We start from the raw sequence: 112327 nt of genomic DNA, 5'->3' as shown, positions 1-112327 counted from the left end.
GAAGCGATCATCGGTTCGGCTGTGCGCCGCTTCCGGCCGATCATGTTGACGGCGCTGACGGCTGTTCTGGCGCTGATCCCGATCTCGCGAGGCGTGTTCTGGGGACCGCTCGCTTACGCCATGATGGGCGGCATTCTGGTGGCGACCGTGCTCACGATCTTCGTGCTGCCGGCCGGCTATGCGCTGTTCTTCGGTCGCGAGCCGAAGAAGCATGCCGCAGATCCGGTAGCCGACGTGGCGCCTGACGCAGCCGAGGGCGCACCCATCCGGGCAATCGCCGCGGAATAATTGGCCACGGTTCACCCAAGGAAAGCCCGGGCCACGCTGCCGGGCTTTTCATCGTGAATTCTGCCCCAAAACGGGCACGTTTGGTCTGTGCGAATGCATCCTGAGATTGTTAGATCGGGCACTGTGCATCGCAGGAGAGACGAAAATTCCATTATAGTTAATTCTAATATGGATTGTTGCGGAAGCAACGATTTCTCTCATAGGTAATCGATTTCACAATTGTGACCAACATTCGCACTATCTAGAACACATATTCGGCGGATATAAATAAATCCGGCTTTTATCCGGCAGTATCAGGTGGATTTATTTCCCTGCCGCCGGTTGTCCTATTGTCATTATTGTGAATGATATTGGCATGAGGGGGAGTTCAATTATGCCGCCAGGGAGAGGTATCCGAAATCATTGATCGGACAATTTATGACGACTAGTATCTGTAGCCCGCGTAACGGCGTTGCCGTGGTTCTGATGTTCCTCTCGAGCTGTACTTACCTACCGCGTTCGGGCCCTGATTCGCAGGCCATCGACCGCGCCGCCGCCGTCAAGGTCACAACGAAGAACCGCAGAGCCGGAATTGACTACGTTCTGATTGATCTTAGCAAGAACACGCTCTCCTATTTCGACGAGAAGTCGTCGCGCTCGTTGCGGTCCAGCTTCGGTGGGGGCAAGGGCGGTCCGCCGGACATTCCGCTTGGGTTTGGCGATGTCGTCGAGGTGTCGATCTTCGAAGCGCAGTCGGGCGGGCTTTTCATCCCCTCCGATGCGGGTAGCCGTCCGGGGAACTTTATCACGCTGCCAAACCAGACTATCGACCGCAGCGGCAATGTGACCGTGCCCTATGCCGGGCGCGTGAAGGCGGCTGGGCGAACGAAGGAAGAGGTCGAGCGCGATATCGAAGCCAAGCTTTCCAACCGCGCCATCGAACCGCAGGTGGTCGTCACGACCGTGACGCGCAATTCGAGCCAGGTGGCCGTGCTCGGAGACGTCAACGCGCCCAAGAAGGTGGAACTCACCTCGTCCGGCGATCGGATTCTCGATGTCCTTTCGGAAGCAGGCGGATTGTCGACACCGGCGCTCGAGACCAACGTCACCCTTCAGCGTCGCGGCCGGACCGCAACGATTGCCTACGAGGCGCTTTTGAAGAATCCGGCGGAAAACATTTATGTCGCCCCCGACGATACGGTTTTCGCCGATCACCAGCGACGCACCTTCGTCGCCTTCGGTGCCAACGACCAGAATGGCCGCTTCGATTTCGAAAACACCGACCTGTCTCTGGCGGACGGCTTGGCAAAGGCCGGCGGAATGCGTGACCAGCAGGCTAATCCGGCCGAGGTCGTCGTCTACCGCCAGGTGGATCGGAGCGCACTGGAACACATGAAGCTCAATGTTTCCGCGTTCCGCGGCGACAAGGTCCCCGTCGTCTTCCGGGCCAACCTGCGGGACCCCTCTGGCTTCTTTGCCGCGCAGAAGTTCGCGCTTGCCGACAAGGACATCCTCTATACGTCGAATTCCGGCTCGGTCGAGCTGCTGAAATTCCTCGACATCGCCAACGCCGTCACCTCGACGGCATCCGGCACGTCGAACGTCGTCATCGATACGCGGGATGCGGCAAATTAAAGCTATTCCAGAAAAACCGCGCCACGCTTTTCCTGGGATTGCTCTATCGTTCAGCGCCTGTCGCCGAGATAGTGGAAGAGGGTCTGCTTCCACCGTTCGTCGTGAATTGCCTCGAGCAGGGCAACGTCGATCGCCTTGCGGTATTTGCTGCCGGTCGGCATGGCGATCCCGTAACTCTGGGGATCGAAGACGGTATCGAGAACGTCGAGCGATCCTGAATATTGCTGTTCGACATTCCAGATCAGCAGCGGCTTGTCATAGACGAACGCGTCGATCGCGCCGGCATTGAGTGCACCGAGACCTTCCTGAATGCTGGCGAAACCGCGATAGCGGATGTGCTCGCTCTCGAGGAAGCCGATCGTTGCCGATCCCGCTAGCGCCCCGACACGCACGCGCGGCAAATCCTCGACGCCATTGACCAGGCCGCGGATCTGGCGCGTCGTCAGCGCCGAGGTGACACTCGCGGTGAATATGGCGATGGTGATGATGGATACCACCATCCAGATAATCGCAAGACCACGGCCGGCAAGCGTTTTTGGTCCGCGGTGACCGGTGCTTGCTTGCGTCATCGCCTCGGCCGACCACCAGATGCTTGCGCCGAGGCCCCTGGCGGCGCCGCCGCCGAAATCGTCGTTGTGGCGACGTTCGAAGACCCATATCAACGCGCCGACCAGGAGCGCGATGCCGATCAGCGCGCCTGCCGCCTGCAGAAAGCCGAAGGATGTCATGGTATTGATGATCTCGCGCCAGATCGACGCATTGCGCGTGGAGACCGCGATGCCGAGGCCGGTGTCGTAGAAAGGCTGCGAGAAGTCGATGCTGCGCTCACGATCGGCGGTGATCGTGATGGCGGCAATCGAGAGATCATAGTCGCGCCGCGCCGTTCCATCGACGAGGTCCTGCACGGAGGCCTCTTCAGCAAGGCGAAACTGCACACCAAGCTTGCCGGCGATTTGCTGCCAGAGCTCGATGGAGATACCCGTCCACACGCCGTTCAGATCCTTCATGGCAAAAGGGGGCGCCACCTTCGTGCCAACGACGAGCTCACGCTCCGGGAAATCGGAGGACTGGCTTTTGACGGTCTGCGCTGTCTGCGGCTCCTCGGACCCAGGGCTGGCCTCCTGCGCCACGGCCGTCATGACGGTGGTGATCACCGCCAAGATCACGATCACAAGCAGACGCGCGCTCGAGAACGCGCAGCCTTTACATGCCAAGGCATCCCCCCTCATGCTCTATCTCCTCCCATCCCGGGCAATGTGTACCAGATGCTGGCGAAAGAAAGCCCAGGCCCTGGTCGGAACAGCTTATTCAGATGGCGAGGAATACGATTGCGACAATAGGCAACACAACGACTTGAAAACAGGCTGATCGAAAGATTTGCTGGGAAGGCCGCTTGGCGCAGCGAAATGTCACAAACGCGATCACAGCGGGATTGCCGCCTCATTGGCCGCGATAGGAGGGATTGGATGTCAAAGCGCATCGACAAGTCGTGGATCGTTTTCGAAAGCATCGAGAACTCGGAAGCAAATCGATGCGTCGATCTCTTTCTTCGCCCCGACGGCACCTACGGCTTTGAGGAATTTCGCAGGGACCCCGAGGATGCGGGAGAGTGGACGGCGGTGCTTTACTACTCAGGCAAGCCCTATGTCTCCAAGGACGACGCTCTGACGGCGGCCAGGAGCGCGGTCATCTGGCTCGCGCAGAAACTCGGCAGCGGGGGGTAAAGTTTGATGGTGCCCAGAGCCGGAATCGAACCAGCGACACGCGGATTTTCAATCCGCTGCTCTACCAACTGAGCTATCTGGGCATCCTTGCTTCGTCCGTGTGGAAGGCTCGAAGAGCCTTGGCGGTTGGTTCGCCCCGGAAGCGAGCGGGGTTATAACATCTTGCTCGCCCATGTCCAGCGCCAAATGGATCTTTTTTGACGCGAATGAAAATTTTGCTGATTTTCCAACAAAATTAAGTGCTTGCCGGCGCAGGGCGTCTCATTCCTCGTCCGGATAGTCCGCCTTGGTTTCATCGTCGGCAACGGGAATGGCATAAGAGCCGGTCAGCCAGCGCGAAAGGTCGAGCGAGCGGCAACGGTCGGAGCAGAAGGGGTAGTGATCACGCGCCGAGGGGCGGCCGCATTCGACACAAGCGCGCGTCTTGCGCAACGGCTCCACCTTGGCCCCGAGCCCAATCCTGTCGTACTTCATCGCGATTATTCCTGCCAGTGTGCGTGGACGTCGTAGCCCTCGCCTGCAAGCAACAGCATCGTTTCATAAAGCGGCAATCCGACGACATTGCTGTAGGAGCCGACGAGCTTTTGCACGAACGCGCCTGCCAATCCCTGGATCGCGTAGGCGCCCGCCTTGCCGCGCCATTGGCCGGAGGCGATGTAGGTTTCGATGTCGAGCCCCGACAGCCGCTTGAAGCGTACCTTGGTCTCGACGACCTTCTGGCGCTGTTTGCGGTCCGGCGTGATCAGGCAGATGCCGGTATAGACCCAGTGTCCGCGGCCGGAGAGGAGATGCAGCGCCGAGGTCGCCTCGTCGACGAATTCCGCCTTGGGCAGAATGCGCCGACCCACGGCGACAACGGTGTCGGCCGCAAGGATGTAGCTTCCCTGCGCGGCGACATCGCTCTTGAGCGCCGCAAACGCCGCCTCGGCCTTCTCCGCCGACAGCCGCCGCGCCAGCGAACGCGGGTGCTCCGATTTCTTCGGAGTCTCGTCGATGTCCATCGGCATCAGCCACGCCGGCTCGACGCCCGCCTGCTTCAGCAGGTCAACGCGTCGCGGAGAGCCCGAGGCCAGTATCAGCTTGTGTTTCAGCGCCATGAAACCTCGACCGTCGCGGACGGGGATGGAGAGTGATCTCCCCCGCGAGCCATTCCCTTACTTGAAACGGTATGTGATGCGGCCTTTGGTCAGGTCGTAGGGCGTCATCTCGACCAGGACCTTGTCGCCGGCGAGAACGCGGATGCGGTTCTTGCGCATGCGGCCAGCCGTGTGAGCAATGATCTCGTGTTCGTTTTCAAGCTTCACGCGGAACGTCGCGTTGGGAAGCAGTTCGGTGACGACACCCGGAAATTCGAGGACTTCTTCTTTGGGCATTAAGGCTTTTCTTCCTGTGGGGTTGGGGCCGGGGCAGATGCCGCCGGAAATTTGCGCGGAAACTACACAATCAAGGTGCTTTTGTGAACCACGCACGCCAAGCTTTCTTCATTGTTTCACGCCGATTGCGCGGCAATACTGCTTCGGCGCGCAATCCTGGTCTCGATCAGCCGCTGCAGATGGTCGCGAACCTCGCGGTAGGCGTCCAGAATCTGGCTTCTAGTTCCCGTCGCGACACTGGGGTCGAGCGTCGGCCAGTACATCACGTCGACCGCGTTCGAACGCGTCAGTTCCAGTGCGGCATGGTGCGCCTCGGGTGCAAGCGTGATGATGAGGTCGAAGAAATCGTCCTCCAGCTCTTCGAGCGTCTGTGGTTGCCGGCGACCGAGGCTGAGCCCGACTTCATCGAGCACGATGTCGACGAAGGGGTCACGCTCGCCCCGGCGCACGCCCGCCGACATCACGTAGACACCCTTCGGCAAAATTCGGCGTGCCAGCGCCTCGGCCATTGGTGAGCGGATGGCGTTCATGCCGCACATGAAGAGGATCGAACTCGGCATCTTTTCGCCGCCCCCGATGACCTCTTGCGGTTCCATCGCCATCACCCGCGCCAGTAGAGCACGCAGACGAGCGTGAAGAGCCGCCGCGCGGTATCGAAGTCAAGGCCGATCTTGCCGTTCAGTCGATCCATCAAGGTCTGCGAGCCCTCGTTGTGGATCCCGCGCCGGCCCATGTCGATGGCTTCGATACGGCTCGGCGTCGCCGAACGGATGGCATCGTAGTAGCTTTCGCAGATGGTGAAATAGTCCTTCACGATCCGCCGGAACGGCGTCAGCGACAGAATATGCGTCGCCACGAGCCCGCCATCCTCGGTCCTGATGTCGAAGACGAGTTTGGAATCGACGAGCGAAAGGCCGAGGCGATAAGGCCCGCCGCCGTGGCCGGCCGGCTCGAAGCTGTTTTCCTCGATGAGGTCAAAGATGGCGACGGCGCGCTCGTGCTCGACGTCGGGCGTCGAGCGGCCGATCGTGTCGTCGAGCACCACATCGCTAAGCCGATAGTCGCCCCGCACCACGCGTCATCCTTCGAGATTGAGACGGATCGCCACCGACCGGGCATGGGCGTCGAGCCCTTCGGATTTGGCAAGCGCGATCGCCGCCGGCCCGAGCGCGCGCAGTTGATCGGGACCCAGCCGCAGGATGGAGCTGCGCTTGACGAAATCCAGCACCGAAAGGCCGGACGAAAAGCGCGCCGAACGCGCGGTCGGGAGTACATGGTTGCAGCCGCCGACATAGTCGCCGATGACTTCCGGCGTGTGACGGCCGATGAAGATCGACCCGGCGTTGCGGATGCCGGAAAGCAGCGCATCCGGGTCGTTGACGGCAAGTTCCAGATGTTCCGCCGCGATGCGATTGGCGAGCGGCAGGGCATCCTTCAGATCCGGGACGAGAATGAGGGCGCCGAAATCGCGCCAGCTCGCTGCAGCCGTTTCCGCGCGCGACAACAGCTTCAGCTGTCGTTCGACGGCCGCCTCGACCGCTTCGGCGAACGCCTTGTCGTCGGTGATCAGGATCGACTGCGCGCTGCGGTCATGCTCGGCCTGAGCGAGCAGGTCGGCAGCGATCCAGTCCGGATCGTTGTCCTTGTCGGCAATGACAAGGACTTCCGACGGGCCGGCGATCATGTCGATGCCGACGGTGCCGAAGACATGGCGTTTTGCGGCGGCGACATAGGCGTTGCCCGGGCCGGTGATCTTGGCGACCGGGGCGATCGTCTCCGTGCCATAGGCGAGTGCGGCCACGGCCTGAGCGCCGCCGATGCGATAGATCTCGGAGACGCCGGCAAGGCGCGCAGCCGCAAGCACCGCCGGATTAATCGCGCCGTTCATCGCCGGCACCACGATGACGATCCGCTCGACACCCGCGACCTTGGCGGGGACGGCGTTCATCAGGACCGAACTCGGGTAGCTTGCCGTTCCGCCCGGCACGTAAAGGCCGACCGCTTCGATCGCTGTCCAGCGCGAGCCGAGCCCGACGCCGAGTTCATCCTCGTAGATATCGTCCTTCGGCAGCTGGCGGCGATGGTGCGATTCGATCCTGACGGCCGCGACCTTCAGCGCGCCCAGCACCTCGTCCGGTACGGCCGTGACGGCTGCGTCGATCTCGGCTTCGGTCACGCGCATGGGGACGGTTGCGAAATCGATCTTGTCGAAGCGCAAGGAGTAGTCCGCAAGGGCGGCGTCGCCGCGCGCTCTCACATCGTCGATGATGGTGCGCACGACGGCGTTCACATCCTCCGAGACCTCGCGTTTCGTCGTCAGAAACGCTGCGAAGCGATGCTCGAAATCCGCCGATGCCTGATCAAGCCAGATAGCCAAAACCGAAATTCCCCGTAAGTGACGGCCGCAAGGAGGCGGCCGGTGTCAGTTCGCCCCCGGATGGCGGGGCAGACTAGCCGTTTCCCACGCTCCGCCGACATCCGCAAGTTGGACTTCGATGCATTCGACGTCGAGGGCGATGCTGGCGGTGCCGGCAAGCGACAGCTCGATCGTGCCTTCCGGCCCCTCTCCATTAGGCGTGAAACGGATCGCAAGCACCGACAGCACGTCGTCCAGGCGCCGACGATCGATGCCGCTGGTGCGCACCGCCTGCACGCGCTTGAAGACCAGCGCTGCGCGATGACGCTCGTAGGGCTTGCCCTTGCGTTCGGAAAGCTCCCAGTCGAAACGATTGGCCGCGACCGAGAACTGGCCGCCACGCGGCGTATAGGACATGTCCCTGACCTTGAAGACGGCGTCCTGCATATGCGCGGACACCACCTCCAGATCGTCGCCGTCGAGTGCCAAGAGCTTGAGATCAGCCATACTTACCCCGTTCCGGTTGCCGGTCGCAACGAAGACCGGCTCTTCTGGAAATAGGATGCGGTGCGGCAAGACGCAACCGGAGAATTGCGCCTTTCCCTCAAGGTGGTCGTTATTCGCTGATGCGCTCGACGATGGCGCCGCAGCGCGTCAGTTTTTCCTCGAGCCGTTCGAAGCCGCGGTCGAGATGATAGACCCGCGAAACGACGGTTTCGCCCTCGGCGGCAAGCCCGGCGATCACGAGCGAAACGGAGGCGCGCAGGTCGGTCGCCATGACCGGCGCGCCGCGCAAACGCTCGACACCCTCGATCTTGGCGGTCTGGCCGGAGAGCGAGATCCTCGCGCCAAGCCGGGCAAGTTCCTGCACATGCATGAACCGGTTCTCGAAAATCGTCTCGGTGATGTGCGAGGCGCCGGCCGAGCGCGTCATCAGCGCCATGAACTGCGCCTGCAGGTCGGTCGGGAAGCCGGGGAAGGGATCGGTGACGATATCGACCGGCTTGATGCCGCCGCCGTTTCGCCGAACGCGTATGCCGTTGTCGACGGAGGTGACGTTGGTGCCGGTCCGCCGCAGGGTTTCAATCGCCGTTTCGAGAAGGGAAGCGTCGGTGTTGTGCAGCGTGACGTCGCCGCCGGCCATGGCAACCGCCATCGCGTAGGTGCCGGTCTCGATGCGGTCGGGGAGCACCCGATGGCGCGCGCCCGACAGCGAGGTGACGCCTTCGATGGTGACGGTGCTCGTGCCGGCGCCGGAAATCTTCGCGCCCATGGCGTTCAGGCAATTGGCAAGATCCACCACTTCCGGCTCGCGAGCGGCGTTGCCGATCACGGTCGTGCCGCGGGCAAGCGTCGCCGCCATCATCAGCACATGCGTCGCGCCGACCGAGACCTTGGGGAAGGTATAGCGGGCGCCGATCAAGCCGCCCTTCGGAGCCGTCGCGTTGATGTAGCCGCCGTCGATTTCCATGGTGGCGCCGAGCGCCGCCAGGCTTTCGATGAAGAGATCAACCGGACGCGTGCCGATGGCGCAGCCGCCCGGCAGCGAAACACGCGCCTGGCCTTCGCGGGCAAGCAGCGGGCCGATGACCCAGAAGCTGGCGCGCATCTTGGCAACCAGTTCGTAAGGGGCTGTCGTGTCGGCGATCGTGCGGCAGGTGAAATGGATGGTGCGGGAATAGCCGTCTTCCTGGCGCTCGCGGCGGCCGTTGACGGCGACATCGACGCCATGATTGCCGAGGATGCGCATCAAAAGCTCGACATCGGCGAGATGCGGAACGTTTTCGAGCGTCAGCGTATCGCTGGTGAGCAGCGAGGCGATCATCAGCGGCAGAGCGGCGTTCTTGGCGCCGGAGATCGGGATGATGCCGTTGAGCGCGTTGCCGCCGACAATTCGAATGCGATCCATGTGCGATTACGGGCCGGGCCCGCCTTTCCTGGTAGTTCCGTGCTTAATATGAGGAACGAGTGATGTAGACGAATTTCCGCGGGGCTTCAATTCGGTTGGCGTCGAGCGCGACCTATCATTACGATTCGTCCATTTTTGCGGCGGGCAGCCCATCGGTCTCGTCCGCCTGGCCCGCGCGCCGGGCACGTACCTGCTGCTTTCGGCGCAAGAGATTGTCGCGCAGCTTCTCAGCGGCGCGAAGGCGCCGCTCTTCGGCGCGCCGGGCAACCTCTTCGGCCCTTAGCCGCTTGCCGTCTTGATCGTGCTCTCCTTGCATGCCGCCCGAAATAGCGCAAAATCAAGAGAACCGAAAGCCACCAACGCTTTTCCCAAGCGGAAAGCACGAAACTGCGATTTACGTCTTGCGCTGGCCCAAAAGCTGTGGCAATAGCCCCCTCGCTCAACACGGCGCACCAAATGCGTCGCGGAATGCTGCTATAGCTCAGGGGTAGAGCACTCCCTTGGTAAGGGAGAGGCCGAGAGTTCAAATCTCTCTAGCAGCACCATTCTTTCCCGACGGAACCCCAGATAGTCAGCTGAAATCAAGGCTTGAGAAGCGCCTCGCTGGTGCGCAGGTGGCACTGCAGATACCCCGTCCCATCAAGCATCCCCAAACCGGCCGGCCTGGTTAGCGCAGCGGGAAATTCTGAAATCAAGATCCCGCTCTCGACAACGGATGCGCCCCCCTCGCTGTGCCCGCCTCCGCAGGGCAATTTATTGCTCGAAGCGAGATTGTGCGCTAACGTCACGGGGCGTTTTCTTCCGCTTTATCCGCATGGACAGAGGGGTGCAGTCATGTTTGCTCCGCCGGTTGCAAAAGCACAGACGAAGGCAGCCGCAGGCCCGACTAGCAAGCCGCCGCTCGCACGCGCGCCCGTTCTATCGCACGACCGCCGAACGGTCGCACCGCAAGGGGCGAGCATTGCGGCGCTGGGTCCATCGGCGGACTTTTCCAAGATTCCGCTGTTCCCACAGGAGCGGGCAAGCCGATCCCCAGGGCGGGGCGTGCCTGGTGCACGCGACATGGAAGATGCGCCAAAAGGTGATGGAACCTCCTTGACCGATCAGGATGCCGGGGTGGATGTTGCTCCGCCCGCTGTCGTGCCCCAGCAAGTGGCACCGCCTGTGGCGCCACCGCCATTGGCGCTTGGCCCAACCGCCACGGTTCCGGCTCACATACGAGCGGCTTCATCGCCGGCAGGCATGCCCGACAGGATTCCCCCGAGGGTCGATACGCCAGTGGACGTCACCATCGCTGGTCTTGCCGTGCCCATGCGCGACGTGACCCTATCCATTGCAGGTGCTGGAGGTGGCAACGGCACCGCGACCATCAATGGCGCCGCCACGGCCGATTTAGGCGCGAGTGCGACCGTCAATTTGAGAGGAGTCGTCCAGACCACTCCGGGCAAGGCGGGAAATCTCGTGTTGGTAGCCAGCCTTGGCGGGACCAGACTTGCCACGAGCGCTGGTTTTTCAGTGTCTTCGATACCGCAAAACTGGTCTGTGACCTTAAAAGCCGCCGTCACTGGCACAGAACGTGGAATAGATGTGAACAATGACTGGAAATCGGATTCGGGCAATGTGGCCGATCTCGATCAGGCAATGCGTTCGGAACAAGTGCAGTACGGGGCTGGCACCGGCTGCTTCGCGGGTGTCACGGGAAACAACTCCGGCTACCGGGCGGCCAACAGTCCGCCGCTGGTTGATCACCATGCGGCCCCGATCGGCCTTTTGACCGGTGTCGGGACGATCGATGCCGAACAAACATTCATATTCAAAGACGATCGAACTGGGGCTGTTGACATACCGGCACGGAACTCCGGCTACAGATTGAGCCGCGTCGTCACCGCTCCAACCGCCGGCACGCTTTCCATCACCACGACAAAGACTGGAACCACGACGACGGCCAATGGATTTGCATCGGACGCTGGAGCGGGCGGCGCCACCAGCGGCCCACAAGCTGTCTAACTTTGTTCATAACACTGTCCAGGCCAACCAACATGCAGTCGTCTGAAGATGAAGGGAAGGCAGGTCGGGCAACGGAGCGCTCGCCTGAGTCCGGGATACATTGGCCCGGGTTATATATGAGACGAGGCGACGAGATTATCGATGCGTTGCCCGACGACATCGAGGTTGCCAAGAGTTACCCCGCCGCGGAAGACAAGGGAAAAGCGGTTGGCGGCACAAGGCTGACCATCCTTGCGAAGAAGAACCGTTATCGGGTCAACGAGGAAGTCCGCATCATTCACGTTCTGGAAGTCGTGGAACCCGGCCACAGGCTTTTCGTCATGGGGCCGAAGCCGATTTATGGCGAGTACATCGACGGGAACCCGGTGACGCCGGAAGAAGCCCCTGAAACGGTCTATGATGGACTTGTGCTCGACAGCCCAAACGTGGATTACAACTACGACATCACCTCATACAGTTTCCCCGAAACCGGTCGCCACCGAATTCACTGGCAGATCGGCGGGCTGCGTTCCAACACGCTGGAATTGGAGATCGTGGCTGCATGACCGCCTAGGTGCATGGATCGGTCGCCGGGGGCATTGTCACATTCAACAGACGCATCGTGCGGACTCGGTGGTAACAGCACGCGGGTCTGCAAATGCCATCTCGTTTTCAGGGCCTGTTTGCCCCGGATTTTGTAAGTGACCCGAAGTAAAACCCCTTCGTTCCGAACCTAATCAATTGTAGTTATTGACCAAATTAAGGTCGATCCATTAAACTAATTAATTCAACCCAAGTAATACTTTATCGCATCCTTGCGTTGCGATTCTAAGCTACAGAGCGATGTTCAACTAACGTGCGGTCCGTGGATGGCAAGCTTAGATCTGCAATCGGGAGCGGGGGAAGGCGCCGTGGAACTTTTCCGGACGTACTTTTTAAATATACCGCAATTCGCCATTACTTGGGGAATATTCTTTGGGGCGGGAATATTGTTATTCCTGGTTCAGTTGTGGCGCAATAGTGCAGAATTTTCGTTCAAGGAAATGTTCCGCCATTGCGTACCTTTCGATGTTGTTAAATCCAAAAGCTTCCATATGGATGTTATTATATATTTATGGAGAAAGTTGACGGATTTCATCTTCGTCGCTCCCGGTCTCGTCGTCATGGCGGTTGCGAGCAGCATGACAAGCGCATTTTTAAACTCTGTTTTTGCCGGATTTTCTCCCATGAGCGTCACTTATATTGTGACGTTTTCGTGCACGATCTTGATGTTCATCGCCACCGAGTTCGCCGACTATGTTGGGCATTATCTGGAGCACAAGGTACCCGCGCTTTGGGAGCTGCATAAAGTTCACCACTCGGCGGATTTCCTGAATCCGTTGACATCCAAGCGCGGGCATTCGCTGCCTGTCGTCTACAATGGAGTGATCACCGGCATCGTAACGGGACCGGTTGCCGGAACATTCATGTTTTTGTTCGCCATCAGCCTGATAGAAGCGCTGGCGCTGAAGACGATCGCAAGCAAGATCTTTACGGTCTGCACGCTCGATCCGCTGAAGCATTCGCATATCCCCGTCAGCTTGGGATGGTGCGACAGGTTTCTCATCAGCCCCCATATGCACCAAATTCATCACAGCAAGGTCGAGCGCCACTGGGATAAGAACTTCGGAACCAATCTTTCCATTTTCGATTGGTTGTTTGGAACGGCTTACAGGCCGGACAAGGGAGAGAAGGCGATATTCGGCCTCTCCGGCTACAGCGACGCTTCCTTGCAAAGGTTCAATACATTTAAGGGTGCCTACCTCAGTCCCCTCATAAGGAGCGGCAAGGCGATCGCTAAAGAGCTTCGGCCCGGTGCCCATGTTTCGGAAAGAGGCCAGCCGCCGGTGCCTCTGGTCGAAAAAGAGATCACAGACTAAGGGCGGACGACGTCAGCCCCAGCCTTTATGAAACAGATCGCCGAGAAAATAGGGACCGAAGCTCCAGACGGCGGACCAGAGAGCGGCACCGATGATGTTGGCGAGCACGAAGCGCGTCCAGGGCATGGCGACGGAGCCTGCGACCAGTCCGTTGAACTGCCTGAGGAGAACGACGAAGCGGGCGACGATGACGATCGTCGGTCCGTGCCGGTGGAACAGGTCCTCGACATTTACGAGCCGCTCCGGCGTCAACCCGACGCGCGGGCCGAAGCGCAAAAGCAGCGGCCGCCCGCCGAAATGTCCGATGGTATAGCCCGTGCTGTCGCCCAGGACCGAGGCGATCCAGACGACCAGAAACAGGTTGCCGATGGAGAAATCGCCGCGCGCCGCCAGCAGCGACGCGCCGACCAGCGCGCTTTCGCCCGGCAGCGGCACGCCGAACGATTCGAGATAAATTGTCGCGGCGAGCGCGATCAATCCATACTCCCGGATGTAGGATTCGACGATCACGGCGCTCTCGGCAAGGAAGCTCACGGGTCTCGCTTTCAAAGGTTGCAAGTTCAGCGCGGAAAAGGGGGCGGTGCCCCTTAAGGACGATGGCAGAAAAATCACGGAAATCAGCCGCTTGCGGATCGGCGGCAACCACCAATGGATCGCAATCAAAATCCAGCAATCCTGACGATATGGATTATTAAATCGACCGAAAGAGGCATCAAGATGTTGCTGCCCAGCCCTTTCGGGCGTACGAATAATAACTAGATCAGGTATTGATTCGTGTGAAAGCTCGACGCAAAATAGACAATTGCGGAAGAGTCTTCTCTCGCAGATTTCGGCGTTATTGCAATAGCAAGCTATCGAGGCGCCATGCACAACAATGATGTTCTGTTTAACACGTTCGCCCGTTCGTTCGAAGCACGGCGCGAAGTCGAGATGTCGTTCTCCGAGTACCTGGAGGCGTGCCGCGACGATCCTCTGATGTATGCAAATGCAGCGGAGCGTCTTCTCGCGGCCATGGGCGAACCCCAGTTCGTCGACACCGCCAGGGATTCCCGGCTTGGACGTATTTTCCTCAATCGCACCATTCGAACGTACCCCGCTTTCACCGGCTTTTTCGGCATGGAAGAAACGATCGAGCGCATCGTCGCTTTCTTCCGTCATGCGGCCCAGGGCCTTGAGGAGCGCAAGCAGATCCTCTATCTGCTCGGCCCCGTCGGCGGCGGTAAGTCGTCCCTTGCCGAGCGGCTGAAGTCGCTGATGGAGGTTCATCCCATCTATGTGCTCAAGGCCGGCGACGAGCTCAGTCCGGTCTTCGAGAATCCCTTGAACCTTTTCGATCCCGTGACGATGGGCTCGATGGTCGAGGAGCGCTACGGCATCCCCCGCCGGCGGCTGAGCGGGCTGATGAGCCCGTGGTGCCTGAAGCGGCTGGAGGAGTTCGAAGGCGACATCTCGCGGTTCAAGGTGGTGAGGTTGCAGCCATCGCGCCTTCGCCAGATCGCGATCGCCAAGACGGAACCCGGCGACGAGAACAACCAGGACATTTCCTCGCTGGTCGGCAAGGTCGACATCCGCAAGCTAGAGAGCCTGGCGCAGAACGACCCGGATGCCTACAGCTATTCCGGTGGGCTCAACCGCGCCAACCAGGGCATCCTCGAGTTCGTGGAAATGTTCAAGGCGCCCATCAAGATGCTGCATCCGCTGCTGACGGCGACGCAGGAGGGCAACTACATCGGCACCGAGAATATCGGCGCCATCCCGTTCTCCGGCATCGTGCTCGCCCACTCCAACGAGGCGGAGTGGCAGGGGTTCAAGGCCAACAAGAACAACGAGGCCTTCATCGACCGCATCTGCGTGGTCAAGGTGCCCTATTGCCTGCGGGTTACGGAAGAGCAGAAGATCTACGAGAAGCTGATCGAAGAGTCCGAGCTCAGCGAGGCGCCCTGCGCGCCTTCGACGCTCGAAACCCTTGCCCGCTTCACCGTGCTGTCGCGGCTGACGCGGCATGAGAATTCGACGCCCTTCTCCAAGCTGCGGGTCTATGACGGCGAAAGCCTGAAGGAGACCGATCCGCGCGCCCGCAGCGTCCAGGAATATCGCGATGCCGCCGGCGTCGACGAGGGCATGGACGGGGTTTCTACCCGCTTCGCCTTCAAGGTGCTCGCGGCCACCTTCAACCACGACACGACGGAAATCGCCGCCGATCCCGTGCATCTCATGTATGTGCTGGAGCAATCGATCCGCCGCGAGCAGCTGCCGACCGACACCGAAAAGCTCTACCTCGAATTCATCAAGGGCGAGCTGGTGCCGCGTTACGCCGAATTCATCGGACACGAGATCCAGAAGGCCTATCTGGAGTCCTACGGCGATTATGGGCAGAACCTCTTCGACCGCTACGTCGACTATGCCGACGCCTGGATCGAGGATGTCGATTTCAAGGATCCCGATACCGGCCAGATGCTCGACCGCGATCTGCTCAATCAGGAGCTGACCAAGATCGAGAAGCCTGCCGGCATCGCCAACCCGAAGGACTTCCGCAACGAAGTCGTGAAATTCTGCCTTCGTGCCAGAGCCGGGAATGCCGGCAAGAATCCGTCCTGGACGAGCTATGAAAAAATCCGCGAGGTCATCGAGAAGCGCATGTTCTCGCAGGTCGAGGACTTGTTGCCGGTGATTTCGTTCGGGTCCAAGAAGGACGGAGAAACCGAAAAGAAACATGGTCAATTCGTCGAACGCATGACGGCTCGGGGCTACACCGAACGTCAGGTCCGACGGCTGGTGGAGTGGTACATGCGTGTGAAGCAGGCGGGGTAGCGCCTAGCAAGGAAGAAGGAATGCAGATTGTCGACCGGCGCCTGAACCCAGGCGGCAAGAGTCTGGAAAATCGTCAGCGGTTTTTGCGTAGAGCGAAGGCGCTGGTGCAGAAAGCGGTCTATGAATCTACGCAAAGCCGGGACATTCAAGACGTCCTGAAGGGCGGCGAAGTCAGCATACCCATCGGCGGAACCGAGGAGCCGCATTTCCGTCGCGGCCCCGACGGCACCCACGAGCATATCCTGCCCGGCAACAAAACCTTTATCGAAGGCGATATTCTGCCGCGAAGCGGCGGCGGCGGAAAATCCCGCGAAGGCGGGCAGGGCGGCGATGACGAGGACGAGGACGCCTTCCGTTTCATCCTCACGCGCGAGGAATTCCTCGATCTCTTCCTCGACGACCTCGAACTGCCCGATCTCGCCAAGAAGCGGCTGACCACGGCCGATCAGATCAACCTTACCCGCGCCGGCTATTCGGTGACGGGCTCACCTTCCAATCTCGCGATAAACCGCACCATGCGGCTTGCCATGATGCGTCGTATGGCGCTCGGCCGGCCGAAGCCGGAAGCGGTCGCCGAGCTTGCCGCCGAACTCGAGGAATGTGCCGACGAGGATGAGCGCAAGGAGCTGGAGGCCAAGGTCAAGGCGTTGGAATCGAAGGTCCGGCGCATCCCCTATATCGATCCCATCGATATCCGCTATCGCCGTTTCGAGAACCGGCCGAAGCCGGTGGCGCAGGCTGTCATGTTCTGCCTCATGGACGTCTCTGGCTCCATGTCCGAACACATGAAGGATCTCGCCAAGCGCTTCTACATGCTGCTCTACATCTTCCTGACCCGGCAGTACAAGCGGGTGGAAATCGTCTTCATCCGGCATACGGATACGGCCGAGGAAGTCGATGAGGAGACCTTTTTCCGCAGTCCGGCGACCGGCGGCACGCAGGTGTCGAGCGCGCTGGAAGCGATGCGGAAAATTGTGACCGACCGCTATCCCTCCGCCGACTGGAACATCTACGCCGCGCAGGCCTCGGACGGCGACAACGCCTATTCCGACAACTCGGCGACCGCCGTCCTTCTCAGCGAAGCCATCCTGCCGGTCTGCCAGTATTTCGCCTACCTCGAAGTCGGGGAGGCGCGAAGCCTGACGGTTGCCTCGAATTCGGCGCTCTGGGCGCTCTACGAGCGCATCCAGGCTGGCTGGCCGACCCTTTCGATGCGCAAGGTCAGCGACCGCAGCCAGATCTATCCGGTGTTCCATGATCTCTTTCAGCGCCGCCCGGCGGAGGGAAAGGTTGGTTGATGAAGAAGGCGATGAAGCGGCTTTATGAGGGTGCCGATTGGGACTTCGAAGCGCTGCAACGCATCCATGACGCCTGCGAGAAGATCGCCGTGTCCGAACTGGGGCTCAACGTCTACCCCAACCAGATCGAGATCATCACCGCCGAGCAGATGCTCGACGTCTATTCCTCGATCGGCATGCCGCTCTTCTACAAGCACTGGTCTTTCGGCAAGCATTTCGCGCACCACGAGGCTTTCTATCGCAGGGGATTGCGCGGCCTCGCCTACGAGATCGTCATCAACAGCTCGCCTTGCATCTCCTATCTCATGGAAGAGAACACGGCGACCATGCAGGCGCTGGTGATCGCGCACGCCGCCTTCGGTCACAACCACTTCTTCAAGAACAACTATCTTTTCAAGCTTTGGACCGACGCCGAGGGCATCCTCGACTATCTGAACTTCGCGAAAAGCTACATTACTCGCTGCGAGGAGCGCTACGGGCCAGCGGCGGTGGAACGCACGCTCGATGCGGCCCACGCGCTAATGTCGCATGGCGTGCATCGCTACGCCGGCAAGAAGAAGCTCGACCTTCGCCAGGAGGAGGTACGAGAGCAACAGCGGCGGGAAAACGAGGAGCGCATTTTCAACGACCTGTGGCGGCGCACGGTGCCGAAGGGACCGTCCAAGAGCAAGCTGGACCTTAGTTCGGAGCGTCGCCGCGCGCTGATCGGTCTGCCGCAGGAAAATATCCTCTACTTCCTCGAGAAGACTGCGCCGCGGCTGAAGCCATGGCAGCGCGAGATCCTCAGGATCGTCCGGCACGTGGCGCAATACTTCTATCCGCAGGGCCAGACCAAGGTGATGAACGAGGGTACGGCCACCTACGTCCACTACCGCATCATGACCACGCTGCACGAACGCGGCGGCATCAGCGACGGCGATTTCCTGGAGTTCCTGAAGTCGCACACCAATGTCGTCTTCCAGCCGACTTTCGACGATCCTCGCTATTCCGGGCTCAATCCCTATGCGATCGGTTTTGCGATGATGCAGGATATCGAGCGCATCGTCACCCGGCCGCAGAAGGAAGACCGCGAGTGGTTCCCCGAGATCGCGGGCACCGGGGATGCGATGGCGGTGCTGCGCGATCTTTGGGCCAATTATCGCGACGAAAGCTTCATTACCCAGTTCCTCAGCCCCAATCTCATGCGTCGCATGCGGCTCTTCCATCTGACCGATGATCCAGAGGAAGAGGAAGGCATGCGGGTTGCCGCCATTCATGACGAACGCGGCTATCGCCGCATCCGCCGCGAACTCGGCCGGCAGTATGACATCGGCTGGATCGATCCGCATATCGAAGTCGTCGACGTCGATCTCGAAGGCGACCGGCGCCTCTTCCTCAGGCATCTGGTCTTGAGTGGCTCGGTGCTGGAGGAAAGCGAGGCAAAGCGCGTTCTGCAGCATCTCGCCGATCTATGGACCTATGACGTCGTTCTTGAGGAATGTGACCGTACCGGCATGCTCTTGAAGCAGCACGTGGTCTCGCCCCGCGAAGTGGCGATCGCGGCCGCCTGAGACACTTGCAGGAACAAGGATCGCCTCAGTTGCTCGCTTGCGGCGGTATCGGCAACCATTTTTCCGTCTCGAAATAGGCGCCGGTGCGGCGCTGCGCAGGTGTCGCGCCCTCCAGCCCCAAGACGAAGTTGAAGCGCTGTGGATCGCTATACTCGTGGAAGAAGGTGAGCTTTGCCCCGAACGCCGTCTGCGTTGCGTTCCTGAATGCGCCGGCATCGGCGAATGGAGCGGAAAAGTCGTCCCAGCGGGTTTCCTTGGCCAGCAGCGCAAGCACTGCGGCGAACTGAGCCTTGATGTTCTTGGCGGCTTGGCCGTCCGGCACGATCAGCTTGATGCGCAGGTTCGACACCTCGCCGGAAGGCGTTCCGCGCACGATGATGAAGAACGAGGCGGCTTGGGGGCCGACTTGCGCGGCCGGCGGGCTTTCATAGCTGCACTCGAAGGTTCCGGCGTCAAAGCCGCTCTGCACCCATGGTCCCACTGCAATTCCGGCTTCCGCAAGGCGCGCGCAGAGGTCGGCGCCCGATATTTCCCACTGGCGGGCGAAACCCGCAGAAACCTCGGGCGTCACCGGATCGAAGGCGTGGCTTGGCGGCGTAACGTGCGGCGGGGGAGGAAGTCGAGCGGGAGCTGGCGATGCGGGAAGAGGTGCTGCCGCAGGGAGCGCCGGCTCTTCGTGCGGGCGGAGAACATCCCTCAGCCAGCGCAGGTCGTACCTGTCGACCAGCGCCTTCAGATTGCGCTTGTCATTGGCTAGAAGAAACGTCGAAACGATCGCGAGGCCAATCAGGCTCGTCGCAATCAAGAACACCAAAACACCCTTCGTTCGACGCGGCGGGGCCTTCATGGATATATCTTTGGTGAAAACATAATCGATTAAGTAATTCTAAATAAGACGATTCAAAGGAAGAATTATATTGCAATTCAACACAGTACAGCCGCCCCCAGGCGCTATCTGACGCGCAGATGCGCCGCGTCACGAATAGTGCTCAAAGTTGTAGCTGGCTGCAAGATACGCATTTTGCGGGATAACGCAAAGTGCCAGGTCAACTTGGCGGTCAGTGCGGAAGCGCTGCCTTTAACGCGCGCACCGTTGCGGCAGAAGTGCGGCGGGCATTCGCCGGCGCAAAGCCAAGCGTTACGGCCCTTATGTCGGCCGGTTCGGCCGCGACCGAGCAAGAGGCGTGGATTTCGCTCACTGCGAGCCGGGGCACCAGCGCCTCGATTGTCTGAAGATTGATGCCGGATCCCGGCATGATGGAGATGCGGCCGCTTGCGAGCGCTATGGCGCGTTCCAGCGCCTCGATGCCCTCCGCCGCGCTTCTCTCGCCTCCGGATGTCAGGATGCGCTCGAAACCCAGCCGAACCGCGATTTCGATCGCTTCGATTGGATCGGGCACGAGGTCGAAGGCGCGATGCAGCGTCTTTCCGAGGCCTTCCGCATGCGTAGCGAGAACTTCCAGCATTTCGACGTCGAGGCTGCCGTCGACTAGCGAAGCGCCGAGAACCACGCCCGCAAGGCCGGCGCGACGAACGGCGTCGATGTCACCTTTCATGATCTCCAGCTCATCGCTTGAAAAGCGGAAGTCGCCGGCGCGCGGGCGGATCATGGCGTATGCCGGAACCGGATGGCGCGCGGCCGCTGCCATGAGGCCTGGCCCCGGCGTCAGGCCGCCTAGAGACAAGGCGATGCAGAGCTCGATGCGATCGGCACCGCCTTCGACGGCGGCGTGAAGGCCCGCGATATCGTCGACGCAAACCTCAAGCCGCATCGCTGATGTCCTCGGCATACCGCAATCCGAGAAGTGCTGCCCCGATCAGGCCGGGCTCCACGCGGCATTCGCTCGGTACCACCAACGGGCGGTCGAACTTGCGCAGGATGCGTGCGCGGACCGCGACGTCGAGCTTCGCCAGCAGTTTGGGGACGTTCGAGAGCCCGCCCCCGACCGGCACGATGGTTGCCCCGGTGATGTTGATCGCGAGCGCCAGCGGCGGCGCGACGAGATCGGTATAGACGTCGAGCGTGCGCGCCGCCGCCTCGTCGCCCTTGAGCCACAGATCGATGATCTCTTCGCTGCCAAGCGTGACGCCGTTGACCGTCTGGTGCAGGCGCTCCAGGCCGCGGGCGCCGCCGACGGTATCGACGCATCCCTTCTGGCCGCAGCCACAGGCATAGGCGGGAATTGCGACCGCAGGCGTGCCGGCAAAGGGCGCGATGATCGGGCCGTGGCCCCATTCGCCCGCAAACCCGCCGGCTGCGTTGACAAGACGTCCGTCGGCGACAAGCCCGCCGCCGACGCCGGTGCCGAGGATTGCGCCGAAGACGATGCGATGGCCGCGTCCGGCGCCGGTCATTGCCTCAGCCATGGCAAAGCAATCGGCATCGTTGGCGATCAGCACGGGGAGCTTGAGTTTCTGCTCAAGGTCGGCGGCAAGCCGGCGTCCATGGATGCAGGGAATGTTTGCGCAGGTAAGGGCCTGGCTGTCCGGATCGACGACGCCGGCAATCGAAAGCGAAATGCAGTCCGGTGTTTCCCCCGCTTCGGCAATGACGTCGCCAAGCACGGCGACGAACGCGGCGAAATCGTCTTTCGGCGTGGGGCGGCGGGCGAGGGGGGCGATGTCCGTTTCAGATCGGGCGATGCCGCCCTTGATGGCAGTGCCGCCAATGTCAAAAGAAACGATCATCGATGCTGTTCCTGCCGAATGTCCGAATGTCTGGGGCCGAATGCATGGGGCCGAGTACTGGGATGGTGTGCTTGCATCCTTTCTCCCACATTGCAAGGCCGCTCGCTATCGCGGCAGGACGATCCTCGCCTCGAAGCCCCCGGAACGCCCGATCGCCGGCGACACGAGTTCCAGACGCCCTCCGATCTGAGCGATGATGCGATCGGCGATGGCAAGCCCGAGGCCCGAGCCCCGCTCGTCCGTGCGGCCGCGTCTGAAACGCCGCTTCAGCCCCGCCAGCTCGTCCGCCGCGACTGGCGTGCCGCCATTGATGACGCGGATCACTTCGCCGTCCTCGATGCGGATTGCGACGGGCTCGTTGGCAGCGCCATGAAGCAGGGCGTTCTCTATGAGGTTGCGCATGACGATGGCGAAGGCGTCCATATCGATGTTGCGTTCGAACGTGCCGTTCGTCTCGTATTCGGGAAGGATACGGTCGGCCGCCTTGCTGTTGTTGTCGTATTCGGCAATCACGGCGTCGATGACGGCCGCCAGATCCGCCGGCTTGTCGGAGGTGCCGATACCCGCTTCGGCGCGCGCCAGCTGCAGAAGCTTTTCCGCAAGGCGGGCCAGATTGGAGAGCGATGTTTCGATCCGGGAGGCGCGCTCGTGCAAGGGGCCGACGGGCAGCTCGGCGATCAGTCTTTGCGTCTGGGCAAGGGCTCCTGCGATCGGCGTTCTGAGTTCATGCGCGCTGTTCGCGGTGAATTCACGCTCCGCTTCCAGCGCCGCGCGCAGGCGGCCGAGCAGCAGATTGACCGAGCGGCCGATCGGCAGCAATTCGCGTGGCAGCGGATCGGCATCGATCGCCGCCATATTGCCGCTGTCCTTGGTGGCGATTTCGTCGCGCAGGTGGTCGAGCGGGCGCAACGCCCGGCGCACGATCAGCTGAACCAAGACGGCGCTGGCTGGAATGAGCGCAAGCAGGGGCCACAGCAGGGCGACCGCCCCCTCCCGGGAGGCCTCACGTCGGTTTCGAAACGCGTCCGCCATATGCAGGAAGAGTTTGCCGTCCATGGAGGACACCGTATAGATCCGATACTTCGGCGTGTTGTGGAAACCCACCTTCAAAGGAACGTCGTAGGGCGTGGCTGGCGCCTGCTGCGAGTGCAGGATGATCTTTCCGTTCGCGTCGAGTACCTGATAGGTCAGGTATTCCTTGTTGGTTCCCTGGACTATTTCCTGCAGGGTTTGGGAATCGCCGGAATCGCGCTGCGCCAAGTCGTCGAGTATGAGCGGCATCAGGCGCTCGGCGGTCTCCTGCAGCGTGCCGTCGAAAATCTCGGCGAACTCCTGGTTCATCACGAAAGCACCCAGCCCCACGGCGATCAGCCAGAAGAGGATGACCAGCCCCGTCAGCGCCGCTACGAGCCGGCGCGTGATGCTGATGCGGATTGGGCCATGGGCGAAGAGCGCCTTCATCGGCTGCCCAGACAATAGCCGACGCCGCGGGAGGTCTGGATGCGATCCTTGCCGATCTTCTTGCGCAGGCGGCTGACGTAGACCTCGACGGTGTTGCTTTCGATTTCCGATCCGAAGGCGTAGAGAGCTTCCTCGATCTGATGCTTGGAGACGATGGCGCCCGGCCGGGCGACGAGGAGGTCGAGCACCGCCCATTCGCGACCGGTCAAGAGGATGTTTCGGCCTTCGACGGTCAACCGCCGCTGCGGCTGGTCGATTTCGATTTCGCCGATCTTTATCGTCGGTTGCGGGCTGCCGCCATACCGGCGGGCGACGGCCATAAGCCGGGCGGAAAGCTCGTCGAGATTGAAGGGCTTGACGAGATAGTCGTCGGCGCCGCTGTTCAGCCCTTCGATGCGATCGGAAATCTGGTCGCGCGCCGTCAGGATGATCACCGGTGTGTCGTCCGGCTTACGTCGCAGCTTCTTTAAGAATTCCACACCGCTGCCGTCCGGCAGCTGCAGATCGAGCAGGATCAAGCCATAGTGCGTGGAACCCACGGCCTCGTCGGCATCGACCAGACGCTTTACCCAGTCGACGGCGTGGCTCATCGCTGCGACATGGTCGCGTACGGCGCCGCCGATCATGTCGTCGTCTTCCACGAGCAAAATTCTCAAGAGCCGCCTCGCAAGTCTCAACCACTCCATCAGTAATGCGGTGTTGCGTGGGCGGTCAAGAAAGCCTCTGGCGATCATCTCGCCCGACCGGCTATCTGGACAGATGCGAGCGTGGCGATTACTCCTTTGCTCATCGAAGCTGGGAGGATTGTCGATGCTCAAGGGAATATCGCCGCTGCTGAATGCCGACGTCCTCTACGCTCTCAAAGCAATGGGTCATGGTGACCGGCTGGTGATCGTCGACACGAATTTCCCTGCCGACTCGATTGCCCGCCAGACGCGGCTCGGCCGGCTTCTCAGGATCGACAATGTGACCTCCGCCACGGCTGCGGCTGCCATTCTCTCGCTGATGCCGCTCGACAGTTTCATCGACGATGCGGCGATGTGCATGGAGGTGGTTGGCGCACCGCAAGAGATCCCGGCGCCGCGTGCCGAGGTGCAGGCGGAAATCGACAGGGCTGAAGGAAAATCCTGGCCGCTTGTGCCGATCGAGCGCCTTGCCTTCTACGAGAAGGCAAAGAGCGCCTATTGCGTTGTCCAGACCGGCGAACGGCGCTTCTATGGATGTTTCATCTTGACCAAGGGCGTGATCCCGCCGGAACATCCGTGAGCCGCCGGCTCTTCACTTCGGCCAGTGGTTCCTGGAAGGGTTATGATGGTCAGGAAGTCTGAAACGCAGACGCGGCTCGATGACGCGGCCCGCGCCGGTTGGCTCTACTATGTCGCCGGGCGCACGCAAGACGAAATTGCCGCGGCCATGGGGATCTCGCGGCAGTCAGCGCAACGGCTCGTGTCGCTGGCTGTGGCCGAACGCCTCATCAAGGTCAGGCTCGACCATCCGATCGCGGCCTGCCTGGAACACGGTGAGGCGTTGAGGGAGAAGTTCGCGCTCACGCATATCGAGGTGGTGCCGAGCGATCCGGGGTCGACCTCGACGACGGTCGGTATCGCGGAAGCGGGTGCGGCCGAGATCGAACGCTGGCTGCGCCGCCGCGATCCGATCGTGCTGGCTATCGGAACCGGGCGAACGCTCAAGGCGGCGGTGGATCAGCTTCCGGCGATCGAGTGCCCGCAGCACCGGATCGTGTCGTTGACCGGCAATATCGGGCCGGACGGCTCGGCCGCCTACTACAACGTCATCTTCAGCATGGCCGACGCGATCAAGGCGCGGCACTATCCGATGCCATTGCCGGTACTGGTGTCGGCGGCCGCCGAGCGCGAAACGCTGCATGCGCAGGCGCTGGTGCGCTCCACCCTCGACATCAGCGCCCAGGCCGACGTCACCTTCGTCGGTGTCGGCGAGATGGGCGAAGAGGCGCCGCTCTGTCTCGACGGCTTTCTCGAGAGAGACGAGATGCTCTCCTTGATGCGGCATGGCGCAGCCGGCGAGATCTGCGGATGGATTTTCGACGGCGACGGCAAACTCCTGACGGATGCCATCAACGATCGCGTCGCCAGCGCCCCGATCCCGCCGCGCGAGACCTCCACCGTCATTGGAATAGCCAAGGGCGAGCGCAAGTTCGCCGCCATCAAGGCGGCGCTTGTCGGGCGACAGATCAATGGATTGATCACCGACGAAGCAACTGCTGAATATTTGCTCAAGAGCTGAGCAAAAATATATCATAATTATTACAACAATTTAGGTTGCGCGTTCGGCGTTGCAGCATCGAATTCGCATTGACATCTTTTCCGTTTTAACGGGTAATTGCTCACGAGCGAGGCGAATGCTCATTTTTTCGCTTTCTGGGAGGAAGACATGAAATTGAAGACCATTTTGCTGAGCGCGTGCTCGGCGATGATGCTTGCCGGGATGGCGTCCGCCGAGACGCTGACGATTGCCACCGTCAACAACGGCGACATGATCCGGATGCAGAAGCTCACCGACGATTTCAAAGCGAAGAACCCCGGAATCGATCTGCAATGGGTCACGCTTGAGGAAAACGTCCTGCGCCAGAAGGTCACGACCGATATCGCGACCAAGGGCGGCCAGTTCGACGTGCTGACGATCGGAACCTACGAAGTGCCGATCTGGGCCAAGCAGGGCTGGCTGATGCCGCTCGACAATCTCGGCAGCAACTACGACGTGGACGACCTCCTGCCGGCGATCCGCAGCGGCCTGACGGCCGACGGCAAGCTCTACGCCGCGCCGTTCTACGGCGAAAGCTCGATGGTGATGTACCGCAAGGATCTGTTCGAGAAGGCCGGCCTGAAAATGCCGGATGCGCCGACCTGGGACTTCATCGCCGAAGCTGCCCGCAAGCTCACCGACAAGAAGGGTGAAGTCTACGGCATCTGCCTGCGCGGCAAGGCCGGCTGGGGCGAAAACATGGCCTTCCTGACGGCGATGTCGAACTCCTTCGGCGCCCGCTGGTTCGATGAGAAGTGGACACCGCAGTTCGACCAGCCGGAGTGGAAGGATACGCTCACCTTCTACACGAAGCTAATGAAGGACGCCGGCCCTCCGGGCGCCTCCTCGAACGGCTTCAATGAAAACCTCGCGCTGTTCCAGACCGGAAAATGCGGCATGTGGATCGACGCGACGGTGGCTGCCTCCTTCGTGTCCGATCCGAAGCAGTCGAAGGTGGCCGACAAGGTCGGCTTTGCCCTTGCCCCTGACAAGGGTCTCGGCAAGCGCGGCAACTGGCTCTGGGCTTGGAACCTGGCCGTTCCAGCGGGTTCCAAGAAGACGGAAGCCGCCGAAAAGTTCATCGCCTGGGCGACCAGCAAGGACTACACCAACCTCGTTGCCGAGAAGGAAGGCTGGCTAAACGCTCCTCCGGGAACCCGCGCGTCGCTCTACGCGAATGCGGACTACCAGAAGGCGGCGCCTTTCGCGAAGATGACGCTCGACAGCATCAATTCGGCTGATCCGACCCATCCGACCGTCAAGCCCGTTCCCTATGTCGGCGTGCAGTTCGTCGCAATCCCTGAATTCCAGGGCTTGGGCACGGCCGTCGGCCAGCAATTCTCCGCGGCTCTCGCGGGGCAGATGTCGGTCGATCAGGCGCTGAAGAGCGCGCAGCAGCTGACGAAGCGCGAAATGACCAAGGCCGGATATATCAAATAAGGTCCTCCCGACCTCGGGTGGAGCGCGCTCGCGCTCCACCCGCCACCGGCTACCCCGCGGCCGAACTTTATCGGCGGCCGTTTTCCTTCGCGGCCTTGATACCATTCCCTTTGCTTTGCCCGATCGGCGCATTTGAGCGCCGCATACAAGAGACTCAGCTACAATTTGAGCCTAGCACCATCCTTTTTTGATCGATCTCGACCTGAGGCCGACGCGAGGATGTGCATTTGACAAGATTGGTACTTGCCATGGCGACGTTACACACCCGCTCCGCAGCCCGCCTCATGATGGCGCCGTCAGTTATTTTTCTCTTTATTTGGATGATCGTGCCCCTGGTCACGACCATCTACTTTTCATTGCTGAACTATAATCTGCTGATGCCCGGCGAGCACGAGTTCGTGGGCTTCCTGAACTACAAGTTCTTCCTGACCGACCCAGCCTTCTTTGATGCGCTGATCAATACTCTTTTGATCGTCGGCGGCGTTCTGCTGATCACCGTGGTCGGCGGCATCGCCTTTGCGCTGCTGCTCGATCAGGACATCTTCGGGCAGGGGATCGTTCGCATCCTGGTGATCGCGCCGTTCTTCGTGATGCCGACAGTGGCGGCGCTCGTGTGGAAGAACATGTTCATGAACCCCGTGAACGGTCTCTTCGCTTTCCTGTTCAAGGCGGTGGGTCTCGAGCCGCTCGACTGGCTTGCCACCGTGCCGTTGCTCTCCGTCATTATCATCGTCGCCTGGCAGTGGCTGCCGTTTGCCACGCTCATCATGCTGACGTCGCTGCAGTCGCTCGACGCAGAGCAGCAGGAAGCGGCGGAGATCGACGGCGCCGGCGCCATATCCAAGTTCATCTATCTTATCCTGCCGCACATGGCCCGCGCCATCACCGTGGTCATCCTGATCGAGACCATCTTCCTGCTTTCGGTCTTCGCGGAAATCCTCGTCACCACCAATGGCGGACCCGGCACGCAGAGCACCAACCTGACCTTCCTGGTCTACTCACAGGCGCTCCTGCAGTTCGATATCGGCGGCGCCTCGGCCGGCGGCATCGTCGCGGTCATCCTCGCCAATATCGTAGCGATCTTCCTCGTGCGCCTCGTCGGCAAGAATCTGGAGGCCTGAGATGGCAAGACGCGTTTCCACCCAGCGCAAGGTAGTCATGACGGCGATCGCATGGACCCTTGCCATCCTGATCTTCTTCCCGATCCTTTGGACGTTCCTCACCAGTTTCAAGTCGGAGGCCGACGCCATTGCCTCCCCGCCGCAGTTCCTCTTCTTCAATTGGACGACGGAGAACTACGCCGAGGTCCAGTCGCGCTCGGACTATTTCCATCACTTTTTCAACTCGGTGCTGATCTCGTTCGGGTCGACCTTTCTTGGCCTCCTCATCGCGATCCCGTCCGCCTGGGCGATGGCTTTTTCGCCGACCAAGCGCACCAAGGACGTGTTGATGTGGATGCTGTCGACGAAGATGATGCCCCCGGTCGGCGCGCTGATCCCGATCTACCTGATCTTCCGCAATGCCGGCCTTCTCGACAGCCGCCTCGGCCTGGTGGTCGTACTGACGCTCATCAACCTGCCGATCATCGTCTGGATGCTCTACACCTACTTCAAGGAAATCCCCGGCGAGATCCTCGAGGCGGCGCGCATGGACGGTGCTTCGCTCGCCAAGGAGATCGTCTACGTCCTGACGCCGATGGCCATTCCGGGGATAGCCTCGACGCTGCTCCTGAATATCATCCTCGCCTGGAACGAGGCGTTCTGGACGCTCAACCTTACGGCCTCGCAGGCCGCGCCGTTGACGGCCTTCATCGCATCCTACTCGAGCCCCGAAGGGCTCTTCTACGCCAAGCTTTCGGCAGCCTCCACCATGGCGATCGCGCCGATCCTCATCCTCGGCTGGTTCAGCCAGAAGCAACTCGTTCGCGGCCTCACCTTTGGCGCGGTTAAGTAAGGAACGCAATCATGGGCAGTATTTCGCTTCAAAAGGTGTCGAAGGTCTTCGGCGAAGCCAAGGTCATTCCCTCGATCGATCTCGAGATCCAGGACGGCGAGTTCGTCGTCTTCGTCGGGCCGTCCGGCTGCGGAAAGTCGACGTTGCTGCGGCTGATCGCCGGGCTTGAGGATGTGTCCGGCGGCAGGATCGTCATCGACGGCACTGATGGCACCAACCTTGCGCCGTCCGAGCGCGGTCTTGCCATGGTTTTCCAGTCCTACGCGCTCTATCCGCATATGAGCGTCAGGAGCAACATCGCCTTCCCGTTGAAGATGGCGGGAATGGACAAGGCGGAAATCGACCGCAAGGTTTCCGATGCGGCTCGCGTCCTGAACCTCACGGATTATCTGGAGCGCAAGCCGCGCCAGCTCTCGGGCGGCCAGCGACAGCGCGTGGCGATCGGCCGCGCGATCGTGCGCCAGCCATCGGCGTTCCTGTTCGACGAACCGCTATCGAACCTCGACGCGGCGCTGCGTGTCAACATGCGCCTCGAAATCAGCGAGCTGCATCAGCAGCTGAAGACCACGATGGTTTACGTCACCCACGATCAGGTGGAGGCGATGACCATGGCCGACAAGATCGTGGTCTTGAACCGCGGCAATATCGAGCAGGTCGGATCGCCGCTCGAACTCTACCGCACCCCGCGCAATCTCTTCGTCGCCGGTTTCATCGGTTCGCCGAAGATGAACCTGATCGAAGGCGGTTATGCGCAAGGCATGGGGGGTCACACGGTCGGCGTGCGGCCGGAGCATATCAGCCTCTCCAAGGATAGCGGCGACTGGAAGGGCAAGGTCGTGGTTGCCGAACATCTCGGCGCCGATACCTTCCTGCACGTCGACGTCGAGGGCCTTGGGCCGCTCACGGCGCGCGGCATCGGCGAATTCGGCGCGCATGCCGGCGACACCGTCTACCTGACGCCCGACAAATCGCGAATTCATCGCTTCAACGACCGCGGCCTGGCCATCTAGGGCCAGCTGCCGCGCCTTCGGACGCTTGAGAAGGACTTGAGATATGACGAAACTTTCGCTGGCGACATTGGCTCAAGTCGCGGCAACAGCTTCGGTTCCGGCCTATGAGCGGTCGTCGCTGTCGGCCGGCATCGTCCATCTCGGCGTCGGCAATTTCCACCGTGCGCATCAGGCGATCTATCTCGACGATCTCTTCAACGCCGGGCGCGACCATGACTGGGCGATCATCGGCGCTGGCATTCTGCCGTCGGACGCGGTCATGCGCGAGAAACTGGCGGCACAAGACTTTCTGACCACGGTGGTCGAGCAGGACAATAATAAGACGGCTGCCCGCGTCACCGCGCCGATGATTGATATTTTGCCGACCGGCGATGCTTCCGCGATCATTGCCAAGCTCGTCGACCCCGCGATCCGCATCGTCTCGCTGACGATCACCGAGGGCGGCTACTTCATCGATGCGTCCGGCAAGTTCAATCCGGCCCATCCGGCGATCGTCGCCGACGGCAATGCTCCGGATGCGCCGAAGACCGTCTTCGGCCTGATCGTTGCAGGGTTGAAGGCCCGGCGGGAGAAGGGCGTTGCTCCCTTCACCGTGATGTCTTGCGACAACATCCCGCACAACGGCGGTGTGACTTCGGCGGCGGTCGTCGGCACGGCACGGCTCTCCGATCCCGCCTTCGCCGACTGGATCAAGGCAAACGTCGCCTTCCCGAACGGCATGGTCGACCGCATTACGCCGGCGACCGGCCAACGCGAGATCGACCTGTTGCGGGACGCATTCAAGATCGAGGATAACTGGCCCGTCTATTGCGAGGAATTCAAGCAGTGGGTACTGGAAGACAATTTTCCGCTCGGGCGTCCGGCGCTTGAAACCGTCGGCGTGACCTTCGTTGCCGATGTCGCGCCCTATGAGCACATGAAGATCCGCATCCTCAACGGCGGGCATGCGGCGATCGCCTATCCGGCGGCGCTGATGGATATCCATTTCGTGCACGACGCCATGGAAGACCCGCTGATCAGGGCCTTCCTCGCCAAGCTCGAGACCGAGGAAATCATTCCGATCGTGCCGCCGGTGCCGAATACATCGCTTCAGGATTATTATAAGCTCATCGAGCGTCGGCTGCTCAATCCGAAGATCGCCGACACCATTCCCCGGCTCGCTCAGGATGGCTCGAACCGCCAACCGAAGTTCATTCTGCCGTCCACCGCCGACCGGCTGGCGCGCAACCAGGATGTCGTCGGCCTGGCGCTGGTTTCGGCCCTGTGGTGCCGTTATTTCGCCGGCACAACTGATAGCGGCAAGGCAATCGCCTTCAACGATGCAAGCGCCGACCGGTTGCACGAAGCCGCCTTGAAGGCCAAGGACGATCCGATGGCATTCCTCGCCTTCGAGGACATTTTCGGCAAGGTCGCCTTGTCCGATGTCTTCCGCAAGCGGTTCGCGCATGCGCTTAAGACACTGTGGGACAAGGGCACGCGCGCGACGCTGCAGCTCTATCTGGACGGCAAGCTGGCGAATTAGCTTTCCGGCATATAAGTCATCGTCGACTTATTGCCCATATCGCCTGTGACTGTTATGCGCCGTCATGAAACGTACTTCATGATTGGATCGGCCATGGCTGACGCGGAAAAACGGCTAGTCGTCTTCGACTGCGACGGCGTGCTCGTGGATAGCGAGCCGCTCTCGATCGCCGTGCTGGTCGAGGCGATGCGCGAGGAAGGCGTCGAAATCAGCGAGGAGGAAGCTTATGAACGCTTCCTCGGCCGAAGCCTTGCTACGCTGGTCGAGACGCTGCACCGCGAATTCCACGTCTTTGCCGGTGAGGCATTCCTGGAACGGATCCGCAAAGACCTCTACGCTCGCTTTCGCGCCGAGTTGAAACCCATCAAGGGCATTGCCGAAACGCTCGATGCGCTCGACATGCCGCGTTGCGTCGCCTCGTCGAGCCAGATGGAGCGGATTCGTCTTTCGCTCGGGGTTACCGGCCTCCTCGACCGGCTGGAGCCCGATATCTTCAGCGCCACGATGGTGAAACGCGGCAAACCCGCGCCGGATCTGTTTCTCCATGCCGCCGAACGGATGGGGGTGGCGCCCGAGGCGTGCATCGTCGTCGAGGACAGCCCGGCGGGGATCATGGCGGCGAAGGCGGCAGGTATGACCGTCTTTGCCTTTACCGGCGGCTCGCACGCAAACCTGCCAAGCTACCTTGCGGAATTGCGCCGGCTTTCGCCGGACGTGACGTTTGACCTCATGCCTGATTTGATACACCTTGTCCGAAAACACCGCGCATAGGCTTTGACGGCACTAGTGCGCTGAGATGGGAGGTTGCTGGTTCTTCGGCGCGATCCACGTGCCGATCCGGCAAGGCGGGCGGGGTTCCTGATTGATGCGTAGTCATGTGGTCGCGGTCGACATCGGCACCGGCAGCGCTCGCGCCGGTGTCTTCGATGCCGACGGCGTCCTTCTCGGCAAGGCCGAGCATCCCATCCTCATGAACAAGCCCCGTGAAAACCACGCCGAACACAGCTCCGAGGACATCTGGGGCGCCGTCTGCGTGGCGGTTCGCGCCGCCCGATCGGCGTCGGGTATCGCGCCGGAGGCGATCGGCGCGATCGGTTTCGATGCGACGTGTTCGCTCGTCGTCCGCGATACCGATGGTTTGCCGGCGACAGTTTCCATCGGTGGAGAGGACCGCTTCGACACCATCGTCTGGCTCGATCACCGCGCGCTCCAGGAGGCGGATTTCTGTACGGCCACCGAGCACGCCGTGCTCGAACACTCCGGTCACTTCATGTCGCCGGAAATGGAAATGCCGAAGCTGATGTGGCTGAAGGAGCATTTGCCTGAAACCTGGTCGAAGGCCGGATATTTCTTCGATCTGGCGGACTTCCTGACATGGAAAGCCACCGGCTCGCTTGTCCGCTCGCGCTGCACGCTGACGTCCAAGTGGAATTATCTCGCCCATAAGAAGCCGGGCTGGCAGACGGATTTTCTAAACCTTATCGGGCTCGGCGATTTATGCGAACGGGGCAATCTGCCCGAGGAGACCGCACCGGTCGGGGCGAGCGTCGGTACGCTGACCAGCGAGGCCGCCGGTGCGCTGGGGCTCGATACGGGCTGTCATGTCGCGGCCGGCATGATCGATGCCTACGCAGGCGCGCTCGGAGTGCTCGGCGGAGATGCCGGCGACATGGATGCGCTTGAGCGACACCTCGCCCTTATCGCGGGAACGTCGAGCTGCATCATTTCCTTTTCTCGCGAGCGCAAGCGCAGCACTGGCATGTGGGGGCCTTACTTCGAGGCGGTGTTTCCCCAATCCTGGCTTGTCGAAGCAGGCCAATCGGCAACGGGCGCCCTGCTCGATCATATCGTGCTCATGCACGCCGCCGGCGGCGAGCCGACGGCAGCGCTGCATCAGCGTATCGTCAAGCGGATCTCGGAGCTCCGAACGCTCGAAGGCGAAGCGTTCGCAGCCCGCCTGCACGTGCTGCCGGATTTTCACGGCAACCGGTCGCCGCTCGCGGATCCGCATGCGGTGGGCGTCGTGAGCGGGCTCACCCTCGACACGTCCTTCGACGGTCTTTGCCGTCTCTACTGGCGTACCGGCGTCGGTATCGCGCTGGGCTTGCGGCACATTCTGGAGCGCATGCGCGAATATGGCTACATGCCCGACACGCTCAACGTTGCCGGCGGTCATGTGAAAAACCCGATGCTGATGGAGCTTTATTCCGACGTTACCGGCTGCAAGGTCGTGGTGCCGAAGATGAACGACGCCGTACTTCTCGGCACGGCGATCGCCGCATCGGTGGCTTGCGGTCTTCATGAAGACCTCGCAGCAGCGGGCGCGGCCATGTATCCCGGCGGCGACGTCCGTCTTCCGGATCCGGGCAAGACTGCGTGCTACGAGCGTGATTACCAGCGGTTTCTCGCCATGCATCGCCACCGCGCCGAATTGGATGCGATGGGATAGCGATCCGGACTTGCCGGTCAGCGCATCGGCGTATCGGCAAACATGCCTTCGAGTTCGTTGATCCTGCGGGCTCGAATTTCGCCCTCGCTGCCCGCGGCATGAATAACGGCGGCCGCGAAAAATTCCAGGAGCGCCGTCATGGCCGTGAAATTCTCGCGCGTCCCTGCTCGGGAGGGCGGCAGCGACAGGGTAAGATTGGCAAATTCGTGCGCCCACTCGGTATACTGAGCGGTGATCAGCAGGACCTTGTATCCCGAACGTCGTGCGGACCGCGCCAAAAGCCGGGATTTCGAAAAACGCGGCGTATCGACGATGACGAGCAACGCGTCCGTCGACTGATGCGCGAGAAGCTCGGCGTAATTGCCATTGGTGCCAGGGCAGAACTCAACATGATCACGGGCGTGGGCGAGGTGATGACAGAAATGCGCCCCCAACCCATCGAGGCTCTGGTGTGCCGCAATGAAGACTTCGCTGGCGGACAGCACCATGCCGACGGCGTCGAGCCAGACCGGCTGCGTCGCCAGGCTGTAGCAGTGATGAAGCATGTCGATCTGTTCGGCCATCACGTTTGCGAGCGGTCGGCCCTCGCTTGCATCCTTCTGCAATTGCTCCATGGCGGCCGGCAGCTGCCACGTTGCAGGCCCCGTATTCTCCCGCAGGTGAACCTTGATCCCGTCGAGCCCCTGATAGCCAAGCGCCCGCAGGAAGCGCCCGACAGTCATCGGGCTCAGTTCGAGCCGGTCGGCGACCGAAGAGGCGGTTTCAAAGGGCAGTTCGTTCAGATGATCTGAGAAATAGCGGGCAATACGACGCTCGGCTGGCGTTCCGGATTTCATATACTGTCTGAGCTTTTGGCTAAGATCTTCCAAGGATGCCTCGTTCTTGTTTTCAGCCGGTGCGCGATTCTATCCGGCTGATAGCAATCGCGAGGTGCTTCGAAATCAGAAAATCCCCATACCAGCACTAAGCCGTTGTTTTTTCGATCAGGAGCTTAATATATATTAGCTTTCACTCCAATACAACGAAGCCTTTTGGCGCAATACGATGCCGCGCGGCACGAAACCTTGCCGGCGCGAGTAAGGATCCCTACATGCGCAGTCGCACGCAAAGGATGCTGACTAAATGATCTTGGACGCCGCGCGCCTCGCCGCCGTTAACCTGTTTTCGCCGGAGACACGCAACGTCTTCTGGAAAGTACTCGGAATGACGCTAATCGTGCTGGCTGGTCTGTGGCTTGCGCTGAGAAGCGCCTTCATCGCGCTCGCGTTGCCCTCACTGCAGACTTTCCTCCCCGACCTGCCCGATTGGGCCGGCTGGCTGGGCTTCGTGTTTGCGGCCGTCGCGGGGCTTGGGCTTGCTCTTGCACTCGCGCTCTTGCTTTCGCCGGTCACCGCCTTGATTGCGGGCCTTTTCCTCGATGACGTCGCCGAGGTGGTGGAGAAGCGAGACTATGCGGGCGATGCGCCGGGCAAGGCCATGCCGCTCGGGGCGGCGCTCGCAAGTTCGCTGAAGTTTCTGGGCGTCGTCATCGTCGGCAATTTGATTGCGCTTGCGCTGCTCTTCGTGCCGGGCGTCAACCTGATCGCCTTCTTTGTGGTCAACGGCTATCTACTCGGTCGGGAATTCTTCGAGTTCGCGGCCATGCGATTTCGATCGCCGGCGGAAGCTCGACTGTTTCGCGTCAAGCATGCGCCGACGATTTTTCTCGGCGGATTGGTCATCGCAGCCTTCCTCGCCGTGCCGGTGCTGAACCTTTTGACGCCGCTCTTCGCCGCCGGGATGATGGTGCATCTGCACAAGCAGCTAAGCCGGAAAGATCCGCTATTCTCCGATCGCCTGCTGCGGTAGTTCCAGAAGCGGTGCCGGAATATCGCAGCTCTTCTCGGGCGACCGACAGAGGTCGGCGATGACGCAGCGCTCGCATTCCGGCTTGCGCGCCTTGCAGCAGTAGCGCCCGTGCAGGATCAGCCAGTGATGGGCGTGAAAGAGGTAGTGGTCGGGAATGACCTTCATCAGCCGCTGCTCGACCTCATCCGGGGTCTTGGCCGGTGCCAGGCGGATGCGGTTGGCAATACGGAAAATGTGCGTATCGACGGCGATCGTCGCATGGCCGAAGGCCATCGACAGCACCACGTTGGCGGTCTTGCGCCCGACGCCCGGCAGCGTCATCAACGCCTCGCGCGTCTGCGGCACCTCGCCGCCGAAGACGTCGATGAGCTTCTGCGACAGCGCGATCACGTTCTTCGCCTTGTTGCGGTAAAGACCGATCGTCTTGATGTAGTCGCGCAACCTTTCCTCGCCAAGCTCGATCATTTTTTGCGGCGTGTCGGCAACCGCAAAGAGGGCGCGTGTCGCCTTGTTGACGCCGACGTCGGTCGCCTGGGCGGACAGGGCGACCGCGACCACCAGCGTGAAGGGGTTGACGTGCTCGAGCTCCCCTTTCGGCACCGGCCGCTGAACGGAAAAGCGGCGAAAGATCTCCTCGATCTCGGCCCTCGAATAGGCGGAGCGGACAGCCGGCTTGCGACCTGCCGACGCACTTGACGTTTCCCGCGGCCGGGTGCTGGATTTGATCTTCAGATTTGCCATGAACGACCTATACTCAAGTCCCATGACGGAACGCAACGCCGATAGGCCGGACGAACGGCCGGTCTTTGCAGCCGAGCTCTTTCCCTACCGTTCGCTCGGACGCAAGGGGTTCAGGGTTCTGCTGGCGTTGATGGGCGCGTTCTGCCTGTTCTATGGCACCCTGTTCGTGATCCGGGGTGCCTGGCCGATCGGCCTTTTCATGGGTGCCGATTTCCTGCTGCTTTATGTTGCCTTCCGGTTCAACTACCGCTCGGGCCGTGCGCGTGAAGAGGTGACTGTTTCGCGAACCGACGTTTCGGTGCGCAAATTCTCTCCCTCGGGCCGGATGGTCGAGCACCGCTTCAATCCGTTCTGGGCGCGCTTTTTCGTGCGCCGCCATGAGGAGATCGGCATCACGTCGATGCGGATCAGCGGCGAGGGCAGGGCAACCGAGATCGGCTCTTTCCTCAATCCCGAGGACCGCGAGAGCTTCGCCAAGGCCTTCAAAAGCGCCCTTGCGACGGTTACGCGGCGGATTTAGCCGGAAACCGCAAGAATCGGGTGGAAGGAGAAGCGGTTAAGTGGTCATCTCCTCGACCAAGGAGAAAGCTCATGAACGCACTCGCCAAGCTCAATACGGACGTTACCCCAGATGGCCCGGACTACGACACGGTCCGCCGCGTGATCGAGCTCATCACGCTCGACTATCGCGACCAGCCATCGCTGGAGACGCTTGCGAGCGAACTCGGCCAATCGCCGACGCAGCTGCAAAAAACCTTTACCCGCTGGGCCGGACTGTCTCCCAAGGCCTTTCTGCAGGCGGTTACCCTCGACCACGCCAAGCGGCTGCTGCGCCAAGAGGACCTGCCGCTGCTTGAAACTTCGATCGAGGTCGGTCTTTCCGGGCCAAGCCGCCTGCATGACCTTTTCGTCACGCACGAGGCCATGTCGCCGGGAGAATGGAAGGCGCGCGGCGAGGGGCTCCTGATACGCTACGGCTTTCACGCCTCGCTGTTCGGCACCGCTCTTGTCATGGCGACCGAGCGCGGACTTGCCGGTCTCGCCTTCAGCGACGGCGACGAGCAGGCCTGCCTCAACGATATGACCAGCCGCTGGCCCAATGCGACGTTCGTCGAGGACCGCGAGGCGACCGCACCCTATGCGGAACGTGTGTTCCGGGAAGACAAATGGCGCTGCGACCAGCCGCTGCGCGTCGTGCTGATCGGCACGGATTTCCAGGTGCGTGTGTGGGAAAGCCTGTTGAAGATCCCGATGGGCAAGGCCGTCACCTATTCCGACATCGCCAACGATATCGGCCAGCCGACCGCCAGCCGCGCCGTCGGCGCCGCCGTGGGCCGCAACCCGATCTCTTTCGTCGTGCCCTGTCACCGCGCGCTCGGCAAGAACGGCGCACTCACCGGCTATCACTGGGGCCTGACGCGCAAGCGCGCCATGCTCGGCTGGGAGGCCGGAAAGGCCTGAGCAAGTCCTGCCCTCGTGATCACGCCGCCTTGGCCTCGGCGAGATCAAGCAGCGCCATAGCCGCTCCCTCGTCGGTAATCAGCGTGTTGCAGCCGATCCGCTTGATCGTCGCGCGGATCGCGACGGCGCGGTGGGCGCCGCCGGAGGAGAGCACGATGTGCTTGGCTTTCTTCAGCGTGTCGAGGTCGACGGACATGACGCGGCTGTTGATCGAGTGGTCGATAGAGCGGCCTTCCTGGTCGAGGAAGTTGAACATGGTATCGCAGACGCAGCCGGCGGCGACGAGCTCTTCCAGTTCCTGTTTGGATATGAAGCCCTCCGACAGCGAAGTGGAATGCGGGCCGATATCGCCGCAGCTGACGATCGCCAGGTCAAGGTTCTCCGCCAGCCGATAGATCGTCTCAAGTCCGCATTTTTCGATCAGGTTGCGTTTCGTCTCGACGGAATCGACAAGCAAGGGCGCGAGGAACATGTAGCATTCCGCGCCGAGCTGGCTCGCCAGCCGCCAGGTATAATCGATCGGATTGGTCTGGTGGACGGCGACGATGCCGCCGAGCAACGAAACCACCTTGCAATTGTCCCGCCGGGGAGGCCGGAAGCTCGCCAGCGACGCCGTCATCGTGCGTCCCCAGCCAACTCCGATCGTAAAGTTGTCGGGGATGGCTTCCGTCAGAAACTGGCCGAGCGCCAGGCCGACGCTTTTGGCTTGCGCGTTGGCATCGCCGCCGACCGGTGCCGGCACGACGATCGCCTCGTCGAGGCCATAGGCGCGCTCCAGCTTGATCGCCAGCTCGACACAGTCGTCAATGCCCTCGTTGATGAAGATCTGCACCTCGGCGCGCCGCATCGCTTCGTCGAGCAGCCGAATGACCGTCGTGCGGCTGATGCCCAGCTGTTCGGCGACGTCTTTTTGCGTAAGTCCTTGATTGTAGTAGAGCCAGGCGGCGCGCAGCCGCAAGGATGCGGCTTCGGCCAAGGCCGTGTGTGTTCCACGTCTGAGCTTGGCCATCGGTCCTCCGGCAAGTGCCGCCGCACCTTAGGGGCGGCCGTCGACCTGTTAGCCTCGATACTCGCCGTAATTTGAAACTTATGTCAATTCAATTACGCAAATGTCCTTGACTTTTCTATCCGTGAACGATGATATTCCAGGGAAACCGGAGGCACTCGGAACCTAGGGTCTTTTCCGATGCCCGCCCTATATGAAGTTTTGCTTTCCCTTCATCTGCGGTTGGAGGAGGGTGTAAAACCGCACCAGGCTCTGCACGCCGGTCAACGTTCGTATTCAACGAGGAATATCCATCATGAGCTCCAAGCTTGACCAACTCCGCTCCATGACGACGGTGGTCGCCGACACCGGCGACATCGAAGCGGTCGCCCGCCTGAAGCCGGTCGATTGCACCACCAATCCGACGATCGTGCTAAAGGCGCTCGGCACGCCGACGTTTGCCGACACGATCAAGGAAGCCGTTCTATGGGGCAAGAAGCAGGGCGGCAATCCCGAAGCCGTCGCCTCCGAAGTCGCAAGCCGCCTGGCGATCTCCGTGGGTGCCGCGCTGGTGAAACTCGTTCCCGGCCGCGTCTCCACCGAAGTGGACGCCGACCTGTCCTTCGACATCGACGGATCGCTTGCCAAGGCGCGCAGCATCATCGCGGCCTATAAGGAGCGCGGCATCGAGCGCGACCGCATCCTCATCAAGCTCGCGTCAACCTGGGAAGGCATTCGCGCCGCCGAAGTGCTGCAGAAGGAAGGCATCGACTGCAATCTGACCCTGCTCTTCAGCAAGGCTCAGGCGGTCGCCTGCGCCGACGCCAAGGTCTTCCTGATCTCGCCCTTCGTCGGCCGGATCCTTGACTGGTACAAGAAGTCCACGGGCAAGGAATACACGTCTGCCGACGATCCGGGCGTCCTGTCGGTCCGTGATATCTACCACTACTACAAGTCCCATGACATCAAGACGGTCGTCATGGGCGCCTCGTTCCGCAGCGCCGCCGAAATCGAGGCACTGGCCGGCTGCGACCGCCTGACGATCAGCCCGGCTCTGCTCGACGAACTGTCCAACGACCAGGGCAAGCTCGAGCGGCAGCTGTCGCCTGATAACACGAAGGCCGAGCCGAAGATCGAGATCGACGAGAAGACCTTCCGCTGGATGATGAACGAAGATCAGATGGCGACCGAGAAGCTCTCGGAAGGCATTCGCGCCTTCGGCAAGGACCTCGTTGCGCTGCGCACGATGGTCAGCAAGGAACTGCAGTTGGCAGCGGCTTAAGGTCTTTTGGGAAAGTTCGAAGGGCGGAAATTGTTGCCGCCCTTCGCTTATCGCTGAGGGCCGCCTCGCTGTGGCTCCGCGCCTGCCTGTCGGGCATGTTCTCCCCGCCGGGGAGTAGGTGGTCCGAGGGCTCGGATGAGGGCCCCCTACGGCACGACCCCGATACCTCCTAATTCCCTATGAATTCCGCCCTGATCTCGTCCGTCCGGCTGCCGATCGTCGGCGCGGCGCGGTCGTCTTTGTGGCGGCGGCCATTGACGCGGATCGGGCTGGCGGTGGTGCGCACGCAAACGCCGTCGGCGCGAGTGACCGTCTGCAGCATGTCTATCTGACGGAAGGCGGCGGTTTCCAGCAGCTTCGGCCAGTCGAGCACTTCGGCGGCCCAGATGTCGGCCGGTTCCAGGATTGCGAGCCACTCCGAAACCGTCCTGTCGCGCAGTCGCGTCGCGATCAGAGCCTTGGCGGCATCACGGCGGGTGAAGGCTTCGTCCGGCGTAAAGGAGGCAAGCGCCGGAAGGTCGAGGAGCGGCGCGAGCTTGGCGAGCGGCATCATCGCCACCGCCAGCCAGCCGTCCCTGCACGCATAGACGCCGTAGGGCGCGGCGAGATAGGCATGGGCGTTGCGCACCGCCGATTTTTGCGGCAGCCGCCCACCGTCGTTGAGATGCGTGGTCAGCACCTCGAATTGGAAATCGACCATCGCCTCCATCAGGCTGGTTTCGACATGGACGCCTTCACCGCTGATGCTTCGGCGCACCAGGCCGGCGAGGATGGCCTGCACGAGCAGGTTGCCCGCCAGCATGTCGGCAACGGCAAGGCCGAAGGGCACGGGCCCGTCGCCGGCCTCGCCGTTCAGCCACATCGCCCCGGAACGCGCCTGCGCCAACAGATCCTGGCCCGGGAAATGCGCCCAATCGTCCGCCGGCCCATAGCCGGTGATGCTGCCGTAGACGATGCGAGGATTGATCTTGCGGACCGTCTCGTAGTCGAGCCCTAGGCGCTCGATGACGCCGGGGCGGAAATTCTGGATGACGACGTCGGCCTTGGCGATCAGGGCGCGGATGGCCTTAAGATCGCCCGGATCCTTCATGTTGCCGGCAAAGCTCTCCTTGCCCCGGTTGATGGCGTGAAACAGCGTGGAATCGCCGCCGATCTCGGTGTCGGTCAAATAGAGCCGCCGGCAGAGGTCGCCGCCGTCGGGGCGCTCGATCTTGATAACGCGGGCGCCGAGATCGCCGAGACGAAGCGCGGCCATCGGGCCGGCAAGGAACTGGCTCATATCCAGCACGGTGATGCCGGCGAGCAGGTCTTCTTCCTTATGGGCAGTCATATGCGGTGGTCCTTCAGCCCTTGATCTCGGGCGCGTCGGCGGGCCGGCCGTCTCTGTAGCGCACGGTCTGAATATGCTCGCAATAGAGCACGAGTTCGCCTTCGCCCTTGAACACCTCGTAGGACGAGCGGATGAGGCCGAGATCCCTGTACTTCGGCTGTTTGTCGAGGTTGGTGCGGATCGTATAGATCGTGTCGCCGATGAAGGTCGGCTTGATGAAGCGCAGCTTGTCGTAGCCGTATGAAAAGGCGTTGACGCAATTGGTGGCGACGAGGCCAAGGCCGGCGGAAAAGACAAAGGCGCCCGCCACCAGCCGCTTGCCGAAAAGCCCCTCGGTCTCGGCAAAGATCTGGTCGCCGACATAGGGGTGCATGTCGAGCACGAGCGCGTTGAACTGCATCGACTCGCCCTCGGAGATCGTCCGGCGCAGCGAGCGTATCTTATGGCCGATCTCGAAGTCTTCGTAGAACCAGTTTTCCGCGTTCCACACCGGAAGCGAGGCGTGGTCTTGAGGCATGGACTTCGGATGGGTGCTGGATGTGCCGACGGTAGCGGTCATGGCTGTCTCGATGTGGGTCTATCTGTTTGTTTTTACGCAATTCCGGACGGAAAACCGCGTCACACTTTTCCCGTAATTGCCTAGAGCGCCCAGAGGCGCTTGGCATTGCGGAAAAACAGGCTCTCGCGTTCGTCCGGGCTACAGCCGGATAGGAGCGCGTGGGTGGCGGCGACCCAATGCGTCAACCCGCCGCCGAGCGTGCAGACCGGCCAGTCGCTGCCCCAGACGACGCGGTCCCAGCCGAAACTCGCTATGGAATGTTCGACAAAGGGACGAAGCGTTTCCACCGTCCAGCTGTCGGGATCGGCATAGGCGACGATGCCGGAGATTTTGACGGTCACGTTCGACCGGCGCGCGATATCGGCGATAGCTGTTTTCCAGACGTCGCTCATTCCGTCCTTGACGGCAGGAACGCCGCAATGATCGAGGATGAAGCGGATGTCGGGATTGAGATCGACGAGGGCTGTGGCCTTTTCGATCTGGTGCGGCAGGACGCAGAGGTCGAAGGTCAGGCGCGTGCCGGCAAGACGCTTGAGATTCTCTCGAAAAAGGGCGCCTTCGGAAAGATCGTCCGGCACGACATGCAGCACCCGCCGGAAGCCCTTGACGAAAGGGTCGGCAAGCACGCGCTCGAGATAGGCGGCAAAGCCGTCTTCCTCCGGGCGGCACGCGGCAATCGCGCCGCGGATGAGGCTTCCGGGCCGTTCGGCGAGCCGGTGCACGTAGGCCGTCTCCGCCTCCATATCGGCGACAGCCACATCTACCTCCATGTGGAGCGTATCGGTGATGCCGGAGCGCTGCGCCTCGCGTGCGTAATCCTCGTAGAGGCTGTCGCGGTTCAGCGCTGCTGCTTGCTCAAGCCACGGATAACGCAGGGCTTTCCTGTCGATGACGTGCAGATGTGTATCGAAAAGCATGGCAAACCTCCCCTGCGATGCCTACGAGCTATATACTCACATAAGAATAATCTATTCAAATAAAAATTATTGCTCGGAGTCGTCAGGTTTGCCCGCCACCGTTTCGGATATCTGGCGAGCGGCCTCGCAAACATACTCGGTTACCTGATCGTAGGTCGGTGCATCGGCGTTGACCGGTTCGATAAAGGGACAGGTGAGCGCGGCCAAGGCATTGCCGTCGAGCGCCAGGACCGGGGCGGAAATGTTGCGCACGCCGGTGGTCTGCAGGCTGTCCATCGTCTCGAAGCCGCGTTCGCGGATAAACTGCAGCCGTTCCTCGAGATCGGGCGGCATGCGCGACACTTCCTGCTGGCGCTGCTGCTCCGTCACCATCATGCGCCGCTGCTGATCGTCGCGGAAGGCGAGCAGGATATGCCCGGAGCCGGTGTTGAAGAGGTTGATCTGCGCGCCGACGCGGATCGAAATGCCCCAGTAGGTGGGCGAATCCTGCTGCGCGATGACGACGACCGAGCCACGGTCGAAGACCGCGAGATGACAGGACTGTTCGGCGCGGTTGGAGAAATCGCGCATCAGCGGCGTCGCGAAGGATACGAGGCGCCGCACCGGGGCGTGGAAATGCGCCAGCCCGAACAGCTTCAGCGTCATGAAAAAGCGGTCGCCTTCCTGCCGCTGCACGTAGCCGCGCCGCACCAGGCGGTCGAGCATGCGGTAGAATTCGTTCGGGCTCTTGCCGAGTTGCTTTGCGATCTCCGCCTGCGTGAGCCCGCCGTCGATCCGCGCCAACAGTTCGAGAATGTCGAGACCCTTGTCCAGGGCAGGCGCGCGGTAGCGCTCGCTTTCGTCTTCCAATGCCATATATTCCCTCGCATGCATAAATGGTTTTGATATTCATATATGAATGGAAACGATTTGCAAGCGGCCGGATGATCGGTGCTTGACGCTCAGTAAAGATGATGTTTACATATGAATTATTGATCCATATTTGGATCGGGGAGATTTCGGACGGAATAGTCCGGAAAAATGGGAGGAGTTTCCGATGACGAAATTGAAAGCCGGCGTCGTCGCCGGGCTATTGGCGGTTCTCGCCAGCACCACGGCCTGGTCCGCCGACCTGCCGGGTAAATTCGCGGGCGTCACCATCGACGCCAAGCTGATCGGTGGCCAGCAATACGAGCCGCTCTATGCACGCATCGCCGAGTGGGAAAAGGCGACGGGCGCCAAGGTCAACATCCTGTCGAAGAAGAACCACTTCGAACTCGACAAGGAAATCAAGTCTGACATGGCGTCGGGCAAGATCACCTGGTGCGTCGGCTCGAACCATTCGTCCTTCGCTCCGCAGTATCCCGAACTCTATGCCGATCTCGCCAAGCTGCTGCCGAAGGAAGAAATCGCCGAGTTCGTCGATTCGACGATCAGCGCTTCCACCATCGACGACAAGCTGGTGATGTTGCCGCGCGCGCAGTTCGACGTCTCGGCCCTCTACTACCAGAAGAGCCTCTATCAGGACGAAGCCAAGAAGACGGCGTTCAAGACCAAGTACGGCTACGATCTGGCGCCGCCGAAGACCTGGAAGGAAGTGACCGATCAGTCGATCTTCTTCTCCAACCCGCCGAACTTCTTCGGTACCGAATTTGCCGGCAAGGAAGAGGCGATCAACGGCCGCTTCTATGAAATGCTGGTTGCCGAAGGCGGCGACTACCTGAAGGACGGCAAGCCGGCGTTCAACTCGGAAGCCGGTGTTCGCGCGCTCGACTGGTTCGTCAATCTCTATAAGGCGAAGGCCGTCCCGGCCGGCACCACCAACTATCTGTGGGATGAACTCGGCGCAGGCTTCGCCTCGGGCACCATCGCCATGGACCTCGATTGGCCGGGCTGGGCAACCTACTTCAACGACCCGAAGTCGTCGAAGGTCGCGGGCAATGTCGGCGTCGTCGTCCAGCCGACCGGTTCTTCCGGCAAGCACACCGGCTGGTCCGGCCACCACGGCTTCTCGGTTACTGAATCCTGCGCCAACAAGGATGCTGCCGCCTCGCTCGTCTGGTTCCTGACCAACGACGACTCGCAGAAGCTCGAAGCCGCGAACGGCACGCTGCCGACCCGCAAGGCCGTCTGGGAGTGGGATATCGCGCAGGCCGCTTCCGATCCTTACAAGAAGGAAGTGCTGAGCACGTTCCAGGAAGCCGCGAAATACGCCTTCCCGGTTCCGCGCACGCCGCAATGGATCGAGATTTCCAACGTCGTCTATCCTGAACTCCAGGCCGCCATCCTCGGCGACAAGACGTCGAAGGAAGCGCTCGATGCCGCCGCCGACAAGGCGACGCAGGTTCTGAAGGACGCCGGCGAACTCTAAGCGCCGCACCATACACCCCGCGCCCGGCAAACGGGTGCGGGGCATTTTTCAAAGCTTTCTTGACCCGCCTGTACGGGGCCGGTCTGCCCGGTCAGATAAAACAGGTCCTGACCCGCCGCTGGGCCCATGACATTGCATTCCTGATCGTGACGGGATGCGAACAGGTACACGCTATGCTCAAAAAACTATCGCCACCGGTCCTGCTTCTACTTCCGGCAATCATCGTGCTTGTGGCGGTGGTGCTCTTTCCGCTGCTTTTGTCGCTTTATTCGAGCTTCACGCCCTTCCGGCTGACAAAGCCGGCGACGCTTGGGGTCTGGATCGGTCTGCGCAACTACCAGCGCATCCTCAGCGATCCGGTCTTCCTCGTTGCCTTCGTGCGCACCGTCGTGCTTCTGACCATCGCGCTCAATCTGGAAATGCTGCTCGGGCTGGGGCTTGCGCTTCTGGTCAACAAGGCGACCTATGGCAAGCGCATCCTGCGTACGCTGATGATGTTCCCGATGATGTTTTCGCCCGTTCTCGTCGGCTTCCAGTTCAAGTTCATGTTCAACGACAATGTCGGCATCATCAACAATGCCCTGCAGTCGCTGGGCGTGACGACGCAAGCCATCCCGTGGCTGATCGACGGCAATCTCGCCTTCATGTCGATCGTCATCGCCGAAGTCTGGTCGTCCACCTCGGTCTTCGCCATCCTCATCCTCGCCGGCCTGCTTGCCATGCCGCAGGAGCCGGTGGAGGCGGCGCGCGTCGACGGCTGCACGCCGTGGCAGACCTTCCGCTATGTAACCTGGCCGTTCCTGATGCCGTTCGCCTTCATCGCCATGACGATCCGTTCGCTCGACGTCGCCCGTGCCTATGACATCGTCAAGATCATGACCGACGGCGGGCCCGCCCGGCGCACCGAGCTGGTGTGGACGCTGGTCGGCCGAACGGCCTATGCCGACGCGCAGATGGGGCTTGCAAACGCCATGGCCTATGTCTCGATCATTCTTTCGATCATCTTCACCGTCTATTTCTTCCGCAAGCTTGCGCTTGCCCGCACCCAGATCGGAGCGGAGTGGTAATCATGAATCGCAACACGCAACAACGCATTCGCCGGCGGATCGGAACCGTCGCCTATCTGATCGGGCTTTTCCTGGCGCTGCTCGTCATCTGCCTTCCCGGCTTCTGGATCATCCTCAGCTCGCTGCGTCCGACGGTCGAGATCATGGCGAAGCCCCCGGTATGGATCCCGAACGAGATTTCGCTCGATGCCTATCGCGCCATGTTCGGCGGGCTGGGGCAGGGCGGCATCCCCGTCTGGGACTATTTCCGCAACTCGCTGATCATCTCCATTACCTCGACGGTGATCGCGCTTATCATCGGCATGTCGGGCGGCTATGCCTTCGCCCGCTACCGCTTCCGCGGCAAGTCGGCGGTGTTCCTGGGCCTTATGCTGACACGCTCCGTCCCGGGCATCGCTTTGTCTCTGCCGCTGTTCATGGTCTATGCGCGCATCGGCATCATCGACACGCATTTCGGCCTGATCCTGACCTATGTGGCGCTGAACGTGCCGTTTACGATCTGGCTGATCGACGGCTTCTTCCGCCAGGTGCCGAAGGATCTCGCCGAAGCTGCCCAGATCGACGGCTGTACGCGCTGGCAGGCTTTCTGGCAGGTGGAGTTTCCGCTGGCTGGTCCTGGCATCGCATCCGCGGGCATCTTCGCCTTCCTGACCTCCTGGAACGAGTATGCGCTGGCATCGCAGCTGACGCGGTCGGTCGATTCCAAGACGCTGCCGGTCGGCCTTCTCGACTACACCGCCGAATTCACCATCGATTGGCGCGGCATGTGCGCGCTGGCCGTCGTGATGATCATCCCGGCGCTCGCCCTTACATTCATCATTCAGAAGCACCTGGTGTCCGGTCTGACATTCGGTGCGGTCAAAGGTTGACAGCATGGCCCAGGTCTCGCTCAAGAAACTCGTCAAGCGCTATGGTGCGCTGGAAATCGTCCACGGTATCGACCTCGACATTCGCGACAAGGAGTTCGTCGCGCTCGTAGGTCCCTCGGGCTGCGGCAAGTCGACGACGCTGCGCATGATCGCGGGCCTCGAGGACATTTCCAGCGGCGTCATCGAGATCGGCGGCGCGCCGGTCAACGATCTGCCGCCGCGCGATCGCAACATCTCCATGGTGTTCCAGTCCTACGCGCTCTATCCGCACATGACGGTGCGCGAAAACATGGGCTTTTCGCTGAAGATCGCCAAGTTGCCGCAGGCCGAAATCGACCAGCGCGTCAACGAGGCCGCGGCCATCCTGAGTCTCGATGCGCTGATGGAACGCCGCCCGGCGCAGCTTTCCGGCGGCCAGCGCCAGCGCGTCGCCATGGGGCGCGCTATCGTGCGCCAGCCGGAAGTGTTCCTCTTCGACGAGCCTCTGTCGAACCTCGACGCCAAGCTGCGCACGCAGATGCGCACGGAGATCAAGAAGCTGCACGCCAAGGTGCAGTCGACGGTCATCTACGTGACCCACGACCAGGTCGAGGCGATGACGCTCGCCGACCGCATCGTCATCATGCGGGATGGCTATATCGAACAGGTCGGCACGCCGGACGAAGTGTTCAAACGCCCCGCGACCCGCTTCGTCGCGGGCTTCATCGGCTCGCCGCCGATGAACATCGAAGAGGCGACGATCTCGGGCGGTCACGTGGTGTTCGGCAACGGTGACAAGCTGCCGCTGCCCGGGCAATTCTCCGGTCGGGTCAAGGAGGGCGAAAAGGTTGCCTTCGGCCTCAGGCCAGACGACATTTTCCCGACGGGCCACGGCCTGCATTCTGGCGCCGACACAGCCGTCCACGAGGTGACCCTGCCGGTCGCGATTACCGAGCCGCTCGGCAACGAGACGCTTGTTTTCGTGGAGTTCGCCGGCCGCGAATGGGTATCGCGGATGCTCAATCCGCATCAGCTGAAAACCGGCGAGCAGCTGAAGATGAGCTTCGACCTCAGTCAGGCGCATCTCTTCTCCGCTGAAACCGGCAAGAGCCTGGCGCTCTGAAGGGAGGACGAAACATGGCTCGCATCGAAAAGATCGAACTGCGCATGGTCGACCTGCCGCCGAAGGTGAAGCGGACGGACGCCATCCAGAGCTTCGTCAGCCAGGAAACGCCGATCGTCACGATCACCGACAGCGACGGCGCCACCGGCACCGGCTACAGCTATACGATCGGCACCGGCGGCTCGTCTGTCATGCGGCTGCTCTCAGATCATCTCGTGCCGATCCTGATCGGCGAGGACGCCGATTGCATCGAGGCGATCTGGCATAAAATGGAGTTCGCGACGCACGCGACGACGATCGGTGCGATTACCGCGCTGGCGCTGGCCGCCGTCGACACGGCGCTCTGGGACCTGCGCGCCAAGAAGCAGAACACGCCGCTCTGGAAGCTCGCGGGCGGCGCCAAGGACAGCTGCCCTCTCTACACCACCGAAGGCGGCTGGTTGCATATCGAGAAGGAGGCGCTGGTCGAGGACGCACTGGCCGCCAAGGCCAAGGGCTTTTCCGGCTCGAAGGTGAAGATCGGCAAGCCGCACGGTTCCGAGGACTACGCGCGGCTGTCGGCGATGCGCGCAGCACTCGGCGACGGTTTCGAGATCATGACCGACTGCAATCAGGGCTTTACGGTCGACGAGGCGATCCGCCGCGCCGCGCGATTGCAGGAGCTCGATCTCGCCTGGATCGAGGAGCCGCTTCCGGCCGACGATCTCGACGGTCACATCCGCCTGACGCGCTCGACCCCAACGCCGATCGCGGTCGGCGAATCCATCTATTCGATCCGTCATTTCCGCGAATACATGCAGAAGGGCGCGTGCTCGATCGTCCAGGTGGACGTCGCCCGCATCGGCGGCATTACGCCCTGGCTGAAGGTGGCGCACGCGGCGGAAGCCTTCGACATCCCGGTCTGCCCGCACTTCCTGATGGAGCTGCATGTCAGCCTTGTCTGCGCCGTGCCGAACGGCAAATATGTCGAATACATCCCGCAACTCGACGATCTCTCGACCAAGGGCATGGAGATCAAAAACGGCCGGGCGATCGCGCCCTCGGAGCCCGGTATCGGGATCGCCTGGGACTGGGAGGCGGTCAAGGCGCGCTCGATTGGCGAGTTCACCAGGGAAATCCACGGCTAAGGAGGAAACCATGCAGCGGATGGGAATGGTGATCGGGCTCGAACCCTCGAAGGTCGCCGAATACAAGACGCTGCACGCAGCGGTCTGGCCGGAAATCCTCGCCCTGATCTCGGAGTGCAACATCACCAACTACTCGATCTTCCTGAAGGAGCCGGAAAACCTGCTGTTCGGCTACTGGGAATATGTCGGCACGGATTTCGAGGCGGACATGGCGAAAATGGCCGCAAGCCCGAAGAACCAGCAATGGTGGTCCGTCTGCATGCCCTGCCAGAAACCGCTCGATACCCGCAAGCAAGGCGAGTGGTGGGCGATGATGGAAGAGGTGTTTCATCATGGCTGACTATCGGAAATTGCCCCTTCTTATTGCATATAGGAGGAATGGCGGATTGTTGGCGAAAGTCGACAGACCTTCCGTCACCCCGGCCTTGAGCCGGGGTCCAGCTGCGCCGCGTCTGCGGCGCGAGAGAGTCTTCTGCGCTCAAGGACTTGAGCGCGCTGGATGCGGGATCAAGTCCGGCATGACGGCGAAGATGGCGGCGCCTTGGTTGAAGATTGGCCAGCCTGCTTTGTCTGGGCTGGAACGCGAATGACCTTTGATCCCAAATCCCTGCGCCAATGGTGGCCGAAACCCGCGAGCCCGCGCCCGATCGTGATCTTCGGCGCCGGCAGCATCGTCGGCGACGCGCATCTGCCCGCATATAAGAACGCCGGCTTCCCCGTCGCGGGCGTCTTCGATCCGAACCGGGAGAAAGCGCAGACGCTCGCCGATCAATGGGGCATCCGTGTGTTTGGCGACGAGGCCGAGGCGCTTGGCGTCGAAGGCGCGATCTTCGATCTCGCCACACCCCCGGCAGCCCACGCCGCTATCCTGTCGAAACTGCCGCGCGGTGCATTCGCGCTGATCCAGAAGCCGATGGGGGGCGATCTTGCCGAGGCGACGGAGATCCTGAAAGTCTGCCGCGAGCGCGACCTCAAGGCGGCGGTCAATTTTCAGCTGCGGTTCGCGCCGATGATGCTGGCGCTCTACGATGCGGTCGAGAAGGGTTATCTCGGCGAGGTCGTCGATTTCGACGCCTGGCTGGCGCTCGCCACCCCCTGGGGGCTTTGGCCGTTCCTGAAAGGCTTGCCGCGCATCGAGATCGCCATGCACTCGATCCACTACCTCGATTTCATTCGTGGCCTGCTCGGCAATCCCAGGGGAGTGCACGCCAAGACCATCGGCCACCCGAACCACGATGTCGCGCAGACGCGCACCGCGGCGATCCTCGACTACGGCGACAGGGTGCGCTGCGTGCTCTCGGTCAACCACGACCACGATTTCGGCCGCAAGTTCCAGGCCTGCGAGTTCCGCATCTGCGGAACGAAAGGCGCAGCTTACATAAAGCTCGGCGTCAACCTCGACTATCCGCGCGGCGAGCCGGACGAGCTCTGGATCCGGCCGGGTGCCGGCGACTGGGTCGAGGTGAAACTCGAAGGCGCCTGGTTCCCGGATGCCTTCGCCAATCGCATGGCAAACCTTCAGCGCTTCGCGTCCGGCGAGGACGCGACACTTGTCGGCTCGGTCGAGGATGCCTGGCAGACGATGGCGCTGGTCGAGGCTGCCTATCAATCGAGTGCCGCGCCGGCGACGCCGCTGGCGCCACTTCCGGAGACTTGAATTCATGACGGAACAGACGATCCATTTCGAGGACTACCAACTGGGCTCCGTGCGGTTGACGACCGGCCGCACGATCACCGAGACCGACTTCGTCGTCCATGCCGGCCACACCGGCGATTTCTTTCCGCACCATATGGACGCCGAATTTGCCAAGACGCTCCCCGGCGGCCAGCGCATCGCGCATGGGACGATGATCTTTGCGATCGGTGTCGGACTGACCGCCTCCCTGATCAATCCGGTCGCCTTTTCCTACGGCTATGACCGGTTGCGCTTCGTCAGGCCGGTGCATATCGGCGATACGATCCGCACGCGGGTGACGATCTCGGCCAAGGAGGACGATCCGAAGCGTCCCGCCGCCGGCCGCGTCGTGGAACGCTGCGAGGTCATCAACCAGCGCGATGAGGTGGTGCTTGCGGCCGATCACATCCTGATCGTCGAGCGCAGGTCCGTGGCGGTGTGAGAGATATGGCAAAGCTCAAGGGAATGACCTGGTCGCATCCGCGCGGCTATGATCCGATGGTGGCCTGCGCGAAGGCCTGGCTGGAAAAAACCGGCGTCGAGATCGAATGGGAAAAACGCTCGTTGCAGGATTTCGAATCCTTTCCGGTCGACGAGCTTGCGGCCGCCTACGACCTGATCGTCATCGACCACCCGCATGTCGGCCAGATCACGCGGGAGAATTGCCTGCTGCCGCTGGACGAGCCGGAGCATGCGGACGAGATTGCGCCGATAGCGGCGGGCACCATCGGCCGATCCTATCCGAGCTACAATTGGCAAGGGCGGCAATGGGCTTTCCCGATCGATGCGGCGACCCAGGTGCAGGCCTATCGTCCCGATCGGCGCGCCGGGCCGGTTGGGGATCTCGACGATATCCTGCCGCTGGTCAGCGCGGGCAGGGCGATCCTGCCGATGCGGCCGCCGCATTCGCTAATGACCTTCTTCACGCTCGCCGCGCATCTCGGCTTTCCCTTGAGGGTCGAGGGGCCGGAGCTGATCGCGGCTAGCGATGGCGAGGCCGTTCTCGACTGGATCGCGAGGCTGGTGGCGGAGATGGATCCGGCCTGCTTCGAGATGGACCCGATCGCCGTCCTCGATCGAATGGGCCAGGAAGATTGCGCCTACGACGTCGCGCCGTTCATCTACGGCTATGTCAGCTATTCCTTTGCCGGATTCCGACCCGCGCGCATCGCCTTTGCCGACATGCCGGCGATCGGCGGACGGTTGCCGCGCGGTTCGGCGTTGGGTGGCACCGGGATTGCCGTTTCGGCCAAGACTGCGTTTCCCGAGGAGGCCAAGGCGTTTGCGCGCTGGATCGCCAGCGGCCCGGTTCAGGCCGGGATCTACGCAGGCGCGGATGGCCAGCCCGGTCATTCCGACGCCTGGGTCAGCGACCAGGTAAACAAACGTGCGATCGATTTCTACAGCGGCACGCGGGCGACGCTTGAAGGTGCCTTCGTGCGTCCGCGTCACGACGGCTATATGGAATTCCAGCAACAGGCGTCGGATCTTATCACCAATGGCTTGCGGGGGCGCGAGCGCTATGGCCTTCTCGTCGGAAGGCTCAACCAGCTCTTCGCGCAATCGTTTCGGAACTAGGCGCCCCTCGGCGTGGAAAGGACAAACCATGAGACACGGATTGGAAGGCAAGGCCGTATTGATCACGGCGGCAGCGCAAGGGATCGGCCGCGCGAGCGTGGAGCGCTTCATCTCGATGGGAGCGCGTGTGATTGCGACCGACATCAATGAAAAGGCGCTTTCGGAGATCGAGGGCGCTGAGAAGCATGTGCTCGACGTTCTCGACAGCGCCGCCGTCAAGGCATTCGCCGCCAAGATCGGTGCGGTCGACGTGCTCTTTAACTGCGCCGGCTTCGTGCATGCGGGCACCATCCTCGACTGCGAGGAGAAGGACTGGGATTTCTCCTTCAACCTCAACGCCAAGGCCATGTACACGACCTGCCGCACCTTCCTGCCGGGCATGCTGGAAAAGGGCAAGGGCTCGATCGTCAACATGGCGTCGGTCGCCTCGAGCGTAAAGGGCGTGCAGAACCGTTTCGCCTATGGCGCCTCCAAGGCAGCCGTCATCGGCCTTACCAAGGCAATTGCTGCTGATTTCGTGGCGAAGGGCATCCGCGCCAACGCCATCTGCCCAGGTACGGTCGACAGCCCGTCGCTGCACGATCGCCTGCGCGCGACCGGCGACTACGACAAGGCCATGAAGGATTTCATTGCTCGCCAGCCGATGGGACGCATCGCCACCGCCGAAGAAGTGGCGGCGCTGGTGACCTACCTGGCTGGTGACGAGGCGGGCTTCACCACCGGCCAGATCCATGTCGTCGACGGCGGTTGGACCGGCTGATCGCTCCGAAACTGGAAGGGGCCGGCATTGTCGCCGGCTCCATCCGCCAAGCTTGTGCCGCCCCTGCCTTGTCTGTCGTCCCACCGGGCGTATATCAAGATGCGAAGCCTAGAGCGAAGGAGCGTGTCGGCATGCAGCCGGATGGCAAGCCACAGGTACGGTCTCCGGCAATGGTGATGTTTCTCAAGCATGAGAGCATCTTTCTCGCCATCATCGCCAGTCTGGCGGTTTTTCTGTTTCTGACGTCGCGCGATTTCAACGCGCGCAACTTCCTGATCAGTTGGAACTGCGGAGCCGGCATCTATATCGTCATGACGTGGTACCGGATGCTGACGTCGAATGTGCATCGCATCCGCAAGCGGGCTTCGGATCTCGATTTCTCCGATGTGCTGTTGCTGTGCCTGTCGATCGCGGCGGCCGTCGCCAGTATCGGCGGCATCGCGCTGGAGCTTAGCGGCATCAAGGCCGCTTCGGGCGACGTGGCGCTAGCCCACGCCGCCATAGCGATCGGCACCATCCTGATCTCCTGGGTGTTTCTGCACACGCTGTTTACCACCCACTATGCGCATCGCTTCTATGCCGATCGCAGCGGGCAACCGCCGATCCGCTTCCCGGAGGGCGTGAAGGAGCCGATCTACTGGGATTTCCTGTATTTCTCCTTCACCATCGGCGTCGCGTCGCAAACGGCTGACGTGGCGATCGCCACCATGCAGATGCGGCGGCTTGCGCTCATTCACAGCGTGCTGTCCTTCCTGTTCAACACGACCATTCTGGCGCTCGCCATCAATGTCGGCGCAAGCCTGCTCTGAACGGTACGGCCGAGGCCGGATCAGGTCACGGCGCTTCCGGCCATCAGCGCCAGCACGAGGAAGATCAGGAAGATCACGAGTGCGACGACGAACAGCACCTTCGAGATGGTGGCCGTTGCGGCCGAGACGCCGGAAAAGCCAAGAAAGCCGGTGATCAGCGAAATGACCAGAAAGATGATAGCCCAACGCAGCATCGAATTTTCCTCCATGTTGACGGAGGAATGACGCGCAAAACGGGAAATTGTTCCGTCGCCGTAACGTAAGCCGGCAAAATTTCGGGAATGCCGGCCGCCGCATCGCCGGCCGGCATCCATTCGCGCAGTCGGTCGGACCTACATGAGCCCCAGCTGTTTGTAGAAGCCGAGTGCGTCGTAATAGTCGGATTGCTGCTTGATGGCCCCCTTTTCGATGACGAATACCGAGGCGCCATCGAAGGTAAAGGCTTTGTTCGTGGCCTTGGTGCCGTCGGCCCAGGGGCCGCTGTTGGTGCCGCTGAAGGTCCATTCGAAGGAGACCTTGTCGCCGCTGACGATCGGCTCGCCGCGCATCACCCATTTGAGGTCAGGGGCAGCGGTCATGAAGTTGTCGATGACCGCGGTTTTGGCTTCGGCCTTGCCGACTGTGGGTTTGCCGACAGACGCGTCGTAGTAGCTTACCTTCTCGTCGAAAAAGGAAGCCGCCTTTCCGGCATCGTGGGCATTCCACGCGGCGACATAGTTTTCAACGATGGCGGCAGGCGTGTCGTCCGCGGCAAGGGCCGGAAGCGCTCCGAGCCCCGAGGCCAGGCACAGGCCGCCGAAGGCGGCAAGTAGTGTGCGGCGTTTCATATCTCTCTCCCTTTGTTGGTTCCGTGTTTTTAGAACGTTTCCGTTTTTCTTCGAAACACGGAAACGTTCTATCTATTTGTTTTTACGCAATTCCGGACGGAAAACGGTGTCACACTTTTCCTGGAATTGCTTTAGGCGTGCGGCCGGTTTATCCGGCCGTCATTGTTATTATCCGTGGTTGATCATGATATGGCGCACGGCGGTGTAGTCCTCGAGCGCATAGATCGACATGTCCTTGCCGTAGCCGGACTGCTTCACGCCGCCATGCGGCATTTCGTTGGCCAGCATGAAATGGGTGTTGATCCAGGTGCAGCCGTATTGGAGGCGGGCGGCGGCCTGCATGCCGCGACCGATGTCCTTGGTCCAGACCGAGGAGGCAAGGCCGTAGTCGCTGTCGTTCGCCCAGTTGACGGCGTCCTCGACGTCGGTGAAGCGCGTGACCGATACGACCGGGCCGAAGACTTCGCGGCGGACGATTTCGTCCTCCTGGGTCGCCCCGGCGATCACCGTCGGCGCAAAGAAAAAGCCGCGATCGCCGGAGACCTTGCCGCCTGTCGTGATCTCCATGTGCTTGTGTTCGGCCGCGCGGGTAACGAAGCTTTCGACGCGGTCGCGCTGGCGCTTGGAAATCAGCGGGCCGATCTCGTTTTCGGTATCGTCGGCCAAGTTGAAGCGCAGCGTCGAGACCGCCGACGTCAGGTCCGCGACAAAACGGTCGTAGATCTTCGCGTCGGCATAGATGCGGCATGCGGCGGTGCAGTCCTGACCGGCGTTGTAGTAGCCGAAGGTGCGGATGCCGGCGACTACAGCGTCGATATCAGCGTCGTCGAAGATGATGACGGGCGCCTTACCACCGAGTTCCAGGTGCGTGCGCTTGACGCTCTTGGCGGCGGCGGCGAGCACCTTCTTGCCGGTCGCGATGTCGCCGGTGATCGACACCATGTTGATCTTCGGGTGGTTGATCAATGCGTTGCCGCAGCTCTCGCCGCGGCCGAGCACGAGGTTGACGACGCCCTCGGGAAGAATCTCGGCCATCAGCTTGGCCATCTTCAGCGCCGTCAGCGGCGTCTGTTCGGAGGGCTTGAAGACCACCGTGTTGCCGCCGCCGATCGCCGGCGCCAGCTTCCAGGCCATCATCATCAGCGGGTAGTTCCACGGCGCGATCGAGCCGATTATGCCGATCGGATCGCGGCGGACCATCGAGGTGTGGCCGGGGAGATATTCGCCGGCGACCGGGGCGTGCAGATTGCGCACGGCGCCCGCGAAGAAGCGGTAGCAGTCGACGATAGCCGGGATTTCGTCGTTGAGGACGGCGTTGATCGGCTTGCCGCAGTTGAGCGCCTCCAGCGCCGCGAAGGCCTCCGCGTCCCGTTCGATCGCGTCGGCGATTTTCAACAGGTAGGCGGAGCGTTGGCCGGGCGTCGTCTGCGACCAGCTCTTGAACGCCGCCTCTGCTGCATCCACGGCGGCATCGATCTGGGCGATCGAGGCTTCGGGCAGCTTGACAACCGTCTCGCCGGTCTTGGGATTGAGGACCAGCTCCTCGGTTTCCGTACCGGCCTCGAAGCGCGAGCCGATCAGCATTTGAGTGTCCATAGTGTTCTCCCTTAGTAGCGCATCCCGAAACGTGCGAAGCGGCGGATGCGCGTTAAATCAAACGGTTACTTTCCGCCGCCGGCGATCTGGTCGCCGTCGCGGGTGAGGTAGTAGGCAGCCAGGATCGGCAGGAAGGTGACGAGCACCACGACCATGGCGACGACATTGGTGACCGGCCGCTGGCGCGGGCGGATCAACTCTTCGAGCATCCAGATCGGCAGCGTCATCTGCTGGCCGCCGGTAAAGGTGGTGACGATCACCTCATCGAAAGACAGCGCGAAAGCGAGCATGCCGCCGGCAAGCAGCGCGGTGCCTATATTCGGCAGGATGACGTGCCGGAACGTCTGGAAACCGTCGGCGCCAAGGTCCATCGAGGCTTCGATGAGCGAACCGGAGGTGCGCCTGAAGCGGGCGACGGCGTTGTTGTAGACGACCACGACGCAGAAGGTGGCGTGGCCGAGAATGATCGTCCAGACCGAGAACGGGATATCGAAGAGGCTGAAGGCGGAGCGCAGCGCTATACCGGTGATGATGCCGGGAAGCGCGATCGGCAGGATGACCAGCAGCGAGATCCCTTCGCGGCCGAAGAACTTCGTCTGGCTGACGGCGGCCGCGCAAAGCGTGCCGAGCAACAGCGCGATCGAGGTCGCGATCACTGCGACCTGCACCGAAAGTCCGAGCGCCGACCAGACGTCCGGCCGGTTCCAGGCGATCGGGAACCACTGCAGCGTCAAGCCCGGCGGCGGCCACTGGTAGCTCTTCTCCTCCGTGGTGAACGCGTAGACGAAGATCAGGAGGATCGGCAGGTGCAGGAAGAGAAGGCCGCCGGCGGCGCCGACCTTCAGGGAGAGAGGGGCCCTGTGGCCACGGTCAGAGCGCATCGAAGGCCCCCTGTTTCTTGGCGATCCAGAGATAGATGGCCATGATGACGATCGGAACGACGGAGAAGGCGGCGGCGAGCGGTACGTTGCCGGCCGTGCCCTGCTGGGCGTAGACGGCCTGCCCGATGAAGAGCCGCGAGGAGCCGATGATCTGCGGGATGATGTAGTCGCCGAGCGTCAGCGAGAAGGTGAAGATCGAGCCGGCGATGATGCCCGGCATGGCAAGCGGCAGCAGCACCGTGCGGAAGGTCTGGCGCGGCGTGGCGCCGAGGTCCGCCGAGGCCTCGATGAGATTGCCGGGCACGCGCTCGAGCGCTGCCTGCGTCGGCAGGATCATGTAGGGGAGCCAGATATAGACGAAGACGATGAAGGTGCCGAGATAGCTGACCGAGAGCGAGTTGCCGCCGACGACCGGCAACGAAAGCACGCCGTCGAGCAGCCAGGAGAGGCCGACCCGCTCGAAGAACCAGGTGAGGATCCCTTCCTTCGCCAGGATTAGCTTCCAGGCGTAGACCTTGACCAGGTAGCTCGACCAGAGCGGCAGCATGACGCCGAGATAGAAGAGCGCCTTCCATTTCCCGTGCGCGTAGCGTGCCGCATAGTAGGCGATCGGGAAGGCGAGGAAGGCGGAGGCGATCGTCACCATCGCCGCCATGAGGACCGTGCGCAGGATGATGTCGAGGTTCGTGGAGTTCAGCAGCTGCGCATAGGTCGCAAGCGTAAGCTCGTAGTTCACCAGGCCGGAAAAGTCGTCGATCGAAAAGAAACTCTGCAGAAGCAACGCGATCAGCGAGCCGATATAGATGACGCCGAGCCAGAGCAGCGGCGGCGTCAGCATCAGGAACAGAAGCAGCTTCGGCCGGCGCCAGAAGAGGTCCGAGAGGCGCCCGAAGAAGCCGCCGCGACCCGGCAGGATCGATGTGGCCGGCGGCGAGGCCGGAACTGTTGCGGCAACGGCGGTCATGCGGCGTCGTCCATGTAGTGGACGTCCGCCGGTTCCCAGGCAAGCTTGACGGCCTCACCGCTCGACGGGATGGCGTGGCCGGCAGGCACGGTGACGTGCAGACGGGTGCCATGGGTCTCGACGGTCAGGCGCGTTGCCGCGCCGAGGAAGCTCGTCGCCGCGACGGTCGCGCCGACGCCATCGGCGCCGGCAAGACGGATCGCCTCCGGCCGCAGGCTCGCCCAGCGGCGCTCGCCGCCGAGTGCGGCCATGGCTTCGGGCGCGATCACGTTCGAGGAGCCGACGAAATCGGCGACGAAACGGGTCTTCGGCTGCTGATAGATTTCCTGCGGCGTGCCCTCCTGGACGATGCCGCCATCGTTGAAGACAGCGACGCGGTCCGCCATCGACAGCGCCTCGCCCTGGTCGTGCGTGACGAAGACGAAGGTGATGCCGAGCGCGCGCTGCAGGATCTTCAATTCTTCCTGCATCTGTTCGCGCAGCTTCAGGTCGAGCGCGCCGAGCGGCTCGTCGAGCAGCAGCACCTTGGGCTTGTTGACGAGGGCGCGGGCGAGCGCCACGCGCTGCCTCTGGCCGCCCGAGAGCTGGCCCGGCTTGCGCGCGCCATAGCTCGGCAGCTTAACCAGTTCGAGCGCCTGTTCGGCGGCACGTTGGCGCTCGGCCTTGTCGACGCCCTTGACCATCAGCCCATAGGCGACGTTGTCGAGGATGTTCAGGTGCGGAAACAGCGCGTAGTCCTGAAAGACGGTGTTGACGTTGCGCCGATAGGGCGGCACGCCCTCCGCGGTCTCGCCGAAAATCTCGATATGGCCGCCGGTGGGCTGCTCGAAGCCGGCGATCAGGCGCAGGCAGGTCGTCTTGCCCGAGCCCGAGGGGCCAAGCATGGCGAAGAATTCGCCCGGCGCGATCTCGAGGTTCACGCCATCGACGGCTCGAACCTGGCCGAAGTGGCGCGACACGTTTTGGAAACGGACAGCGGCGGTCATGGCGGGAACTCCAAAGTCTGTGGTTTGTCGCTGCCGCTCATCCGCGCTGCCGGGCACCTTCTCCCCGCAGGCGGGGCGAAGGAGCGCCGCGGCAACGCTTTCCTGCCGGGCATTCAGGGCAGGGTGCAGCAAATCTTCAGGGCGAGCACCCTCTCCCCGCGTGCGGGGAGAGGGGCAACCCCTCTATCAAGACGCCAATCAGCGTCCGCCGATCACGCCGATATAGTCCGAGACCCAGCGATGGTACGGCACGCACTCGCCCTGCGAGGCGCACTTGGCGGTCGGGGTCCGCCAGAACTTGATCTTGTCGAAGTGATCGAAGCCGTTGGTGGCGCAACCGGTGTCGGTCATCAGCTCGTTGCCCTTGCAGGCCGCGGGCACGGACGGGACCGCGCCGAACCAGGCGGCGGCATCACCCTGAACCTTTGGCTGCAGCGAATGCTCGATCCACAGGTAGGCGCAGTTCGGGTGTTCGCTGTCGACATGCAGCATGGTCGTATCGGCCCAGCCCGTGACGCCTTCTTCGGGGAAGGTCGAGGCGATCTTCTGCTTGTCTGCCTGCATCAGGTTGACCTGGAACGGCCAGGAGCCGGAGGCGACCACGCCTTCGTTCTTGAAGTCGTCGATCTGGATCATCGCGTCGTGCCAGTAGCGCGAGATGATCTTGCGCTGGCCGCGCAGAAGGTCGAGGGCGGCCTTGTACTGGTCCTCGTTGAGCTCGTAGGGGTCCTTGATGCCGAGATCGGGCTTGTGGGCCATCAGGTAGAGTGCGGCATCGGCAATGTAGATCGGGCCGTCATAGGCCTGCACACGTCCCTTGTTGGACTTGCCGTCCGGCAACGTCTGTTCTTCGAACACGACGTTCCAGCTCTTCGGCGCGGCATCCTTGAAGGCATCCGTGTTGTACATCAGGACGTTCGGTCCCCAGAGATAGGGAACGCCGTAATGCACGCCGTTCACCGTATACCAGGGAGCGTTCTGCAGCCGTTCGTCGACGTTCTTGAAGCTCGGGATAAGGTCGGTGTTGATCGGCTGCACGCGCTTGCCGGCAACCAGCCGCAGCGAGGCGTCTCCGGAGGCGGTGACGAGGTCGAAGCCACCCTCGTTCATCAGCGCCACCATTTCATCCGACGTGGCGGCGGTTTTCACCGAGACCTTGCAGCCGGTTTCCTGCTCGAACTGGGTGACCCAGTCATAGTTCTTGTCGCTTTCGCCGCGCTCGATGTAGCCGGCCCAGGCGACGATGCTGACAGCACCTTCACCCTTGCCGAGGGTCTTCAGCGGCTCTGCGGCTATCCCTTGGGTTGCGAAACTCAGCGCGGCAAGCACTGCCGTCGTCGATTTGGCGATGCGCGTCATCGGACTCTCCCGTTTGGCCACTTTGTGGCGTTTTGTTCCCATTTAGCAGGGTGACGCTATTTCGCCGCATTCGCAAATTCATTAATCAGAAAGTCGATATCGGAAATTCCGATTTCACCCTACCGCTGTCGTCCGGACCGCGTGGCCTCGGCGATGCCGACGAAATCGCGTGCCGACTGCGGCAGGCTGGAGCCCTTGCGCCAGACGATTCCGACCTGCACGACCGGCAGCGAGCCGGAGACGTCGCGGCTCTCGATGCGATCGCCTTCGAGCGACCAGGGGCGGTAGACGAGGTCGGGCAGAAGCGCGATGCCCGCGCCCGTCGCCACAAGGCTGCGCACCGCCTCCACGGACCTCGTGCGGAAGGCGACGTGCGGGCGGGCGCCGAGCGCCGTCAAAAGCTTGCCGGTATTTTCCTCGATTTCGTCGATCGTCAGCATGATCAGCGGCTCGCGGCTGATGTCGGCGACGCCGATGATATCGGCCGACATCAGCGGGTGGCCCATCGGCAGCCAAAGCCGGTAGGGTGAGGTTTCGAGGATCTCGGCCTGCAATGCCATGCGGTCGCGCAGGTTGGAGATGACCATGACGGCGACGTCGAGTTCCCCACCGATCAGCAGATGTTCCAGATAGCCGCCATTGTCCTCGATGGCGCTGACTTCGACACCGGGGCACGATCGGCGATAGCGCGCCAGAAGATCGGAGAGAACATAGCCGGCGACCAGCGACGTGACGCCGATATTGAGCGTGCCGGAAAAGGTGCTGCGCTGGCCGGAAAAGCTGGTGCGGGCATCGGAGACGGACGACAGGATCTTCGTCGCGTGGCGAAGGAACTGGTGGCCGTTATGAGTGATCGACAGGCCGCGGGAATGGCGGTCGAACAGTTCGACCCCGAGATCACCTTCAAGCTCTTTCAGCGCTTCCGTGACTGAAGATTGTGAGATCGACAGATTTTGTGCCGCCCGCGTGACCGAGCCCTGTTCGGCCACGGCGACGAAATATTGCAGCTGTCGGAGGGTAAATGCCATGAGCGTTTAGAGCATGCGGAAGTGGCGCTGATCAAGTCGCACAATCATGGGCAGGCCGCAGAGTGGCGGATGTACGTCCGTCATTCTATTGGCATCCCCTAGCTCTCGGGGGATGTAGAAACCCTGGGCAAATTGAGCCGGCTTTTTTTGGGGCGATCCGGCGAAGAACGTTGATTTATCTCGCTCTTAAGCATTCCGAAACGTCATTTCTCTAGCGTCGAAGTGCATATTTGTCTCGTTTGGAGTGCCCTATGGCGGAGCAGTTGGCTTGAAAGCCCTACTGCGCAAAATCCGGCTGCCCCGGAAGCTTGTATCGATTGTCGGCGGAGGGGCTCTTCTCGTGGGCTGCTCCGGCGCGGCCGCGCTCTATTTCGGCAAGCAGACGTTTCTCGGCATATCGGCCGCCATGACCAACGGGCTTTCCTGCACCGACGTCAATCTGGTGACCATCCGCAAGCAGGACCACGTCTGGATCCGCAAGTACATCAGGACCGAACCGACCGACGGGCTGACGCGCGCGAAGACGGCGCTGAGGGTGGCCAAGGCCGTCTATGAGGAACAGAAGCCCGACCTCGTGCAGGTGGTCGTGCTCGACCAGAACGGTCCGATCCTGCGTTCCGATCTCCGCGGCAGGGCGTTCGGGGCCGACGTCGTCTATACGCCGCATCCCGAAGCGGTCGGCGAGCCAGCCGGCTCGCGGCAGCTCACCGCGCGCTACTATGACGGCACGGCGAGCGACGCCGGGCTCTTCTACGGCGAACGGATCGAGATGCCGCCGAAGGACATCGACACCATCATGGCCGGTCTGAAAGACGTGAGCGACTGCGCCAACCCGGTGGCCGCGGCCGAGCCGCCGAAGGGCGAGGCCAAGAAGAAGTCCGAGCATGTGAGCCTGACCGCGCCGGCGGTTACGAACGAATACACCGCCTCGATCCCGCAGGCGTCACCGCTCGACACCCTGTTCGCTTCTCCGACGGCGGAGGATCAAGTGCAGCGGATGCCGTCGGCCTTGGAACACGCACGCTAGGGCGAATCTGCTTTTTTCCGAATCGCAGATCCGCGCTATCTATTTGTTTTTACGCAATTCCTGACGGAAAACTTTCCCTGGAGTTGCTCTACTGATCCGAACATGAAAAAGCCGACCGCCCGCATCGGCTGGTGGGCTCAGGCTGCTGACAAAGCGTGTTTTTGCAGTTTTGGCCGCCTTTTTCCGTCATGCCGGCCTTGAGCCGGCATCCAGCAGCGCCGCGTCGGCGGCGCGAAAGTGTCTTTTGCGCGCAATGGCTTGCGGCGCTGGACCCCGGCTCGAAGGCCGGGGTGACGGAGGTTGGAGCGCTGTCCCGATAAATCTTTGCCATCAACTGAGCCGACCGGCCGTGACGGTAGTCGGCGCCAATCTCAAGAATAGGCGCTTACTCGGCCTTGTTGCGGCGGGCCGGGAAGAGGATGACGTCGCGGATCGAGGGAGCGTTGGTCAAGAGCATGATCAGGCGATCGACCCCGATCCCGAGGCCGCCTGCCGGCGGCATGCCCTGGTCGATCGCGTCCAGGAACTCGTCGTCGAGCTGCTTTGCCTTTTCGCCGCGGGCATGCGCCTGTTCGAGCTGCTCGACCATGCGGGCGCGCTGCTCTTCCGGATCGTTGAGTTCGGAGAAGGCGTTGCCCAGCTCCCAGGTGTTGCAATAGGTCTCAAAGCGCTCGACGAGGCGCGGCTCGCCCGGCACTTCCTTGGCGAAGGGCGAGATGTCCTTCGGGAAATGCGTGACGTGCGACGGCTGGATCAGCGTCGATTCGACTTTTTCTTCAAAGATGAACGCCAGGCATTCGCCCCAGGTCCAGTCTTTCTCGACCGCAAAGCCGGCTGCCTTGGCGGCGGCGCGTGCCTCCTCGTCGGTCTTCATCGCCAGGAAGTCGATGCCGGTTGCTTCCTTGACGGCGTCCGGCATGGGCACGCGCTTGAACGGGCCCTTGAACGACAGTTCCTTGTCGCCATAGGCAAATTCGGTCGAGCCATGAACCTTGACCGCGAGCTCGGCGAAGAGCCTTTCCACGAGGTCCATGATGTCCTCGTAGTCGGCATAGGCCCAGTAGCACTCCATCATCGTGAATTCCGGATTGTGCCGGGTGGAGACGCCTTCGTTGCGGAAGTTGCGGTTGATCTCGAAGACCTTGTCGGTGAGGCCCGAGACCAGCGTGCGCTTCAGGAAGAGCTCCGGTGCGATACGCAGGTACATATCGAGCTTCAGCGTGTTGTGATGCGTCTTGAAGGGTTCTGCCGTGGCGCCGCCATAGACGGAGTGCAGCATCGGCGTCTCGACTTCCATGAAGCCGTCATTTTCCATGAAACGGCGGATGCCGGAGACGATCTTGGAACGGCTCTGGAAGCGGAGCTTGGATTCCTCGTTGGTCATGATGTCGAGGTGACGCTTGCGGTAGCGCAGCTCGATGTCGGAGAGGCCATGCCACTTTTCCGGCATCGGCAGCAGCGACTTCGTCAGCATGGTGATCTGATGCGCATTGATCGTCAGTTCGCCGCGCTTGGTGCGGCGCACCGCGCCGGTGACGCCGATGATGTCGCCGATGTCGATCATCGGCAGCAGCGCGCGGGCGTCTTCCGGGGTGGTGTCCTTGTGGCTGAAGATCTGGATTTTTGCGGAGGCGTCATGGATGTCCATGAACATGCCCGAGTTGCGCGAGGAATAGACGCGGCCCGCGACCGTTACGATGTCGGTCGTTTCGGTATCCGGCTCGAGGCCGGCATATTTTTCCGAAAGCTCGGCATTGGTCATCGTCCGGTGGAAATGCGCCGGATAAACGTCGCCGATCTGCTCGCGCAGCAACTTCAGCTTTTGCGCGCGCACTTCAGTGACGTCGGAGGAGAGGGCGGTTTCGGTCTTTTCGTTCATATCGGTTGCCTCATCGATGCGGCATGAAATTCTAAAATCACAAAGCGGAGGGGAGGGGTTTTTCCTGGTAGAAGACCCCTTTCCGACCCTCCCACAAGGGGGAGGCCTGCGCTGTTATTTCGGTCCGACGAGTGACGCGACGGCCTGTGCGGCGAGTTTGAGCCGCTGGCGCACGACCGAGCGGCCGAGGATCGCCATCGAATCGAACAGCGGCAGCGAGCGCGAGGAGCCGGACATTGCAACGAAGAGCGGCGCGACGACCACCTTCAGCTTCTTGCCCATGCGGTCGGCGACGGCACGAAGCTCGGCCTCGATCGCCTCCACGTTCCATTCGAGGATCTTTTCGAGATCCGGCTGGACGGTGTTCAGAATTTCCAAAAGCTCTTCCGGCGTCGACTTGATCTTGGCGAAGGCTGTGGGATCGAGGTTGAGTTCGGACTTCAGGAGGAAGCCCATCAGGTCCGGCAGTTCGCCGAGCTTGGAAATACGCGACTGCGACAGCTTCAGGCCGTCCCGCAGACGATCGTTCTCCATCGCCCAGGCAAGCACGCGATGCCGGAACTCTTCTTCCGACAGCTTCTCGCGAATCCAGCGTCCGTTCAGCCAGTCGAGTTTCTGGATGTCGAAGATCGCGCCGGCCTTGGAGAGGTTTTCCGGATCGAATTTTTCGGCGAGCTCTTCCATCGTCAGAAGCTCTTCGCCCTCGGCGATCTGGACGAAGAACAGGCCGAGGAAGTTCATCAGCGCCTCGGGGATATAGCCCAGCGCCGTGTAATAGGAGATCGAGGTCGGGTTCTTGCGCTTCGACAGTTTCGACTTGTCGGCGTTGCGCATCAGCGACAGATGCATGAACACCGGCGGCTCGAGGCCGAGATACTGATAGATCAGGATGTGCTTCGGCACCGAAGCCAGCCACTCCTCGCCGCGGGCGACGTGGGTGATCTTCATCATATGGTCGTCGACGACGTTTGCCATGTGGTAGGTCGGCATGCCGTCGGCCTTGAGCAGCACCTGCATGTCGACGGCGTCCCAGGGTATTTCGACGTCGCCATAGACGCCGTCGGTAAACTTGCAGGAGCCTTCGGTCGGGATCTTCATGCGCACGACGGAGGGTTCGCCGGCCGCCATGCGCGAGGTGACTTCCTCGGCCGAAAGGTTCAGGCAGTGGCCGTCATACTTTGGCGCCTTGCCGGCGGCGCGCTGGGCTTCGCGCATCTTTTCCAGACGCTCCGGCGAGCAGAAACAGCGGAAGCCATGGCCGGCGGCAACGATCTTTTCGACGTAGGGGAGATAAATGTCCTTGCGGTCGGACTGGCGATAGGGCCCGTATGGGCCGCCGATATCCGGGCCTTCCGACCACTTCAGGCCGCACCATTTCAGCGCGTCCAGTACCTTCTTTTCGAATTCGGGCGTCGAGCGCGTCGCATCGGTGTCCTCGATGCGCAGAATGAACTCGCCGCCGTTTTTCTTGGCGAAAAGGTAGTTGAAGAGAGCGATGTAAGCGGTGCCGACATGCGGCTCGCCGGTCGGCGAGGGAGCAATGCGGACGCGGACGCCTGAAGCTGTCATTTTGAGTGCCCGTCAAATGAATGCCGGACGGCTTCCTTGGAGAAAAGCGACGTTCGGCGATAAGGGATACAGATATCTGGATCAGGAAACCGGCCGGAAAAGGGCATTGCGCCCGCGTCATCCGCCGATCGCCCAGTTGGCTGGCCTTAGGCCATATTCAACCGTCAACGTCAAGGAAAATGGCATCGCGAACCGGCTGGACAATTCCACGCGAGAGCCTAATTTGCGCCCGCTGCGGCAATTGCCGCTCAAAGGAGTCTTATTTTCATGAACGATGTGCTGAATGTTCCGGTCAAGATGGCGGATGGCCGGGAAACCACGCTCGGTGAATATCGCGGCAAGGTGCTGCTGGTCGTCAACGTCGCCTCCAAATGCGGATTGACGACGCAATATGATGGCCTGGAGAAGCTTTATGAGGACAAGCGCGGCCACGGCCTCGTGATCGCGGCATTTCCGGCCAACGATTTCAAGAACCAGGAGCCGGGTTCGGACGAGGAGATCGTCGCCTTCTGTACCAGCACCTATGACGTCAAGTTTCCGATCTTCTCGAAGATCTCGGTGAAGGGTGAGGCCAAGCATCCGCTCTACCGGCAGCTTACCGCTTCCGGCGTCGCCACGACCGGAGAGGGCCCGATGCGCGAGCGGCTGAAAGGCTACGGTATCGACACCGGCAGCGACGGCGAGGTGCTCTGGAACTTCGAAAAATTCCTCATCGGCCGCAACGGCAAAGTGGTGGCACGTTTCGCACCTGACGTCACCGCCGAGGATCCAAGGCTGACCGCGGCGGTTGAGCGCGAGCTCGCCAGGGCTGGTTGAGCCCTGGCCAGGTCTCGGGCGGTCAGTGCAACTTGCGGCGCGCTTCTATCCTGGCGCGCCGGTTTCGAACCACCATGTTCAGCGCTTCGACCAAAGCCGAGAAGGCCATGGCGAAGTAGATGTAGCCCTTGGGAACATGCACGCCCATGCCGTCGGCGATCAGGGTCATGCCGATCATCAGCAGGAAGGCGAGCGCCAACATGACGATCGTCGGGTTCTTCTCGATGAAGTTGGCAAGCGGGGTGGCGGCCACCAGCATCACCGTGACGGCGGCGATGACGGCGACGAACATGATCGGCACGTGCGGCGTCATGCCGACGGCGGTGATGATGCTGTCCACGGAGAAAACAAGGTCGAGCATGAGGATCTGAGCGATCGCGGCCGCAAAGCCGGTCGTCGCGGATGAGGCGATAAAATCCTCCCCATGTTCGGCGGGGTCGACATTATGATGGATTTCCTTGGTCGCCTTCCAGACGAGGAAGATACCTCCGGCGATCAGAATGATGTCCTTCCACGAAAAGCCTTGGCCGAAGACTTCGAAGACCGGCGTCGTCAGCTTGACGATGAAGGCGATCGTACCAAGGAGCACCAGCCGCATGATCAGCGCCAGGCTGATGCCGACGCGGCGGGCCCTTTCGCGGTGCTCGGGAGGCAGCTTGTTCGTCAGGATTGAGATGAAGATCAGGTTGTCGATGCCGAGCACCACCTCCATCACAACGAGCGTGATGAGCGCGACCCACGCGCCTGGATCCTGCGTGAGCGCCAGGATATCCTGCATTATTGTCCCCCGAGTTTCGGCTTTCCGCCGTTCGTAACTCGCGGATATGTAAGTAGTAAAATGCGGGCCGCAAGCAGAGCCCGCATTTTTGCTTCAACGCTCGCCCTTCAAGGGGATCCATATTTCGGTGACGCCCATGCCCGTGTGGGGGTCGAAACGGTCGTCGTAGCGCTCGATGAGATCGGGAAGATCGCCGTGCTCTTCGCCCGAGGCCGGGAGCCAGTCGCCGAAGATACGATGGCAGGTCGCCGCGATCCCGGAGATATGACCCCGGTGGACGAAGACGGCGTAGCGCTGCGATGGCAGTCGCAGGGTTTGAAAGCCCGGGGGCAGGCCATCGTCGTCCGCCACCTCGGCCGCGGCCATATAGCGGAAGCGCTCGATCTCGCCCGGAAGAGCGGTGCAGACGCCATAGGCGACGTTGCCGACCTGACCGGCGATGTATCCGAAATGCGTGTTGAATTTCTGCCACAGCGAGGGGATGCCTTGCGTCGCGCCATAGGCATAGTCCTCCACCAACCCGGCAAGCAGCATCGTGGCGGTGCGTTCGAAGCGGGGAGGTTCGAGTTTTGGAAGGCGGTGGTCGTCCATTCTGAGTGGCTCCATCAAATCGAGATCAAGGAGGTGCCCCTGTCGGCGCGCAGCTTCTGGCGTGATGCCGAAATACTCGCGAAAGGCACGGGTGAAAGCCTCGTGCGAGCCGTAACCCGCATCGAGGGCAACCTCGAGAATGCTCGACGATCCGCCGGCAAGAGCCTTGGCCGCGACGCTCAAGCGTCGGGCGCGAATATAGGCGCTGATCGAATGGCCGGTCGCAAGCCCGAAGGCCCGCGAGAGGTGGTAGCGGGAAAGGCCGGCCGCGTCGGAGATTTCATCCAGCGAAATGTCGTCGGAGAAGTGACTTTCGATGAACCATAAAGCCCTTCCGATCGCAGTCATGATCACTCCCTTGGTTGCAACCCCTTCCTAGGAGTTTACCAGCTTTGGGATTTGATCGCGGTTGCGCAATTGGAAGGGGCGCTTAGACGGTTCTTCCCTGATGCCGACCGTAGGTGGCGAGGAACATGCGGATCGCGCCGCGCGCGACGCGGTCGATCTCGGACGGCGGTGGCGTCCGAGACATCGTGCCGAACAGGCGGAGCTTGAAAGAATTGCCGCTGGACGGCATGTTCCGCTGGACGATGCCCTGGAGCCTCTTGGAAGTGCGCTAGGGGATGAGGGGCTCTGGAAATGAATTACCCCGGCCGCGTGCCTAGGGCAGAGACGGTACCGGGGTTTACAGAAGCAGATATATGCAGGGGTGGGGGAGAAATCAACCCCATAAGTACTATGGCAATAGACGACGCTGGACCCTTCCCAGGCATAGAGGACACCCTCTCGGCCGACAGGTTCGGCACCTATCTGGGATGGGCAGGGGGAGACCGCAACAAGGCTGTCGTCCTTTATACCCTCAATGCGCTCCTCAGCGAGAGCCTGTACACCCCCCTACACATGTTCGAGGTGGCACTGCGAAACCGCATCCACCATGTGATGAGCGTGGTCCACGGCGACACTTGGTTCGACAGGCCCGAGCATCAGGCCAATTTGATACAGGCTGACATGATCGCCAAGGCCCGAAAGGAACTTGCCGAACAGGGCAAGGCCGACACGCCTGCGCGGATCGTGGCGGCCCTCACCTTCGGCTTCTGGACTGCGATGCTCGGCAAGGAATACGAAAACCTGTGGCAGATGACCCTGAAAGACATTGCCAAACGCGAAGACGGCAAGGGCTTGCGGCGTAAGGATTTTACGAAATCCCTTGGAGCGATCCGCACCCTTCGCAACCGTCTGGCCCACCACGAAACGGTGTTGCATTGGGATTTGCGAAAACATCACGCAAACATCATGCAGCTAACCGGCTGGCTCTCGCCGGTAGCCGCCGACTGGTGCAAAGTATACGGACGCTTCGAAAACCTCTATCCCAAGGAGGGGGTGGAGCTGGTGTTCAATGCCGTACTTCCCGGATGCCGACCGTAGGTGGCGAGGAACATGCGGATCGCGCCGCGCGCGACGCGGTCGATCTCGGACGGCGGCGGCGGCCGATCCATGCTGCCGAACAGGCGGAGCTTGAAAAAACTGCCGCTGGCAAGATCCAGAAACTGCCCCGCGGCCAGATCGAGGTCATCTATTTCAAGCTTGCCCGCGGCGACATGCTGTTGCAGAAAATCGCATAGAATTGTCCGCAGGTTCTCCGGCCCCTTGAAGAAACGCTGACAGAGCTGGGGCATGCGGTCGCGAACGCCGAGCACGGTGCGCATGGCGTCGATGACCTTCTCGTCGGTCACGTGCGTGATGAAGCTGACGGCGAAGTCGTAGAGACCCGTCTCGACGTCGTCATGCTCGGCAAGCGCGGTGCGGACGGAGGCGACGAAGGCCGCGCGTTCGCTTTCGATCATCGCCGAGAAAAGCTCTTCCTTGTTCGCGAAATAGACGTAGAGGGTGCCCTTCGATACGCCGGCTTCGCGCGTCACATCGTTCATGCTCGCCGCATCGAAGCCCATCTTCATGAAGACGCGCTTGGCGCCTTCAAGAATCTGCTGCCGCTTTGCCGGATCCTCGCCCGCAGGCCAGCGTCCGCTTGCCGCAGTCTGAGTTTCCTCCGCGATCTTGAGCTTCTCCGTCATGGCTATTTGACTGCTCTTCACTTTTTCAAAGATTCTTTAACGAAATCGAACCGATTGGTTCGGTATGACTTGATATGAAACTTAAAACGCTCTATGTCAACTGAACTGAACCGTTCGGTTCGATAATTTTTAGCAAATCAGCCCGGTGTAAAGCCTATGTCGCCTACTCAAAAGAATAATGTAGCACGTATTGTCAGCGATTCCGCCGAGCCGGAAACGGCAAAGCAGGAGCCGGTCGCGCCCGCGCAAGCTCCGGCTGCCGAAGCACCTGCACCCCAGGCTCCCCAGGGGCAGGCGGCGGCCCCGACGGGCAAGAAGAAGCGCGGTTTCGCGCTGCCTGTCATCGCCGCCCTCGCGCTGGCGGGTGCCGGCTGGTATGGCTATGACTACTGGACGACCGGGCGCTTCATGGTCTCCACCGATGATGCCTATATTCAGGGCGACATTGCGACCATCTCGCCGAAGGTGACCGGCTACGTGGCGAAGGTCGACGTCGTCTCCAACCAGCAGGTGAAAGCCGGCGACGTATTGGCGACCTTGGACGACGGCGACTACAAGCTCGCGCTCTCCCAGGCGCAGGCGCAGGTCGACACCGAAGCGCTTTCCCTGCAGCGTATCGACGCCCAGATCGCCGGCGCTCAAGCGAGCCTGGAACAGGCGCAGGCGCAGAAGGTCGCCCTTCAAGCCGCCCTCCACGGCGCTGAAATCAATCAGGTGCGCGCAAGCGAACTGCAGCAGAAGTCCGTCGGCACTGCCGCCGCCCTCGACACCGCCAATATCTCGCTCGACCAGGCCAAGGCGAACCTTGCCGGCGGCGAGGCGGCCATTGCCTCGGCACAAGCCAATATCACCCTCCTCCAGGCGCAGCGCCGGGAAGCCGAAGGGACGATCAAGCAGCTTGGTCTTGCCCGCGACAAGGCAGCCCGCGACCTCTCCTTCACGATACTGAAGGCGCCCTATGACGGCATCGTCGGCAACCGCTCTCTGCAGGAAGGCGACCTCGTGTCCCCCGGCCAGCGGCTGATGGCGCTGGTGCCGGTTCGTCAGCTGTTCATCGATGCGAACTTCAAGGAAACGCAGATCCAGCATCTGGTGCCGGGCTCGAAGGTGAACGTTCATGTCGACGCATTCGGCGACAAGCCGATCATCGGCACCGTCGAATCGATTGCGCCGGCATCGGGTTCGGTCTTCTCGCTGCTGCCGCCGGAAAACGCGACGGGCAACTTCACCAAGATTATCCAGCGCGTTCCGGTTCGCATTGCGCTTCCGCAGGACGCCCTCGACAGTGGCCGCCTCCGCGCCGGCTTGAGCGTCGTCGTCGATGTCGACACGCGCACGGCCCCCGGCGGCTCGGCAGCAAAGTAAGGCAATTTCAGAAAAGCGCGGATCGTTTTTCCGTCCGCGCAAACAAATTCGTTAAGCGGTTTCCGTGTCTCCGCGACAACCCGGAAATCGCTCCAGTATCCGGAGGGCCCCGATGGCCTCTGCATCCGCCACAGCCGGTTCGGCCGCACCCGCGGCTGATCACATGGACCCGCGCCGTCTCATCGCCTTCTTCGCGATGGTGCTCGGCATGTTCATGTCTATCCTCGACATCCAGATCGTGTCGGCGTCGCTCGCCGAGATCCAGGCCGGCCTCAGCGCCGGCTCGGACGAGATCGGCTGGGTGCAGACCGCCTATCTGATCGCCGAGGTGATCATGATCCCGCTGTCCGGCACGCTGGCGCGGATCATATCCACCCGCTATCTCTTCGCCATATCGGCGGCCGGTTTCACGGTCGCGAGCGCTCTTGCGGCGACGGCGACGAACATCGACCAGATGATCGTCTATCGCGCGATCCAGGGCTTCATCGGCGGCGGCATGATTCCGTCGGTATTCGCGGCCGCCTTCACGATCTTTCCGCCGTCCAAGCGCAGCATCGTCTCGCCGATCATCGGTCTGATCGCGACGCTCGCGCCGACCATCGGCCCGACAGTCGGCGGCTATCTCAGCCACGCCTTCTCCTGGCACTGGCTCTTCCTGGTCAATATTCCGCCGGGCATCGCCGTCACCATCATCACCTGGAATTTCATCGACTTCGACAAGCCTGAATGGTCGCTGATGAAGAAGTTCGACTGGTGGGGGCTGCTGTCGATGGGCGTCTTTCTCGGCGCACTCGAATATGTGCTCGAGGAAGGCAACAGCAACGACTGGTTCAACGACACCAACATCGTGATTGCCGCCGTCGCCTCGGTTGTCGCGGCCGTCGTGTTCTTCTACAGGGCCTTCGCGGTCGAGTTCCCGGTCGTGGACCTCAGATCGTTCTCGAACAAGAATTTTGCCCTGGGCTCGCTGTTCTCATTCGTCATGGGCATAGGTCTCTATGGTCTGACCTATATCTACCCGGTCTATCTCGGTCGCATCCGCGGATATGATTCGCTGATGATCGGCGAAACCATGTTCGTATCGGGCCTGGCGATGTTCTTCACCGCGCCGCTGGCGGGCTTCCTGTCGGCCCGCATGGATCTAAGGGCGATGATGGCGATCGGGTTTGCGAGCTTCGCCTCGGGCACCTACATCATGGCGCATCTGACCGCCGATTGGGACTTCTGGGAGTTGTTCATCCCGCAGATCCTGCGCGGCGTCGGACTGATGCTTTGCATGGTGCCGATCAACAACATCGCGCTCGGCACGCTGCCGCCCGCCCGCATACGTAACGCGTCCGGCCTCTTCAACCTGACGCGAAATCTCGGCGGGGCGGTGGGGCTTGCGGTCATCAACACCGTTTTGACCAACCGCCAGGACGTCCACTACACACGCCTGCGCGAAAGCGTGCAATGGGGCAACGAGATGGCGATGGAGCGCATGCACAACATGGCCGCCAACTTCGATGCCTATGGGCTCGATGGCGCCACGGCCGCCATCAAGCAACTCGTCAACATGGCCGAACGGCAGGCGATCATTCTATCCTTCGGCGACATCTTCATGATGCTGACGGTGCTGTTCATGGCCATGATCCTCGGGGTCCTGCTCATCAACAAGCCGCAGCCGCCGCCCGCAGGCGCCGGTGGCGGCGGCCACTAAGTATCTCTCACGCAATTCCGGATTTCCCGGAGTTGCTCTCGTTCCACGCTCGATCCTCCCAAGATCGCGTCCAAGGACCAGCGGCGGCTTCAAGCCTCCGCTGGTCTTTTTGATTTTCGCGGCTTCCGCGCGCAAGGTTTTCCCAGTCTGCCTGCGTTCGGAGGTCGCGGCATGAATTTCTGATTTACGTACATCAAAATCTGTTCTATGGATCTTTCGAGGGGGAACAGATGAGACCGACCGTGCATGATATCGCAGCCGTAGCAGGGGTCAGCCTGGCAACCGTCGATCGGGTGCTCAACCAGCGTCCGGGCGTGCGCGAGATCACGCGCTTGCGTGTCGAGGACGCGATCCGCACGATCGGATACGTGCGCGACGTGGCTGCCGCCAATCTTGCCAAGGGGCGTATTTATCCGCTCGTCTTCATTCTTCCGACCAATGACAATTCCTTCATGCGCAGCCTGCATGACGAAGTTCTTCAGGCTGGTGCTCGCGCCAATACGGAACGCACGGATATCCGCATCGTCGAGGTTCCGGCCTTCGATCCCGGCGCCCTCGTTCATGCCCTCGATCAGTTGATCGACGAGCATCCGGCGGGCGTGGCGCTCGTGGCGACCGATGCGCCGGAAGTGCGCGAGGCGGTCGACCGGCTGGTTGACGCCGGCATTCCTGTCGTGACGCTTGTCTCCGATCTGACCGGGTCCCGCCGCGACCACTATGCGGGTGTCGACAACGTCGCGGCCGGACGTACCGCAGCCAGGCTGCTTGGCCGTTTTCTCGGAGCGCAGGCGGGACATATTCTCGTTTTGGCCGGCTCGATGCTCGTGCGCGACCATCGCGAGCGGCTTGAAGGTTTTGCCGCACTGATGGCCGACGAGTTCCCACGCATGGCGGTTCTGCCGGTGCTCGAAGGCCGGGACGATCCGGAGCTCGCCAACGCTCTGGTTTCCGACGCGCTTTCCAAGGACAGCAATATTATCGGCATCTACAGTCTGGGCGCCGGCAATCGCGGTCTGATCCGCGCGTTGAAGGCGGGGGGAAACGGCAAGGACCTCACGGTCATCGCCCACGAGCTTACGGAATACAGCGTCACGGCGCTCAAGGATGGCACGATTGATGCTATCCTCAATCAGGATGCCGGACACGAGGTGCGCAGCGCCATCCGTGTCCTGAAGGCAAAGGCCGACGGCCTCGGAGTCATCGCCGCGCAGGAGCGGATCAGGCTCGACATATTCCTAAAAGACAATCTGCCCTAAGGGCAACGGGAGAAAACATCATGTATCTGGGTATCGACCTCGGAACGTCGGGTGTCAAAGCCATGCTGATCGACGGCGATCAGCGGATCATCGGTTCCGCAAACGGTTCGCTCGATGTCTCGCGTCCGCATCCGGGCTGGTCCGAACAGGCTCCGGCCGACTGGGTCCGCGCAACCGAGCAGGCGGTCGCCGGCCTCAGGGCCAAGCACCCTAGGGAACTCGCCGCTGTCAGCGGCATCGGGCTTTCCGGCCAGATGCATGGCGCAACGCTGCTCGACGCCGAGGACCGCGTGCTTCGCCCCTGCATTCTGTGGAACGATACCCGCAGCCACGCGGAAGCTGCCGCCCTCGACGCCGATCCGCGTTTCCGGGCCCTGACGGGCAACATCGTGTTTCCGGGTTTCACCGCGCCGAAACTTGCCTGGGTCGCCAAGCATGAGCCCGAGATCTTTGCCAGGGTTCGCTGGGTGCTGCTGCCGAAGGACTATCTGAGGCTCTGGCTGACCGGCGAGCACTTGTCGGAAATGTCGGACTCGGCCGGCACCTCCTGGCTCGACACCGGCAAGCGCAAGTGGTCGCCGGAACTGCTCGCGGCCACCGGCCTGGACGAAACGAAAATGCCCGGCCTGGTCGAGGGTACGGCCGAGGCCGGCAAACTGCGCGGCTCGCTTGCGGCTGAGTGGGGCATTTCAGGCGAGGTGATCGTTGCCGGCGGCGCCGGCGACAATGCGGCCTCCGCCTGTGGTATGGGCACGGTCAGCGACGGTGCGGCGTTCGTCTCGCTTGGCACCTCCGGCGTGCTGTTTGCCGCAAACGGCTCCTACCTGCCGAAACCGGAGAGCGCCGTTCACGCCTTCTGCCATGCGCTTCCGAACACCTGGCACCAGATGGGCGTCATCCTGTCGGCGACGGATGCCCTCAACTGGCACTCCGGCGTGACCGGCAAATCGGCTGCCGACCTCACCGGCGAACTCGGCGAGACGTTGAAGGCGCCGTCGAGCGTCACTTTCCTTCCCTATCTTTCGGGCGAGCGCACGCCGCATAACGACGCCGCCATCCGCGGCGCCTTCATCGGCCTTGGCCACGAAAGCAGCCGCGCCGTGCTGACGCAGGCCGTGCTCGAGGGCGTGACTTTCGCCATCCGCGACAACCTCGAGGCGCTGCGCTCGGCCGGCACCGATATTTCTCGCGTGACGGCGATCGGCGGCGGCTCGCGTTCGCGCTACTGGCTGGCCTCGATCGCGACGGCGCTCGGCGTGCCCGTGGACCTGCCGGCCGACGGCGACTTCGGCGCTGCCTTCGGTGCCGCCCGCCTCGGCCTCATCGCCGCCACCGGTGCCGATCCCGTCGCGGTCTGCTCGGCGCCCAAGACCGCAGGCACGATCGAGCCGGTCGCCAGTCTGGCGGGGGCTTACGAGGAGGCTTACCGGCGCTACCGCGCCCTTTATCCGGCGATCAAATCGCTGGCGCATTGAGACAGCTCTGCCCCTCACCCGAGCCCACTCCCCGCCTGCGGGGAGAAGGTGGCGGCAGCCGGATGAGGGGCTGCACGAACAAAAAACAGACTAAGACAACCCAAGGAGACATGACATGAGCACCGGATTTTTCGGCGATATCCAGAAGGTAAAATACGAAGGCGCGGACAGCACCAATCCGCTTGCCTTCCGCCACTACAACAAGGACGAAGTCCTGCTCGGCAAGCGCATGGAAGACCATCTGCGCTTTGCCGTCGCCTACTGGCACACCTTCACCTGGCCGGGCGGCGACCCCTTCGGCGGCCAGACGTTCCTGCGTCCCTGGTTCGAGGACACCATGAAGGCCGCCAAGCTCAAGGCCGACGTCGCCTTCGAATTCTTCCAGCTTCTCGGCGCCCCCTATTACTGCTTCCACGACGCCGACGTGCGCCCGGAAGGCAAGAATTTTGCCGAGAACACCAAGAACCTCAACGAGATCGTCGACTATTTTGCCGAAAAGCAGGCCGCGACCGGCGTCAAGCTGCTCTGGGGCACGGCCAACCTCTTCTCCAACCGCCGCTACATGTCGGGTGCGGCGACCAATCCGGATCCGGAAGTATTCGGCTTTGCGGCAGCGACCGTGAAGACCTGCCTGGACGCCACCCAGAAGCTCGGCGGCGAGAACTATGTGCTGTGGGGCGGCCGCGAAGGCTATGAGACCCTGCTCAACACGGATCTCAAGCGTGAACTCGACCAGCTCGGCCGCTTCCTCAACCTCGTCGTCGAGTACAAGCACAAGATCGGCTTCAAGGGCGCGATCCTGATCGAGCCGAAGCCGCAGGAGCCGACCAAGCACCAGTACGACTACGACGTCGCGACCGTCTACGGCTTCCTGAAGGCCCATGGCCTCGAAAACGAGGTCAAGGTCAATATCGAGCAGGGCCACGCGATCCTCGCCGGCCATTCCTTCGAGCACGAGCTGGCGCTTGCCAACGCGCTTGGCATCTTCGGTTCGATCGACATGAACCGCAACGACTACCAGTCGGGTTGGGACACCGACCAGTTCCCGAACAACGTTCCGGAAATGGCGCTCGCCTACTACCAGGTTCTGGCGGGCGGCGGCTTCAAGAGCGGCGGCACCAACTTCGACGCCAAGGTTCGCCGTCAGTCGCTGGACCCCGAGGACCTCTTGGCCGCGCATGTCGGCGGCATGGATTGCTGCGCCCGCGGCCTGAAGGCGGCTGCCAAGATGATCGAGGACAAGGCCCTGTCGAAGCCGCTCGCCGATCGCTACGCCGGCTGGGATTCCGCCGAAGCGCAGAAGGTCTTCCGCGGCGAATACTCGCTGGGTGAGATCGCCCACTGGGTTGAAAGCAACGACATCAATCCGCAGCCGAAGTCCGGCCGCCAGGAAATCCTGGAAAACGTCGTCAACCGCTACGTCTGACGGCCATCGACTGCCGCGCTCTCCAAGTTTGGGGGGCGCGGCAGCATTCGGCCCTGTCATTCGGCAGGCAGGCCGGCCTCCTCAAGGTCGCCGATGAATCGATCGACAAAGGACTGCGGCATCACGCAGGTCTCGCCGAAATAAAACTCCCTCCGTCCGGTCGCCGCGGTCATTCCGGGCCTGAAGCGCAAGAGTTCGGCTTTCGCCTCCATTGTCTCTGCCGCTTTCCCCCGCCCTCCAAGCACCGCCAGCAGGATCATGGCGGGCCAGAAGGTGCTGTTTGCCTGGCGCAGCGCCGACCGCGCGGCGTCGGTGGCCTCCTCCATGCGGCCGGCCTGATAGTGGGCGATCGCGAGGATGGTGTAGAAGGTCCACAGATGCGGGTCGCGTGGGCTCAAGCGAAACGCCTCGCGGATCTCGGCGATCCCTTCCTCGGGCCGTTCGACATAGCAGAGCGCCTGTCCGAGCGCGAAATGCGCCTGCGCGAAGCTCGGATCCATTGCGAGCGCGTTGCGAAGATGCGCGATCCCCACCTCCGCCGCGCCGCTCAGAACCCGCGCGCGGCCAAGTGCCAGATGCGCGGCCGGCTCGCGTTCGTCGAGAGCGATCGCCCTTTCAGAGAGCTCCAAGGCGTCGCGGATGCGCTGAGCGCGATCATCCATCGCCCCATACCAGCCAAGCTGAATGTGGACATAGGCAAGGCGCGCATGCGCCTGGGCAAAGCCAGGGTCGATGACGATCGCCCGCTCCAGAAGCTCCCGTGCAACGGTGAGGTCGGGGAGCGTGAACTTGTAGAGATGCCAGAGGCCTTTGAGATAGGTCTCCCAAGCGTTCATGTCGGGAACGGTCCGCCCGCGCAGCGCCGCGAATTCGATCGCATCGAGCTCCGGCTCGAGCGTCCCGGTGATCTCGGCGGCAATCTCGTCCTGCAGGGTGAAGACGTCGTCCAACATGCGATCGTAGCGTTCCGCCCATAGCAGCGTTCCGTCTTCGCCGGAGAGCAATTGCGCGGTGATGCGGATGCGCGACCCCGCTCGCCGCACGCTTCCCTCGAGCACGTATCTGACGCCGAGATCCTGCGCCACCTTGCGCACGTCGACCGACCGTCCCTTGTAGGTGAAGGAGGAGTTGCGCGCGGCAACGAAGAGCCAGCGGCAGCGGGCGAGCGTGGCGATGAGTTCTTCGGTGAAGCCGTCGGAGAAATGTTCCTGCTCGGCCACGTCCGACATGTTGGCGAAAGGCAGAACGGCGAGGGAAGGGCGGTTGCGATGCGGCAAAAGCGAGGCTTCCCCGGCCGGGCGAGCGTCCCCATGGTCGGCCACGCCGTCCGGCGTCCAGCGCCAGACGTGGACGGGACTGGCGATATTCTTGAGGCGCTGCAAGCCCATGTCCGTCGCTTCGAACCTCATCTTCGCCGCGATCTGGTCATGGACTTGCTGAGAGACGCAAAGTCCGCCCGGCGGAGCAATCTCCTGCAGGCGGGCGGCGACGTTGACACCGTCGCCGTAAATGTCGTTGCTTTCGACCAGGACGTCGCCGAGATGCACCCCGATGCGCAGTTCCATGCGCCGCGTCGGCTCGATCCCTTCGTTGCGCTGGATCATCGCCCTCTGGATCTGCAGGGCGCAGGTGAGCGCATCCACCACGCTTGCAAACTCGGCAAGCGTGCCGTCGCCGATAAGCTTGACGATGCGTCCTTGGTGTTCGGCGATCAGCGGGGCGATCAATTCCCTGCGATGCGCTTTCAGCGCCTCGAATGTTCCGGCTTCGTCGATGCTCATCAGCCGGCTGTAGCCCACCACGTCCGCATCCAAGATCGCTGCCAGTCGCCGCATCTTGAGCCAACCTCCGAGGGTCCCAAGATTAGCATGACGTGGCAATAAGTCTATGCGAGGGCGCGCCGCTACCGCTTCTGCCAGTTGCGCGGAGGTGCGGAAACGGAGTTTCGGACAATCAGGTCGGGACGCAGCAGGATTTCCGTTTCGGCCGGCTCGCCGTTTGAAAGGAGTTCCAGCAGCAGCGCCATCGCCTGCTTGCCGATCCCCGTGCGTGGCTGGCGGATGGTGGTGAGCGAGGGGTTCATGAAGCCGGCTTGCGGCACGTCGTCGAAACCGGTCACCGAGAAATCGCGGGGAATGTCGTAACCGCGTGCCCCGAGCCCGATCATCACGCCGATCGCGGTCTGGTCGTTGACGCACATGAACGCGGTCGGCAGCGTGTCGCGCATGAAAAGCTGTTCGACCGCATGGCGGCCGCTCTCGATCGTGCCGTCGCCTTCGAGCACGATGCGGATATCCTGAGGAACACCCGCGGCGTCGAGCCCTTCATCATAGCCTTGCCGACGGCGCGTATAGGCAAGCCGGGTGCGAGACTCGCCGATGAAGGCGATCTTGCGGTGGCCTTCCGCGAGCAGCAGGTCGACGGCCTTGCGCGCGCCTTCCGTATCGTCGACACCGACGTAGGGAATGCCACCGTTGAAGACCGGCTCGAAGACGCCGACACTCGGCGGCAATCTGGCCGTCATCGTCTGATGGCCGAAGGGAAGGATGCCGGTGAAGAGGATCAGCCCCGCCGCCTGGTTGGAATTGAGGAATTTCAGGTATTCGAGGCCGCGCTGGGCGTCATTCTGCGTGTGGCCGATAAGCACGCCGTAACCGTGCGACCGCGCCTCGTTTTCCAGCCCGACAAGGATGTTGGAGAAGTTAGGGTCGCCGATATCAGGCGCCACCACGAGGATCATATTGGAACGGCCAAGCCTCAGGCTGCGCGCCATGGCATTGGTCGTATAGCCGGTGATCGCGATTGCCTGGTTGACCTTCAACCGCGTCGAATTGGCCACCTTTTCGGGATTGTGGATGGCGCGCGAAACCGTGGCAATGGAAACCTCGGCGATCCGGGCGACGTCCTCGATTGTTGCAGGCGTGGAATTCGACACTGGGCTCTGCCTTGGGGCTGTCTTCGCCGAACACTACACAGACTTGCCGACAGGTCAAAGGCACGCCCCAACACATCTGTGAATACCACCAATGTAAACCTTTACATGGTCGATGTAAAGGTTTACATATGGCTCAAGCGGATGGGAGACCGCAGGGAGGAAGTCAATGGACCTGGATAGTGCGGAGGCCGCACCGGTGGTGCTGGCGGGCCGGCGCATATGCAAATCCTTCAATGGAGTGCAGGTTCTCTTCAGCGTCAATTTCGAGCTGCGCGCCGGCGAAATCCATGCCCTGATGGGCGAGAATGGTGCCGGAAAATCCACGCTCGTCAAGGTGCTTTCCGGCTTCGAGCAGCCCACCTCGGGAGAGATCCTGCTGGACGGCCAGCCGGTGGTGCTGCCGCCGAACGGGGCGGCCGAAGCGCTCGGCATCGTTATCATCCATCAGGAATTCAATCTCGCCGATCACCTGACCGTCACCGAGAGCTTGTTTCTCGGCCGCGAGGTCACGCGTTTCGGCGTGCTCGACCGCAAGTACATGCGCGCCGAGACGCGCAAGGCGCTCGACGTGCTCGGCTCGCATGTCGATGAAAATGCGATGATCAGCACGCTTTCCATCGCCGACAAGCAGATGGTCGAGATCGCCAAGGCGATCAGCCGGGACGCCCGCGTCGTATTCATGGACGAGCCGACCGCCGTGCTTTCGCGCGAGGAGACGAGAATGCTCTTCAAGCAGGTCCGCAAGCTGCGAGACCAGGGAACGAGCTTCGTCTTCGTGTCGCACAAGCTTGACGAGGTCATGGAGCTGACCGACCGCATTACGGTGCTGCGTGACGGGCAGTGGGTGAAGATGGCGCCGACCTCCATGCTTGACGGCGAATCGATCGCCCAGCTCATGGTCGGCCGGGAATTGTCGAGCCTTTATCCCGCCAAGGTCGAGCCGAACGTGGACGAGGAAGTGGTGCTGAGCGTCCGCGGCGTCTCGACCGGCTATGTTCACGATGCGAGTTTCGATCTGCGCAAGGGCGAGGTGATCGGCTTTTCCGGCCTGATCGGCTCGGGTCGTACCGAGCTTATGGAGGCGATCGCCGGCCTGCGCTCGCGCCTTTCCGGCGAGGTGATCATCAAGGGCGAAAGCGTTCCCTCGGGCGACGTGCACGCCGCCAATCGCCGTGGCCTTGCCTATATGACCAAGGATCGCAAGGCGAAGGGTCTGTTGCTGCGCTCGAACATCATGACCAATCTGACGCTGCAATCGCTGGAACAGCATTCGGTGCACGGCTATCTCAATCCCGCAAGCGAGGCTGCGTCCCTTGCCAAGGCCAAGCGCCGTTTCGACATTCGCGTGCGCGACAGCAATATCGTCGCCGGCCGCATGTCGGGCGGCAACCAGCAGAAGCTGCTGCTCGCCAAGGTCATGGAGACCGAGCCGCAGATCATCATCATCGACGAGCCGACGCGCGGCATCGATGTCGGCACCAAGCAGCAGATCTATCATTTCATCTCGGCGCTGGCCCGCGACGGCAGGTCGATCATCGTCGTCTCCTCGGAGATGCCGGAGGTCATCGGGCTATGCACGCGCGTTGCCGTCATGCGCGAGGGGCACATCGTCGGCGTTCTCGAGGGCGACGAGATCAACGAACAGGAAATCATGCGCTACGCTGCCGGCCTGAAACGGCAGGCGGCGGCCTGAGGCGTCGCGCGCGGGCCAGGGCGGGCCGCGGACGCGAAGATAAAGAATGCCCAGGACAGACGGGAGGTTGATTTTGGCTATGAGTGTGAACGAGGAGACCCGGGAGATCCGGCGCAGATCCTGGCGTGATGTCGATCTGCGCGCAGTCGCCCCCTTTGCCGCTCTGATCCTGCTCCTCATCGTAGGGGCAATGGTCAATCCCAATTTCATCGGCATCACCAATCTCGCCAACGTTGCGACGCGCTGCGCCTTCATCGCCATCATCGCGGTCGGCGCCACCTTCGTCATCTCGGCGGGCGACCTCGATCTGTCGGTCGGCTCGATGGTGGCTTTCGTCGCCAGCCTGATGATCCTCTTGATGAATTCCGGCATGATCGCCGATCCGGTGCTGATGCTGACGGTCGCGATGGTCTTCACGGTGATCGCCGGCGCGCTCTGCGGGCTTGCAAACGGCCTTATCACCACCGTCGGCAAGATCGAGCCCTTCATCGCCACGCTCGGCACCATGGGCATCTATCGCGGCCTGACGACGTGGCTGAGCCAGGGCGGGGCGATCACGCTGCGCTCGGCCGATATCCAAGCGCTCTATAGGCCAGCCTATTTCGGCAGCATTTTCGGCGTGCCGGTGCCGATCGCCGTCATCCTCGCGGTCACCGCCTTTGCCGCCTTCATCCTCTATCGGACGCGCTATGGCCGGCATGTGGTGGCGGTAGGCTCCAACAGTGATGTGGCGCGCTATTCCGGCATTGCCGTCAATCGTGTGCGCACCATCGCCTTCGTCATCCAGGGGCTGTGCGTCGCGATCGCTGTGCTGCTCTATGTGCCGCGCCTCGGTTCGACCTCGGCAACGACAGGCATTCTCTGGGAGCTGCAGGCGATCACCGCCGTCGTCGTCGGCGGCACGGCGCTGAAGGGCGGGGCCGGGCGCGTCTGGGGCACGATCTGCGGCGCCTTCATCCTCGAACTCGTCGGCAACATCATGCTGTTGTCGAACTTCATCAGCGAATATCTGATCGGCGCCATCCAGGGGGCGATCATCATCATCGCGATGCTCGTGCAGCGGTCGCTGGTGCGCAAATCCTGAGGGTCGGTTGATTTAGAATTGGCCGGGCTCACAGGGCGCCTGGTTATAAGTGGAGAAGTCCCTGAAGTTGTTGGGAGGAAATATCAATGCGCAAACTTATGTTGGCCCTCGCGGTCACGGCGGTGACCCTTGCGGGCACGGCCTACGCCGAGGACAAGAAATTCACGATCGGCGTGTCCATCCCGGCCGCCGACCACGGCTGGACCTCGGGCGTGGTGTTCCATGCCGAGCGCGTCGCCAAGCAGCTGATGGCCGAACATCCCGGTCTTAACGTCATCGTCAAGACCTCGCCGGATGCCGCCAGCCAGGCCAACGCCGTCCAGGACCTTGACACGCAGGGCATCGACGCCCTCGTCATCCTGCCGTCTGACCCGGATCCGCTGGTCAACGCCATCAAGGAAGTCAAGAGCAAGGGCAAGTTCGTAGCGCTCGTCGACCGCGCGCCGTCGACCAACGACAACTCGGTTCGCGACCTCTACGTCGCCGGCAACAACCCGGCGCTTGGTGAAGTCGCCGGCAAGTACATCGCCGAAAAGACGCCGGACGCCGAAGTCGTCATCATCCGCGGTCTGCCGATCCCGATCGACCAGCAGCGCCAGGACGGCTTCGACAAGGGCATTGCCGGCTCGAAGGTCAAGGTTCTCGATCGCCAGTTCGGCAACTGGAACCGCGACGATGCCTTCAAGGTCATGCAGGACTATCTGACGAAGTATCCGAAGATCGACGTGGTCTGGTGCCAGGACGACGACATGGCAGTCGGCGTGCTGCAGGCGATCGACCAGGCCAAGCGGACCGACATCAAGTATGTCGTCGCGGGCGCTGGCTCGAAGGACATGGTCAAGAAGGTCATGGACGGCGACAAGATGATCCCGGTCGACGTTCTCTACCCGCCGGCAATGGTCGGTACGGCGATGACGCTCACCGCGTCCGCCCTCTACGATCAGGTTCCCGTCAGTGGCAACTACGTGCTCGACGCGACGCTGGTCACCAAGGAAAATGCGAAGAACTTCTACTTCCCGGATTCTCCGTTCTGATCTGACAAAGGTTGGATAAGCTTGGCGCCGGCCGCAAGGCCGGCGTCTCTTTTTCATGACCCGCAGGGCGGGCGACAAATTTGCTGCACGTACCTCTTGTCGCCGATGACGGGGCATGATTAGCTCGCCGCGCAATTCGATTTTGGCCGAACCGGCCAGCCCGCGCTATATCCCGAGGGGCGCCCACGCCTTTCGGTCCGGCGCGCCAGAAGACCGGCAACGGTCGATGTTCAGGAGGAAACCGACATGAAGACGATCAAGGGTCCCGCATTGTTTCTCGGGCAGTTCGCAGGCGATGCGGCACCGTTCAATTCCTGGGACGCGATCACCAAATGGGCCGCCGATACCGGCTATATCGGCGTGCAGGTTCCCACCTGGGCAAGCCAGCTTATCGATCTGAAAAAGGCCGCGACGTCCAAGGACTATTGCGACGAATTCGCCGGCAAGGCGCGCGAGAACGGCGTCGAAGTGACCGAGCTTTCGACCCACCTGCAGGGCCAGCTAGTCGCCGTGCACCCAGCCTATGACGAAGCATTCGACGGTTTTGCGGCACCCGAGGTGCGCGGCAATCCTAAGGCTCGGCAGGAATGGGCCGTCGAACAGGTGAAGATGGCGCTGTCGGCTTCGAAGAACCTCGGCATCAAGGCGCACGCCACCTTTTCCGGCGCGCTTGCCTGGCCCTTCATCTATCCCTGGCCGCAGCGTCCGGCAGGTCTCGTCGAGACCGCCTTCGACGAGCTTGCGCGCCGTTGGCGCCCGATCCTCGATCATGCCGATGCCTGCGGCGTCGACGTCTGCTACGAGATCCATCCGGGCGAGGACCTGCACGACGGCGTCACCTACGAGATGTTCCTGGAGCGTGTCGGCAACCATCCCCGCGCCAACATGCTCTATGATCCTTCGCACTACGTGCTGCAGTGCCTCGACTATCTCGACAACATCGACATCTACAAGGACCGCATCAAGATGTTCCACGTCAAGGACGCGGAATTCAATCCGACCGGCCGGCAGGGCGTCTATGGCGGCTATCAGGGCTGGGTAGAGCGCGCCGGCCGCTTCCGTTCGCTCGGCGACGGCCAGGTCGATTTCGGCGCGGTCTTCTCGAAGATGACCGCCAACAATTTCGACGGCTGGGCCGTGGTCGAGTGGGAATGCGCGCTGAAACACCCGGAGGACGGCGCGCGCGAGGGCGCGGAATTCGTCAAGGCGCATATCATCCGTGTCACGGAAAAGGCCTTCGACGATTTTGCCGGCAGCGGCACGGACCAGGCGGCCAACCGGCGGATGCTGGGGCTGGCGTAATTCTGCATGTGCCGGCTGGCTGGCCCTCACCCTAACCTCTCCCCATAGACGGGGATTGGGGACCGGGACGGCGCGGCATATCCCTTCTCCCGGCATGCGGGAGAAGGTGGCGGCAGCCGGATGAGGGGCTGCATCCGCGAAGATCACGAATATCAGGAGGAACCAATGGCAATCGAAGGATCATCGGCAGACGCGCGCGAGCCGCGTATTCGCCTCGGCATGGTCGGCGGCGGCGCCGGCGCATTCATCGGCGCGGTGCATCGCATCGCGGCGCGCATCGACGACCAGTATGAGCTGATCGCCGGCGCGTTGTCGTCGACGCCGGAAAAGGCGATGGCTTCCGGCCGCGACCTCGGCCTCGACCCGTCGCGCACCTATTCCAGCTACCGCGAGATGGCGATCCGCGAGGCGAAGCTGAAGAACGGCATCGAAGCAGTCTCGATCGTGACCCCGAACCACGTTCACTACGATGCCGCCAAGGAGTTCCTGAAGCGCGGCATCCATGTCATCTGCGACAAGCCGCTGACCTCGAACCTTGCCGATGCCAAGAAGCTGAAGAAGGTGGCCGACGAGAGCGGCGCGCTCTTCATCCTCACGCACAACTACACCGGCTATCCGATGGTGCGCCAGGCCCGCGAGATGATCGCCAACGGCGATCTCGGCGATATCCGCCTCGTGCAGGCGGAATACCCGCAGGACTGGCTGACCGAGGCTGTGGAGCAGACCGGCGCCAAGCAGGCAGTTTGGCGCACCGATCCGGCCCAGTCTGGCGCCGGCGGCTCGACCGGGGACATCGGCACCCACGCCTATAACCTCGCCTCCTTCGTCAGCGGCCTCGAACTCGACAGCCTGGCCGCCGATCTCGACAGTTTCGTCGAAGGCCGCCGCCTCGATGACAACGCCCACGTGATGCTGCGCTTCAAGGCGAAGGGCTCGGAGAAGCCGGCTAAGGGCATGCTCTGGTGCAGCCAGGTGGCGCCCGGCCACGAGAACGGCCTGAAGGTCCGCGTCTACGGCACAAAGGGCGGCCTGGAATGGGTGCAGGCGGATCCGAACTACCTCTGGTTCACGCCTTTCGGCGATCAGAAACGGCTGATCACCCGTGGCGGTGCCGGCTCGGGCGCTGCCGCCGGCCGCGTCTCGCGCATCCCTTCGGGCCATCCGGAAGGCTATCTCGAAGCCTTCGCGACGATCTATACGGAGGCGGCGCGCGCCATCAACGCGGCAAAGAAGGGCAAGCCGGTCGATCCGGCCGTCGTCTATCCGACCGTCGACGACGGCGTAAAGGGCGTGGCCTTCGTCGACGCCTGCGTTGCGTCTTCGAAGCGGAACGGCGCCTGGGTGAAGGTCTGATATTTCCGCCGCGCGGGGGCTTCTGTCCCCGCGCGCGGGCTTCCGCTGCGTTGCAGTCGTTGCGACACGCGCTTGCGAACCGAGCAGGACCGCTCGAAGCTCCCGATGGCAGGTTTGCCACGCCGTCCTTGATTTGATCTCCCCGCATGCCTAGATTGCCGATGTCGCCAATACCAACAGGATGTGTGCCGCAATGGATTTGACCGTGATTGCAATGCCAGTTCGCCTTGCTATTCGGGAGCCACATATCCATGCCTGCATCCATCACCCTGTCCGATCTTTCCTGGTCCACGCCTGACGGGCGTAGCCTTTTTTCCCATCTCGATCTGAGTTTCGGCGCCGAGCGGACCGGCCTCGTCGGCCGCAACGGCGTCGGCAAGACGACGCTTCTGAAGCTTGTCGCCGGGGAGTTGCAACCGCAATCCGGCAGCATCGCTTTTGGCGGCCGGCTCGGCGTCCTGCGCCAGGCGGTTGAGGTCGAGGAGGGCGCGACGGTCGCCGATCTCTTCGGGGCGAGCGATGCGCTTGCCGTCATCCGCCGCGCGGAAGCCGGCGAGGCGACTGTCGAGGAGCTCGCCACGGCGGACTGGACCGTCGAGGCGCGGATTACCGCCGCTTTGGAGCGCGTCGGGCTCGACGCTCAGCCTGAAACATTGCTCGCCTCGCTTTCCGGCGGGCAGCGGACCCGTGCCGGGCTTGCCGCGCTCCTGTTCGAAGAGCCCGATTTCCTGATCCTCGACGAGCCGACCAACAATCTTGACCGTGAGGGGCGCGAGGCGGTCATCGCGCTCCTTGCAAGCTGGCGCGGCGGCGCCATCGTCGTCAGCCACGACCGCGAACTGCTGGAGACCGTGGATGCGATCGTCGAGATCACCACGCTCGGCGCCCGGCGATATGGCGGCAATTGGAGCGTGTTCCAGGAGCGCAAGGCGCTCGAACTTGCCGCTGCGGAACACGATCTGGCAGACGCGGAAAGGCGCGTCTCCGATGTCGTGCGCAGCACTCAACTGGCAGCGGAGCGGCAGGCGCGGAGCGACCGGGCGGGACGCAGAAAGGGCGCGAAGGGCGATATGCCGCGCATCATCGCCGGTGGCCTCAAGCGTCAGGCCGAAAACACCGGCGGTGCCAAGGTGCGCCTTGGCGAGAAGCGCCGCGAGCTGGCAGGGGAGGAAGCATCGGCCGCGCGCGAGCGCATCGAGGTCCTGCAGCCGTTCTCCGCGCGGCTCTCGCCGACAGGTCTGCCGGCGGGGAAGGACGTGCTGCGGCTGGATGCCGTGACAGTCGGCTATCGGCCGGGCGAGCCTGTTATCGAAAACCTCTCTTTTCGCATCACCGGTCCCGACCGCGTCGCGATCGCCGGGCCGAACGGCTCGGGCAAGACGACGCTGCTGGCGCTGATCACGGGCGCCTTGCAACCATGGTCGGGTATCATATCCGTCACGACCGGCTTCTCGCTATTCGATCAGAGCGTCAGCCTGCTCGATCGGTCCCTGTCCATCCGCGAGAACTTCCGCAATCTCAACCCTTCGGCAAACGAGAATGCATGCCGGGCGGCCCTGGCGCGCTTCATGTTCAGGGCGGACGCGGCCTTGCAGCAGGTTTCGACGCTGAGCGGCGGGCAGCTGTTGCGCGCCGGCCTTGCCTGCGTGCTCGGCGGCGTCAAGCCGCCACAGCTCCTCATCCTCGATGAGCCGACGAACCATCTCGATGTCGATTCCATCGCCGCGGTGGAGACGGGGCTTAAGGCCTACGATGGCGCGCTTCTCGTCGTCAGCCATGACGCGGTCTTCCTGGAAAACATCGGCATCAGGAGAAGGCTGCAATTGCCCTCCGGCGACGAGCTCATCCAGTAGCGGCAAGTGACAAGACGCGATCGTCGATTTCTATCTGCAACGTTACAGTTTTGACATTCGCGGTCTGTACAAGGGCCCCTCCGTCGACTAAACCGCCGGCCAATATGATTGGCCCCTAATTGAGGACCGGATTTCAGATGGCTGATGCGAAGAGACTTGATCCGAAAAAATTTGCCGCCCGTTTTCCAGGCGATTTCACCTTTGGCGTGGCGACCGCTGCCTTCCAGATCGAAGGCGCCAGCAAGGCCGACGGGCGCAAGCCCTCGATCTGGGATGCGTTCTGCAACATGCCGGGCCGCGTCTTCAATCGCCACAACGGCGACGTCGCCTGCGATCACTACAACCGCCTCGAGCAGGACCTGGACCTGATCAAGGACATGGGCGTCGAGGCCTACCGCTTCTCGATCGCCTGGCCGCGCATCATTCCGGACGGAACCGGCCCGATCAACGAGCGGGGCCTCGATTTCTACGACCGTCTCGTCGACGGCTGCAAGGCGCGCGGCATCAAGACCTTCGCCACGCTCTATCACTGGGACCTGCCGCTGTTGCTTGCCGGCGACGGCGGCTGGACCGCGCGCTCGACGGCCTATGCGTTCCAGCGCTACGCCAAGACTGTCATGGCGCGCCTCGGCGACCGTCTCGATTCCGTTGCGACCTTCAACGAACCTTGGTGCATCGTCTGGCTGAGCCACCTCTATGGCATCCATGCGCCGGGTGAGCGCAACATGCAGGCGGCACTCCATGCCATGCACTACATGAACCTCGCGCACGGTCTCGGCGTCGAGGCGATCCGCGCCGAGGCGCCGAAGGTGCCGGTTGGGCTCGTCCTCAACGCGTCCTCAATCCTTCCGGGCTCCGACAGCGCGGCGGACCAGGCCGCCGGCGAGCGGGCGCACCAGTTCCACAACGGCGCCTTCTTCGATCCGGTCTTCAAGGGCGAATATCCGAAGGAGTTCCTGGAAGCGCTCGGCGACCGCATGCCGAAGATCGAGGACGGCGACCTCAAGATCATCAACCAGAAGCTCGATTGGTGGGGTCTCAACTATTACAAGCCGGACCGGGTCTTCGACGATGCGGAAAAGTCGGGCGATTTCCCGTGGACGAAGGAAGCCCCGCCTGCCAGCGACGTCAAGACCGATATCGGCTGGGAAGTCTATGCGCCTGGCCTCAAGCATCTGGTCGAAGACCTTTACCGCCGCTACGAGCTGCCGGAATGCTACATCACCGAGAACGGCGCCTGCTACAACATGGACGTCGTGAACGGCGAAGTGGATGACCAGCCCCGCCTCGACTACTACGTCGAGCATCTCGGCATCGTCGCCGATCTCATCAAGGCCGGCTACCCCATGCGCGGCTATTTCGCCTGGAGCCTGATGGACAACTTCGAATGGGCGGAGGGCTATCGCATGCGCTTCGGCCTCGTTCATGTCGACTATAAAACGCAGGTCCGCACGGTGAAGAAGAGCGGCAAGTGGTACAGCCAGCTTGCCGCCGAGTTCCCGAAGGGCAACCACAAGGTCGGTTGATCCGCCGCCCGCGATATGGTGGCGCCGTGGCGAAAGGCTGCGGCGCGCCCCGAATGCCTCGTATGGCGATTTTGCGCGCGCCGGTGCCTGTCGCACGAATCGGGCGGGTGCGATAAACCGGGGTCATGAAACCCCCAGCTCTTCATCTTTACGCGTTATGCGGCAGCCGACGGCGTCTTTCCGCAAGCCGTGCTCTTCTCGATGCTCTCCGCCGAGCCGCTCCCGATGGTGTTGCGATCGAGATCTGCGACCTGATCGGGGATCTGCCGGTCTTCAATCCCGACGACGAAGGCGAGCGAACGCCTGACATCGTGGAGCGCTTCGCGGCAATGGTCGCCGCCGCCGACGGGCTCATCGTCGCCTGTCCGGAATATGTGCACGGCATGCCCGGCGGCTTCAAGAACGCGCTCGACTGGCTCGTCTCCCGGGATGAGGTGCCGTTCAAGCCGGTGATGATCGCGCATGCTTCTCATCGCGGGGATCAGATGCTGGAGCAGCTTGCCGATGTGCTGACGACGATGTCGCTGCGCATCGTTCCAGAGGCTTTTGTCAGGTTGCCGCTTGCCGGCAAAAGCGACGAAGCGCGGGCCGCGATGCTGGAGGACGCTCGGCGAAGCGGGCTCTTGGCATCGAGCTTGACGCAGCTTGCCGCATCCATCGGTCGCTGAGCGGCGGCCGTCAACCGCCGATATGCTGCTGCCCGCGCTTGCGGGCAAGCGCGATCTGCCGCTGCCGTTCGCGGTAGCGTTCACGGTCCGCCTCGGTGCGGCTGTCGTAGCAGTGGCTGCAGGATACGCCGGCCTCATAGTGGGGCGACGTGATCTCTTCGGCGGTGATCGGGCTGCGGCAGGCGTGGCAGAGCTTGTGGTTTCCTTCCTTCAGGCCGTGCTCGACCGAGACGCGCTCGTCGAAGACGAAGCAGGCGCCTTCCCAGAGGCTTTCCTCGGGCGAAACGTCCTCCAGATACTTCAGGATGCCGCCCTTGAGGTGATAGACCTCGTCGAAACCCTGTTCCTTCATGAAGGCCGTGGCCTTTTCGCAGCGAATGCCGCCGGTGCAGTACATCGCGATCTTCGGCTTGTTGTGCAGGCCGGTATTCTGGCGCACCCACTCGGGAAACTCGCGGAAGGTCTTGGTCTTGGGATCGACCGCGCCCTTGAAGACGCCGATTGCCGTCTCGTAGTCGTTGCGCGTGTCGATGACGATCGTCTCGGGGTCGGAAATCAGGGCGTTCCAATCCTTTGGCGCGACATAGGTGCCGACGATCTTTTTGGGGTCGATATTCTCGACGCCCATGGTGACGATCTCTTTTTTCAGCCGCACCTTCATGCGCAGGAACGGCATCTTCGAGGCGCGGCTTTCCTTGTGCTCCAGCGTCGCAAATTCCGGCTGGGCGCGCAGGTAGGAGAGGACCGCCTGGATGCCGGCGTCGGAACCGGCGATCGTGCCGTTGATGCCTTCGCGCGCCAAAAGCAGCGTGCCCTTCACGCCGCTTTCGTCGCAAAGCGCCTGCAACGCGTCGCGCAGGCCTTCAACCCGCGGCACGGACACGAAATGATAAAGTGCCGCCACGCAAAAAGGGCTCGTCGGGGACGTCGATTGGGTCAGCTTGTCTGTCATAGCCCCGGAAATACAGCCTGACGGCGCTTTTCGCAATCGCGATTTAGCTGACGGCATCGCGATTGCCTTGCCCGCCCGCTCGCGTGGGATCATGCGCTTTCGGCCGATCAGCCCGGCGACGGTCGCAGCCTTGCACTGCTCTCATGCCTATTTGCGGCATTGTGGGATGCCGTTTGTTTGCTCGCTAATGCGATGGCGCGCTTCCCTTTTGGCTCGACAAAGACAAATGGTAAGTTTATCGAAGATGCAAAATTTCAATCGTTTGAAGGAGCCGGCACCATGGGCGAGAAAACCGAGAAACTTCTTTCAATTCTCAAGCTGCAGCCTGTCGTTCCGGTGCTCATCGTCGACGATGCGAAGACGGCGGTGCCGCTGGCGCGCGCGCTGGTCGCAGGTGGCCTGAAGGCAATCGAGATCACGATGCGCACCCCTGCGGCGCTCGATGCCATCCGCGCCGTGGCCGATGAAGTCGAGGGTGCCGAGGTCGGCGCGGGGACCATCCTCAACGTCGCCCATTGGGAGGCGGCGGTCGCCGCCGGTTCCCGCTTCATCGTCAGCCCCGGCACGACGCAGGAACTGCTCGACGCGGCGCGTGGCTCGCATGTGCCGCTGCTGCCGGGTGCGGCAACGGCAAGCGAAGTCATGGCGCTTCGCGAAGAGGGCTACACCGTCTTGAAGTTCTTCCCGGCCGAACAGGCAGGCGGCGCCGCTTATCTAAAGTCGCTTTCCTCGCCGCTCGCCGGCACGGTATTCTGCCCGACCGGCGGCATTTCGCTGAAGAATGCCATGGATTACCTGTCGCTGCCGAACGTCGTCTGCGTCGGCGGCTCCTGGGTCGCTCCCAAGGAACTGGTGGCGGCCGGCGACTGGCAGGGCATCACCAAGCTTGCCGCCGAGGCCGCCGCGCTGAGGGCCTGACGCTCGGCGGATTTCCTGGCCGTTGCCGGGCGGACGCTGGCCCGGCGATAGCTGATGGGTTGATCACCACTTTGAATTTGAAATGCGGCTGGGACTGCCCTAGAGCAATTCAGGAAAAGTGGACGCGGTTTTCCGTCCGGAATTGCGTAAAAACAAACAGATAGAACGTTTGCGTGTTTCGAAGAAAAACGGAAACGGTCTAAGCCGGAGAAAAATTGCGTAATTCGGAGGAAGTCGATGCGCGATCTGACCAATTGGAAGGGATGCCCGGCGCCGGCGCCCGTGGTGCTTGAAGGCCACTTCGTGCGCGTCGAGCCGCTGGATCGAGCAACCGACCTGCAGGCGCTCTGGGATGGTCTCGGCCGCATGGAAATCAATCCGCTGCTGCGCTACTTCTCCCAGCCGGATTTCGGCGGCATCGAGGATTTCGAGGCCTGGTTGATCTCGATCGGTAAGGCCGGCTGGCTGACGCTTGTCTTCCGCGAAAAGGCGAGCGGCAAGATCGTCGGCATGGCGAACTACATGCGCGCCGATCCGGCAAACGGTGTCGTCGAGGTCGGCGGCGTTGCGCATGGCGCGGAGATGAAGCGCTCGCCGCTTTCGACCGAGGCGCATTATCTGATGGCGAAACACGTGTTCGAGGACCTCGGATACCGCCGCTACGAATGGAAGTGCGACAACCGCAACGAGGCGAGCAAGATCAGCGCGACACGCTACGGCTTCACCTTCGAGGGCGTCTTCCGCCAGCACATGATTTCCAAGGGCGGCAACCGCGACACCGCCTGGTTCTCGATGATCGATACCGAGTGGCCGCTTCTTAACGCTGCATTCGAAGCCTGGCTTGCGCCTGGTAATTTCGATGCTGAAGGCAAGCAAAAGCGGCGGCTCGAGGATATCCGCTCCGAGCTTGCCAAGGACTTGGTATCTTGACGAACGAACCGGACGGAAAGCCAAAGGAGCGGTCGCCGGCAATCGCCGCGGCCATCATCCTTCTCGTCGCCGGCACAGCGCTCTACCTTCTGCCGACCGTCGTTCTGACGCTTGCGAGGATTTCTCCCTGGCTGGCAACGGTCGCCGGCGTCGCCATCATCCTCGCCTTCTTCGTGGTCTTCTGGCTGCGGGCGCGCTATCAGCGCCGGAAGGGCGACTGAGAACGGTTTTCCGTCCGGCGAAAGCCGCAGCGGCTCAGCCCTGCAACGAGGCGCCGAGCAGGAGGACGCCTGTTGCAATGACCAGCAGCGCGCCGAGAATTTCGATGGTGTGACCGGTCCATGCCGCGGCTTTCGACCCGTGGCCGGCGATGCGCAGCGCCGCTCCCTTGGCGGTGACGGCAAGTGTCGCGAGGATGGATACGGTGACCGCGGTTCCGACCGACATGGCGACGACCGAAAGAACGCCGCCGAGGAAGAGGCCGTTCAGCAGCGAAAATGTGAGCACGAGAAGGGCGCCGGAGCAGGGCCTGAGCCCCACCGTGACGATGGCCGACCAGGCTTCCCTGAGGCTGAACCTTTCCGCGCTCAGGAGCGACGGGTCGGGAAGATGGGAGCGGCCGCATTGCTCGCAGGCAAAGCCGCCGGACGCATCCGCGGCATCGTCGCAGCTAAAGCTGCGTGCGCTCGAAGAGGCGCGGTTTATCGTGCGGGGAGCATCCTCGAAGAGCGCGAGACTGACCGGACCCGCGGGCGTTGCAAATGCCGCCATGTGGCCGCGCGGGAATTCGCGAAAAAGCGCCCGCATCTTGCGAAACAACAGCCAGCCGCCGAAGGCGATCACCATGACGAAGCTTGCGATTTCCATGGTGTTGGTGGCTTCGGTCATGGTGATGCCCGAGCCGCGCAGCGCGAAATAGGCGACGATGACGACGAGGACCGCCATCAATCCTTGCAGGAACGCCGAGACGAAGGAGATCGCGATGCCGCGCCTCAAGGCCACCTCGTTGGCGACCATATAGGACGAAATCACCGCCTTGCCGTGGCCAGGCCCGGCGGCGTGGAAAACGCCGTAGGCGAAGGAGAGGCCGAAAAGGCTCCACAGTTGCCAGCCGCCCTGCCGCATTCCCGCAAGCGATTGCGTGAGTGCGCGATAGAATGCCTGCTGCTCGGTGTTGACGTAGAGGAAGAGGGGGGCGAGCGGCCCGCCGATGGGCTGGAAGCTCGGTTCGGCGGTCCCGATCCCGAGCGGCGAGCCGGTGGCATGGGCAAGGCCTGCCGTTGCGAGGAGCGCAATTGCCGACGCCACCGGCAAGGCGAGCCTGGCCCCGCTCAGCATTGGATGTCGACCCGCGTTGCGAAGAGTTTCGACATGGTCGTGCCGGTCGGATCCTTGAAGAAGGCATCCGTGAGCGTTGCCTTGTTCTCGGCGATGACCTCGTCGGGATCGGGGCGCACGACCTCATGCTTGCAGCCTTGGAACGCGTCGCCGATCGTCACCATGTCGGCGTCGGTCGGAAAGTCGACGGAGGTGTAGAGCGTCGGATCGTAGATGCCGAAAGAGAGCTTGTTGCCCTTCATCGGCATCGGCTCGGCCGGCGCGACGGCGAAGAACATCAAGAGCTGCCCGTCCTTGTAGTCGACATGGATGGTATCGGGCTTGTTGACCTTGATGGTTTTGCCGTTGAACGACATGTTGACGTAGTAGTCGTAGTCGACGAGCGAATCGCGCACCGTGTCGCCGACCTGCGTGAGTTCGTCGGGATCCAGCTTCAGATTGGTATTCTTGTCGAAATCCATCAGCACGGACGAGGAAAAGACCTCGTCGAAACGCCAGACGTTGCGCAGTTCCTGGATATTGCCGTCGGCGCCGGCGACCACTTCGAGCCGCGCCTCGATGAAAACGTGCGGATGCGCGAACGCGGCAACAGGAGCGAGCGAAAGCGCGCCGGCGAGGAGGAGGGTGGATTTTTTCATGCGCTCCGTCAGCATCGCGAGCAGTGATTTGCCTGGGTTTTCTGGGCAGGAAATGAGACGAATTTGGGACCTGGGGGTGCGGCGAACCACCTCAGCCGTTCTTCCGGAACCAGTTGTAGAGATAGTCGACGAAGATCCTCACCTTGGCCGGGAGATAGCGGCGGTGCGGATAAACCGCATAGATGCCGCGGTCGGTCGGTATGTAGTCGTTGAAGAGGGTGACGAGCTCGCCGCTTTCGATGCTCTTTCGCGCGATGAAATCGGGAATGACGGCGATGCCGATGCCCGAAAGAGCCGCCCTCAGCGTTGCATGCGGACTGTTGACCTCGATCGGGCCGCTGACCGCGACATTGAACGAGGTGCTGTCCGGATTGAAGAAGCGGATGCTGTTTTGCGTGCGCGTGTTGGTGTCGATGATGAAGGGCACGCGGGTCAGGTCGCTCGGGTGTTCGAGCGGATCGTGCGCGTCGAGAAAGGCGCGGGTGGCGCAGATATGGCTGCGGAAATCCGAGAGCTTTTTCGCGATCATGCCGGAATCCTCGAGCTTGGTGACGCGCACCGCGACGTCGAAACCTTCCTCGATCAGATCGACGAACCGGTCGTCCGCCGCGATCTCGAGCGCGAGATTGGGGTTCTCCCGTGCGAAATCTATCAGCGACTGGCCGACATCGGCATCGACGAAGGTGCGCGGTACCGAAATGCGCAGCCGCCCCTTCAGCTGCTGATTGCTCTCGCGCACCAGATCCGCGAGGTTGTCGATTTCCTTCAGGATGTCGGAGGCGGTTCTATAGTAGGTGTGGCCGGCTTCCGTCAGCGAGAATTGCCGCGTCGTGCGGTTGAGCAAGAGCGCCCCCAGGTCGTCTTCGAGTTCCCGGACGTATTTGGACAGCAGCGCCTTGGAACGCCCGGTCCGGCGCGCGGCGGCCGAAAAACCCTCCGCTTCGACCACGTCGATGAAAGCGCGTATGCGTGTCAGCGTGTCCATGCGCGTGGCTTGCTCCCTTTATCCTTAAAAGATCAATCAGATAATCCAAGGGCAAAGGCAAGAGCGACGTTGAGGCGCTGGATGTCGTCATCGGCAAGACGGCCGATGACCGGGCCGACCCGGTGGCGGGCAACTGTCAGCGGCTTGTCTGCCATGATTTGAGACCGCGCCCTCAGGCCGTTTTCCGCGCTCGGCTCGATCGTGACGCGAAAGTCGGCAAGTTCGTTTATCGAGCTGGTGAACTGGCAAAATGCGATGGAGGCGCTACCGTCGACGATCGCATCGGTCAAGATAACGACAGCAGGCCGCGGCTTTCCATGATCGCCGGAAACGGCCACCGTCACGAGGTCGCCGCGCTTCATTCGTCTTCCACCAGGCCTTCCACGCCGTAGTGGGAAACGGCCTCGATGAACGCGATCGCTTCGGCCTCGTCCCTCGGATCGAGCGCCGCCAATGCCATGGCCGCCTTTTTTCTCACCTCTGGCGAACGCGCGTCTGGAACGACCAGACGAACCTCCCTGAGATGGCTCGCCCGGCGTCGTTGGCGCAATGACTTCATTCTTTCCGCTGCAGCGGCCATGGGACATTTCTCGCTGTTTCGAAGAGCGTAACGCGTGACGCCCGGCCTTGCAAGATCTGCCGGATTTAAGGGGTGCCGGTTCATTTTTTTGATCGGTCAAAAAAATCCTTGATTATGACGACGAATCTTCCTATTTCGACATCAGCCCAAAGTCGCACGTGCCCATGGGTGTCCGCCGAACCCTCGAATTGGTGAGGAAATCGGTAAGGTACCTGGAATTAACCCCTCCAGTCGCTATTCCGGCCAACCGGAAAATGCGAGGACGCCTGAAGCAACGACGGTGCGGGCCTTTTTGTTCTCTCCCTGCTTTCCATCAGCGGGGGTTACTGAAGAGGCACACCTTCATTGCCGGAAGTGCGGTTGGGATATCCCCTCCAATCCATGGCAGACAAAGCCGGATCCATGTCGCTCTCGCGACGTTGATTCATCATTTGCGCTATCCAAGCGCTTGCAAAGGTTCCGGGGTCTCCACCGGCTGGTTCCTGCGCGAGCAATTGGTTGCCCTTTGTCCTCCGGTTTTTGCCGGAGCTCTGGAATTGGAAGAGGGAATTGAAATGACCACCCAGCGCATCCGCGACTTTCTCGCAACCCGACGTCCCGACTGTCCCTGCCTCGTGGTCGACCTCGATGTCGTGCGCGACAATTTCAACGCTTTCCGTCATGCGATGCCGGACAGCGCGATCTACTATGCCGTCAAGGCAAACCCGGCTCCGGAAGTGCTGAAGCTGCTCGCCAACATGGGTTCCAACTTCGATTGCGCGTCTGTCGCTGAAATCGAAATGGCGCTCAATGCCGGTGCGACCGCCGCCCGCATCTCCTTTGGCAACACGATCAAGAAGGAACGTGACGTTGCCCGCGCGCATGCGCTCGGCGTCAGCCTCTATGCGGTCGACAGCCATGAGGAAGTCGAGAAGATCTCGCGTGCCGCTCCCGGCGCCCGCGTGTTCTGCCGCGTGCTGACCGACGGCGAAGGCGCCGAATGGCCGTTGTCGCGCAAGTTCGGCTGCGTGCCGCAGATGGCCGTCGACGTGCTCGTCTATGCCCATCAGCTCGGACTGCAGTCCTACGGCGTCTCGTTCCACGTCGGTTCGCAAATGACCAAGGTCGATGCCTGGGATTCGGCGCTTGCCGATGCCAAGCGCGTCTTCGTCCAGCTGGCCAAGCAGGGCATCCACCTTGAGATGGTCAACATGGGCGGCGGCTTTCCGACCAAGTATCTGCGCGACGTTCCGTCGGCGGAAGCCTATGGCAAGGCGATCAACGCGGCTCTGCGTTCCCATTTCGGAAACCAGATCCCGCAGACGATCATCGAGCCGGGCCGTGGCATGGTCGGCAATGCCGGCGTCATCAAGACCGAGGTCGTGCTGATCTCGAAGAAGTCCGACAACGACGCTGCCCGCTGGGTGTTTCTCGACATCGGCAAGTTCGGCGGTCTTGCCGAAACGATGGACGAAGCCATTCGTTACCCGATCCGCACCGAGCGCGATGGCGACGAAATGGAGCCCTGCGTGATTGCCGGTCCGACCTGCGATTCGGCCGACGTGCTGTACGAAAAGAATCTCTACCCGCTGCCGATCACGCTTTCGATCGGCGACGAGATCCTGATCGAGGGTACCGGCGCCTACACGACCACCTATTCGGCGGTCGCCTTCAACGGCTTCGAGCCGCTCAAGGCCTACGTCATCTAAGTTCGATTTCGCCAGCCCCGTAACCAGCCGGGGCGGCAACCTCACAATTTCCTGAAATCACCGCTGATAACGGTATTGGGCACGGGAGGCCGAAGATGGCCGCTGTTCTTGATTCTGTCCGCGCATTCTTTGCGCCCTCCACTTTCGTCATCGACCTGGAAAATGCCAGCGATGTCGTTGCACGCGAAAACCTGCTCGACCGCGCCATGGGGCCTGGCCGCAAGCGCAAGTCGTCGGAAGCGATCCGCCGCGGCCGTATTCCGGCCGAGGGCCTGGCACTCGTCGCCCGCGATCGCAACGGCCACGTCATCGGCACCGTGCGGCTCTGGAATGTCGAAGCCGGCGTCGATCGCGACACCCAGCCGGTGGCAGCCCTTCTGCTGGGTCCGCTGGCAGTCGATCCCGCCTATGCCGGCAAGGGCATCGGTGCGGCGTTGATGCGCGCGGCCGTCATGGAAGCCAAGAAGCGCGGCCATGGCGCGATCCTGCTCGTCGGGGACGCGCCTTACTACGAGCGCTTCGGCTTCTTTGCCGAAAAGGCGCGTCACCTCGTCATGCCGGGACCCTTCGAACGCAGCCGCTTTCTCGGTCTGGAGCTGAAGGAAGGCTGGCTTGCCGAGGCGGCCGGCCTGATCGTCGCCAGCGGCCGCAAGCTGAGCGGGCCGTCGATTTCCATCGCGGCCTGAGGGCTGTTCCGATTTGGGCAATTCCGGACGGAAAACCGCTTCATCCTTTTCCTGGAACTGTTCTAGCCGCGCCTGATGGATAGAAGCTGATATTTGAATTGCCCGGCCTGCCCGTTCTTTGGGTAGCGCTGCATGCGGACGCGATCGCCCTGGTTGCCGCCGAGGCACAGGATGGTGTTCGCATCCGCTTCCATGAAGAAGGCGACATGCCCGGCCTCGACCGTGCGGCTGTAGCGCCGGAACACCACGATGTCGCCTTGCCGCGGCGAGGCTGTCACGTCCTGCCCCCAATGCTGGTCATGCCATGAGCGCGCCCATTTGCTGTTGGTGCCGACCAGGCCCGCCTGCTCGACGCAATAGTTGACGAAGGAGGAGCACCAGGCGGTTTCGTCCCCCGCCGGGCTGCCGGTCGTCGAGGCGTGGTACATGACGATGCGCGGATTGTCCTGGCGGCCTGGAATTTCGGCCACGCCCAGCTGCAGCTCGGCAAGCGCCACGTCGAGCGGTGTGCGTTCGCGGGGAAGGGGAATGGGCAAGCCGCCGGAAACCGCCTGGAGAAAGGTGGAATGCATGTAGCCGTCGGCGCTGCCGTCACCTTCTATGTCGACCTTGATCCAGACGTCCTGGGTGCCGACGCCGGTCACGAGCGTTCCAAGCGGAAGCGTCTCGATCACCCTGTAGGTCTCGCCGGGTCCGGAGCGCAGATTAAGGCCCGATCGGGCCGTGACGCGGAAAACCGCAGCCGAACCATGTCCGAGCGGCGTTTCGGCAGGCCCGACCCCGGAGAACTGGCCGAAATTGTCGAAGGCCGGATTGATGATATTGCCGTCGTAATTCATATGCGCGTAGGGGAATGCCCTGTCGAGATACTTCTGGAACACCGCCCAGCGTCCCGCCTGCAACGCCTGCAGCGTCCCCGTCCAGCCGGTGCTACCCGAAAGCCAGACGAGTTCGACGAGACCGGCGGCCGAAAGGCGGTCGCCGACGGCGCCCGAACCATAGACCCCCATGCGATATTTGCCGCCGACAGTGCGCTTGGCGGCATCGAAGTAAGCGGTGATCTGCGCAAGATCAGCTGCGCGAACGAAATCGGAATCGACGGCGAAATAGATCGCCGATTGCTCAGGCTGTCCGAGGCTCGCGGCGAGGCTGAGCGCCCGGGTCGCATCGCGCGTGCCGTTGCCGCTGCCGAAATCGCCGATATTGCCGCCGGCCCCGGCGCGGGCTTCGAAAACGACGGCGACCGAAAGGCCTGCGGCATAGAGCATCTCGAGCTCGGTACCCGTCAGGCACTTGGAAGGCAGTCGCGTGCTGTTGCGGTGGTTGTAGTAGCGGATGACCGTTTTGACGCCGGCCGCGGCAAGCTGCGCGGCATATGGCCCGACATTACCCGCGACGTCGATGATCTCCTGCATCGCCATGCCCCCCAATGGGTGGCGCCGCAACTCGGCTATCGCGGAGACGTGTCGCGTCGAGAGGCGACGCGGCGTCTCGCAGTCCCATCAGCCTTAGCGACGCTGTGAATGTACGATTTCAATTTCAGTATTTGCTAAAAATATCATGAGAATTGAATATCGCAAAGCGCGCAACCGAGTGTGCCAGAGACAATCACCATTGGCGCGTAGCAGAAGCCGAGCATTGGGTAGAAGAGTGAGCTTTGATTGGTTCTTTCAGTCGAACCCCCCGTTCCCCCGCGGCCCAAGCCACCATACCACAGTTCAGCACGACGGGGATGATTTTCGCCGAAAGAAAATAATAGGTGTGTTATATCAAGCGGATAAGAAAATCTGAAGTTTTTTTCATGCCCGCCCGCCAACCCTGCCTCATACTGACAGCGTCATCGGAGGGGGCCGGGTCGCGAACCGGAGCCCTAAAACGGGTCACATCCGGCACCGGTGACGGCCAGGTTCGACGATCGCGCTGCCGTCAGGGCAAAGCGATTGCGGGCCGCCACTACGGGGAGCTGCCAATCCCCGGAGGCGACCGCAAAGAAGAACCCGGTCGGCAGGCAGCAAACGCCTGACAAACACATACCAACCAATAGCCGCTGCCTGCCGCTCCCCAAGCTTAGGCCGCACGGACCACAGTCCGGCGCGGGGTCTCGTCGTGTCTTTCACCTCATCGGTGGTTCATCACGTTCGACGCGTCATCCACAACCAGGGCGTCGAACCGCTCCGCCATTCCCACAAGGCGATCAGCCGGTCGAGATCGGAGAGCCCCTCCATCCATGCGGGCAAAGCGTCACCGTCCAACGCGCGGTCGATCCGGCGAACGGTATGGGTTGACGAAAAGCGCCTCGTCAGCAGATCGACCAGCCCTTGGCGAAAGCATTCGTGCACTTCGACCAGGATATCGGCATGGAGAAGCCCGGGCGCCATCGCCGGATCCAGCAGATCCTTTTCAGCGCCCTCGATATCGCAGATCACGACGGTCTTCTTTTGCTCAGCGATAGAGAAATCCTCGTGGCCGAAGAGGCCGCCGATCTCGATCCGGTCCGATACCTCATTCAGTTCGGCAAGAGCCGCGCAGAGCTTCAGCGCCGATTCACTCGCGTCGCGCGCCATGACCAGGGCTTGCGGCATGCGCCTTGCGAGGCCGACAGCGTAATACCCTTCCGCACAGCCGATATCGACGACGACCTCGTAATCCTTCGCGACGATCTCCTCGATCACCGGCGACAGGGAATGTTCGTATGCGCCGAGCAATCGCGCGATCCGGGCCCCTTCACTTGCTTGATCGAGATAGACCATGCCCGCGAAAGGGCCGCGAAGGATCGTACGGTCGCCTCGTGTCTCCATCGTGTTGGAAATCAGCTGGCTCCGCCACTTTGCCAGGAGGCGCAGCGCTGCTTCCAGGCGTTCGGTGGACGGGGGCCTGGACAGCATATCCTGAAGCATTTCCGTCACGCGAATGGTGAACCGGGAGGCGTTGGCTGTTTGCGGGGCTTTATCGGGCGTCGCGCGTTCGCTCATCTCTTCAATTCCAGTCGTCCCGAAACGGGGCTTCGATGATGTCGCAATTCCCCGGCATCCGGCGTCAGGATGGATCAGGTCTGATCTGAGGGCGCCGATGGGCGAAGAATATGGTTCAGGTGCTCAAATAGTGCCTCAGGACAGGAAGGGAGCCGAGGAGTAAATATGGATTTCTTAGGTCTATCTAATTGTAATATACGGCTTATTCTTCTACGGCCTATACGTCGGCTAAGTCAACCCTTCCCGAGGCGGGAGAGGAACGACGCGGCTCCTGCGAATGCCCGGCTCGCCGACACAATCGTTCGCACACCGATATCACGGCGAAGACCTCCGGAGGAGGTCGACGCAACCCGCCTTCGCCAACCCACGAGGCCGAGAAGGTTCCGTCGTTCGAAGAAAGCGCCAGCGCTTTAACCGGCGATATCGATCACGCCGCAGTCACCCGTTTCGGTGGCGAATGCCAGCAGCTTGCCGGATTTGCTCCAGCTCATGGCGGTGATCGCGCCCTTGCCGGGGCGTCTCAGCAGCGCTTCCTTGCCGTCGGCGATGCGCACCGCGAGCACCATGCCGTCGATGAAGCCGATGGCGAGGATGTCTTCGGCCGGGTGGAACTTGACTGAGGTCGCCATGATGTTGGCGCGGGTGCCGAGTTCCAGCGGCGCCTTGCCCATCGGGCCGTCCTTGCCCTGGAAGGGCCAGACGATCGCCGCCGGCGCGCCGGAGGAGGCAAGCCACTTGCCCTTGGCGGACCAGGACAGAGATTTGACCTTGGCGGGATAGCCGGTCATGCGCATGTGGCGCGCCTCGGCGTTCGGTTTGCTGTCCAGCTTCCAGCCGTGCAGGGCGTTTTCCTGCATGCTAGTGACAAGGAACTGGCCATCGGGAGAAAAGGTGACGCCGGTATGGGCGCCCTTCCACTCGAGATTGACGGCCGGCGCGCTGGTGCCGACCCAATGGAGCGAGACGCCGTTATAGCGGGCGACGCCGATGCGCAGGCCCTTGGGCGCGAAGGCCAATCCCTCGACCGTGCGCTCCTCGGCAAATTCCTTGGTCGTTCCGTCGGTGAGCCGGACGAAGGTATTCTTTCCATAGGCATAGGCAACCGCGCCCTGCGGGCCGGCGGCTAGCTGGCTGATCCATTTGCGCGGCTGATGGGCAAGCTCGGCCACGCTTCCGTCTGCCGAGATCCGCTGCACCCTGCCGTCTTCGCCGCCCGCGACCAGGCTGTCGCTATGGGGGTCGCGGATGCAGGTCAGTAGGCCCTGGCCGGTCTCGGATATCTTGTCGCCGCCTTCCAGCCGATGAACCGTGCCGGCGGCGCTGGCGAAGAAAGGAGTGTCACCTAAAAATTCGACGGCCAGAACGTGGCCGTCGATATCAAGCGGAGCAACTGTCGGCATCAGGCTGTCGCCTCGCACGCCTTGAAGGAGTTTTCGAGCTTCTGGCGGTCCAGCTCGCGGCCGATGAAGACGAGGCGGCTCTCGCGCTTCTCGCCATCCTTCCACGGACGCTGGTGGTCGCCCTCGATGATCATGTGCACGCCCTGAACGACGTAGCGCTCCTCATCGCCCTTGAAGGCGATGATGCCCTTGAGCCTTAGGATGTTCGGGCCTTCGGTCTGCGTCACCTTCTGGATCCAGGCGAAGAAGCGATCAGGATTCATCTCGCCGCCGCGCAGCGAAACGGACTGCACGGTGATGTCGTGGATCGGCGACATGGCGTGATGATGATCATGGTTATGATCATGGTCGTGGTGGTGATCATGATCATGATCGTGGTCATGGTGGTCGTGATCATGGTGATGATCGCAATCCGGACCGCAGGCATGGTCTTCATGGCCATGCTCGAGGAAATGCGGATCGTTTTCCAGGGCACGCTCGAGATTGAAGGCGCCCTGGTTTAGAACCCGGGCTAGATCGACGCCGGAGCGCGTGGTCTTGTGGATGCGCGCCGAGGGGTTGATGGCGCGTACGACCTCCTCGATGCGGGCGACGTCCTCCGGCGAAACGAGGTCGATCTTGTTGATCACGACGACGTCGGCAAAGGCGATCTGGTCTTCGGCCTCGCGACTGTCCTTCAGCCGAAGCGGCAGGTGCTTGGCGTCGACGAGGGCGACAACGGCATCGAGTTCCGTCTTGGCGCGCACGTCGTCATCCATGAAGAACGTCTGTGCGACCGGCACCGGATCGGCAAGCCCGGTGGTCTCGACGATGATGCCATCGAAACGGCCGGGGCGGCGCATCAGGCCCTCGACGACACGGATCAGATCCCCGCGCACCGTGCAGCAGACGCAGCCGTTGTTCATCTCGTAGATCTCTTCGTCGGATTCGACGATCAGGTCGTTGTCGATACCGATCTCGCCGAACTCGTTGACGATGACCGCATACTTCTTGCCGTGATTTTCCGAGAGGATGCGGTTCAAAAGCGTCGTCTTGCCGGCGCCGAGATAGCCGGTGAGCACGGTAACGGGAATGGGCTTCGGGGTGGCTGCTTCGGTCATGGGAGCCTCGAAAGGATGGGATGATGCCCTGAAGGCGGAACGTCGGTCGGTCACCATATAAGGATTTGGCGCGGGCAGTTCAAAGCCTTTTGTATGTTATAAGATCACATTGCGGTGGGGCCGGTCACGATTGCCGAGGCGATATCCGTGAGCGCGAAATCATTGCCGACATAGAGCAGGGGGCAATCGAATTCCTTTGCCGTCGCGTATGCGAAGCAATCGCCATAGTTCAGGGAGGCCGGATGTGCGCCCTTGCCCCATTCCGAATAGGCGAGGGCGGCAAGTTTCGCTCGCGCGGACGTCAGCTCGACGAATTGAGTGACGAAGGCAGTGATCATCGTTTCCATTTCAACGGCAATGCCTCGCCGGGCAGCGACGATCAGCGCCTCGGTGACGGTGGCGCAAGACATCGCGATATCGCTTTGCGCTTCGAGAACGAGCCTGCATCTTTCGCCCCAAGCCTCTTTTACGAGGACGGCAACCAAAGCCGAGCTGTCAACGACGATCACTTCGGCAGCCCAAACTCATCGTAAAGAAAATCCTGGCTTCTTGCAGCGTCAGGACCAGCGGGCAGGTTTTTCCGCCTCACTTGTTCCTGGATCTCGTCGATGAGCTTGGACTTCTCTTCTGGGCTAAGAGATTTCCCCACCGGTTCGAGCCGTACGGATGGGCTCCCGTTCTCTGTCAGGACGATTTCCTCGCCCTGCTTTGCCAGGCGTACGAGCTCGGTCAACTGGCTCTTTGCATCAGCGATAGAAATGCGCATCTCGATTTCCTTTGGGCGATGCCACTGTCACTCAATATGATCGCTTGGTTGTGACAAGACAAGTTTTCGCCTAGCGCAGCGTCCCGACATCGAACGCATCCACGTCCCGCAGCAGCTCCACCAAACCTTCCACCGCATGCGCGATCAGCCGCTCGCCCTTTTCCCCCGTGGCGGCCGCGGCGTTGCCGGCGACGCCCCGCGAGTTGAGGTCCGACATCGTCCAGCCGAAGGCGTGAGGGCCGTAGGCGCGGAGGTGCTTGTAGTCTCGCGCGAAATCCGCTTGCCGGGAAGGGAAGTCGGCGGCTTTGGCCATGTCGACCTTGTCGGGGTGAAGCGCCAGCATGACCGACGTCTCGATATCGCCGCCGTGGATGCCGATGGCCTTCTCTTCGGGCGAGATCACTTCCGGCGGCACGCCGAAGCGCGTCCAGCTCGTGGCGACGGCCAGCATGTTGAAACGGACGCGCGCTTCGGTCGCCACGATCGTCATCAGCGGCGCGTTGCCGCCATGCGCGTTCAGCATCACCAGCTTGCGGATGCCGAGGTCGGCGAGACCAGCGGCAATCGCCAGCCAGCGATCGATCCCCGCCTCGAAGGTCAGCGACTTCGTTCCCTCGACGTCCATGTGCTCGATGGAGTAGCCGACGGGCTCCACGGGCAGGAAGGTTACGGGAAGGTCGTTCGGGAGACGATGCGCGAGGCGCTCGACGATCCCGGCGGCAATCAGCGTATCGGTGTCGAAGGGCAGGTGTGGCCCATGCTGTTCGTGGGCGCCGAGCGGCAGCACCGCGATCCAGCGCGCGCGCCGGGCCGGTTCGATCGTCGCGTCATTGTCCGCGAAGCGGAGGGAAGGTTGCGCCATCTTGAACTGCGCCTCTTGTATATCTCACTATCCTGCGCAATGTCATAGCGCGGGGTGGGCCGTGCTGAAAGACCGATGGGCGCAAGATGGGCAAGAAGAACAAGGACGGTAAGAAGAGCAAGTCCGGCAAGAAAAAGGACCACGGCGAGTACACGCTGGCGGATATTTCGTCTGCGTTGACGCAGGCCGCGCGCTCGATGCGCACCGAACTCACGCGGAACCTGACGGCAAGCGGGCTCTACGCTGGCCAGGACGGGGTGATCCTCGCCCTTGCCGAACATGACGGACTGCCGGCGGGCTCGCTCGCTCACAAGCTCGGCGTCAAGGCGCCGACGATGACGCGCACCATCGGCCGCATGGAAGCGCAGGGTTTTGTCGAGCGCCGCGCCGACAGCGAAGACGCGCGGCTGACCAAGGTGTATCTCACCGAAACCGGCCGCAATACCGTAACCCAGATCGCGGCGTCCGCGGCGCACTGCGACGAGCGCGCCACACGCGGATTTTCCGACAAGGATATTCGGTCTCTCGTCCGCCTTTTGAAGGCGATCGACGGCAATCTCCACAGCGAAGAGCCGCTGGAGGAGGACGAAATCTAGAGGCGGGCAATTTTGGAATTGCGCGACCCGATCTAATCTTTTAATTAAACATTTTAAATTCCGTGCCGTGCGTGGAAACCGCCCTCGGCCAAAGCAATTCCTGTCCGGAATTGCCAAGAAACATACGGAAACGTTACTCGGGGGAGGTATACGTGGCCCAGAAGATCAAGCTTTCGACCATCGCGGAATCGCTCGGCATATCAACCGCGACAGTCTCGCTTGCGCTTCGCGATAGCCCGCTGGTTGCGACGACGACGCGCGATCGGATCAAGGATCAGGCCCGCGCGCTTGGCTATATCTACAACCGGCGCGCGGCCAGCCTCAGAACCTCGCGCTCGGGCATCATCGGGGTCGTCGTGCACGACATCATGAACCCTTTCTACGGCGAAATCCTGAAGGCGATCGAGAGCGAACTCGATCGAAGCCGGCATACCTTCATCCTGTCCAATCACTACGATTCGGTGGAAAAGCAGCGGACCTTCATCGAAACGCTGCTGCAGCTGGGCGGCGACGGCGTCATCGTCTCTCCGGCGATCGGCACGCCGCCCGAGGACATGCAGCTTGCGGAAGACAACGGCATGCCGGCAATCCTGGTCGCGCGCTCGATGGACGCGATGGACCTGCCGACTTTTCGCGGCGACGACACCTACGGCATTTCGCTGGCGACCAACCACCTCATCAGTCTCGGCCACCGTTCGATCGCCATGATCGGCGGCACCGATCAGACCTCGACCGGCCGCGACCGCTATCAGGGCTATGTCAACGCGCTGCGCAAGGCGGGGATGGAGGTCGATCCCAATCTGCGTATCCCCGGCCCCCGCTCCAAGCAGGGCGGGTACGAAGCCGCGGTCCACTTCCTGTCGTTGCCGCAGAAGCCGACGGCCGCCGTCTGCTGGAACGACCTCGTCGCCATCGGCCTGATGAACGGTATTGCCCGCGCCGGGCTCGTACCCGGCCGGGATATTTCCGTGACCGGCTATGACGACCTGGAGGAGGCCGCAATCGCAACGCCGGCACTGACGACGGTCTGGAACGGGCAGGCGGAAGTGGGTAGGCTTGCGGCGCGGGCGCTTCTCGACCGGCTTGCCGGCAGCCACGAGCCCGATGGAATGCACCTGATCAAGCCGGAAATGCGCATCCGCCAATCGACGTCGCCCGTTGAGAGCCGCCACTAGCGCCCGTCCGGCTGCGTGAAGCACGGAGCATGTCCGTCGAAGAAAAGCGGAACTGCTCCAGCGCATTCGGGCGAGACTTTCGCTGGCGGTGCGATAACGTGCCATCCGCTGACCCAGAGTAAGGATCGACCATGCCCGTTGCCCGACCTGCCATTCTCATCCCTGGAAAGATCCATCCGCGTGTCGTGGAGCGGCTCGCCGATCGCTTCGAGATCATCGTCGCCGAGCGGGGCGACAGCCCTGATGTCGCGCGGGAGGCTGCTGAGCGTGTTCGTGCCGCCGCGGTCGTCGGCAGCTTCAACGCCGCCTGGATCGACGCACTTCCCAATCTTGAGATCATCGGAAATTTCGGCGTCGGCTATGACGGCGTCGATGTCGCGCATGCCGCGGCCAAAGGCATTCTCGTCACGAATACGCCCGACGTCCTCAACGACGAGGTTGCCGATACAGCGATTGCCCTCCTTCTCAACACGCTTCGCCAGTTTCCGCGCGCCGAGCAGTGGCTTCGCGAGGGCAAGTGGCGGAGCGGCGTCTCCTTTCCGCTGTCTCCCTTTTCGCTGAAGGGCAGGCATGTCGGGCTCTATGGGTTTGGCCGCATCGGCCAGGAAATCGCCCGGCGGCTGGAGCCGTTCAAGGTCAAGATCAGCTATCACGCGCGCCACCGCCATGAGGGCGTCGCTTATGACTATTTTGCGACGCTCACCGACATGGCGAAAGCCGTGGACACGATCGTCGCGATAGTCCCGAAGACGGCAGGGACGCACAAGACGATCGATGCGGCGGTGCTGGCCGCGCTCGGACCGGAAGGGGTTCTTATCAACGTCGGCCGTGGCTGGTCGGTGGACGAGGTGGCGCTCGCAGCGGCATTGCGTGACGGCAAGCTCGGCGCTGCCGGGCTCGACGTCTTCTACGACGAACCGAACGTGCCGGCCGAGCTTGTGGCGCTACCCAACGCCTGCCTGTTGCCGCACGTCGCCTCCGCCTCGGCACCGACGCGCAACGCCATGGCGGATCTCGTCGCCGACAATATCATCGCGTGGTTTGAGACGGGCAGGGCGCTGACGCCCGTGCCTGAAACGAGGGCTGTGGCGTCAGACGATCGCTGAGCGCCTTGGTGCGGCGATCGGGAGCTCTCCCTTGCCCGCCGCGTAGTCCCTGACCGCATCGCCGAACGCTTCGAAGAGCCGGCGCGAGGGGCTGTCGGTTTCGGCCCAGTATTCGGGATGCCATTGCACGCCGACGGCAAAGGCCTTGGCGTCGATCACCGAAACCCCCTCGATCGTGCCGTCCTCGGCGGTCGCTTCCACCTGCAGGCGCGGCGCCGTCTTGGCGATGGCCTGGCGATGCAGCGAATTGACCTGGAGTTCGCCGGGGCCGACGATGTCGGCGAGGCAGGAACCTTCCCTGATGAAGACGCCCTGGCGGATCGCATACATGCTATCGCGGTCGACGTTGGCCGGCTTGCGGTGGTCCCAGACGCCGGGCTGGTCCTGGATTTCGCTCGCAAGCGATCCTCCGAGAGCGACGTTTAGCTCCTGTATGCCGCGGCAAATGGCGAATGTCGGGATGCCTCGGTCGAGCGCGCGTCGGATGAGGGGAAGCGAGACCGCATCGCGGGCCGGGTCGAAGGGGCCATCGGCCTCGGTCGCGTCAGCGCCGTAGAGGGAAGGGTGAACGTTGGTCGCCGAACCCGAGACGAGTAGCCCGTCGACGCGATCGAGGATCGCATCCGCATCGTAGCCCTCTTCCATCGCCGGCACGATGAGGGCCATCAGCCCTGCCGCCTTCAGCGTCGCGCGGATATATTGATGCTGAACTGCATGCCAATGCGTGCCGTCGAACGCGCGAATGTCGGCGGGAATGGCGATGATCGGCTGGCTCATAGTCGCTCCGGTAAAAATGCCAAATTGCTGAGATGGTGTGAGAGCGCAGAATGGTGGGCGTGTCAACGGTGCTGGCGTCGCCTTCGCAAGGCTTGAAAGAGAATATTCATCGTGGTTAGGTCCAGCCGTTGCGAATGCCGCCGGCGGACGCAGAAAGCTGAATACCGCCGATGCGGGAGGTTTTGATGGATCGCCGTTCGTTTATGAAAAAAGCCGGCCTTGCCGGCGCCGGTGCGGCCGCCTCCACGCTTGCGGCGCCGGCCGTTGCTCAGGACAGTCAAAAGATCACCTGGCGCATGACCTCGTCCTTCCCGAAAACGCTCGATACCATCTTCGGCGGTGCGGAGGATATCGCCAATCACGTGGCGGCGGCCACGGACGGCAATTTCACGATCCAGACCTTCGAGGACGGCGAGATCATACCCGGCCTGCAGGCGGCGGATGCCGTCAGCGCCGGTACGGTGGAGGCCGCGCACACGACGTGCCTCTATTTCTGGAACAAGGATCCGACCTACGCGCTCGGCGCCGCCGTGCCCTTCGGCCTCAATGCGCGGCTCGCCAATGCCTGGTTCTATCAGGGCAACGGCAATCGCCTGATGAACGAGTTCTTCGCCACGCAAGGCATGTATGGCGTTCCCGCCGGCAACACCGGCGTTCAGATGGGGGGCTGGTTCCGCAAGGAAATCAATACGCTCGACGATCTCAAGGGTCTGAAGATGCGCATTTCCGGCCTTGCCGGCAAGGTCATCGAGAAGATCGGCGTGCTGCCGCAGCAGGATATCGCGACCAAGGATATCTTCGCGGCCCTCGACAAGGGCACCATCGACGCCTGCGAGTGGGTCGGCCCCTACGACGATCTGAAACTCGGATTTTACAAAGTGGCGAAGTTCTACTACTACCCAGGCTGGTGGGAGGGCGGCACCGTTATCCATGCGCTCTTCAATCTCGAGAAGTGGAACGCCTTGCCGCCACGCTATCAGGCGGCGCTCGGTGATGCCTGCGCCTTTGCCAACACCAACATGCTCGCCAAATACGATGTCAGGAACCCGCAGGCTCTGAAGCAGATCGTGGAGCAAGGGGCAACGCTCAGGCCCTTCAGCCAGGAAATCATGGAGGCCTGCTTCCAGGCCGCGCAGACGATCTATGCCGATCTTTCGAAATCCAACGAGTATTTCAGGAAAGTCTATAGTGACCAGGTTGCTTACAAGAAGGATGCCTATCTCTGGATGCAGCTTGCCGAATATACGTTTGACACCTTCATGATGATCCAGCAGCGCGCCGGCAAGCTTTAGGCGGCACCCGGCCGGCCGTCCCTTCGCGCGAAACAGTCAAAAGTAGAACTCGATCGATTGCTTCCCTACGGATAGGTTGCAAAATAAAACTCAAACTAGCCCTGTTGGCGCTTAATTTTAGAATGTTCGACCAAATTCCGATTATGAGAGCAATCAAATTTAAAGGGTTTTTGAGTACTGTGCACGCGCATAAGGGAGATCCCGGATGAAGTCGCCGAGCCCGAATAGCGTGCCGACAGATGTATATCTGTCGTTCGTGAGTTCGCTCTTTGGAAATCGCAAGACGCTGTTTACCGGCATGATCGTTCAGATCCTGACGTTCGTGGCCGTGTATGCCAAATCCGGGGCTTCGTTTTACCTCTACCTTTCTGCAATCTTCATTTCAGTCTGCGTCTACCGCATTTACTGGTTCCATCAGTTCGACATTGCC

112 protein-coding genes and 2 tRNA genes (2 of these 114 only partly in view) are annotated in these 112327 nt (G+C 62.0%); 60 read left to right on the top strand and 54 right to left on the bottom strand.

Features of this window, described 5'->3' with window-relative positions; all coding sequences use genetic code 11:
* Together AB4048_RS05210 and AB4048_RS05205 are read left to right on the top strand one after the other, a co-directional pair.
* Positions 1-288, top strand: the final stretch of a protein-coding gene (locus AB4048_RS05210) for an efflux RND transporter permease subunit (protein ID WP_442200853.1). The gene continues 2856 nt to the left of window position 1, outside the view; the window shows 288 of its 3144 coding nt (coding positions 2857-3144); the start codon falls outside the window, past its left edge; it ends in the stop codon at positions 286-288.
* 417 nt (positions 289-705) lie between these two features.
* Positions 706-1902, top strand: coding sequence for a polysaccharide biosynthesis/export family protein (locus tag AB4048_RS05205; protein ID WP_442200852.1), 1197 nt, complete (start codon positions 706-708; stop codon positions 1900-1902).
* 50 nt (positions 1903-1952) lie between these two features.
* Here the strand turns inward: AB4048_RS05205 and AB4048_RS05200 are convergent, their stop codons facing one another.
* Complete coding sequence (locus tag AB4048_RS05200; protein ID WP_442200851.1) at positions 1953-3131, bottom strand: transporter substrate-binding domain-containing protein; 1179 nt, start codon at positions 3129-3131, stop codon at positions 1953-1955.
* A 237-nt stretch (positions 3132-3368) separates the two neighbouring features.
* Between AB4048_RS05200 and AB4048_RS05195 the strand changes: the two genes are divergently transcribed.
* Entirely contained in the window at positions 3369-3626 is a 258-nt protein-coding gene (locus AB4048_RS05195; RefSeq protein WP_442200850.1) for a hypothetical protein, read from the top strand.
* Between the two features lie 7 nt (positions 3627-3633).
* Here AB4048_RS05195 and AB4048_RS05190 read toward each other — a convergent pair.
* The 10 genes from AB4048_RS05190 to AB4048_RS05145 form a co-directional block, all read right to left on the bottom strand.
* Positions 3634-3709: transfer RNA gene (locus AB4048_RS05190), tRNA-Phe, on the bottom strand.
* Positions 3710-3887: 178 nt separating this feature from the next.
* The gene (gene yacG / locus AB4048_RS05185; RefSeq protein ID WP_442200849.1) at positions 3888-4100 is read right to left on the bottom strand and encodes a DNA gyrase inhibitor YacG; all 213 of its coding nucleotides are present in this window, start codon (positions 4098-4100) and stop codon (positions 3888-3890) included.
* Between the two features lie 5 nt (positions 4101-4105).
* Positions 4106-4723, bottom strand: coding sequence for a Maf-like protein (locus AB4048_RS05180; protein ID WP_442200848.1), 618 nt, complete (start codon positions 4721-4723; stop codon positions 4106-4108).
* 57 nt (positions 4724-4780) lie between these two features.
* Positions 4781-4999, bottom strand: coding sequence for a translation initiation factor IF-1 (gene infA / locus AB4048_RS05175; RefSeq protein WP_004117876.1), 219 nt, complete (start codon positions 4997-4999; stop codon positions 4781-4783).
* A 116-nt stretch (positions 5000-5115) separates the two neighbouring features.
* On the bottom strand, positions 5116-5595 hold the full coding sequence (locus AB4048_RS05170; protein WP_442200847.1) for an arsenate-mycothiol transferase ArsC: 480 nt from the start codon (positions 5593-5595) through the stop codon (positions 5116-5118).
* Positions 5596-5600: 5 nt separating this feature from the next.
* On the bottom strand, positions 5601-6074 hold the full coding sequence (locus tag AB4048_RS05165; RefSeq protein ID WP_442200846.1) for a UPF0262 family protein: 474 nt from the start codon (positions 6072-6074) through the stop codon (positions 5601-5603).
* Positions 6075-6077: 3 nt separating this feature from the next.
* Entirely contained in the window at positions 6078-7376 is a 1299-nt protein-coding gene (gene hisD, locus AB4048_RS05160; RefSeq protein ID WP_442200845.1) for a histidinol dehydrogenase, read from the bottom strand.
* Between the two features lie 45 nt (positions 7377-7421).
* Positions 7422-7862 (bottom strand): DUF2948 family protein, encoded by a 441-nt coding sequence (locus tag AB4048_RS05155; RefSeq protein WP_442200844.1) that lies wholly within the window; start codon positions 7860-7862, stop codon positions 7422-7424.
* A gap of 109 nt (positions 7863-7971) precedes the next feature.
* Positions 7972-9264 carry a UDP-N-acetylglucosamine 1-carboxyvinyltransferase gene (gene murA, locus AB4048_RS05150; protein WP_442200843.1) on the bottom strand — a complete coding sequence of 431 codons (1293 nt, stop codon included), beginning with the start codon at positions 9262-9264 and terminating at the stop codon, positions 7972-7974.
* A gap of 118 nt (positions 9265-9382) precedes the next feature.
* Positions 9383-9580: a hypothetical protein gene (locus tag AB4048_RS05145; protein WP_442200842.1), complete on the bottom strand. Its 198-nt coding sequence runs from the start codon at positions 9578-9580 to the stop codon at positions 9383-9385.
* Between the two features lie 154 nt (positions 9581-9734).
* On the opposite strand from AB4048_RS05145, the gene AB4048_RS05140 reads away from it, so the two are divergent.
* The 4 genes from AB4048_RS05140 (at position 9735) to AB4048_RS05125 (ending at position 13169) form a co-directional block, all read left to right on the top strand.
* Positions 9735-9809, top strand: a tRNA-Thr gene (locus AB4048_RS05140).
* A 733-nt stretch (positions 9810-10542) separates the two neighbouring features.
* Positions 10543-11271 (top strand): hypothetical protein, encoded by a 729-nt coding sequence (locus AB4048_RS05135; protein ID WP_442200841.1) that lies wholly within the window; start codon positions 10543-10545, stop codon positions 11269-11271.
* A gap of 32 nt (positions 11272-11303) precedes the next feature.
* Complete coding sequence (locus AB4048_RS05130; RefSeq protein WP_442200840.1) at positions 11304-11816, top strand: hypothetical protein; 513 nt, start codon at positions 11304-11306, stop codon at positions 11814-11816.
* Positions 11817-12161: 345 nt separating this feature from the next.
* Positions 12162-13169 carry a sterol desaturase family protein gene (locus AB4048_RS05125; RefSeq protein WP_442200839.1) on the top strand — a complete coding sequence of 336 codons (1008 nt, stop codon included), beginning with the start codon at positions 12162-12164 and terminating at the stop codon, positions 13167-13169.
* Between the two features lie 12 nt (positions 13170-13181).
* Here the strand turns inward: AB4048_RS05125 and AB4048_RS05120 are convergent, their stop codons facing one another.
* Positions 13182-13703 (bottom strand): DedA family protein, encoded by a 522-nt coding sequence (locus AB4048_RS05120; protein ID WP_442200838.1) that lies wholly within the window; start codon positions 13701-13703, stop codon positions 13182-13184.
* Between the two features lie 330 nt (positions 13704-14033).
* Here AB4048_RS05120 and AB4048_RS05115 point away from each other — a divergent pair, with 330 nt between their 5' ends.
* Genes AB4048_RS05115 through AB4048_RS05105 form a run of 3 tightly spaced genes read left to right on the top strand, consistent with a single transcriptional unit; the run spans position 14034 to position 18828 of the window.
* Complete coding sequence (locus tag AB4048_RS05115; RefSeq protein ID WP_442200837.1) at positions 14034-15980, top strand: PrkA family serine protein kinase; 1947 nt, start codon at positions 14034-14036, stop codon at positions 15978-15980.
* A 20-nt stretch (positions 15981-16000) separates the two neighbouring features.
* Positions 16001-17278 carry a YeaH/YhbH family protein gene (locus AB4048_RS05110; RefSeq protein WP_442200836.1) on the top strand — a complete coding sequence of 426 codons (1278 nt, stop codon included), beginning with the start codon at positions 16001-16003 and terminating at the stop codon, positions 17276-17278.
* On the top strand, positions 17278-18828 hold the full coding sequence (locus AB4048_RS05105; protein ID WP_442200835.1) for a SpoVR family protein: 1551 nt from the start codon (positions 17278-17280) through the stop codon (positions 18826-18828). Before AB4048_RS05110 ends, AB4048_RS05105 begins: the two co-directional genes overlap by 1 nt.
* A 25-nt stretch (positions 18829-18853) precedes the next feature.
* Here the strand turns inward: AB4048_RS05105 and AB4048_RS05100 are convergent, their stop codons facing one another.
* The 5 genes from AB4048_RS05100 to AB4048_RS05080 form a co-directional block, all read right to left on the bottom strand.
* On the bottom strand, positions 18854-19675 hold the full coding sequence (locus AB4048_RS05100) for a DUF6030 family protein (RefSeq protein ID WP_442200834.1): 822 nt from the start codon (positions 19673-19675) through the stop codon (positions 18854-18856).
* A gap of 211 nt (positions 19676-19886) precedes the next feature.
* Complete coding sequence (locus tag AB4048_RS05095; RefSeq protein WP_442200833.1) at positions 19887-20600, bottom strand: copper homeostasis protein CutC; 714 nt, start codon at positions 20598-20600, stop codon at positions 19887-19889.
* Complete coding sequence (locus AB4048_RS05090; RefSeq protein ID WP_442200832.1) at positions 20590-21516, bottom strand: ROK family protein; 927 nt, start codon at positions 21514-21516, stop codon at positions 20590-20592. The genes AB4048_RS05095 and AB4048_RS05090 overlap by 11 nt, the downstream gene beginning before the upstream one ends.
* A gap of 105 nt (positions 21517-21621) precedes the next feature.
* Complete coding sequence (locus AB4048_RS05085) at positions 21622-22977, bottom strand: sensor histidine kinase (RefSeq protein ID WP_442200831.1); 1356 nt, start codon at positions 22975-22977, stop codon at positions 21622-21624.
* The gene (locus AB4048_RS05080; protein ID WP_442200830.1) at positions 22974-23633 is read right to left on the bottom strand and encodes a response regulator transcription factor; all 660 of its coding nucleotides are present in this window, start codon (positions 23631-23633) and stop codon (positions 22974-22976) included. Before AB4048_RS05080 ends, AB4048_RS05085 begins: the two co-directional genes overlap by 4 nt.
* 154 nt (positions 23634-23787) lie before the next feature.
* Here AB4048_RS05080 and AB4048_RS05075 point away from each other — a divergent pair, with 154 nt between their 5' ends.
* The 9 genes from AB4048_RS05075 to AB4048_RS05035 all read left to right on the top strand — a co-directional run bounded on the left by AB4048_RS05075 (position 23788) and on the right by AB4048_RS05035 (position 33634).
* The gene (locus AB4048_RS05075; protein ID WP_442200829.1) at positions 23788-24243 is read left to right on the top strand and encodes an RbsD/FucU family protein; all 456 of its coding nucleotides are present in this window, start codon (positions 23788-23790) and stop codon (positions 24241-24243) included.
* 45 nt (positions 24244-24288) lie between these two features.
* Complete coding sequence (locus tag AB4048_RS05070) at positions 24289-25242, top strand: sugar-binding transcriptional regulator (protein ID WP_442200906.1); 954 nt, start codon at positions 24289-24291, stop codon at positions 25240-25242.
* Between the two features lie 147 nt (positions 25243-25389).
* Positions 25390-26700 (top strand): ABC transporter substrate-binding protein, encoded by a 1311-nt coding sequence (locus AB4048_RS05065; RefSeq protein WP_442200828.1) that lies wholly within the window; start codon positions 25390-25392, stop codon positions 26698-26700.
* 248 nt (positions 26701-26948) lie between these two features.
* Positions 26949-27821, top strand: a complete 873-nt coding sequence (locus AB4048_RS05060) for a carbohydrate ABC transporter permease (protein ID WP_442200905.1) — start codon at positions 26949-26951, stop codon at positions 27819-27821.
* Position 27822: 1 nt separating this feature from the next.
* Positions 27823-28653 carry a carbohydrate ABC transporter permease gene (locus tag AB4048_RS05055; RefSeq protein WP_442200827.1) on the top strand — a complete coding sequence of 277 codons (831 nt, stop codon included), beginning with the start codon at positions 27823-27825 and terminating at the stop codon, positions 28651-28653.
* Positions 28654-28664: 11 nt separating this feature from the next.
* The gene (locus tag AB4048_RS05050; protein WP_442200826.1) at positions 28665-29663 is read left to right on the top strand and encodes an ABC transporter ATP-binding protein; all 999 of its coding nucleotides are present in this window, start codon (positions 28665-28667) and stop codon (positions 29661-29663) included.
* 43 nt (positions 29664-29706) lie between these two features.
* On the top strand, positions 29707-31185 hold the full coding sequence (locus AB4048_RS05045; protein ID WP_442200825.1) for a mannitol dehydrogenase family protein: 1479 nt from the start codon (positions 29707-29709) through the stop codon (positions 31183-31185).
* Between the two features lie 93 nt (positions 31186-31278).
* Entirely contained in the window at positions 31279-31956 is a 678-nt protein-coding gene (locus AB4048_RS05040; RefSeq protein ID WP_442200824.1) for an HAD family hydrolase, read from the top strand.
* A gap of 94 nt (positions 31957-32050) precedes the next feature.
* Positions 32051-33634: an FGGY-family carbohydrate kinase gene (locus tag AB4048_RS05035; protein WP_442200823.1), complete on the top strand. Its 1584-nt coding sequence runs from the start codon at positions 32051-32053 to the stop codon at positions 33632-33634.
* A gap of 17 nt (positions 33635-33651) precedes the next feature.
* Here AB4048_RS05035 and AB4048_RS05030 read toward each other — a convergent pair whose 3' ends face one another.
* A complete protein-coding gene (locus AB4048_RS05030; protein WP_442200822.1) occupies positions 33652-34503 on the bottom strand; it encodes a MurR/RpiR family transcriptional regulator in 852 nt (283 codons plus the stop codon).
* A 253-nt stretch (positions 34504-34756) separates the two neighbouring features.
* On the opposite strand from AB4048_RS05030, the gene AB4048_RS05025 reads away from it, so the two are divergent.
* The gene (locus AB4048_RS05025; protein WP_442200821.1) at positions 34757-35482 is read left to right on the top strand and encodes a sulfate transporter family protein; all 726 of its coding nucleotides are present in this window, start codon (positions 34757-34759) and stop codon (positions 35480-35482) included.
* On the opposite strand, the gene nth is transcribed toward AB4048_RS05025, so the two are convergent.
* Entirely contained in the window at positions 35456-36247 is a 792-nt protein-coding gene (gene nth / locus AB4048_RS05020) for an endonuclease III (RefSeq protein WP_442200820.1), read from the bottom strand. The genes AB4048_RS05025 and nth overlap by 27 nt on opposite strands.
* Here nth and AB4048_RS05015 point away from each other — a divergent pair.
* On the top strand, positions 36246-36743 hold the full coding sequence (locus AB4048_RS05015; protein WP_442200819.1) for a DUF2244 domain-containing protein: 498 nt from the start codon (positions 36246-36248) through the stop codon (positions 36741-36743). The two genes, nth and AB4048_RS05015, sit on opposite strands and share 2 nt — an antisense overlap.
* Before the next feature lie 71 nt (positions 36744-36814).
* Positions 36815-37684 (top strand): methylated-DNA--[protein]-cysteine S-methyltransferase, encoded by an 870-nt coding sequence (locus tag AB4048_RS05010; protein WP_442200818.1) that lies wholly within the window; start codon positions 36815-36817, stop codon positions 37682-37684.
* Positions 37685-37703: 19 nt separating this feature from the next.
* Here the strand turns inward: AB4048_RS05010 and AB4048_RS05005 are convergent, their stop codons facing one another.
* Entirely contained in the window at positions 37704-38693 is a 990-nt protein-coding gene (locus AB4048_RS05005) for a sugar-binding transcriptional regulator (protein ID WP_442200817.1), read from the bottom strand.
* Between the two features lie 292 nt (positions 38694-38985).
* On the opposite strand from AB4048_RS05005, the gene tal reads away from it, so the two are divergent.
* On the top strand, positions 38986-39951 hold the full coding sequence (gene tal / locus AB4048_RS05000; protein WP_442200816.1) for a transaldolase: 966 nt from the start codon (positions 38986-38988) through the stop codon (positions 39949-39951).
* Positions 39952-40120: 169 nt separating this feature from the next.
* On the opposite strand, the gene AB4048_RS04995 is transcribed toward tal, so the two are convergent.
* The 4 genes from AB4048_RS04995 to AB4048_RS04980 all read right to left on the bottom strand — a co-directional run bounded on the left by AB4048_RS04995 (position 40121) and on the right by AB4048_RS04980 (position 43612).
* Positions 40121-41281 carry a CaiB/BaiF CoA transferase family protein gene (locus tag AB4048_RS04995; RefSeq protein WP_442200815.1) on the bottom strand — a complete coding sequence of 387 codons (1161 nt, stop codon included), beginning with the start codon at positions 41279-41281 and terminating at the stop codon, positions 40121-40123.
* Positions 41282-41294: 13 nt separating this feature from the next.
* On the bottom strand, positions 41295-41840 hold the full coding sequence (locus AB4048_RS04990) for a MaoC family dehydratase (RefSeq protein ID WP_442200814.1): 546 nt from the start codon (positions 41838-41840) through the stop codon (positions 41295-41297).
* Positions 41841-41920: 80 nt separating this feature from the next.
* Positions 41921-42757 (bottom strand): amidohydrolase family protein, encoded by an 837-nt coding sequence (locus AB4048_RS04985; RefSeq protein WP_442200813.1) that lies wholly within the window; start codon positions 42755-42757, stop codon positions 41921-41923.
* 66 nt (positions 42758-42823) lie between these two features.
* Complete coding sequence (locus AB4048_RS04980; protein ID WP_442200812.1) at positions 42824-43612, bottom strand: IclR family transcriptional regulator; 789 nt, start codon at positions 43610-43612, stop codon at positions 42824-42826.
* 181 nt (positions 43613-43793) lie between these two features.
* Here AB4048_RS04980 and AB4048_RS04975 point away from each other — a divergent pair, with 181 nt between their 5' ends.
* From AB4048_RS04975 to AB4048_RS04925, 11 genes are all read left to right on the top strand, one after another.
* Positions 43794-45107 (top strand): extracellular solute-binding protein, encoded by a 1314-nt coding sequence (locus tag AB4048_RS04975; RefSeq protein ID WP_442200811.1) that lies wholly within the window; start codon positions 43794-43796, stop codon positions 45105-45107.
* 173 nt (positions 45108-45280) lie between these two features.
* Positions 45281-46174 (top strand): carbohydrate ABC transporter permease, encoded by an 894-nt coding sequence (locus AB4048_RS04970; protein WP_442200810.1) that lies wholly within the window; start codon positions 45281-45283, stop codon positions 46172-46174.
* Between the two features lie 2 nt (positions 46175-46176).
* A complete protein-coding gene (locus AB4048_RS04965; protein WP_442200809.1) occupies positions 46177-47043 on the top strand; it encodes a carbohydrate ABC transporter permease in 867 nt (288 codons plus the stop codon).
* Positions 47044-47047: 4 nt separating this feature from the next.
* Positions 47048-48145 carry an ABC transporter ATP-binding protein gene (locus AB4048_RS04960; protein WP_442200808.1) on the top strand — a complete coding sequence of 366 codons (1098 nt, stop codon included), beginning with the start codon at positions 47048-47050 and terminating at the stop codon, positions 48143-48145.
* 14 nt (positions 48146-48159) lie between these two features.
* Complete coding sequence (locus AB4048_RS04955; protein ID WP_442200807.1) at positions 48160-49272, top strand: mandelate racemase/muconate lactonizing enzyme family protein; 1113 nt, start codon at positions 48160-48162, stop codon at positions 49270-49272.
* A 10-nt stretch (positions 49273-49282) separates the two neighbouring features.
* Positions 49283-49612: an L-rhamnose mutarotase gene (locus AB4048_RS04950; protein WP_442200806.1), complete on the top strand. Its 330-nt coding sequence runs from the start codon at positions 49283-49285 to the stop codon at positions 49610-49612.
* 246 nt (positions 49613-49858) lie between these two features.
* Complete coding sequence (locus AB4048_RS04945) at positions 49859-50929, top strand: Gfo/Idh/MocA family protein (RefSeq protein ID WP_442200805.1); 1071 nt, start codon at positions 49859-49861, stop codon at positions 50927-50929.
* 4 nt (positions 50930-50933) lie between these two features.
* Positions 50934-51389: a MaoC/PaaZ C-terminal domain-containing protein gene (locus AB4048_RS04940; protein ID WP_442200804.1), complete on the top strand. Its 456-nt coding sequence runs from the start codon at positions 50934-50936 to the stop codon at positions 51387-51389.
* A 5-nt stretch (positions 51390-51394) separates the two neighbouring features.
* The gene (locus AB4048_RS04935; RefSeq protein ID WP_442200803.1) at positions 51395-52525 is read left to right on the top strand and encodes an extracellular solute-binding protein; all 1131 of its coding nucleotides are present in this window, start codon (positions 51395-51397) and stop codon (positions 52523-52525) included.
* Between the two features lie 28 nt (positions 52526-52553).
* On the top strand, positions 52554-53285 hold the full coding sequence (locus tag AB4048_RS04930; protein WP_442200802.1) for an SDR family oxidoreductase: 732 nt from the start codon (positions 52554-52556) through the stop codon (positions 53283-53285).
* A gap of 131 nt (positions 53286-53416) precedes the next feature.
* A complete protein-coding gene (locus AB4048_RS04925) occupies positions 53417-54094 on the top strand; it encodes a DUF1345 domain-containing protein (RefSeq protein ID WP_442200801.1) in 678 nt (225 codons plus the stop codon).
* A 20-nt stretch (positions 54095-54114) separates the two neighbouring features.
* Here the strand turns inward: AB4048_RS04925 and AB4048_RS04920 are convergent, their stop codons facing one another.
* From AB4048_RS04920 to AB4048_RS04885, 8 genes are all read right to left on the bottom strand, one after another.
* Positions 54115-54288: a DUF1328 domain-containing protein gene (locus tag AB4048_RS04920; RefSeq protein ID WP_442200800.1), complete on the bottom strand. Its 174-nt coding sequence runs from the start codon at positions 54286-54288 to the stop codon at positions 54115-54117.
* Positions 54289-54426: 138 nt separating this feature from the next.
* The gene (locus tag AB4048_RS04915; protein ID WP_442200799.1) at positions 54427-54921 is read right to left on the bottom strand and encodes an ester cyclase; all 495 of its coding nucleotides are present in this window, start codon (positions 54919-54921) and stop codon (positions 54427-54429) included.
* A gap of 168 nt (positions 54922-55089) precedes the next feature.
* Positions 55090-56517, bottom strand: a complete 1428-nt coding sequence (locus AB4048_RS04910; RefSeq protein WP_442200798.1) for a gamma-aminobutyraldehyde dehydrogenase — start codon at positions 56515-56517, stop codon at positions 55090-55092.
* Between the two features lie 65 nt (positions 56518-56582).
* Complete coding sequence (locus AB4048_RS04905) at positions 56583-57398, bottom strand: ABC transporter permease (protein WP_442200797.1); 816 nt, start codon at positions 57396-57398, stop codon at positions 56583-56585.
* On the bottom strand, positions 57388-58362 hold the full coding sequence (locus AB4048_RS04900; protein ID WP_442200796.1) for an ABC transporter permease: 975 nt from the start codon (positions 58360-58362) through the stop codon (positions 57388-57390). Before AB4048_RS04900 ends, AB4048_RS04905 begins: the two co-directional genes overlap by 11 nt.
* The gene (locus tag AB4048_RS04895; RefSeq protein ID WP_442200795.1) at positions 58359-59348 is read right to left on the bottom strand and encodes an ABC transporter ATP-binding protein; all 990 of its coding nucleotides are present in this window, start codon (positions 59346-59348) and stop codon (positions 58359-58361) included. Before AB4048_RS04895 ends, AB4048_RS04900 begins: the two co-directional genes overlap by 4 nt.
* A gap of 198 nt (positions 59349-59546) precedes the next feature.
* Complete coding sequence (locus AB4048_RS04890) at positions 59547-60707, bottom strand: ABC transporter substrate-binding protein (protein ID WP_442200794.1); 1161 nt, start codon at positions 60705-60707, stop codon at positions 59547-59549.
* Positions 60708-60826: 119 nt separating this feature from the next.
* Complete coding sequence (locus tag AB4048_RS04885; protein ID WP_442200793.1) at positions 60827-61735, bottom strand: LysR substrate-binding domain-containing protein; 909 nt, start codon at positions 61733-61735, stop codon at positions 60827-60829.
* Positions 61736-62003: 268 nt separating this feature from the next.
* Between AB4048_RS04885 and AB4048_RS04880 the strand changes: the two genes are divergently transcribed.
* A complete protein-coding gene (locus tag AB4048_RS04880; RefSeq protein WP_442200792.1) occupies positions 62004-62762 on the top strand; it encodes a hypothetical protein in 759 nt (252 codons plus the stop codon).
* Between the two features lie 385 nt (positions 62763-63147).
* On the opposite strand, the gene lysS is transcribed toward AB4048_RS04880, so the two are convergent.
* A complete protein-coding gene (lysS, locus tag AB4048_RS04875; RefSeq protein ID WP_442200791.1) occupies positions 63148-64641 on the bottom strand; it encodes a lysine--tRNA ligase in 1494 nt (497 codons plus the stop codon).
* Between the two features lie 114 nt (positions 64642-64755).
* Positions 64756-66210, bottom strand: a complete 1455-nt coding sequence (gene gltX / locus AB4048_RS04870; protein WP_442200790.1) for a glutamate--tRNA ligase — start codon at positions 66208-66210, stop codon at positions 64756-64758.
* A 267-nt stretch (positions 66211-66477) separates the two neighbouring features.
* Here gltX and AB4048_RS04865 point away from each other — a divergent pair, with 267 nt between their 5' ends.
* A complete protein-coding gene (locus AB4048_RS04865; protein WP_442200789.1) occupies positions 66478-67026 on the top strand; it encodes a glutathione peroxidase in 549 nt (182 codons plus the stop codon).
* A gap of 22 nt (positions 67027-67048) precedes the next feature.
* Here AB4048_RS04865 and AB4048_RS04860 read toward each other — a convergent pair whose 3' ends face one another.
* The 3 genes from AB4048_RS04860 to AB4048_RS04850 form a co-directional block, all read right to left on the bottom strand.
* A complete protein-coding gene (locus AB4048_RS04860) occupies positions 67049-67804 on the bottom strand; it encodes a TerC family protein (RefSeq protein WP_442200788.1) in 756 nt (251 codons plus the stop codon).
* A gap of 93 nt (positions 67805-67897) precedes the next feature.
* A complete protein-coding gene (locus tag AB4048_RS04855) occupies positions 67898-68743 on the bottom strand; it encodes an AraC family transcriptional regulator (RefSeq protein ID WP_442200787.1) in 846 nt (281 codons plus the stop codon).
* Positions 68744-68825: 82 nt separating this feature from the next.
* The gene (locus tag AB4048_RS04850; RefSeq protein WP_442200904.1) at positions 68826-68927 is read right to left on the bottom strand and encodes a TetR/AcrR family transcriptional regulator C-terminal domain-containing protein; all 102 of its coding nucleotides are present in this window, start codon (positions 68925-68927) and stop codon (positions 68826-68828) included.
* 107 nt (positions 68928-69034) lie between these two features.
* Between AB4048_RS04850 and AB4048_RS04845 the strand changes: the two genes are divergently transcribed.
* Positions 69035-69820, top strand: a complete 786-nt coding sequence (locus AB4048_RS04845; protein WP_442200786.1) for an Abi family protein — start codon at positions 69035-69037, stop codon at positions 69818-69820.
* On the opposite strand, the gene AB4048_RS04840 is transcribed toward AB4048_RS04845, so the two are convergent.
* Positions 69760-70467: a TetR/AcrR family transcriptional regulator gene (locus tag AB4048_RS04840; RefSeq protein WP_442200785.1), complete on the bottom strand. Its 708-nt coding sequence runs from the start codon at positions 70465-70467 to the stop codon at positions 69760-69762. The genes AB4048_RS04845 and AB4048_RS04840 overlap by 61 nt on opposite strands.
* Before the next feature lie 156 nt (positions 70468-70623).
* Between AB4048_RS04840 and AB4048_RS04835 the strand changes: the two genes are divergently transcribed.
* The 5 genes from AB4048_RS04835 (at position 70624) to xylA (ending at position 77688) form a co-directional block, all read left to right on the top strand.
* The gene (locus AB4048_RS04835) at positions 70624-71832 is read left to right on the top strand and encodes an HlyD family secretion protein (RefSeq protein ID WP_442200784.1); all 1209 of its coding nucleotides are present in this window, start codon (positions 70624-70626) and stop codon (positions 71830-71832) included.
* A gap of 112 nt (positions 71833-71944) precedes the next feature.
* A complete protein-coding gene (locus AB4048_RS04830) occupies positions 71945-73531 on the top strand; it encodes a DHA2 family efflux MFS transporter permease subunit (RefSeq protein WP_442200783.1) in 1587 nt (528 codons plus the stop codon).
* Between the two features lie 230 nt (positions 73532-73761).
* Positions 73762-74787, top strand: coding sequence for a LacI family DNA-binding transcriptional regulator (locus tag AB4048_RS04825; protein WP_442200782.1), 1026 nt, complete (start codon positions 73762-73764; stop codon positions 74785-74787).
* A gap of 20 nt (positions 74788-74807) precedes the next feature.
* Positions 74808-76262, top strand: coding sequence for a xylulokinase (xylB, locus tag AB4048_RS04820; protein ID WP_442200781.1), 1455 nt, complete (start codon positions 74808-74810; stop codon positions 76260-76262).
* A gap of 115 nt (positions 76263-76377) precedes the next feature.
* The gene (xylA, locus tag AB4048_RS04815; protein ID WP_442200780.1) at positions 76378-77688 is read left to right on the top strand and encodes a xylose isomerase; all 1311 of its coding nucleotides are present in this window, start codon (positions 76378-76380) and stop codon (positions 77686-77688) included.
* Between the two features lie 56 nt (positions 77689-77744).
* On the opposite strand, the gene AB4048_RS04810 is transcribed toward xylA, so the two are convergent.
* Together AB4048_RS04810 and AB4048_RS04805 are read right to left on the bottom strand one after the other, a co-directional pair.
* Positions 77745-79523: an adenylate/guanylate cyclase domain-containing protein gene (locus tag AB4048_RS04810; protein ID WP_442200779.1), complete on the bottom strand. Its 1779-nt coding sequence runs from the start codon at positions 79521-79523 to the stop codon at positions 77745-77747.
* Between the two features lie 68 nt (positions 79524-79591).
* The gene (locus AB4048_RS04805) at positions 79592-80623 is read right to left on the bottom strand and encodes a LacI family DNA-binding transcriptional regulator (protein WP_442200778.1); all 1032 of its coding nucleotides are present in this window, start codon (positions 80621-80623) and stop codon (positions 79592-79594) included.
* 166 nt (positions 80624-80789) lie between these two features.
* Here AB4048_RS04805 and AB4048_RS04800 point away from each other — a divergent pair, with 166 nt between their 5' ends.
* The 8 genes from AB4048_RS04800 (at position 80790) to AB4048_RS04765 (ending at position 91136) form a co-directional block, all read left to right on the top strand.
* Complete coding sequence (locus AB4048_RS04800; protein WP_442200777.1) at positions 80790-82316, top strand: sugar ABC transporter ATP-binding protein; 1527 nt, start codon at positions 80790-80792, stop codon at positions 82314-82316.
* A gap of 79 nt (positions 82317-82395) precedes the next feature.
* Positions 82396-83400, top strand: coding sequence for an ABC transporter permease (locus AB4048_RS04795; RefSeq protein ID WP_442200776.1), 1005 nt, complete (start codon positions 82396-82398; stop codon positions 83398-83400).
* 86 nt (positions 83401-83486) lie between these two features.
* On the top strand, positions 83487-84434 hold the full coding sequence (locus tag AB4048_RS04790; RefSeq protein WP_442200775.1) for a substrate-binding domain-containing protein: 948 nt from the start codon (positions 83487-83489) through the stop codon (positions 84432-84434).
* A gap of 246 nt (positions 84435-84680) precedes the next feature.
* Positions 84681-85736: a sugar phosphate isomerase/epimerase family protein gene (locus AB4048_RS04785; RefSeq protein ID WP_442200774.1), complete on the top strand. Its 1056-nt coding sequence runs from the start codon at positions 84681-84683 to the stop codon at positions 85734-85736.
* Positions 85737-85901: 165 nt separating this feature from the next.
* Positions 85902-87089: a Gfo/Idh/MocA family protein gene (locus AB4048_RS04780; protein ID WP_442200773.1), complete on the top strand. Its 1188-nt coding sequence runs from the start codon at positions 85902-85904 to the stop codon at positions 87087-87089.
* 251 nt (positions 87090-87340) lie between these two features.
* The gene (locus tag AB4048_RS04775; protein ID WP_442200772.1) at positions 87341-88942 is read left to right on the top strand and encodes an ABC-F family ATP-binding cassette domain-containing protein; all 1602 of its coding nucleotides are present in this window, start codon (positions 87341-87343) and stop codon (positions 88940-88942) included.
* A gap of 137 nt (positions 88943-89079) precedes the next feature.
* Positions 89080-90468, top strand: a complete 1389-nt coding sequence (locus AB4048_RS04770) for a GH1 family beta-glucosidase (RefSeq protein WP_442200771.1) — start codon at positions 89080-89082, stop codon at positions 90466-90468.
* A 125-nt stretch (positions 90469-90593) separates the two neighbouring features.
* Positions 90594-91136: an NADPH-dependent FMN reductase gene (locus AB4048_RS04765; RefSeq protein ID WP_442200770.1), complete on the top strand. Its 543-nt coding sequence runs from the start codon at positions 90594-90596 to the stop codon at positions 91134-91136.
* A gap of 10 nt (positions 91137-91146) precedes the next feature.
* On the opposite strand, the gene trhO is transcribed toward AB4048_RS04765, so the two are convergent.
* The gene (gene trhO, locus AB4048_RS04760) at positions 91147-92088 is read right to left on the bottom strand and encodes an oxygen-dependent tRNA uridine(34) hydroxylase TrhO (RefSeq protein WP_442200769.1); all 942 of its coding nucleotides are present in this window, start codon (positions 92086-92088) and stop codon (positions 91147-91149) included.
* 279 nt (positions 92089-92367) lie between these two features.
* On the opposite strand from trhO, the gene AB4048_RS04755 reads away from it, so the two are divergent.
* The 3 genes from AB4048_RS04755 (at position 92368) to AB4048_RS04745 (ending at position 94157) form a co-directional block, all read left to right on the top strand.
* The gene (locus AB4048_RS04755) at positions 92368-93006 is read left to right on the top strand and encodes a 2-dehydro-3-deoxy-phosphogluconate aldolase (RefSeq protein WP_442200768.1); all 639 of its coding nucleotides are present in this window, start codon (positions 92368-92370) and stop codon (positions 93004-93006) included.
* Positions 93007-93243: 237 nt separating this feature from the next.
* Positions 93244-93936 (top strand): GNAT family N-acetyltransferase, encoded by a 693-nt coding sequence (locus AB4048_RS04750; RefSeq protein WP_442200767.1) that lies wholly within the window; start codon positions 93244-93246, stop codon positions 93934-93936.
* Positions 93933-94157: a hypothetical protein gene (locus AB4048_RS04745; protein ID WP_442200766.1), complete on the top strand. Its 225-nt coding sequence runs from the start codon at positions 93933-93935 to the stop codon at positions 94155-94157. Before AB4048_RS04750 ends, AB4048_RS04745 begins: the two co-directional genes overlap by 4 nt.
* A gap of 34 nt (positions 94158-94191) precedes the next feature.
* Here AB4048_RS04745 and AB4048_RS04740 read toward each other — a convergent pair whose 3' ends face one another.
* From AB4048_RS04740 to AB4048_RS04720, 5 genes are all read right to left on the bottom strand, one after another.
* Complete coding sequence (locus AB4048_RS04740) at positions 94192-95274, bottom strand: nickel/cobalt transporter (RefSeq protein WP_442200765.1); 1083 nt, start codon at positions 95272-95274, stop codon at positions 94192-94194.
* Complete coding sequence (locus tag AB4048_RS04735; RefSeq protein ID WP_442200764.1) at positions 95268-95912, bottom strand: DUF1007 family protein; 645 nt, start codon at positions 95910-95912, stop codon at positions 95268-95270. Before AB4048_RS04735 ends, AB4048_RS04740 begins: the two co-directional genes overlap by 7 nt.
* Before the next feature lie 91 nt (positions 95913-96003).
* Entirely contained in the window at positions 96004-96897 is an 894-nt protein-coding gene (locus AB4048_RS04730; protein WP_442200763.1) for a LysR family transcriptional regulator, read from the bottom strand.
* Between the two features lie 32 nt (positions 96898-96929).
* On the bottom strand, positions 96930-97259 hold the full coding sequence (locus tag AB4048_RS04725) for a type II toxin-antitoxin system PemK/MazF family toxin (RefSeq protein ID WP_442200762.1): 330 nt from the start codon (positions 97257-97259) through the stop codon (positions 96930-96932).
* Entirely contained in the window at positions 97256-97477 is a 222-nt protein-coding gene (locus tag AB4048_RS04720) for an antitoxin MazE-like protein (protein WP_442200761.1), read from the bottom strand. The genes AB4048_RS04725 and AB4048_RS04720 overlap by 4 nt, the downstream gene beginning before the upstream one ends.
* A gap of 554 nt (positions 97478-98031) precedes the next feature.
* Here AB4048_RS04720 and odc2 point away from each other — a divergent pair.
* Complete coding sequence (odc2, locus tag AB4048_RS04715) at positions 98032-99165, top strand: ornithine/lysine decarboxylase (protein WP_442200760.1); 1134 nt, start codon at positions 98032-98034, stop codon at positions 99163-99165.
* A 95-nt stretch (positions 99166-99260) separates the two neighbouring features.
* Positions 99261-99851 carry a GNAT family N-acetyltransferase gene (locus tag AB4048_RS04710; RefSeq protein WP_442200759.1) on the top strand — a complete coding sequence of 197 codons (591 nt, stop codon included), beginning with the start codon at positions 99261-99263 and terminating at the stop codon, positions 99849-99851.
* 62 nt (positions 99852-99913) lie between these two features.
* Here AB4048_RS04710 and AB4048_RS04705 read toward each other — a convergent pair whose 3' ends face one another.
* The 7 genes from AB4048_RS04705 to AB4048_RS04675 all read right to left on the bottom strand — a co-directional run bounded on the left by AB4048_RS04705 (position 99914) and on the right by AB4048_RS04675 (position 106951).
* A complete protein-coding gene (locus AB4048_RS04705; protein ID WP_442200758.1) occupies positions 99914-101266 on the bottom strand; it encodes a TIGR02594 family protein in 1353 nt (450 codons plus the stop codon).
* A gap of 717 nt (positions 101267-101983) precedes the next feature.
* Positions 101984-102823, bottom strand: a complete 840-nt coding sequence (locus AB4048_RS04700) for a hypothetical protein (RefSeq protein ID WP_442200757.1) — start codon at positions 102821-102823, stop codon at positions 101984-101986.
* Between the two features lie 410 nt (positions 102824-103233).
* On the bottom strand, positions 103234-104223 hold the full coding sequence (locus AB4048_RS04695; protein ID WP_442200756.1) for a WD40 repeat domain-containing protein: 990 nt from the start codon (positions 104221-104223) through the stop codon (positions 103234-103236).
* Positions 104223-105323, bottom strand: coding sequence for a CobW family GTP-binding protein (locus AB4048_RS04690; RefSeq protein ID WP_442200755.1), 1101 nt, complete (start codon positions 105321-105323; stop codon positions 104223-104225). The genes AB4048_RS04695 and AB4048_RS04690 overlap by 1 nt, the downstream gene beginning before the upstream one ends.
* 104 nt (positions 105324-105427) lie before the next feature.
* Complete coding sequence (locus AB4048_RS04685; RefSeq protein ID WP_442200754.1) at positions 105428-105832, bottom strand: type II toxin-antitoxin system VapC family toxin; 405 nt, start codon at positions 105830-105832, stop codon at positions 105428-105430.
* Complete coding sequence (locus AB4048_RS04680) at positions 105829-106089, bottom strand: type II toxin-antitoxin system Phd/YefM family antitoxin (protein WP_442200753.1); 261 nt, start codon at positions 106087-106089, stop codon at positions 105829-105831. Before AB4048_RS04680 ends, AB4048_RS04685 begins: the two co-directional genes overlap by 4 nt.
* A gap of 70 nt (positions 106090-106159) precedes the next feature.
* Complete coding sequence (locus AB4048_RS04675; protein WP_442200752.1) at positions 106160-106951, bottom strand: creatininase family protein; 792 nt, start codon at positions 106949-106951, stop codon at positions 106160-106162.
* A gap of 86 nt (positions 106952-107037) precedes the next feature.
* On the opposite strand from AB4048_RS04675, the gene AB4048_RS04670 reads away from it, so the two are divergent.
* From AB4048_RS04670 to AB4048_RS04660, 3 genes are all read left to right on the top strand, one after another.
* Positions 107038-107547, top strand: coding sequence for a MarR family winged helix-turn-helix transcriptional regulator (locus AB4048_RS04670; RefSeq protein ID WP_442200751.1), 510 nt, complete (start codon positions 107038-107040; stop codon positions 107545-107547).
* A 152-nt stretch (positions 107548-107699) separates the two neighbouring features.
* Positions 107700-108722: a LacI family DNA-binding transcriptional regulator gene (locus AB4048_RS04665; protein WP_442200750.1), complete on the top strand. Its 1023-nt coding sequence runs from the start codon at positions 107700-107702 to the stop codon at positions 108720-108722.
* 131 nt (positions 108723-108853) lie between these two features.
* Entirely contained in the window at positions 108854-109828 is a 975-nt protein-coding gene (locus AB4048_RS04660) for a 2-hydroxyacid dehydrogenase (RefSeq protein ID WP_442200749.1), read from the top strand.
* On the opposite strand, the gene AB4048_RS04655 is transcribed toward AB4048_RS04660, so the two are convergent.
* On the bottom strand, positions 109814-110605 hold the full coding sequence (locus tag AB4048_RS04655; protein ID WP_442200748.1) for a gamma-glutamyl-gamma-aminobutyrate hydrolase family protein: 792 nt from the start codon (positions 110603-110605) through the stop codon (positions 109814-109816). The genes AB4048_RS04660 and AB4048_RS04655 overlap by 15 nt on opposite strands.
* A gap of 185 nt (positions 110606-110790) precedes the next feature.
* Here AB4048_RS04655 and AB4048_RS04650 point away from each other — a divergent pair, with 185 nt between their 5' ends.
* Both AB4048_RS04650 and AB4048_RS04645 read left to right on the top strand, forming a co-directional pair.
* Positions 110791-111897, top strand: coding sequence for a TRAP transporter substrate-binding protein (locus AB4048_RS04650; RefSeq protein ID WP_442200747.1), 1107 nt, complete (start codon positions 110791-110793; stop codon positions 111895-111897).
* A gap of 205 nt (positions 111898-112102) precedes the next feature.
* Positions 112103-112327, top strand: partial view of a putative bifunctional diguanylate cyclase/phosphodiesterase gene (locus tag AB4048_RS04645; RefSeq protein WP_442200746.1) — the start only. The gene runs 2082 nt beyond the window's last position; only the first 225 of its 2307 coding nucleotides appear in the window; the start codon lies at positions 112103-112105; its stop codon lies beyond the right edge, outside the window.

It is taken from the genome of Rhizobium sp. RAF56 (assembly GCF_052113965.1).
GTDB lineage: Bacteria > Pseudomonadota > Alphaproteobacteria > Rhizobiales > Rhizobiaceae > Rhizobium.
The sequence above is the reverse complement of the archived record's forward strand: the minus strand, read 5'-3'. Positions and strand labels throughout refer to the sequence as shown.

Excerpts from the sequence above, each read along its gene's own strand:
- AB4048_RS04965 (WP_442200809.1), top strand. The coding sequence starts at position 46,177 with ATGAATCGCAACACGCAACAACGCATTCGCCGGCGGATCGGAACCGTC.
- AB4048_RS04660 (WP_442200749.1), top strand. The coding sequence starts at position 108,854 with ATGCCCGTTGCCCGACCTGCCATTCTCATCCCTGGAAAGATCCATCCG.
- AB4048_RS05130 (WP_442200840.1), top strand. The coding sequence starts at position 11,304 with ATGCAGTCGTCTGAAGATGAAGGGAAGGCAGGTCGGGCAACGGAGCGC.
- AB4048_RS04710 (WP_442200759.1), top strand. The coding sequence starts at position 99,261 with ATGGCCGCTGTTCTTGATTCTGTCCGCGCATTCTTTGCGCCCTCCACT.
- xylA (WP_442200780.1), top strand. The coding sequence starts at position 76,378 with ATGAGCACCGGATTTTTCGGCGATATCCAGAAGGTAAAATACGAAGGC.
- AB4048_RS04765 (WP_442200770.1), top strand. The coding sequence starts at position 90,594 with ATGAAACCCCCAGCTCTTCATCTTTACGCGTTATGCGGCAGCCGACGG.
- AB4048_RS04695 (WP_442200756.1), bottom strand. The coding sequence starts at position 104,223 with ATGCCGACAGTTGCTCCGCTTGATATCGACGGCCACGTTCTGGCCGTC.
- AB4048_RS04725 (WP_442200762.1), bottom strand. The coding sequence starts at position 97,259 with ATGAAGCGCGGCGACCTCGTGACGGTGGCCGTTTCCGGCGATCATGGA.
- AB4048_RS04930 (WP_442200802.1), top strand. The coding sequence starts at position 52,554 with ATGAGACACGGATTGGAAGGCAAGGCCGTATTGATCACGGCGGCAGCG.
- AB4048_RS05035 (WP_442200823.1), top strand. The coding sequence starts at position 32,051 with ATGCGTAGTCATGTGGTCGCGGTCGACATCGGCACCGGCAGCGCTCGC.
- AB4048_RS04700 (WP_442200757.1), bottom strand. The coding sequence starts at position 102,823 with ATGAGCGAACGCGCGACGCCCGATAAAGCCCCGCAAACAGCCAACGCC.
- AB4048_RS04905 (WP_442200797.1), bottom strand. The coding sequence starts at position 57,398 with ATGCGCTCTGACCGTGGCCACAGGGCCCCTCTCTCCCTGAAGGTCGGC.
- AB4048_RS05060 (WP_442200905.1), top strand. The coding sequence starts at position 26,949 with ATGGCGACGTTACACACCCGCTCCGCAGCCCGCCTCATGATGGCGCCG.
- AB4048_RS05090 (WP_442200832.1), bottom strand. The coding sequence starts at position 21,516 with ATGATCGTTTCTTTTGACATTGGCGGCACTGCCATCAAGGGCGGCATC.
- AB4048_RS04755 (WP_442200768.1), top strand. The coding sequence starts at position 92,368 with ATGGGCGAGAAAACCGAGAAACTTCTTTCAATTCTCAAGCTGCAGCCT.
- AB4048_RS04675 (WP_442200752.1), bottom strand. The coding sequence starts at position 106,951 with ATGGCGCAACCTTCCCTCCGCTTCGCGGACAATGACGCGACGATCGAA.
- yacG (WP_442200849.1), bottom strand. The coding sequence starts at position 4,100 with ATGAAGTACGACAGGATTGGGCTCGGGGCCAAGGTGGAGCCGTTGCGC.
- AB4048_RS04920 (WP_442200800.1), bottom strand. The coding sequence starts at position 54,288 with ATGCTGCGTTGGGCTATCATCTTTCTGGTCATTTCGCTGATCACCGGC.
- AB4048_RS04865 (WP_442200789.1), top strand. The coding sequence starts at position 66,478 with ATGAACGATGTGCTGAATGTTCCGGTCAAGATGGCGGATGGCCGGGAA.
- AB4048_RS04900 (WP_442200796.1), bottom strand. The coding sequence starts at position 58,362 with ATGACCGCCGTTGCCGCAACAGTTCCGGCCTCGCCGCCGGCCACATCG.
- AB4048_RS04830 (WP_442200783.1), top strand. The coding sequence starts at position 71,945 with ATGGCCTCTGCATCCGCCACAGCCGGTTCGGCCGCACCCGCGGCTGAT.
- AB4048_RS04750 (WP_442200767.1), top strand. The coding sequence starts at position 93,244 with ATGCGCGATCTGACCAATTGGAAGGGATGCCCGGCGCCGGCGCCCGTG.
- AB4048_RS04680 (WP_442200753.1), bottom strand. The coding sequence starts at position 106,089 with ATGCGCATTTCTATCGCTGATGCAAAGAGCCAGTTGACCGAGCTCGTA.
- AB4048_RS04775 (WP_442200772.1), top strand. The coding sequence starts at position 87,341 with ATGCCTGCATCCATCACCCTGTCCGATCTTTCCTGGTCCACGCCTGAC.
- AB4048_RS04770 (WP_442200771.1), top strand. The coding sequence starts at position 89,080 with ATGGCTGATGCGAAGAGACTTGATCCGAAAAAATTTGCCGCCCGTTTT.
- AB4048_RS04810 (WP_442200779.1), bottom strand. The coding sequence starts at position 79,523 with ATGCGGCGACTGGCAGCGATCTTGGATGCGGACGTGGTGGGCTACAGC.
- AB4048_RS04795 (WP_442200776.1), top strand. The coding sequence starts at position 82,396 with ATGAGTGTGAACGAGGAGACCCGGGAGATCCGGCGCAGATCCTGGCGT.
- AB4048_RS05050 (WP_442200826.1), top strand. The coding sequence starts at position 28,665 with ATGGGCAGTATTTCGCTTCAAAAGGTGTCGAAGGTCTTCGGCGAAGCC.
- AB4048_RS05180 (WP_442200848.1), bottom strand. The coding sequence starts at position 4,723 with ATGGCGCTGAAACACAAGCTGATACTGGCCTCGGGCTCTCCGCGACGC.
- AB4048_RS04845 (WP_442200786.1), top strand. The coding sequence starts at position 69,035 with ATGAATTACCCCGGCCGCGTGCCTAGGGCAGAGACGGTACCGGGGTTT.
- AB4048_RS05045 (WP_442200825.1), top strand. The coding sequence starts at position 29,707 with ATGACGAAACTTTCGCTGGCGACATTGGCTCAAGTCGCGGCAACAGCT.
- AB4048_RS05145 (WP_442200842.1), bottom strand. The coding sequence starts at position 9,580 with ATGCAAGGAGAGCACGATCAAGACGGCAAGCGGCTAAGGGCCGAAGAG.
- AB4048_RS04975 (WP_442200811.1), top strand. The coding sequence starts at position 43,794 with ATGACGAAATTGAAAGCCGGCGTCGTCGCCGGGCTATTGGCGGTTCTC.
- AB4048_RS04910 (WP_442200798.1), bottom strand. The coding sequence starts at position 56,517 with ATGGACACTCAAATGCTGATCGGCTCGCGCTTCGAGGCCGGTACGGAA.
- AB4048_RS04790 (WP_442200775.1), top strand. The coding sequence starts at position 83,487 with ATGCGCAAACTTATGTTGGCCCTCGCGGTCACGGCGGTGACCCTTGCG.
- AB4048_RS04955 (WP_442200807.1), top strand. The coding sequence starts at position 48,160 with ATGGCTCGCATCGAAAAGATCGAACTGCGCATGGTCGACCTGCCGCCG.
- AB4048_RS05065 (WP_442200828.1), top strand. The coding sequence starts at position 25,390 with ATGAAATTGAAGACCATTTTGCTGAGCGCGTGCTCGGCGATGATGCTT.
- AB4048_RS05005 (WP_442200817.1), bottom strand. The coding sequence starts at position 38,693 with ATGGCCAAGCTCAGACGTGGAACACACACGGCCTTGGCCGAAGCCGCA.
- AB4048_RS04980 (WP_442200812.1), bottom strand. The coding sequence starts at position 43,612 with ATGGCATTGGAAGACGAAAGCGAGCGCTACCGCGCGCCTGCCCTGGAC.
- AB4048_RS04855 (WP_442200787.1), bottom strand. The coding sequence starts at position 68,743 with ATGACTGCGATCGGAAGGGCTTTATGGTTCATCGAAAGTCACTTCTCC.
- AB4048_RS04925 (WP_442200801.1), top strand. The coding sequence starts at position 53,417 with ATGCAGCCGGATGGCAAGCCACAGGTACGGTCTCCGGCAATGGTGATG.
- AB4048_RS04670 (WP_442200751.1), top strand. The coding sequence starts at position 107,038 with ATGGGCAAGAAGAACAAGGACGGTAAGAAGAGCAAGTCCGGCAAGAAA.
- AB4048_RS04885 (WP_442200793.1), bottom strand. The coding sequence starts at position 61,735 with ATGGCATTTACCCTCCGACAGCTGCAATATTTCGTCGCCGTGGCCGAA.
- AB4048_RS04970 (WP_442200810.1), top strand. The coding sequence starts at position 45,281 with ATGCTCAAAAAACTATCGCCACCGGTCCTGCTTCTACTTCCGGCAATC.
- AB4048_RS05055 (WP_442200827.1), top strand. The coding sequence starts at position 27,823 with ATGGCAAGACGCGTTTCCACCCAGCGCAAGGTAGTCATGACGGCGATC.
- AB4048_RS04995 (WP_442200815.1), bottom strand. The coding sequence starts at position 41,281 with ATGACTGCCCATAAGGAAGAAGACCTGCTCGCCGGCATCACCGTGCTG.
- AB4048_RS04945 (WP_442200805.1), top strand. The coding sequence starts at position 49,859 with ATGACCTTTGATCCCAAATCCCTGCGCCAATGGTGGCCGAAACCCGCG.
- AB4048_RS04705 (WP_442200758.1), bottom strand. The coding sequence starts at position 101,266 with ATGCAGGAGATCATCGACGTCGCGGGTAATGTCGGGCCATATGCCGCG.
- AB4048_RS04785 (WP_442200774.1), top strand. The coding sequence starts at position 84,681 with ATGAAGACGATCAAGGGTCCCGCATTGTTTCTCGGGCAGTTCGCAGGC.
- AB4048_RS05110 (WP_442200836.1), top strand. The coding sequence starts at position 16,001 with ATGCAGATTGTCGACCGGCGCCTGAACCCAGGCGGCAAGAGTCTGGAA.
- AB4048_RS04740 (WP_442200765.1), bottom strand. The coding sequence starts at position 95,274 with ATGCTGAGCGGGGCCAGGCTCGCCTTGCCGGTGGCGTCGGCAATTGCG.
- AB4048_RS05085 (WP_442200831.1), bottom strand. The coding sequence starts at position 22,977 with ATGAAGGCGCTCTTCGCCCATGGCCCAATCCGCATCAGCATCACGCGC.
- AB4048_RS04915 (WP_442200799.1), bottom strand. The coding sequence starts at position 54,921 with ATGAAACGCCGCACACTACTTGCCGCCTTCGGCGGCCTGTGCCTGGCC.
- AB4048_RS05115 (WP_442200837.1), top strand. The coding sequence starts at position 14,034 with ATGCACAACAATGATGTTCTGTTTAACACGTTCGCCCGTTCGTTCGAA.
- AB4048_RS05105 (WP_442200835.1), top strand. The coding sequence starts at position 17,278 with ATGAAGAAGGCGATGAAGCGGCTTTATGAGGGTGCCGATTGGGACTTC.
- AB4048_RS05040 (WP_442200824.1), top strand. The coding sequence starts at position 31,279 with ATGGCTGACGCGGAAAAACGGCTAGTCGTCTTCGACTGCGACGGCGTG.
- AB4048_RS05010 (WP_442200818.1), top strand. The coding sequence starts at position 36,815 with ATGAACGCACTCGCCAAGCTCAATACGGACGTTACCCCAGATGGCCCG.
- AB4048_RS04780 (WP_442200773.1), top strand. The coding sequence starts at position 85,902 with ATGGCAATCGAAGGATCATCGGCAGACGCGCGCGAGCCGCGTATTCGC.
- AB4048_RS05025 (WP_442200821.1), top strand. The coding sequence starts at position 34,757 with ATGATCTTGGACGCCGCGCGCCTCGCCGCCGTTAACCTGTTTTCGCCG.
- AB4048_RS04890 (WP_442200794.1), bottom strand. The coding sequence starts at position 60,707 with ATGACGCGCATCGCCAAATCGACGACGGCAGTGCTTGCCGCGCTGAGT.
- nth (WP_442200820.1), bottom strand. The coding sequence starts at position 36,247 with ATGGGACTTGAGTATAGGTCGTTCATGGCAAATCTGAAGATCAAATCC.
- AB4048_RS04825 (WP_442200782.1), top strand. The coding sequence starts at position 73,762 with ATGAGACCGACCGTGCATGATATCGCAGCCGTAGCAGGGGTCAGCCTG.
- AB4048_RS05015 (WP_442200819.1), top strand. The coding sequence starts at position 36,246 with ATGACGGAACGCAACGCCGATAGGCCGGACGAACGGCCGGTCTTTGCA.
- AB4048_RS05070 (WP_442200906.1), top strand. The coding sequence starts at position 24,289 with ATGGTCAGGAAGTCTGAAACGCAGACGCGGCTCGATGACGCGGCCCGC.
- AB4048_RS04730 (WP_442200763.1), bottom strand. The coding sequence starts at position 96,897 with ATGGACACGCTGACACGCATACGCGCTTTCATCGACGTGGTCGAAGCG.
- trhO (WP_442200769.1), bottom strand. The coding sequence starts at position 92,088 with ATGACAGACAAGCTGACCCAATCGACGTCCCCGACGAGCCCTTTTTGC.
- AB4048_RS05075 (WP_442200829.1), top strand. The coding sequence starts at position 23,788 with ATGCTCAAGGGAATATCGCCGCTGCTGAATGCCGACGTCCTCTACGCT.
- AB4048_RS05095 (WP_442200833.1), bottom strand. The coding sequence starts at position 20,600 with ATGCGGCTTGAGGTTTGCGTCGACGATATCGCGGGCCTTCACGCCGCC.
- AB4048_RS04720 (WP_442200761.1), bottom strand. The coding sequence starts at position 97,477 with ATGGCCGCTGCAGCGGAAAGAATGAAGTCATTGCGCCAACGACGCCGG.
- xylB (WP_442200781.1), top strand. The coding sequence starts at position 74,808 with ATGTATCTGGGTATCGACCTCGGAACGTCGGGTGTCAAAGCCATGCTG.
- AB4048_RS05155 (WP_442200844.1), bottom strand. The coding sequence starts at position 7,862 with ATGGCTGATCTCAAGCTCTTGGCACTCGACGGCGACGATCTGGAGGTG.
- odc2 (WP_442200760.1), top strand. The coding sequence starts at position 98,032 with ATGACCACCCAGCGCATCCGCGACTTTCTCGCAACCCGACGTCCCGAC.
- AB4048_RS05100 (WP_442200834.1), bottom strand. The coding sequence starts at position 19,675 with ATGAAGGCCCCGCCGCGTCGAACGAAGGGTGTTTTGGTGTTCTTGATT.
- murA (WP_442200843.1), bottom strand. The coding sequence starts at position 9,264 with ATGGATCGCATTCGAATTGTCGGCGGCAACGCGCTCAACGGCATCATC.
- AB4048_RS05205 (WP_442200852.1), top strand. The coding sequence starts at position 706 with ATGACGACTAGTATCTGTAGCCCGCGTAACGGCGTTGCCGTGGTTCTG.
- infA (WP_004117876.1), bottom strand. The coding sequence starts at position 4,999 with ATGCCCAAAGAAGAAGTCCTCGAATTTCCGGGTGTCGTCACCGAACTG.
- AB4048_RS04950 (WP_442200806.1), top strand. The coding sequence starts at position 49,283 with ATGCAGCGGATGGGAATGGTGATCGGGCTCGAACCCTCGAAGGTCGCC.
- AB4048_RS04650 (WP_442200747.1), top strand. The coding sequence starts at position 110,791 with ATGGATCGCCGTTCGTTTATGAAAAAAGCCGGCCTTGCCGGCGCCGGT.
- AB4048_RS05170 (WP_442200847.1), bottom strand. The coding sequence starts at position 5,595 with ATGGAACCGCAAGAGGTCATCGGGGGCGGCGAAAAGATGCCGAGTTCG.
- AB4048_RS04985 (WP_442200813.1), bottom strand. The coding sequence starts at position 42,757 with ATGCTTTTCGATACACATCTGCACGTCATCGACAGGAAAGCCCTGCGT.
- AB4048_RS04940 (WP_442200804.1), top strand. The coding sequence starts at position 50,934 with ATGACGGAACAGACGATCCATTTCGAGGACTACCAACTGGGCTCCGTG.
- gltX (WP_442200790.1), bottom strand. The coding sequence starts at position 66,210 with ATGACAGCTTCAGGCGTCCGCGTCCGCATTGCTCCCTCGCCGACCGGC.
- AB4048_RS04690 (WP_442200755.1), bottom strand. The coding sequence starts at position 105,323 with ATGACCGAAGCAGCCACCCCGAAGCCCATTCCCGTTACCGTGCTCACC.
- AB4048_RS05195 (WP_442200850.1), top strand. The coding sequence starts at position 3,369 with ATGTCAAAGCGCATCGACAAGTCGTGGATCGTTTTCGAAAGCATCGAG.
- AB4048_RS04835 (WP_442200784.1), top strand. The coding sequence starts at position 70,624 with ATGTCGCCTACTCAAAAGAATAATGTAGCACGTATTGTCAGCGATTCC.
- AB4048_RS04840 (WP_442200785.1), bottom strand. The coding sequence starts at position 70,467 with ATGACGGAGAAGCTCAAGATCGCGGAGGAAACTCAGACTGCGGCAAGC.
- AB4048_RS05200 (WP_442200851.1), bottom strand. The coding sequence starts at position 3,131 with ATGAGGGGGGATGCCTTGGCATGTAAAGGCTGCGCGTTCTCGAGCGCG.
- AB4048_RS04960 (WP_442200808.1), top strand. The coding sequence starts at position 47,048 with ATGGCCCAGGTCTCGCTCAAGAAACTCGTCAAGCGCTATGGTGCGCTG.
- AB4048_RS04735 (WP_442200764.1), bottom strand. The coding sequence starts at position 95,912 with ATGAAAAAATCCACCCTCCTCCTCGCCGGCGCGCTTTCGCTCGCTCCT.
- AB4048_RS04860 (WP_442200788.1), bottom strand. The coding sequence starts at position 67,804 with ATGCAGGATATCCTGGCGCTCACGCAGGATCCAGGCGCGTGGGTCGCG.
- tal (WP_442200816.1), top strand. The coding sequence starts at position 38,986 with ATGAGCTCCAAGCTTGACCAACTCCGCTCCATGACGACGGTGGTCGCC.
- AB4048_RS04655 (WP_442200748.1), bottom strand. The coding sequence starts at position 110,605 with ATGAGCCAGCCGATCATCGCCATTCCCGCCGACATTCGCGCGTTCGAC.
- AB4048_RS04800 (WP_442200777.1), top strand. The coding sequence starts at position 80,790 with ATGGACCTGGATAGTGCGGAGGCCGCACCGGTGGTGCTGGCGGGCCGG.
- AB4048_RS04895 (WP_442200795.1), bottom strand. The coding sequence starts at position 59,348 with ATGACCGCCGCTGTCCGTTTCCAAAACGTGTCGCGCCACTTCGGCCAG.
- AB4048_RS04850 (WP_442200904.1), bottom strand. The coding sequence starts at position 68,927 with ATGTCTCGGACGCCACCGCCGTCCGAGATCGACCGCGTCGCGCGCGGC.
- AB4048_RS04935 (WP_442200803.1), top strand. The coding sequence starts at position 51,395 with ATGGCAAAGCTCAAGGGAATGACCTGGTCGCATCCGCGCGGCTATGAT.
- lysS (WP_442200791.1), bottom strand. The coding sequence starts at position 64,641 with ATGAACGAAAAGACCGAAACCGCCCTCTCCTCCGACGTCACTGAAGTG.
- AB4048_RS04990 (WP_442200814.1), bottom strand. The coding sequence starts at position 41,840 with ATGACCGCTACCGTCGGCACATCCAGCACCCATCCGAAGTCCATGCCT.